Here is a 115,343-nt window from a genome sequence, read left to right on the forward strand (position 1 = left end):
GCCCACCCGGGGTCGTCAGAGGTGGTGAGAGTGGCTCGGGGGTCACTCCACCGGCGACACCGCCCAGGCGATGTCCGGGGTCGGGCCGTTCGTCGTCGCCTCGAGGCCGGTCACGGTCTCGGGGTCGTAGATGAAGACCTGCTCGCTGTTCACGACGCCCCCGTACCACGCGAGGTCGACGTACGAGCGGCTGAACGCCTCGGCGTAGAGGTCCTGCGCCTCGTCGGCGTCGGCCGCGGCGGCGGCCGCGTTCAGGGTCTCCGTGAGCTGAGAGTCGCTGACCTGCCACGGGTTGTACTGGTTCAGGCCACCCGCGAGGAAGCTCGAGGCGACGATGTAGGGCGGCAGCTCGCCGTAGCCGTAGTAGGCGATCGGGAACTTCTTGGCGGTGATGTCGGTGACGGCCTGTCCCGCGTCGGAGTAGTTGACGAGGTTGGCGGTGACGCCGATCTCCGCCCAGTTGGCGGCGACGGCCTGCACCAGGATGTCCGAGGACACGCTGGTGACGTAGCCCACGTCGACGGTGAAGCCGTCGGCGTAGCCGGCCTCGGCGAGGAGCTCCTTCGCCTTCTCGGGGTCGTAGTCGTAGTAGTCGTTCGCCTCCTGGTCGAAGCCGATCGTGTCCTCGAGCGCCAGTGCGCCGCCGGCCTTGCCGTAGTCGCCGTAGACGGCCTGCGCGATCGAGACCTTGTCGATGGCGTAGTTCAGCGCCTGGCGGACGCGGACGTCGGCGAGCTCGGGGGCGATCTCGCCCGTGCGATCGATGTAGTTCATGCCGAGCAGGCCGAGGGGCACGCCGAAGGCCTCGAGGCCGGAGGAGGTCGCGGTCTCACCCGTCGCGGTGTCTCCTCTGAAGAGGTCGACCTCTCCGTTCTGCACGGCCTGGAGGGCGGCGGCGGTGTTCGCGACGACCTTCAGCTCGACGCGGTCCCAGAGGATCTTGTCCTGGTCCCAGTAGTACTCGTTGGGCGTGTAGACGTAGGTGTCGTCCGCGATCGTCTCGGCGTTGTCGAGCACGTAGGGTCCTGCGCCCGCGGTGTTGCTCTTCAGGCCCTCCTTGTCCTCGAGCCCTTCCGGGCTGATGACGGAGCCGAGGAGCACGCGCTGGGTGAGCAGCTCCGGCAGCGACGGATTGGAGGTCGCCGTGGTGATCAGGACCGTGGAGTCGCTGGACGCGGTGATGGAGGAGACGGAGCCGAGCCAGTTCGCGCCGTTGACGCCGGAGGTGAGCGCGTAGTTGAGGGAGTCGGCGACCCCCTGAGCGGTGAGGTCGGAGCCGTCGGAGAACTGGACGCCCTCGCGGATGGTGAGCTCGAACTGCGTGTTCGCGTCGTCGAGGTACTGCCACTCGGTGGCGAGGTCGGGAACGTACTCGCCGTTGCTGTCGACTCGGATCAGCGGGTCGTAGGCCAGCGCGATGAACCAGATGTTCACCGGGTCGACGTTCTGGAGGTAGGGGTCGAGGCTGACAGGGGGCGCGACGGTGGCGATCCTCAGCACGTCCGGCTCGTCGGAGTCGGAGGAGGAGGCATCGGAGTCGGCGGAGCAGCCGGCGAGGACGAGCGCTGCGGCGGCGGCGAGGGCGGCGGCGAGCATGACCGGCCGGCGGCGGCCGGCTGGCAGGGAGGACTGACGGAACACGGTTAATCTCCTGAGGGTGAGACGGGTCAGCGGAGCGGTGCGGGAGTCGTGCAGGGTTTCGGTGGAGTGGTGCGGGGCGGAGGGGTCAGAGCGGAGCGGAGGCGTCGAGGGCGGCGAGGGCGTCCCACGCGCGACGCCTCTCCGCCTGGATGACGGGGTCCGGGTACGGTTCGGCCGCGAGCAGGCGCTGGGTGTAGAGCTCGCTCGGTCGGGTGTAGATCTGCTCCGCGTCGCCCTGCTCGACGACGCCTCCTGCGCTCATCACTGCGATCCGCTGCGAGAGCAGGCGCACCACCGAGAGGTCGTGGGCGATGAAGAGGTAGGAGACGCCGGTCTCGCGCTGGAGCGAGCGGAAGAGGTTCACGATCTGCGCCTGCACCGAGAGGTCCAGGGCCGAGACCGGTTCGTCGCAGACGACCAGCTTCGGCGACGACATGAGGGCTCGCGCGATGGCGATGCGCTGGCGCTGTCCACCGGAGAAGCTGCCGGGCATCCGGCTCATCGCCTGCGCTCCGAGGCCGACCTTCTCGAGCAGTTCTTCGGCGCGGGCGATCGACGCCGAGCGGCTCATCCGCTTCGTGGCGACCATCGGCTCGATGAGGATCTCGCCGACCTTCTTCGCCTCGTTCAGCGAGCTGCGCGGATCCTGGAAGACCACCTGGAGGTCGGCGCTGATGCGCCGACGTCGGCGCCGGGTCAGACGGGTGATGTCCTGCCCGTCGAACTCGATCCTCCCGGCCGTCGGGGTCGCCAGGCCGAGGATCGCCCGGCCGACGGTCGACTTCCCGGAGCCGGACTCGCCGACGACGCCCAGCGTCTCGCCGACGCCGATCTCGAGATCGATGTCCTTGACGGCGCGGAAGGCGTGACGTCCTGTGCCGTAGGTGACGTCGAGGCCTGTGATGCGGAGAAGAGGCTCGTTCATCGTGTCGACTCCGTGACGGGGAGCTGCGCTGCTTCCGCGGCGCGCTCCATCGAAGGGGTGAGGAAGGTGCCGGTGATCACCGGCAGGTCGTTCCCGGGCTGGGCGCCGTGCGGGTTCGAGACCAGGAGCGCCTGCGTGTAGGGGTGCGAGGGGGCGGCGAAGATCTGCTCGACGGGCGCCTGCTCGACGATCTCGCCCTTGTACATCACGACGACGCGGTCGCAGACGTCGGCGATCACGCCCCAGTCGTGCGTGATGATCAGCATCGCCATCCCGATCTGGTCCTGCAGCCGCATCAGCAGGCCGAGGATGCCCGCCTGCACCGTGACGTCGAGCGCCGTCGTCGGCTCGTCCGCGACGAGCAGCTCGGGGCGGCCGGCGAGAGCGAAGGCGATCGAGACGCGCTGGGCCATGCCTCCGGAGAGCTCGTGCAGGTACTTGCGCGAGACGGCGGCGGGGTCGCGCAACTCGACCAGCCGGAGCAGCTCGATGACCCGCTCGGTCGCAGCGGCGCCGGTGAGGCCGTCGTTGCGGGTGACCGCCTCGGCGAGCTGGTCGCCGATGCGGTGGCTCGGTCCGAGCGCGACCATCGGCTCCTGAGCGACGTAGGCGATGCGCTTGCCGCGGAAGGCCGAGAGGACCTGGTCCGACTGGCCGACGAGGTCGGTCCCGTCGAACACGACCGAGCCTGCGGTCACGGCGACGCCGTCGCCGATCACCCCGAGCACGCCGAACGCCACGGTGGTCTTGCCCGAGCCCGACTCTCCGACCAGTCCGACCGTCTCTCCTCGATCGATCGAGAAGGACACGTCGCGGACGATGGGGACGATGCCGCCTCCGGAGAAGTAGCCGACGCTGAGGTCGCGCACCTCGAGGAGGTGCTCGGCCGGGCCGCGGACCGCCGCCGGGCGGTCGCCGGACGAGGTGAGCTTCGAGGTCGACCAGCCGGAGGAGACGCCGTCGCGGAGGGAGTCGCCGATCACGCCGAGCGACAGCGCGGTCAGGGCGATCACCGCTCCCGGCGGGATGAGCAGCCACGGCTCGCTCGCGATCACCGTCGCGGCCTCGGAGATCATGTTGCCCCAGCTCGGGTCGGGCTGCTGAGTGCCGAAGCCGAGGTAGCTCAGCGAGCTCTCGACGATGAGGGCGGTGGCGCTGAAGACCGCCGCCTGGACGATGATCAGGCCGCGGGAGCGGGGGAGGACGTGCTGGAACACGATGTAGAGCGGCGAGAGGCCCGAGACGCGGGCCGCGTCGACGAACAGCTCGTTCCGCACCGCGATGGCGCTGGAGCGCACGAGGAGGACCATCACGGGTGAGGCGATGAAGCCGAAGACGAGCATCGCCGCCCAGGTGTTGCCGCGGTAGACCGAGAGGACGACGAACAGCACGATGATGCCGGGCAGGGCGATCACGATGCTCGTGTAGGCGACGATGGCGCGATCGGTCCAGCCTCCGGCGTATCCGGCGATGAGCCCGAGGACCAGGCCGATCGAGACGTACACGATCACGGCGAGCGCGACGCTCGAGAGCGTGGGGGTCGCGCCGTGGATGAGGCGGCTCAGCACGTCCCGCCCGAGGACGTCGGTGCCGAGGAGGTGGGTCCCGCTCGGCGGCTGCTTGGCGTTCAGGATGTCCTGCGCGAGCGGGTCGTAGGGCGAGACGAGGTCGGCGAGGAGAGTCGACCCGACCACGACGACGAGCCAGGTCAGGGCGACGACGAGCGGGACGGACGGGCGCTTGAATCGGCGTGCGGCGGGCGGTGCCGCGGCAGCGGTGGTGTTGATGACTGCGGTGCTCACGCTGCTTTCACCTTCGGGTTGAGGAACGAGTAGATGACGTCGGTGACGATGTTCACGATGAGGATCGCGACGGTGAACGTCAGCACGGCGCCCTGGATCGTGGAGAGATCGTGGTTGGTGGTCGACCGGGCGACGAGCGAGCCCATGCCCGGGATCGCGAAGACCGACTCGAGCGTGACGGTGCCGCCGATGTGGGTGACGAAGGTCGCCGAGATCGTCGCGAGGATCGGGATGGAGGCGTAGCGGAGGCCGTACTTGAAGATGAGCTGCCGGCGCGGGATCCCGTTGGCCTGCATGAAGCGCATGAAGTCGCGGCTCAGGGCCTCCGCCATCGACTCCCGCGTCTGCTTGGCGATGAGGGCGACGCCGGCGATCGAGAGCGCGGCGACCGGCAGCACCAGGTGCGAGACGAAGCCGCCGAAGTCCTTCTCCGGGGCGGTGTAGCCGACCGCCGGGAAGAGTCCGAGGGTGCCCGAGAAGAAGACGATCAGCAGGAGCGCCACCCAGAAGTTGGGGAGGGAGATGCCGAGCATGCCGAGCCCGTCGAGGGCGCGAGCCGTCCATCCGCCCTTGACCGCGGCGACGATGCCGAAGGCGACGCCGATGACGGCCGAGACCAGGGCGGCGAACGCGGCGAGGAAGAAGGTGGGCCAGAAGCGCTGACCGATCAGGCGGGTGACCTCCTCGCCGCTGTAGAGCGAGCTGCCGAGGTCGCCGCGGAAGATGCCCGCCAGCCAGTCCCAGTACTGCTCGAGGATCGGCCGGTTCAGGCCGAGCTGCTCGTTCAGCTCGGCGATGCGCTCGGGGGTCGCGTCCTGGCCCAGGATCGTCGTCGCCGCGTCGCCGGGGACCAGGGACGCGAGGAAGAAGGTGAGGATCGTCATGATGAAGAGCACCGGGATCGAGATCGCGATGCGCATCAGAATGAGGCGTGCCATGGACCCTCCAGGGATCGGGAGCGAATGCGCCGCGGGGACCTGACCGGCGGGTCGGAGCCGTTGCGCTACGTTGCGCATTACTAAACACCACTCGCGTTTCGAGAAACAACCCCGCTGATTACAGGCATGTTACGAAGCGCGAAGAGTCGAGTGAGTCGACCGCGCCCCGGATCGAAGGGTCGCGAGAACCACGCGTTGCGCAACGGCTGAGTGCGCGCGGACTGCAGGGCTCCGCGGGGCTGAGCCGAGAATCGGCGAGGTGGCGCCCCGCCGCGCACGACTCCGGGACGCCGCAGCAGGCGTCGACCGGAGTCGCTCGAGGGTCAGGCGCGCGGCGGAGCGACCGTCTCGCGGACGACCAGGGCCACGGGGACCACCGACTGCTGCTCGGAGCGTGCGACGCCCTCGAGCCGCTCGATCACCATCGCGATCGCCGCGGCGGCCATCCGCTCGGGAGGCATCCGGACCGTCGTCAGGCGGGGCGAGACGTAGCCGGCCGCGGGGATGTCGTCGAAGCCGACGAGCGAGAGTTCGCGGGGGATCGCGACCCCCAGGTTCGCGGCGCCGGTCATCAGTCCGAGGGCGATGACGTCCGAGGCGGCGAACACGGCGGTGGGCGGCTTCGGAGCGGACAGCAGGCGCGAGAGGGCCCCGACGCCGAAGTCCTCGCTGAACGGACCGGAGAGGATGACCTGGTCCTCCGGATCCAGACCGGCGCGGCGGAGGGCGTCGTGGAACCCGCGGCGCCGCTCTCCCACCGAGCGCAGGCGCGTCGGCCCGCTCACCATGGCGATCCGCTCGTGTCCCATCGAGGCGAGATGGGCGACGGCCTGGTAGGCGCCCGCGTAATCGTCCACGAGCACGGTGTCCACCGGGGGCCCGTCGAGCAGGGCCTCGTCGATGACCACCACGGGCAGTCCGCTCGTGATGAGGCTCGACAGCGAGGAGTTCGAGGTGTGGTTGCCCGCATAGATCAGCGCGTCGACCGATCGCTCCGCGAGCATCGCGACGTACTCGTTCTCCTTGCGGGCGTGACTGTGGGTCGAGGCGGTCAGCACCGCGAGACCGTGCGACTCCGCCGCGGTCACGATGCTCTCGGCGATCCGACCGAAGTAGGCGTTCCCAACGGAGGGGACGACGAGACCGATGGCCCCGGTGCGGGTCGCTCGGGTGCGCGAGGCGGGGCGGGGCGGCGCGGAGTAGCCGAGGCGCTCCATCGCGGCGAGCACGCGCGACTCCGTGTCGGGCTTGAGGGTGAGCTGGCCGTTCACGTACCGGGACACGGTCGAGACGCTGACCCCCGACTCCTTCGCGATGTCGTGAAGGCTCGGCTGTCGTTGCGACGTCTCCAGCGCACTCATGATCCGCCTCTCCGCGTCCTGGTCGTGATCGGGGCCAGGCTACCGCACTGTTGCGCGCCGAGGAGACGTCTCACGCAACCGCTCGCGGAACCCACCCTTGTTCGAGGCGTGATCCCGCGATTCTTCGGCCCGACGAACTTTGATACGTTGTGCAACGTTGCGCATTGCCGCTCGGATTGGAGCAACGTGTCACTCACTTCCGTCGGAGACAGCGGGTGGAGCCGACGAGCGCTCGGTGTCGTCATCGGGCACTCGCTCCTGCTGCAGGCTCTCACGTTCTGCCTGCGCCCGTCCCTCTCCTACGCGGCACTCGACGCGGGGCTCGACGTGGCCTGGCTGGGCGTCCTCTCGACCGCGTTCGCCCTGCCGGGGCTCGCGCTCGCCCTGCCCGCCGGCACCTGGACCGACCGCTTCGGCGAACGGGCCGTCGGAGTGACCGGAGCGGTGGCGATGGTCTCCGCGGCGGCCCTCGCCGTGCTGCTCCGCGACTCGGTCGTCGTCCTCGTCCTCGCGACGGCGCTGTTCGGCACGGGACACCTGCTGTCGGTCGTCGCCGATCAGGCGCTGCTCGCGAACCGGACGTCGGCCCTGCGCCGCGACTCCGTCTTCGGCACCTACGCCTTCAGCATCTCGCTGGGCCAGGCGCTCGGCGCCGGGCTGCTCTCGATCAACGCCGGGTCCATGGCGTCTCCCGACCTGTCGCTGCAGTTCACGCTGTGCCTCGGCATCGGCGCGGCCGGTCTGGTGCTCGCCGCCCTGATGCGCCGTTCGGCACCGCAGGCGGCGCCGGGGCCGGACGCTCCCGTCGGCGTGATCGGGCTGCTCCGCCGCCCGAACGTCCTGCGGGCGATCGTGGCCAGCAGCCTGGTCGTCTCCTCCATCGAGATCTCGCTCGTCTACTTCCCCGCGCTCGGCTACGAGCGGGGATTCCCCGTCGTCGTCGTCAGCGCGATGCTGGTCGCCCGCTCCGTCGCCTCGATGCTCTCCCGCATCGGCTTGAGCTGGTGGATCGGAGTCCTGGGAAGGAGGAGGCTGATGGTCGGGAGCGTCACCCTCTCTGCGCTCTCGCTCGCCGCGCTCGCCCTTCCTCTCGACGGAGTCTGGACGATCGTGCTCTGCTGCGTCTTCGGATTCGTGACCGGCGCCAGTCAACCGCTCACCCTCTCCTGGCTCAGCGAGATCGCACCGCCCGGTCGGCGGGGCATGGTGATGTCACTGCGGATCGGGACCGTGCGGATCGCTCAGGCCGCCCTCCCCGTCGCTGTCGGCACCCTCAGCGGTGTCGCGGGAGCCGGCGGAGTGCTGCTCGCGACCGCCGGGGTGGTCGGAGTGGCGGCGTGGTTGAGTCGGGCGATCGGCTCGTCCCCACCGCCGGGCCCTGCCGGGGCGGGCGCCCCGTGAGCCCGGTGCTCCCGCCCGGTCTCAGACCCGGCGGCCGCTTCGGGGAGTGGGAGGCGCGACCGACGGCGTTCGTCGCGTGCGATCTCGACGGCACGTTCCTGGGGCCCGACGAACGCCCGCGCCCCGAGGCGCTCGCGGCGGCTCGCCGGGCGATGCTGGCGGGCGTCCGCTTCTCGTTCGCCACCGGCAGGCTCCCGTCGGGCATCCCGCTCGCGCTCGTCGAGGGAACGGGTGCCGACGGTCCGCACATCGCGCACAACGGCGCGCAGGTGCTCGCCGGGAGCGTGCCCGGCCTCGATGCGCTCTGGCCCCTCGACGACGGCCAGGTCGGAGCGCTGGCCGTGCTCTGCGCCGACCTCGGCCTCTACGGCGAGTTCTACCAGGGCTCGCAGCTGCTGGTGACGCACCTCGACCGCCGCGCCGAGCCGTCCTGGCGCGCCGTCACAGGACCGCCGGACACTCTCCTGAGCGATCGCTCGAGCGGAGCAGCCATCGCGAAGGCGACGCTCATCGCCTTCGACCCGATCGACTCCGACGCCGCCCTTCACGCGGCGCGCGCGCTCGGAGTCACCGCCGAGGTCTCGACCGCGCCGATCTTCCCCGGCGCGCTGATCATCAACGTCACTGCGCCGGGAGTCAGCAAGGGCAGCGCGCTAAGTCATGTCCTGCGCATGCTCGACGTGCCGGCGAGCTCGGCCGTGGCGATCGGCGACGGGCTCAACGACCTGACGATGTTCGACCTGGTCGGCACCGCGGTCGCCATGTCGGAGGCGCCCGACGTCGTCCACCGGCACGCGCACCTGGTCGCGCCGACCGGCGACGGCGTCGCAGTCGCGCTGCGAGCACTGCTGGGGGAGTAGCTCGTCATTGGGGGAAGAGCGAGGACGGGCCGACGTCGGCTCCGTGTCTCGCTCGCTCGGTCGAGTGGGTCGGCCATGATTGGCAGCTCGTCAAGCCGTCGTATTCACCACGGGGCGGCTCGATAGCCTGAGCCGACAGTCGACTCGTTCGCTCATGAACGCCGTACCGACCGCGTGATCTGGAGAGTCCCTTGTCTGATGAACCGATTCTGCTCTTCCTCCACGGGATCGGAGCCGGCGATCAGGACGACGACTGGAAGACCGCCCTCGAGACGTCGCTCGCAGGGCTCGGCTATCCGGGCCTCGACAGCGTGCGAGTGATCGCTCCGAAGTATCCACACGCTCTTCGAGGGTGGAACACCAGAGAAGCGGTTCCGGGTCTGACCATCAAGCAGCCCGCTCGAGACGCCGCGAAGAAGAATCGCCGTGAATTCGAGCGGCGCACGGGTGCCGTCGAGTTCCGCCTCGGACGTCACGATCGCGGGACCAGCTGGATCGGCACGGATGCGGCCGTCACAGCCGCCGTCCTCCTCCCGCTTCTTCAGCAGGCCCGCAACTACCTGTCGAACCCCGCGATCCGTGCGGGGGTTCTCAACCGGATCCTCGCTGAACTCCCTGCTTCCGGGAAGCTCGTCATCGTGGGCCACAGCTTGGGTTCCGTCATCGCGGCGGACCTGATCCGTCGGCTTCCCGTTGGTCTCGAGGTTGCCGGGATGGTGACGATCGGAAGTCCGCTCGCGCACGGTCGTTTCGATGTCGACAAGCTGCGCGAGAACCTCAAGGAGCCGCCGGCGAACCTCGCCTGGTGGGTGAACGTCTGGAACGCGCCCGATCCGGTGGCCGCGCATCGAGGGGTGTCCTCGGTGTTCCCCTGGCTGATCGACTTCCAGATCGCGACCAGGAACGCACCCGTCGACGTCCGCGCCCACTTCGCGGTGGAGTACCTCGCCAACGACGTCGTGGCCGCCGCTGTCGGCTTCGCCCTGTTCGGGTCGGCCTCCAAGGAGCTCATCCCTGTCGACCGAGGCGTCGACATCCCCCTCGACGGTGCTGAGCTCTACGCCCTTCTGGCCCTGCGCTACGCGCATCTCGCGAGGGCCCGGCTGGAGGGCGACGTGAGGGACCGTTTCGCCGGAGCGCTGCGGCATGTCCAGGCGGCCTCGGTCGATGCCATCGGGGACCGCAATGTCCGCGAGAACAGGCCGATGCCGTTCGCTCTCGCCCGTCTCGCGTTCGATCTGTCCGACCCTCGTGCTGACGTGCCGGAGCCCGGCCCGAGCGGATACCTCGAGAAGGAGGACGCGGTCGCCCTGATGACCGTCCTCGCGGCCGAGAACGTCATCCGACCTTTCGAGATAACCATCCCGAAAGAGATCTGGCCCGCCGCCATGTCCGATCTCACGGCAGAGATGGGTCTCAAGAGCACCTTCGGCGTCGACGTCTTCGCCTCTGCGAAGGAGGCCCAGGACGCCCTGGGAGGCGCTCGCGGCGTGAACTGGATCAAGTGGGGAGCGCTCGGAGTCGGAGCGGCCGCGATGATCGTGGCCACCGGCGGTCTGGCGCTCGCAGCCGGGGGCGGCCTGGCGGGAGCGGCCGTGATCACCAGCGCGTTGGCCAGTTTCGGGCCGGGCGGGATGATCGGCGGCCTTCTGACAGCGGGAGCTCTCGTCACCGCCGGCGGGGGCGGGATCGCGTTCGGTCTGGCGAGTCCCGGGACGTCTGCTGAAGCCCTCGAGGGATTCGTTCAGGGCCGGTTGGCGGCGGCGATCCTCCGGAGGCGCCAGGATCTCGACCCCGACCCCCAGGTGTGGCGGATCCTCGCGGAGACCGAGATCGAGGTGCGTCGTCAGTACGAGCGACTCGACGAGTTCTCGGACGAGTCCGCACCGGCACTCAAGGAGCTGAAGCGGAAGATCGACACGATCGATCGCGCGCTGACCTATCTGAGCGTCAACGGGTTCGAGCCGGACGAGGAGTTCTCGAACGCTGATAGGAGCGACTGACCGGTGGGGGTGACGATCCGTCGCCCGAAGGCGTGGTCGCAGGTGCCGGCGCGACCCCGATTGCGAGCTGCGGTCGAGCACTCCTTCGGGTGTCAGCAGCGATCATGACGACATGAACTTCGCCGAAGTAGCGGGCCGCATCGACGGCAACGTGCTCGGTCGACTGATGTACGGGCAGCGCGAGCTCTTCCACAGCAATCTCCTCGCATGGTTCTTCGACGCGTTGCCCGATTCGGCGGATGAGGTGTTCAGGCCCTTCAGCGCCGCGGGGGTGGGTTCGGCTCGCTCCGCCGAGCGCGAGCGTCAGAACATGGATCTCGTCCTGAGGTGGCCGGATCGCGCGCCGCTGGTCATCGAGAACAAGGTGTTCTCCCTGCCCGACCTCGCTCAACTGGACGAGTACGCGCGTCTCGCAGGCAGTTGGCGCGGCTCGCCACCCGCCTTCTGCCTCCTCGCGATGTCGGCACCGGATCTGCGCGTCGCCGAAGACGGGACGGAGGCGACGGAGAACGGTTGGAGGTACCTCGGTTACGCGGAGCTCGCCCGGCGGATCGAGAAGGCCCTTCCGGCGGATCAGTCGTACGAGGTCGAGACGATGCGCCGCTATGCGGCCCTCGTCGAGGATCTGCAGCACTTGGTCTCTTCTACCGACGTCGTGTCGGAGCAGGAGAGGGTCTGGCTCTCCGATGCAGAGCTGAGCGCGGTGAGCAGTTCGCAGACCCGCGCTGCACTGCAGAAGGCACGTGCTCAGCGCATCGCTCGGCTCATCAGCCGCGAGGTCCCCGGCCGTCATCGTGACGTCGAGCATGGAATGACTCGTTCCGTCGCGCTGGTCAGCTGCTTCGAGCACATCCGGATCCGAGGGGTCGACGCCTGGGCCGGCTGGCAGCTGCAGGGAGCGCAGTTCCGCCGGGCCGTCATCTTCGACGACCCTGCAGTGCGAGGAAGAGGTGCTGCGTTCTCGGAGCGGCGAGCCGCGCTGGCCCGTTCGCTCCCGGAACTCTTCGTGATGCCGACCGTCCTCGAGCTCGAGAGGGCGGGCCGCAACGAGTTCAACCACTACGCACCGGACTTCGTCTATCAGTACGGCAGAGTGCCGTCCCTCTCCGTTCGCCGACTACTCGACGCAGCGGCCGAGATCCATGCAGATCTCGCACGATTCGAGAGTGTCGACGATGGCGACCTGGTTGGCCGACACTCTTCCTCCGCCCGCGAAGACTGACCCGTGGCAGCATGCCCGCATGAGACTTCTGATCCTCGGCGGCACCGCCTGGCTCGGCCGGCAGCTCGCGACGGAGGCGCTCCACCGCGGTCACGACGTCACGTGCGTCGCCCGCGGCACCGATGTCCCACCGGGCGCCCGCCTCATCCGAGCCGACCGCGACCACGACGACGCGCTCACCTCCGTCGCCACCGAGTACTGGGACGCCGTCGTCGACGTCGCCCGGCAGCCCGGCCACGTGCGCCGCGCCGTCCGCGACCTGGCTCCGGTCGCCGACCGCTGCCTGTTCGTGTCGACCGGCAACGTCTACGCCTCCCAGGCCGAGATCGGAGTCGACGAGGACGCGCCGCTGCTGGCGCCCTTGGACTCCGACTCCTACACCGACCCCGACAGCTACGGCCCCGCCAAGGTCGCCTGCGAGCAGGCGATCCTTGCGGCGTTCGGGCCTTCACGGTCGCTCATCGCCCGGGCGGGCCTCCTCGGCGGACCCGGCGATCCGACCGGGCGCACCAGCTACTGGCCGTGGCGCTTCGCGCACCCCGCGGCGGAGGGCGCGGTGCTCGTGCCCGACGCTCCCGAGCTGCCCACCGCGGTGCTCGACGTCCGGGATCTCGCGGCATGGCTGGTGCATTGCGCGGAGGCGGGCACGGGTGGGGTCTTCAACGTCGCGGGGTCGCCGCTGCCGTTTCCCGAGCACCTCGCGGCCGCACGGGCAGCCGCAGGCTCCTCCGCGGAGCCCGTCCTCGCTCCCGAGCCGTGGCTGCTCGCTCACGGCGTGAACGAGTGGGCCGGGCCGCGCTCGCTGCCGCTCTGGCTGGCCGATCGCTCCTGGTACGCGATGAACGCGCGGTCGACGGCGCGGGCCGAGGCGGCGGGGCTGGTGCGGCGGGGGCTGGAGGAGACGCTGCGGGACGGGCTCGTTGCGCGAGTCGCGGCGGGTGCGGGGCTGGTCGACGCGGAGGAGCTTGAGCTGCTCGCAGTGCTTCGAGGCCAGGTGCCGACGCGGTCGGCGCAGAGGGAAGGGTGATGGGCTGCGATGGTCGGACGGGGATGTCGGATTCACGCCGGATCGGGATCCCTCGCCCTACGAGACATCGATCGAGACTAGGTTCGAGCCCGAGCGGCAAAGACCGCTCTCCATGGAACGCAGCACTGCTGTCCCCAAGTCCCACCTCCAGACAAGCATCCCGCCGACTGACGTGAGCGTTCACCCTGCTTCAGGGCAGGCAACGGGAGTGCGGCGGCTTGATCCTCGCCTCTTTGTCACCTTTTCAGTGATTGCGAAGTGGCTCCGGCTGTGGCGACAATGAGCGGCTTCTCAACCGGGCGGAGTGGGCTGCTACTCTTCCGTCCTCCCGAGCGATGACGCGGTCGTAATCACATCCTCGATTGGTTCCCGGTGCTGCTCAAGCTCTCCTCCCGTGCCCGCATAGCCATGCTCCTGTTACTGGCGCTCGTTCTGACCGGGTTACCCTCAGCCCCTGCTGCGGCGGCGACGGCGTTCGCCGCTGCGCCGATACCGACGATCACCGGGACGACGACGGTCGGGGCGACCTTGACGGCGAACAAGGGGACGTGGAGCCCGGTCCCGACGTTCACCTATCAGTGGAAGCGCGGGACGGCGCTGATCAGTGGGGCGACCGCGTCCACCTATAAGCCCGTCGCCGCTGACGTCGGCGCGACTCTGACCGTCACGGTGACCGGGACCAAGACCGGATACACGACCACGTCGAAGACCTCTGCTGCGACCGCGACGATCAAGGCTGCTGCGGCGACGGCGTTCACGGCTGCGCCGATACCGACGATCACCGGGACGACGACAGTGGGGGCGACCTTGACGGCGACCACGGGAACGTGGAATCCCGTGCCGTCGTTCACGTATCAGTGGAAGCGCGGGACGGCGCTGATCAGTGGGGCGACCGCGTTCACCTATAAGCCCGTCACCGCGGATGTCGGCGCGACCCTCACTGTCACGGTGACGGGAACCAAGACCGGATTCACCACGACGTCGAAGACGAGTGCTGCGACCGCAGCGATCAAGGCGCCGGCGGCGTTCACCGCTGCCCCGACTCCGACGATCACGGGGACGACGACGGTCGGGTCCACCCTGACTGCGAATGCCGGGACGTGGAGCCCGGTCCCGACGTTCACGTATCAGTGGAAGCGCGGGACGACGGTGATCAGTGGGGCGACTGCGTCCACTTACAAGCCGGTCACCGCCGATGTCGGCGCGACCGTGACCGTCACGGTGACCGGGACCAGGACCGGATACACCACCACCTCGAAGACCTCCGCCCCGACTGCGACGATCAAGGCTGTTGCGGCGACGGCGTTCACGGTTGCGCCGATTCCGACGATCACCGGGGCCGCGACCGTGGGGTCCACGCTGACTGCGAGTACCGGGACGTGGAGCCCGGTCCCGACGTTCACGTATCAGTGGAAGCGCGGGACGACGGTGATCAGTGGGGCGACCGCGTCCACTTACAAGCCGGTCACCGCCGATGTCGGCGCGACCCTGACCGTCACCGTGACCGGGACCAGGACCGGATACACCACCACCTCGAAGACCTCCGTCGCGACCGCGACGATCAAGGCTGCTGCGGCCACGGCGTTCACGGTTGCGCCGATTCCGACGATCACCGGGGCCGCGACCGTGGGGTCCACGCTGACTGCGAATGCCGGGACGTGGAGCCCGGTCCCGACGTTCACGTATCAGTGGAAGCGCGGGACGACGGTGATCAGTGGGGCGACCGCGTCCACCTATAAGCCCGTCACCGCTGACGTCGGCGCGACCCTGACCGTCACCGTGACCGGGACCAGGACCGGATACACCACCACCTCGAAGACCTCCGTCGCGACCGCGACGATCAAGGCTGCTGCGGCCACGGCGTTCACGGTTGCGCCGATTCCGACGATCACCGGGACCGCGACCGTGGGGTCCACGCTGACTGCGAATGCCGGGACGTGGAGCCCGGTCCCGACGTTCACGTATCAGTGGAAGCGCGGGACGACGGTGATCAGTGGGGCGACCGCGTCCACCTATAAGCCCGTCACCGCTGACGTCGGCGCGACCCTGACCGTCACGGTGACCGGGACCAGGACCGGATACACCACCACCTCGAAGACCTCCGTCGCGACCGCGACGATCAAGGCTGCTGCGGCCACGGCGTTCACGGTTGCGCCGATTCCGACGATCACCGGGACCATGACCGTGGGGTCCACGCTGACTGCGAATGCCGGGACGTGGAGCCCGGTCCCGACGTTCACGTATCAGTGGAAGCGCGGGACGACGGTGATCAGTGGGGCGACCGCGTCCACCTATAAGCCCGTCACCGCTGACGTCGGCGCGACCCTGACCGTCACGGTGACCGGGACCAAGACCGGATACACCACCACCACGAAAACCTCCGCACCAACGCCGTCTGTTCAGAGCGCGCAGCTCGAGTTCACAACGACCCCGACACCGCGAATCGCCGGGCTGGGTCGCATCGGCTCTACTCTCGAGGCGCGAGACGCCACCTCATGGTCTCCCATGCCGACCATTTCGTACCAGTGGGAGCGCGATGGAATAGCAATCCCAGGCGCTTCAGCCCCGAGCTATCAGATAGTACTGGCGGACGCAGGTGCCTCGATCACCGTCGCAGTAACGGGGACATTGCCCGGCTATCGAACGACTACTAAGTCCAGCGAAGGTCTTCGCGCATGGGACTCGACGGAGACCGGAACGTGCGGTCCAGCGAAAGACGACGGAAAGCGGGTAATCCGCGTCTCGGAGGATGTCACGCAGAACACGACGTGGTCGACATCCGCAGTCGATGTCGTGCGCTTCTGCCAAACACCAGCGGGCTACGGTCCGGCCATCTCTGCAGGCACGACGGTGAAGTTCGAGGCCGGCGTAACTGTTGAACTCTATGCCACGTTGGCTGTCATGGGCACGGCCAACTTCGCCGGCACGCCGACGTCGCATATCAACCTCAAAACCTCTCCGTACGCAGGGGGCTCTATAAACACGACCCTGCGCGGAGGTACCTTGCTTGCTGATTACGTTGATTCCAATAACGTCAGCATCGCTGCCCCGTGTGGGAGTGTAATGGTGAACAATTCCTCCTTCGGCTCGATCAGTGCAAAGGCGGACGGGCTTGTTCTGTCTAAGGAGCAGGGCTCAGTCTGCGAAGCGTCGCAAAAAGAACTGACGGTCCGTGACTCGCGAATCAACAGTGTAGACATCACCAGTTGGGTCAGCTCAATCGTTCTCGAGAACAACGACATCGCCAACAACGTCGACATCCTCCACAACAGAGGGGTCGATGCCTGGGCCGCGCAGTCCTCTGGACGCGCCGTTGTGACTGACAATGAGATTCACGGCCGAAACGGCTTCAGCTACATGGATGACTGTAAGGTCATGTGCGCGAGTATGCCGCTTTCCCTAGTCGGCAACGAGTTGACCGAACAGAATGCCAAGTTCCAGGTTCTCTGGGCCAACCTGTCCAATGGGTCGCTCGCCAACAATTCCGGCCCGAATCCTGAGCTCTACGAATTCTGGGACATAACAGTCTTGGGATCTTTGAATTGGCCGATCGGAAGCATTGACGAGTCGCCGGAACTGATGCGGGTGGCGCCGGAAGCGACTCTGGTTGTGAGAGCTGGGTACGACTTCGTGGCGCAGAACCTATCAGTGGCGGGTGCGTTCCGGTTCGAGGGCGGTGCGGCGAATAAGGGAGTCTATCGAGGTGAGAACCGGGAGGGTGCGGCAACCTACGGCTCGATCTCGGTGGGCCCGAGCGCCAAGGTCGACTTCACCAACGTGGAATTCCGAGCCCTCAGGGATATCAGAGTGGAAGGCGAACTCTCGATCTTGGACTCAACGTTCGTCGAGCCGACTGGAGTTCCGAACGATTACAAATCGTCGATGTACTTCAAGAACGACCCGGCCGTTATTCATCAGGTCGGTGGAAGTATCTACCTCGACGCAGATTACGTAAGGACCCCGCGCCTACTCACACAATACGAGGGCACCGCTATCATTCGCGGCCACTTCATTGAGCCGCGGGCCGATATCAACCTCATTCAGACATGTGAATGGGAGGTAGACCAGTGTTTCGTGGATGCGCGCGACGTCGACTGGTCCGACTCTGATGGACCGTTCCCTGCCGCAGCGAACGCTGATCCTCTTGCGGAACCTCCGACTGCTCGCTTTTGCGGTGCAGGTGTGGTCTGGCCTTGGATCGGCTCGGACGAGAGTGACAGCGGTCAATGGATCGGTGGATGCGACGGAGTGGACTACAGCCCCTACGTAGCGATCGAAGAAGCGCGGGATCGGTACGATGCGTCACTTGCCGGTTTCCGTGCGATGTGTGCAGAAGACGCGACCTATTTCGCCGAAGCATGTACGGTCGTTGAGGACTCGCAACGCTGTTACAACGCTGCAATGGAACTCGCACAAGAGAGTTCGACGTTTCCCCTCGAGCCCGATGTCGAGGATGTCGCGACAGAGACGGCCGCTGGCGCGGTCAAGGCGCTCGAAACGCTTGATCGCCCGTCGCTCAGACTGCCGGTCGCCGGGGTGGGCCTCGCGCTGACAGCCCATCAGATCACGTCAACAGTGCTCAACGTCCGCGACGCTTACAGCCAATGCACTCCATAGCACTGAACAGCGCTTGGTAAGGCATGCATGCGCGCGACCTTTGAGTAAGGGCGACGAATTCTCCCGATGCGAGGTCTCCTACAAGGGCGTCGATCCAGTCGAATACGGCGACTGACGCAGTTGCTTCGCTCCTCACGATGATCGTCTTCTCTGGCGCGAGCCTGGAGACCTCCGACGACCACCGACCCGGTCGGATGTCTATCGGTTTCCCCGCCTCCCGTTAGAGCGGCGCTCGTCGCTTCCCGGCTCGGACCTCGCCGCACGCGACGCCGCGCCTCACAGCGGACTGCTGGCGCAGACTCGGCCGCGTCCGGCTTCTCGTCGCTGGCCGTCGTCGTCTCCGCCGGGTCTTCTCATCTGCGTCAGCGGCTCGGTTGCCGCGAACGCGCCGTCGCCGGCGGCAGCGAGCTCGACGGAGCCATGTGGCGTCGTCGATGGAGCGGCCGACGACGGAGCGCGCGCTCGCTGCGCAGGTGGGGCGGTTCACCTCGCTGACGCTGCCGGAGGGTGCCGGCGCGCTGCACGTGACTGAGGCGTCCGCCTGACGGCGCTCGGGCCCGTCTCTCGAGATATTCGCCTCCGGAGGGACCGAGCGGCGTGGAGTGCGGGCGCCGGTGCGGTGAGGTGCCCGGCAGCGCGGGATGCGGAGGACGGTTGGGGCGTTGTTGGCATCTCCGCGATGTGCGGCCGGAGCGGAGTGCCGCAGGAGTGCAGGCTGCTCGAGCAGGCCTGCCTCCGCGCAGTGCACGCCGACGAGCGAAGGGCCGGGGGCGCCGCGACCTGCGGAACGGGACGTCTGACAACGTCCGTCCGCCGATCACGGCGACCCCGGCCCTCCGCGCGGGTGACCCTAGAGGGTCAGCTGCACGCCGTCAGCGACGCGACCCCCTCCGACAGCGTGCCCGTGCCGCCGAGCAGCACGACCTTCGTGGCGCCGAGGGTCTCGATGTCGTCGAGGACGGGCTGGGGCACGCAGTCGGGCTTCACGGTGTAGAGCGGGTTCTTGGTGAAGCCGGCGGCGGCCGCTCCGGAGAGGGCGTCGGGGAAGTTCTCGCCGGTGGCGAGGTAGACCGTCGACGCGGCGGTGAAGGCGGCGCGGTTGAGCTGGACCGACGTGTCGTAGCGGTCGACGCCTCCGATGCGGGTGGGCTCGAGGCGGAACGAGGTCTCGATGCCGGTGCTGACCGAGAGGGGGTCACCGGCGATCGTCAGCTTCTTGACGCCGAGACCCGACACGAGGCTCTTCGTGGTCGCGTCGGCAGCGCTGAGTCCGCCGTTGATCAGGAGGACGGGCGCTCGGACCGAGCCGGCCGCGGCTGCGGCCGCGAGGGCGTCGGGGAACTTCTCGCCGGTGGCGAGCCAGGCCTGCGAGGAGCCCTTCGGGAAGGCGGCCTCGACGAGCTTCGCGGCGGTCTCGTAGCGATCGACGCCTCCGATGCGCTGGACCTCACCGGTCTTCGCGTAGGCGGCGAGCTCGGTCGCGAGGCGCTCGCTGACGCTCAGGTCGGAGCCGACGACGACGATCTTGCTCGGCTTGAGGCGGCGCAGCTCGTCGCGGACCGGCTGCGACATGGAGTCGCGGTCGACCAGCAGCAGCGGTCCGTTCTGCTTCGCGGCGGCGGGCCCGGCGGCGAGAGCGTCGGGGAAGTTGCCGCCGGTGGCGATGAAGACGACGGGCACGTTGGCCGCGAACGTCGCGGCCGAGACCTTCGCGGCGGTGTCCTGGCGGTCGACTCCGGCGATGCGGGTGACGGTCACGGGTCCCCCGGGGGTCGGGGTGCTGGTCGGAGTGGGTGTCGCGGTGGGAGTGGCGGTCGCCGTGGGCGTCGCGGTCGGAGTTGCCGTCGGCGTCGACGTCGCGGTCGGAGTCGGCGTGGGGGTCGATCCGCCACCGCACGACTGCGGGGTGACGCGGTAGCGGTACTGCACGTTCGCCGAGCTGTCGGCCCAGACCACGAGGGTGTCGCCCAACTCGACGTCCACCGAGTCGAAGGCGAACACGCCGCCCGAAGCGGGGACGGTCTGCTCCTCGACGGTGGCGTTGTTGACGGCGAGACCGACGACCACGGTCTCGGCCGAGGGGGTCGATGACCCGGTGGTGCCGGAGACGATCGCGCTGACCGGGCCGTCGTCGTCGCAGGTGACCGCGGTCGAGGCGGTCGGAGCGGCGGCGGCGGCGCTGAGCGCGGGGGTCAGACCCACGGAGGCGGCGATCAGCGCGGCGGCGACCAGGGCGAGCCGTGAGCGGCGCGGGGCCTTCACGGGGCCACCACCGAAGAGGGGAGCAGGCAGGAGAGGTGGAGCGATGACGACATCGTGTCGCTTTCTCGAGAGGGCGGATCGGTCCGTCCACGTCCACCATCGGCGAGACCGCCTCCGCGCGACGACGCGACGGTGCGTGCGCGATGCCGGGCACCCCAGGGGCGCGGATCGGTGCTCGAAAGCTACCGATGCGCTCGTGTCCCGGGCAATGGGAAACGACTCCGTGACCCCGAAGGGGGGTGCGTGGAGGGGCGGCCGGGAGGCACCGTGCCCGCCTTCCGATGCAGAGACCGTCGCCCGGGTTCCTCCTCGAGGTCGACTCGGAGGAGCTCGAATGCGCGGCCGTCAGCGAGCCCTGCCAGGACGCGGTCGACGTCCTCGGCGACGGGCACCGGGGCCGGGAGGCGGGTGCTCACGCGCACTGACGCCGGACGCTCCCGCCGACCCGATAGCACGTCTATTCGTCCCCCCGCCTCCCATTAGAGTGGCGCTCATCGCTTCCCGGCCCGGACCTCGCCGCACGCCCCGCCGTGCCTCGCCGTGGGCTGCGCGCGCAGGCTCGGCCGCGTCGAGCCTCGCCTCGCTGGCCGCCGTCGTCGCCGTGGCGTCGGGCCTTGTCATCGGGGTCACCGGATCGGTCGCCGCGACCACTGACGCGGCGGCCCGCGAGGCCGTCGACGGCGCCATCGGGCTCGACGGGGCCGTCGTGATCACGGCCGACACCGCCTCCGACGCCGCGCAGCAGGACGCGGCGGTGCGCGAGCTGCTCGCCGACCGCTTCACCTCGGCCGACATCACCCGCTCCGAGACCGCCGGACCGATCGCGGTCGACGGCGTCGCCTCCGGAGTCGAGTTCGTCGCCGACCCGGGCCTGCCCGACGCGGCGACGCTCGTCGACGGCGCCTGGCCCGCCGCCGGGCAGACCGCGGTGCAGGCCTCGGCCGCGCAGGCGCTCGGCCTGGCCGTCGGCGACACCGTCACGGCAGAGGGCGCCGACCTCGAGGTCAGCGGCACGTGGCAGCCGACCGACCCCCTCGCGCCGCGCTGGGCGGCGGTCCCCGCCTCCACCTCCGGCCGCGACGGCGACACCGCCGGCCCCCTCCTCGTCACCGCGGACGAGCTCGCCGGCCCGTCGACCTCGCGATGGGTCGTCGTCCCCGGCGACCAGAGCCTCGCCGACGTCGCGCGGGCGGCCGACCGGGCTGCGCTCACCGACGCCTTCGCGGTGTCGGGGGCGGCGGGCGCGGTCACCGTCTCGGGCGGGCTGGCCGAGACGGCGGCGCGGGCGGTGCGCACGTCGGACGCGGCGGCAGGGCTCACGGCGGCGGCACTCCTCCTTCTTCTCGTCGTCGTGATCGTGGGCAGCAGCCGGCTGATCGTGCTGGGCGCCCGGCGCCGCGCGAGCGCCGACGAGCTGCTGCGGGCGCGGGGGGCGTCGCGCGGGCAGCTGATCCGCTGGTCGATGGGCGAGGTCGTCGCGGTCGCGGCACCCGCGGCGGTGATCGGCGCGGTCGTCGGCCACCTCGTCTCCACCGTCGTCACGCCCCAGGCGGGCTGGTCTCTCGAGGGCGTGCTCGGAGTCGTCGCCCTCGTCGCCGCCCTGATCGTCACGGCCGCCGTGCAGCCCGTGCCGCTGACCCGTCCCCGGAGGCGGTCGGCCGGCGCACTTCGCGGGGTCGGCATCGCGCTCCTCCTCGCGGCGGCGGCCGTCGCGGTCTGGCAGCTCGACTCCGCCACGGGCGAGCTCGGGGTCGCGGGGATCGCCGCGGTGCCGCTGCTCGTGCTGGCGCTCGCGCTCGCGGCGACGGCCGGCGCCTCGGCCTGGGTGCTGCGGCGCACCCGGCTCGGGCGCACCACCCGCGCCCCGTGGCTGTTCGTGGCGCTGCGCTCGCTGCGGGCGCGTGCCACCTCGTTCTCGGCCACGGCGCTGGTGGTCGTGCTCGCCTCCGCCCTCTGCGTCGCGGCCGCGGTGCTGCCGGCGGCGGTCACGACTGCCGAGCGGTCGGTCGCGGTCGACGAGAACGGGGCCGAACTCAGGGCGGGCTTCGCGCTCGGGCCGATCGTGACGGTCGGCGACGAGCCCGCCCCGGTCGCGGTGATCGCGGAGGCGCCCGAGGTCGCGGCCGCTGCGGCGGTGCTCACGACCGACGTCGAGGTGGGTGACGACCAGCTCACCGCGGTGGTGCTGCCCGCGGCCCGGGCGGAGGCGCTCACCGGCATCGCCTTCGCTCCCCGGTCGCAGCGGCCGAGCGGAATCGGCGGGACCGCCGTCGGGATCGGCATCGGGATCACCTCGAGGGGCTTCGGCGGGACGCTCTCGGGCACGGCCTGGCTCGCATCGGCTGACGGCGCGCTCGCGGCGATCGACCTCGGCGCAGCTCCCGTCGGCGCCGAGGCCGTGCTCACCGGGGCTCTGCCCGCGGGCTTCGCCGACGCGGAGCTGCTCACGATCGACCTCCGACTCGAGGGCGCCGACTCGGCGACCGTCACGCTCGACGAGGTCTCGGGGCTCGATGCCCAGGGCGCGGCGACGGCCGAGATCGCCGCCGACCGGCTCTCGCGCGACGCCTTCTCGCTCTCGTCGGGGCAGCAGCGGGCCACGATCGTGGTCGACGGCACCGACGCGCCGCTCCCCGTCGCGCTGAGCGCCTCCGCGGCCGCGCTGCTCGGACTCGCCGTCGGCGACGAGCTCGACGTGAGCCGCACCTCGGGTCGCGACCTGCCGGCGACGGTCGCGGCGATCGTGCCGGTCGTGCCCGGGGCCGAGGGCGCGCGCTCGCTCGCGATCGACACCGCCGACTTCGCGCGGGCGAGCCTCGACTCGTCGAGCTCGCTGCCGACTCCGTCCGATGTCTGGGTGGCGACCGACGATCCGAAGGCGGTCGCGAGGGTCGTGGCGGCGAACGCCGACTCGTCGTGGACGGTGCGCGGGGGCGGATCGCCGTTCGTCTCGGCGGGCGTCGCCGTCTGGGGTGTCGCGGCGGCGGTCGCGGTGCTGATGGCGCTCGTCGCCCTCGCCGCGAACGGCGCGCTGCTGCGACGCCTCCGCGCGGGCGACGAGGCCGCGCTCGCCGCGCTCGGACTCACCGCGCGCGAGCGCCGCGCCCGCCGACTCGTCGAGAACGGGATCGTCGCGGGTGCCTCGGTGATCGCGGGCGCCCTGGTGGGCGCTGCCGCCTCGGCGCTCTGCCTGCCCGCGGCGTCGGCACTCGCCGTCGGAGGCGCGACCCGGCCCGCCCCGCTCTCGGCCGTCGACGGGCCGCTGCTGCTCGGGCTGCTCGGCGCGCTGCTGGTCGCGGTGGTCGGCGGAGTCGTCGCCGCCTCCCACGAGCGCCGGGACACGACCACGGGAGCACGCCGGTGAGCGCGCACACGCCGCGCGCGGCCGCAGCGGCCCCGGCGATGACCGTCGCGCTCGCGGTGCTCAGCCTGATCGTCGCCGCCGCGCTCGTGCTCCTCCCGGCCCTGGGCGCCCGCTCGGCGACCGCGGCCCTGCGCGACGACCTCGGGCAGGCGGGGCCCGCGCGGCTCGACGTCACCGCCGAGGGAACCCTCGGCATCCTGCCGGGAGCGGGCGACGGCACTCTGCCCGACGGGGTCGACGAGGTCTGGGGCGCGCTCGACTCCTCCCTCCGGGATCTCGGCGCGGCGCAACCGCTGCCGCTCGCCTCGGCCCTCGGCGAGCCGGGCGCGGCGACCGTGCTCGACGCGGTCCCCGTCTCGGCGGAGCCGGGCGGGCCTCCGGTGCGCGCATCGCAGCTCGCGCTCGCGGCCGAGCCCGGGCTCGCCGCCGATGTCGAGGTGACGGAGGGGTCGCTGCCCGGCCCGGCAGCGTCGGGCGGCACGATCCCGATCGCCCTCGGTGCCGCGGTGGCCACCGAGATGGTGTGGGCGGTCGGCGAGCGGCGGCTGCTCTCGCTGCCACCGGGAGGCACTGTGACGGTCGAGCTGACCGGCACGTTCGAGGGGCGCGACGACCGGGCGCCGGTCTGGCGCCACGTCGCCGACGCGCTGCGACCCGCCCTGATCTCGGCCGGCGCCGACGGCACCATCGCCCGCGGGACGGCGCTGATCGATCCGGCCTCGGCCTCGATCCTCGACGTGCTGCCGATCCCCGCCCGCACAATCGCCTGGTACCCGGTGTCGATCGACGAGATCGAGGGCCCGGAGGCGGAGCTGCTCGCCCAGCAGGCGCGCACCTTCACGGGCCGGCAGCAGGAGCTCGCCGGGGGAGCCGACCCGGGCTACAGCTTCACCACCTCGCTGCCCTCGCTGCTCGACGACGCGATCGCGGCGCAGCGCGAGAGCGACGGCTTCGTCTGGACGGCGGTCAGCGGGCCGGCGGTGGGCGGCGGCGTGGTGCTCGCGCTGATCGTGCTGCTGCTCGTGCGGGCGCGCGAGCCGGGGCTCGCGGTGCTCGAGGCCCGCGGCGCGTCGGCGGCTCGGCGGAGGCTCGCGCTGGCCGGCGAGGCGGCGGTCGCCTCGGCCGCGGGTGCCGCCGTCGGGGCGAGCGCCGGGGTGGCGGTCTCGCTGCAGCTGACCGGCGGAGTCGTGATCGAGGGCTGGGCGGTCGCGGCGGTGTGCGCGCTGATCGTGGTCGCCGCGGGTGGCGCCGCACTCGGTCACCGGTCGGCGCTCGTGGTGCGCGGCGACCGCCACCCTCTGCTGCGCCCCGGCGCCGAGGCGCTGCTCGTGCTGGCGACCCTCGCGGCGGTGCTGGCGCTCGTGCAGCGGGCGCCGCTGCCGTTCGCGGGCGTGCTCGCCCCGGCCCTGCTCGCGGTGACGGGGGCGGTCGGTGCGGCGCGCCTCCTGCCCGCGGTGCTCGGCGTCGTGCGTCGGCGGGGGCGGGCCGGCACCGGGTCGCTGGCGCTGCTCGCCTCCTCCCGGGCCGACGGCGCGCTCGTGGTCGTCGGGGTCGCCGGTGCGCTCGCGGTCGCCCTGTTCTCGGGGGCGCTGCTGACGACGGTGCGCGCGGCGGTCGTCGAGCAGGCGTCGGCCGATGTCGGCGCCGATCTCGCGGTGCGCGGGCCGGGGCTGACGGCCGCGGGCGTCGCCGAGCTGGCCGCCGTGCCCGGAGTCGCGGACGTGGCCGCGGTGGTCGCCGACGACCCCGCGACGGTGACCGTCGGGGCGTCGCGGTCGCCGATGCGGATCGTCGTGGTCGACTCCGCAGCGCTCGTGCGGGTGCAGGCGGGCCTCGCCGATCGGCTGCGGGTGCCCGACGGGTTCGCGGCGACGGAGGCGGACGGCACGGTCCCGGTGATCGCCTCGCGGTCGGCGGCGGCCGAGATCGGCGACGCCGAGCTGTCGCTCAGGGGCCACGACCTGGCGGTGGTCGCGACGGCCGACGACGCGTCGCCGCTGACGAGCGCGTCGACGTGGCTGCTGGTCGACACCGCGACGGCGCTCGAGCTGCGGATCCAGCCCGGCGCCGCCGACGTGGTGCTGGTGGGGCTCGACGACCCGGCGGCGGCCGACGCGGTGCGCGCGGCGCTCGGGCCCGACGCCGACGTGCGGACCGCGGAGGGAGTCGCGGCGCAGCGGCTCGGCAACGCGCGGGTCGTCGCCGAGCAGATCGCGCTGGTCGGAGGCGTCGCCGGCGGAGTCGTCGCGGCGTCGGCCGTGCTGCTGCTCGCGGCCCTCGCCTCCGCGGGCGCCCGGCGACGCAGAGCGGCGGTGCTCACGGCACTCGGGATGCCCCGCTCGCGGATCGCGGCGCTCGCCGTGGCGAGTGCGACTCCGCCCGCCGCGATCGGAGCCCTCGCGGGAGTGCTCGTGGGGCTCGTGCTGCCCTTCGCGCTCGTACCGCTGCTCGCCCTCCCGTCGCTCGACGAGGCGGCGGTGCTCGTCGATCCGGTGACGGCGCTCGTCACTGTCGCCGCCTTCCTCCTCGCGGCGGGCATCACCGTCGCCGCCACCACCACTCCGAGAGGCCCCCGCCGATGACTCCACCCGCCGTGCTGTGCTCGGGGCTCGTGCGCATCTTCACCACCGCCGGGGTCGAGGTGCAGGCGCTCCAGGGGCTCGATCTGCTCGTCGAGCGGGGGGAGCTGCTGGCGATCGTCGGCGCCTCCGGTTCGGGCAAGTCGACGCTGCTGGGGATCCTCTCGGGGCTCGACACCCCGACGGCCGGCCGGGTCGAGGTGGCCGGGCGCGACGTGCTCACGCTGACCGAGCGGCAGCGCGTCGACTTCCGGCGCCGCACGGTCGGCTTCGTCTGGCAGCAGACGGCGCGCAACCTGCTGCCGTACTTGAGCGTGGAGGAGAACATCCGGGTGGTCGCGGCGGTCGCCCGCGGGCCGCGCCGCCTCCGTGCGCAGCGGGTCGACGAGATGGTGGGGCTGCTGGGGCTCGGCGCGGTGCGCGACCGGCGTCCGGTCGCGCTGTCGGGCGGGCAGCAGCAGCGCGCGGCGATCGCGGTCGCGCTGGTCAACGAGCCCGACGTGCTGCTCACCGACGAGCCGACCGGCGAGCTCGACGAGGCGGCGACGGTCGACGTGCTCGAGGCGCTGCGCAGCATCAACCGCGAGAACGGGGTGACGACGGTGATCGTGACGCACGACTCCGGAGTGTCGGACCACGTCAGCCGGACGGTGCGGATCCGCGACGGGCGCACCTCGACCGAGACGCTGCGGCGGCTCTCGGGCGGCGAGCAGGCGGCCGAGGAGTTCGCGGTGCTCGACCGGTTCGGACGGCTGCAGCTGCCGGAGGAGTTCACCGGCGCTCTCGGGCTGCGCGACCGGGTGCGGCTGGGGCTCGAGGCGGACCACATCCGGGTGGAATCGGGGAGGGAGGCGGGGGAGCCGGAGCCGGAGGCGGCGCCCGACGCCGTCGTGCCCGACCCGCCGCGCCGTCGCGGCCGCCACTCCCTCCCGGAAGGAGACGCCTCGTGACCGTTCTCGACGCGCAGGACCTGCACCGTGTCTTCCCCACCCCGGCGGGCGACGTCGTCGGCTGCGCGGGAGTGTCGCTCTCGGTGGCCGAGGGCGAGCTCGTGGTGGTGCGCGGCGCCTCCGGAGCGGGCAAGACGACGCTGCTCTCGATGCTCGCCACGGTCGACCGGCCGACGAGCGGGCGGGTGCTGATCGAGGGCGCCGACGTCGCCGGTCTCGACGAGCGGAGGCTCGCGGAGCTGCGCCGGAGTGCCCTCGGCATCGTGTTCCAGGACTTCGCGCTGCTCGAGGACCTCACCGCGCGCGAGAACGTCGAGATGCCGCTGCGGCTGCTGCAGACCGAGCAGGAGGAGCGCGATCGGCGCGTCGAGGAGGCGCTCGTAGCGGTCGCGCTCGACGAGCACGGCGATCAGCGCCCCGATCAGCTCTCGGGCGGCCAGCGCCAGCGCGTCGCGATCGCGCGGGCGCTCGTCGCCCGGCCGCGCCTGCTCATCGCCGACGAGCCGACCGCCCAGCTCGACAGCGCGACCGCGACCCGCGTCATCGACCTGCTGCTCGCCTCCGTGCGCTCGGGCTCGCTCGCCGCCGTCGTCGCGACCCACGACCCGGCGGTCGCCGACCGCGCCGACCGCGTGCTGACCCTCCGCGACGGTCGGCCCGCCTGACGACATCGGAGGCGTCGGACCGGCGGGCTACGGCCTCGGCGTGGGCGAGGAGGCGGGTCGCCACTCCGCGGCGCTGGTGTCGGGGTGAGACGAACATCATGTCGATGGAGCCCGACGGGGCGACGTCCGAGAAGCCGGCGCTCATCCTCGCAGCGTGCACCCGACCAGGCGTCGGGCCCTCGATCACCGACTCGCCCGGGCGGCCCCGGAGACCGGGCGGGCTCGGCGTCCTGACGATCGAGCCGGAGTGACGACCAGGAGGGGGCTCTCGAGCAGGAGCGCGACGTAGGCTCGATGGATCGCATTCCGGTCCCCGGTGCCCTGAACGACGTTCGGGGGGCCACGACCGAAGGACGATCTCATGATGACCCTCTCCCACACCGGCGGTTCCCTCCTGCTCGAAGATGCGACCGCCTCGGCCGTCGTGCGGTACTCGATGGCTCTCGCTCGGCATCGCGAGATGGGCACCGTCACCCTCGACGACGCCTCGACCCCCGCACCGCGCTCCCAGGTGATGCTCGTGGTGGGGCTGGGCGTGCCCCTCGCGGTCCGCACCGCCCGCCGCAACGCCGCGGCGTCGGATCGGAGCGAGTGCGGCCGGGACCTCGACGATCGCACGCAGGCGCTGAACGCGCCCCGCAACGTCGTCGCGACGACGCCGGAGGAGACGCGGGAGGACGCGGTCGCCGTCGGCGACTTCAGCTCGTACTTCGACCTGCTCTGACTCCACCACGACCGGAGGCGCTCAGAGGTGCGCGAAGGGCGAGGCGTCCGGTGCGGCGTCGATGTCGCTGAAGGCGGCCAGCGGTGAGCCTCCGGCGGGCACCCGTCTGTGTGCCGTCGGCCGGAGGCTCCGAGAGGCGTCCTCGCTGACCCGCCGGGCGAGCGCGGGATGGATGCCCTCCGGGACCGCGAGTGCGGAGACGAGCGCCTCGAGGGTGAGAGTCGAGCGGATGCGGGCCATGACGGCGTCTCCGACGGAAGGGACCCGGTCGGGAAGGGACGCGGGCTGGTTGGTCGCCCGACCGGTCGAGTCGAGGCGCACGGGTCCTGATGCGCGACGGTTCGAGGCTGGGGCGAGCGTACGCGCCGAAGGCGTCTCGTGGGGGCGCTCGGCGGCCGGATCTCGAACCGATCCGATCCGCGGCATCGACTTTCGCCCCGTCCCGTTTTCGCGGCCTGATCAGGGGTAGCCTGCGTCCCGACCCATCCGGACCTCTTCGTGTGAGCACCGGCACTCTCCCCGAGTGCGCCCGACGGCAGGACCCCACCATGGGCAGGCTCGTGTACGACTCCGATCTCGAAGCCGACTTCGAGGACCGCCTGCTGGCGCACCTGCAGGTGGTCATCGGCGCCAAGCTCGGAAAGAGCGAGTCCTTCTACTTCTCGTGGAGGGACTCCGACGACGTCGGGGGAGGGCGGACCTCGCTGTGGCTGCATCCGGCGATCGCGCTCCGGTTCACCTACCGCGCGGGCGCCCCGGCGACGATCAACCCCGAGTGGGTGCGGCGCCTGATCGCCGACTCGCACACGCCCGGCGGACTCCGCATCTCGCCGGAGCCGGCGCCTCGGGAGCCTGCGCCGCGGGAGGCCGCGCCGCTGAGGCGGGCGCCGGCGATGCGGTGACGGCGCGCCGTCGCCCGCCCGGCGCTGACGCGTGCAGCGTTCGAGAGTGTCCGGACGCCTCCTCGCAACCCCCTGTCGCCGCGGGCCGCTCCGCGGTGGGCTGGAGCATGCGCGAACTCAAGCTCGTCAGACTCGTCACTCGCCTCGAGGATGCGGCCGCCCTCGACCCGCTCGTCGGCCGGGTGCGGAAGGCGGTCAACGCGGTCATCCGTCCACAGCCCGTGCGGGACGTGCTGCACGGAGTCCCGGTCGGTCACCCGGTGCACCCGCTGCTCGTCCTCATCCCCACCGGGGCGTGGGTGTCGGCCGCGGTGCTCGATCTGCTGCCCGGCAACGAGAAGGCGGCGTGCACCCTCATCGGCGTGGGAGTGGCCAGCGTCCTGCCGACCGCCGCCACCGGCTACACCGACTGGTCGGAGCTGCACGAGCAGCAGATGCGCGTCGGGCTCGTCCACGCCTCCGCGAACGTGCTCGCGACAGCTCTCTACGCGGCGTCCTTCATCCAGCGGGTACGGGGCCGCGGCACGAGCGGGAAGGTGCTGAGCACGCTCGGGCTCGCCGTCGTCTCCGGCGGCGGCTACCTCGGCGGGCACCTGAGCTATCGGCAGGCGGCAGGGGCGAACCACACCGAGGACGTCCCGCACCGCTTCCCCACCGGCTGGCAGCAGCTCGGCCCTCTGGAGGAGCTGCCGCAGAACGCGCTCGTCAAGAGGATCGTCGCCGAGACGCCCCTGCTCGCCTACCGCCGAGGAGACAGGGTCGACGTCCTGTCGAACGTCTGCAGCCACCTGTCGGGACCTCTCGACGAGGGCGAGATCGTCGACGTCGGCGGCCCCGGCGAGGCCTGCGTCGCCTGCCCCTGGCACTCGAGCGTCTTCTCGCTCGAGACGGGCCAGGTGCTCCGCGGGCCCGCCACCTCCCCGCAGCCGCGCTTCGAGACGCGCGTCGTCGACGGCCGGGTGGAGGTGCTGCTGCCGAACGCGGGCTGACCGCGATTCCCCGGGTCCGGCACGCTCGCTGGACCGAAGCCCCTCCACGGTGATGTCGATCGGATCCGAGAACGGCGAGTTCCTCGACAACCGCTCCCTACCGCCCAGAAGGAGCGACGTCGGAGCGGCACAGCCGTCATCCCGGGACGGACACGAGGGCCAGCGCGGGCTGCAGGGCCGCCCGCCGCACGACGAGCGAGGTGTGCAGGGCCGCGATGGTCGACTCCGCACCCCTGTTCTCGTTGCGGCCGTGACGCTCGAGGCCGTCGTAGCCGGCTCCGGTGCCCGGGTCGATCATGAGGGTGTCGGAGTCGTTGACGCCGTGGAACCACGCCCAGCACGAGGCCAGACCGTCGCGCCAGAGCGGATCGTCGTCGAGGGTCAGCGCCCGCGCGCAGGCGGCCGCGATCGCCGCCACCTCGATGGCCTGCTGGTCGAAGAGCACGCCGCGCTCGTGGGGACCGCGACCCGCCGCCCCGGTCACCGACAGCCGGTCCTCGCGCGTCTCGAGCTCGAGCAGGAACGCCAGCGCCGCGAACCCGCGCGCGAGGAGCGGGGGATCGTGCAGCGCCTCGCCGGCGACGAGGAGCGCCTCGGGGATGCAGCCGTTCGCGTAGCGCAGGCGCGCCTCGGGCCACGGCCACGCCGGGTCGGTGCCCACGAGCAGCATCGGCACGGCGTCGCGGAGGAGCCGCGCGGCGGCCGCCGAGAGAGTGCCCATCTCGGCCACCTCGGCCGCGCCGAGCACCGCGAACGTCATCGAGCGGAGGTCGGGCGAGCGCTGCTCGGCCACGTGGAGGAAGAGCCTCCTCGCGCGGAGCCGGGTCAGCGGCAGCTCTGCGCTCGCCGCGGTGACGCCGGCGGCCCAGACGGTGCGGCCCCACCAGTCGCCGACCGATGACTCGTCGGCCCACTCGCCCTCGGGCGACATCCGGTTGTGGACGGTGCCGTCCGCCTCCGTCGCCGCCTCGAGGAACCGCAGGTACTGCTCGGTCAGGCGGCGGGTGCTCGCCGACTGCTCCGGCTCCTGGACGACGACGACCAGCGCTCGGGCGACGTCGTCGACGCAGTAGCCGTGCTCGGGCCGGGGCTCGTCGAGCAGCGCGTGCTCGAAGAGGCCCTGCGCGTCGGTGAGCGTGTCGAGATGGAAGTAGGGGAGCGGCGGGCCGGTCACGCCGCACGCTCGTGTCGGAGGCGCTCGGCCAGCGCGAGGAAGCGGCCGGCGGCCTCGGGCCACGACACGGCGGCCGGGGCGGAGAGCGCGACCGCGGAGCCGAGGAGCACGTCGCGGAGGGCGGCGGCCATCGCGGCGGGATCCTGGTGGGCGACGGCGCGGCCCTCGTCGAGCAGCTCGAGCGCGTGCGGGAACGCCGTCGCCACGACGGGCTTGCCGGCGGCGAGCGCCTCGACGAGCACGCCCGAGGTGACCTGGTTGCGCGAGTCGTACGGCAGCAGGACGGCGTCGGCGACGGCGACCGCCGCGGCGAGCTCCGCCGGGTCGAGGTAGCGGCCGTCGAGCACGACGTCGCCCTCGAGCCCGAGCTCGGTGACGAGCGCCGCGAGCGACTCGCGGTAGGCCTCGCCCTGCGACGCGACGACCTTCGGGTGCGTCTGCCCGTGCACGGTGTACTGCGCCCGCACTCCGGAGTCGCGCAGCTCGGCCATCGCGCGGATCGCCCACTCGATGCCCTTGCCCGGCCCGATGAGGCCCCAGGTGATGATCTGCGGGAGCTCGCTCGGGGCGCGGTCGGCGTCGCGGGTCCAGACGGGCACTCCGTGCTCGATCACTCCGACCTTGCGGGCGTCGACGCAGTAGCGGCGGCCGAGGATCTCGCCTGCGACGGCGGTCATGACCACGACGGCGTCGGCGAGGGCGGCGACCCGCTCGAGCACGAGGCGCTGGTTGTCGCTCGGCGTCTCGAGGACCGTGTGGAGCACGACGATGACCGGAACGATCAGCTCCTCCATCACGGCGATCACATCGGCGCCGTCGGGGCCGCCGAAGATGCCGTACTCGTGCTGGATCACGGCCACGTCGGCGCGGTTCAGCGCGGCCGCGGCTCCCGTGATGCCGGCGGGGTCGTCGGCGACGAGCTCGGCGACGACCTGCCTGCCGGGCTTCGGTGCGGCAGACCCCGGCACGGCCAGCTCGTCCATCACGCGGACCGTGCTGATCGATGCTCCGTGCTCGGTGACGAGGGCCTCGGCGAGCGCCTCGGAGAAGGTGGCGAGCCCGCAGCGGGTGGGCGGGTAGGTCGACAGGAGGCCGACGGAGGTTCCGCTCGAGGGGATGCCCCGTGATGCGCGAGGGTGAGGGTGCTCCATGCTGACTCCAGCCACAGTGGTGCGGGCCGCTCCCCGCCGGTGGGCGAGGGTGTCCGCGAGCGGTCGAGACGTCTGCCGGTCGGCACCTCCCGAGGGATCGCTGCTCGCGGATCCGGTCCACGCCGGACGTGCCGGTCGTGAGTAACGGCACCCTAGTGGGGGTGGGTGAACGGGCGGGGGTGGCCTTCGCTTTCCGGATACCGGCTCCGGGGCCGGTGTCGTGTCAGGCGCGCACCCGACCCGCCGCGACCACCACGGCCACGAGCCCCGCGCAGACCAGCGCCAGCCCCACCAGCACGCCGCCCACGCCGAGCGGCTCGGCGAGCAGCACCGTCGCGAGCGCGAGCGCGACGGCCGGCAGCACGAGGCGCGCCGGCATCGGGTGCTCCGACCCGAGCGGGGAGTGCACCGCCCACAGCAGCAGGAGGTAGGCGGCGACCGGGACCGCGACGGTCGCGCCGATCACGCTGTTCGACGCCTCCAGGTGGCCCGAGGTCGCCGCCACCGAGGCCTCCAGCCCCGAGCCGAGGGCGGCGAGCGCCGCGAAGACGCCGAAGTGCACGTACCCCCAGAGATACGAGAGGTTCCGCCTCCGCTCGAGGAGCTCGCCGGAGGGGTGCACGTAGTAGATCCACCACAGCGCGAAGACGATCACCAGCGCGCACGCCGAGACGAGGACGAGCGACGGGCTGACTCCGGCCTCGCTGACGGCGCTCTGCACCCCGGTCACCGCGGCGAGCACGCTCTCGCCGAGCAGGATGATCGTGAACAGCCCGTAGCGCTCGGCGATGTGGTGCGGATGCCAGCTCGGCTCGCCCGCCCGCGCCGCCCACAGTGGCACGCTGATCTCGAGCGCGGCCAGCACGAGGAAGCTCGAGATCGCGAACTCCTCGGGCAGCAGGAGGCGCAGCAGCCAGGCCACCTGGACGACCGAGAACCCGACCGCGCTGCGCAGGGCCGAGAGGCGGTGCTCCGGAGTCGACACCGCGACCCTGAGCCACTGGACGACGAGCGAGAAGCGCATGATCGCGTAGCCGATCGTGATCGCGGCGAAGTCCCCCTCTTCGAAGGCGGCGGGGACGCCCGCGGCGAGCACGAGCACGCCGCCCATCTGCGCGAGGGTCAGCAGCCGGTAGGGCACGTCGTCGGTGTCGTAGCCGGAGGCGAACCAGGTGAAGTTCATCCACGCCCACCAGATCGCGAAGAAGACCATCGCGAACGGGAGGACGGTCTCGGCGAGATGCCCCTCCTCGATCGCATGGGCGAGCTGGACGACGATCTGCGCGACGGCCACCACGAAGGTGAGGTCGACGAGCAGCTCGAGCGGGCTCGAGACGCGGTTCGCCTCGTCGATCGGCCGCGGCTGCATCCTCACGCGGAGGGGGCGCAGGGCGGTCATGCGGCGAGAGGGCGGGTCGTCTGCATGCGCCCATCCTGCACCGCGGGCTCGAGCCTCCGGAAGTCGTCGTCCTCGAGGGTCGAGCCTCCAGGAGTTGTCGTACTCGAGGGTCGAGTACGACGACTCCTGCGCACTCGTGCGCGCGGGCCGGCCGTGTACCGTCGCAGCCATGCCCTGGGGACGCGCGTACTTCGCCGCGCAGGCCCTCGGGGGTGCCGCGTGGTGGATCGCGGTCGCGCTGTCGCCGTTCGTCCGCACCGCGACACTCGGCTCGCTCGAGCCGCTGCCGATCGCCGCCCTCGACCTGCCGCTGTTCGTCGGCGCCTCCGCCCTGGCCGCTCTCGGCGTGCGCTGGGCGGCACGGCTCGCGACCGGGTGGACCCTCCTCGTCGCGATCGCGCTCGCCGGCTACGCCACCGTGACGACGGAGGCGGGCTGGGGCGTCCTCGTGATGCTCGCGGCGGCAGGCGGCTCGCTCGCCGCACTCTGCCTCGTGACGCTCGGTCGCATCCCGACCCGCTGGATCGCCTCCGGCCCGTTCGCGTTCCGGCTCGCCTCCTCCGGGCGCTCGCCGCTGGCGCACCTGGCCGCGACCCTCGCGCAGATCGTCGTGTTCTGGGGAGGCGCTCTCGCCGTGATCCCGATCGCGATCGCGGCCCTGGAGGCGCGCTGGGTCGTCGCGCTCCCGTTCCCGTCGCTCGCTTGGCCGTTCGGCGCGGTGCTGCTCGTGCTGGCGAGCTCGCTGGGCATCTGGTCGGCGCTGTCGATGTCGCTGCTGGGCGACGGGACTCCGCTGCCGAGCGCCATGCCGAACCGGCTGGTGATCGCGGGTCCCTACCGGTGGGTGCGCAACCCGATGGCGGTCGCGGGGATCACCCAGGGCGTCGCGGTCGGTCTGCTGCTGTCGTCGTGGCTGGTCGTCGCCTACGCGCTGCTCGGGTCGGTGCTCTGGAACTACGCCGTCCGCCCGCTCGAAGAGGCCGATCTCGAGGCGCGCTTCGGGGAGTCGTTCCGGCGGTACCGCGACCGGGTGCGCTGCTGGGTGCCGCGGGTGCCCGCTCCGCGCGAGTAGTCGCGCTCGAGGGCGCATCGCGCTCGCGGTCTGCCCGCAGCATGGAGAGCACCGACGCATTGATCCTGTGATAGTGCGCTAACTCGTCACTGGAAACGAGGCGGCGCAAGAAGCGACTGTCGTGTGCGCTCCGGAAAAATCCTGATCGGAGGCATTTTTGTAGCTCACGATGTCGAGTGCGATCCGGCTCGACGTCGGCGAATGCGAGATCGAGCGCCCCTAGTGCTCGCGGTGATAGTGCGCTAACATCGCCGTCATCCACCTCACAACAAAGGAGTTGACGTGACTGAGCCATACACCGTCGTTGCCCTCTCGCCCCTGCAGATCCCGATCGTCGAGCCGGAGGACGCGGTCCGCAACACGAAGCGCATCATCGGCTTCATGCGCACCGCCGTCGGCATGGCCTCGACCGAGGGCTACCCCGTCAAGCTCGTGGTGATCCCCGAGATGGCGATCCAGGGCATGCACATGGCCTTCAAGGCCGGCGACCGCGACGCCGAGAAGAAGTTCGCGCGCACCATCCCCGGCCCCGAGACCGACGAGCTCGCGAAGGCGGCCCGCGAGCTGAACACCTACATCGCCGGCGAGCTCTACCTCGTCGCCGACGACGACTTTCCCGGCCGCTACTTCAACGTCGCGTTCATGATCGACCCCTCGGGCGAGGTCGTGTACCGCCGTGCGAAGGCCACGAGCGACGGATTCGAGGGCGGCACCCTGGGAACCACCAACCCGCACGACCTCTGGGACGAGTGGGTCGAGAAGAAGGGCGGCGGAGACGCGCTCGAGGCGATCTACCCCGTCGCCAAGACGCCCGACATCGGCAACATCGGCTACGTGATCTGCCACGAGGGCGCGTACCCCGAGATCGCCCGCGGCCTGGCCATGAACGGCGCCGAGGTCATCATCCGCGCCACGCTCATCGAGCCGCAGACGATGAACGGGATGTGGGAGGTGCAGAACCGCGCCCACGCGATGTTCAACAACGCCATCGTGGTCGCGCCGAACCTCGGCCCCGAGCTCGGCCCCGACGGCGTGCTCAACGACCTCTTCGGCGGCCAGTCGATGATCGTCGACCACAAGGGCAAGATCATCGTCAAGCAGGACGGTCTGACCCCGGGCGACAGCTTCGTCAGCACGGTGATCGACATCGACGCCCTGCGCCGCGCCCGCCAGTCGAACGGCGTCTTCAACGGGTTCAAGGACCTGCGCACCGAGCAGTACGCGGCGATCTACGCGAAGCCGATCTACCCGAAGAACCAGTACCTCGACGCCCCGCCGGAGGCCGGCTGGCTCGACCGCGAGCGCGCCACCCGCCAGCGCAACATCGATCTGCTCATCGAGCGCGGTGTGTTCACGGCGATCGACGTGCCTGCTGCGAACGAGCTGCAGGCCGACGAGGAGACGCTGCAGCTCCAGGACTCGAACGTCTAGCTGCCCGACCGCGGCCGCTGGATGACCGCGCAGCCGCGCACGTACGCCCGGGCCGCCGCTCCCCACGGCGGCCCGGGTACCACCCACTGCACTCCCGATCACCCTCACAACGAAGTGGAAGGCACGATCATGCCCAGAAACACCCGTCCCCGACGCCTGCTCGTCGGCACCACGCTCCTCCTCACCGCCGCCTTCGCGCTCACCGGCTGCCGCGCCGACACCGCCGCCTCCTCCGAGGACAAGGCGAGCGGCGAGGGCCTCGTCATCGGCTGGAGTCAGCGCGGCATCAGCGGCAGCGACTGGTGGAAGACCCTGGTCGAGGGCGGCCAGGCCGAGGCCGACAAGCTGGGCGCCACCATCCAGCTCCTCGACGCGAACGGCGACACGGTCCGTCAGAACTCCGACGTGCAGACCCTCGAGACGAAGAACGTCGACGTCGTCATCATGAACCCCAACGACCCGATCGGGGTCGGCCCCTCCGTCGCCTCCCTCGCCGACGCCGGGATCCCGCTGGTGACCGTCAACTCGAGCCTCGACGCCTCCCTCGTGCCCGACATGTTCTGCTACGTCGCCGAGGACCAGGGGTACACCGGGTCGCTCGCCGGGACCGAGGCGGCGAACCAGGCGCTCGAGCGCTTCGACGGGAAGCCCGTGAAGATCGTCGGCATCGGCGGATTCCCGGGCGACGTGCTCAGCGACCTCCGCTTCAATGGCTTCAAGGAGGGCTTCGACGCCGTCATGGCCGAGCACCCCGACATCGAGGTCACCTACCTCGACACGAAGTACGGCGAGTGGAAGCCCGACAAGGCGCTCGACCCGATCCGCGACGCGGCCACCGCGAACCCCGACCTCAACATCGTCTACAGCATGAGCGACGTCATGAACGGCGGCGTCGTCCAGGGCCTCCAGCAGGCCGGCCTCTGGGGCCCCGACGTCCTCCTCGCCAGCTACGACGGAGGAATGGTCTCGGTCAAGCAGATGGTCGACGACCCGACCGGACCGCTGATCGCGACGGCCTCCAACCAGCCGTGGGACCAGGGTGCCGAGGCGGTGCGCATGGCCGTCGCCGCGTACAACGGCGACACCGCGGCCTGCCCCGACAAGACGCTCTACATCGACACGACGGTCGTGACACCGGCGAACGCGGCGGACTACTACATCGCCGAGGACACCTACGTGCGCGCCAAGGACGACGAATGAGCACCGCGCCGACCGCGGACGGCGAAGGCGCCCGGGCCCTCGACGACCGCCCGGTCGAGCTCCTCCTCCAGGGGATCACCAAGAGCTACCCCGGGGTCCAGGCCCTCAAGGGCGTCAGCTTCGCCGTCCGGCGCGGGAGCATCCACGCCCTGGCGGGTCAGAACGGGGCCGGCAAGTCGACGCTCGTCAAGATGATCTCGGGTGCCGAGACCCCGGATGCGGGAGTCATCACACTCGACGGAGTCGCCCAGCGGTTCCGCGATCCCGCCGACGCGCAGGCCGCGGGCATCCACACGATCTACCAGGAGCTCAGCCTCGTGCCGTCGCTGACGGTCGCCGAGAACATCTTCCTCGGGCAGCTGCCGCTCACGGCCGGCCGCGTCGACTGGGCGCGGATGAACGCCGAGGCCCGCACCGCCCTCGCGCGAGTGGGCTTCGATCTCGACGTGCGGCTGCCGGTCTCGAGCTTCTCGGTCGCCGAGCAGCAGGCGGTCGAGCTGGCGAAGGCCCTCCGCAAGAACGCGCGGGTGCTGCTGCTCGACGAGCCGACCTCGACCCTCCCGCGACCCGACGTGCTGAAGCTCTTCACGGTGCTGCGCAAGCTGGCCGCCGAGGGCGTGACGCTGATCTTCATCTCGCACCGGATGGACGAGGTCTACTCGCTCTGCGACTCCGTCACCGTGCTGCGCGACGGGGTCGCCGCCGCGAGCATGACCACGGCCGACAGCTCGCCCTCCGACGTCGTGACGGCGATGATCGGCAAGAGCCTCGAGGGCTCGATCGCCGACGCCGCCCTCCGCGGGGAGCGCAGCCCCCGGCTGGGCTCCGGCGGGGGCGACGAGGTCCTCCTCTCGGTCTCGGGTCTCGGTGAGGAGGGCCGCGTCGAGGACGTCTCGTTCGAGCTCCGCCGCGGCGAGGTGCTCGGCATCGCAGGCCTCATCGGCAGCGGGCAGTCCGAGCTGGCGGGTCTGCTCGCCGGCGCCCGGAGGAAGACCTCGGGGCGGATGAAGGTGGCCGGTGAGAAGGTCAGCTTCTCGTCGCCCCGGGACGCCATCCGGCACGGGATCGGACTGCTCCCTCAGGACCGCAAGGCGCAGGGCTTCGTGCCCGACCTCGGTGTGGCGGCGAACATCACGCTCGCCAGCATGCCGATGTTCAGCCGCTTCTCGGTGATCGACACCCGGCGCGAGCGCCGAGTGGCCCTCGACATGATCGAGCGCCTCGGGATGAAGGTCTCGAGCGTCAACCAGTCGATGAAGACCCTGAGCGGCGGCACGCAGCAGAAGGGCATCCTCGCCCGCTGGCTCGTGCGCTCCTCCTCGCTGCTCGTCTGCGACGAGCCGACCCGCGGCGTCGACGTCGGCGCGAAGGAGGACATGTACGAGCTCCTGCGTGCCTTCGCGTCCTCCGGCGGCACCGTGATCATCGCCAGCTCCGAGATCTCGGAGGCCATGATGTGCGACCGCGTCCTCGTCATGGCGGGCGGCCGCGTCGTCGCCGAGTTCGAGCACGACGACATCGATCCGCGCGGCACCGCGCTCCTCGAACGCCTCGCCTGACCGGCGACCCCACCTCCGGCGCTGCCGGGCCCCTCACGACCTCAAGGATGAGACGACCATGCCCAAGAACACCCTCGAACGGCCGCCCGCTTCGCGGCGACCCGACACCTCCTCCTTCGCGGCGGTGACCGAGCGACCGGCCTCCGCGGCCGGGTCGCTCGCCCGCCGCATCCTCCCCAAGAGCTACCTCGTGCTCGTGCTGGTCGCGATCATCGTCGTGGGCTACTACGTGTCGGCCGACTTCCTGACGCTGCGCAACGCCGAGAACGTCATCGCGGCGGCCTCGATCGTCGCGGTCCTCGCGGTGGGCCAGTTCTTCGTGGTCCTCACCGGAGGCATCGACCTGTCGGTCGGGTCGACGCTCGCCCTGTCGACGGTGGTCGTCGCCCTCACGCTACAGTCGGGGCTCTCGGCCGAGCTGTCGGCGGCCCTCACGCTGCTCTGCTGCGCGGCGGCCGGGTTGATCAACGGCCTCCTGATCGTGTGGCTGCGCATCCCGCCGTTCATCGCGACCCTCGCGATGATGAGCGCGATCAAGGGCTTCAGCTACATCATCCAGTCGACGAGCCTGATCCAGATCCTCGACGAGCGCTTCATCGACGAGTTCTCCCGCGCCGAAGTGCTGGGGGTCCGCAGCCCGGTGCTCATCTTCATCGTCGTCGCGGTGCTGGCCGGACTGGTCGCGCGGTTCACGACGTTCGGCCGGTCGCTCTACGCGATCGGCGGCAACCCCGAGGCGGCCCGCCTGTCGGGTCTGCCGGTCGCGCGCAACCTCATCATCACCTACACGATGTCGGGACTGCTCGCCGGCCTCGCCGGCCTGATCGCCGCCGCGCAGCTGCGGCAGGGCTCGTCGCTGATCGGAGTCGGCTACGAGCTGGACGCGATCGCCGCGGTGGTCGTCGGCGGAGCATCGCTGATGGGAGGCAAGGGCGACCCGATCAGCGCTGTGATCGGGGTCTTCGTCCTCGCGACGATCATCAACATCATGAACCTCGTCGGCATCTCGTCGGAGCCGCAGCTGGTGATCAAGGGCGGGGTGATCATCATCGCGGTGTTCCTCTCGAGCGCCGGAGGAGTCGCGCGCATCGGTGCCTTCTTCGCCAAGCACGGTCCCCGTCGCCGCGTCGCCCGGGCGAGCTGAGCCGATGTCCAGGCCCGCGGAGGCACCGGGGGGCGGCCGCGGGGCCCGGATGGTCGACGTCGCACGGCTGGCCGGGGTCTCGCAGCAGACGGTGTCCCGCGTCGTCAACGGCTCGCACAACGTGACCCCCGAGATCCGGGAGCGCGTCGAGCGCGCGATCGGCCAGCTGCGCTACCGCCGCAATCCCGCGGCCCGGGCGCTCGCCGGCCGGAGGTCGATGAACATCGGGATCGTCAGCTTCGGGCTCGCCCAGTACGGGCCGTCCGTCGCCCTCACCGGCATCGCCGACGAGGCACGGCGGTCGGGCTATGCGACCAACCTCGTCACCCTCGGGGCGGTCGACCGGTCGAGCATCCGAGCGGCCCTCGATCACCTCGTCGCCGACCTCGTCGACGGGATCGTGGTCCTGGCGCCGCTGACCTCGGCCGTCCACGCGATCGACGGGTTCGAGGCGGCGGTACCGCTCGTCGCCTTCGAGCCGGGGGGAACCCCCTCCGGAGCGACCGTCGTGACGGACGAGGTGGCGGGGGCGAGGCTCGCGACCGAGCACCTCCTCGGACTCGGCCACCGGACGGTGCACCACCTCGCCGGTCCCAGCGGCTGGCTCGCCACGGACGCGCGGATCAGGGGCTGGTCGACGGCGCTCAGCGCGGCCGGCCGCCCCCACAGCCCCACCGTCGTCGGCGACTGGTCCACCTGCTCGGGCTACCGCGCCGGCACCGAGCTCGCGGCCGACCCGGAGCTCACGGCGGTCTTCGCCGCCAACGACCAGATGGCGCTCGGCCTGCTCGCGGCGCTGGCCGACGCCGGACTCCGGGTCCCCGCCGACGTCAGCGTCGTCGGCTTCGACGACATCCCCGAGGCGCGCTACTTCCGCCCCGGCCTGACGACCGTGCGCTTCGACTTCGAGGCGGTCGGCCGGCTGGCCGTCGACCGGATCCTCGCCCTCATGGGCTCCGACGACGCGGACCACGTCGTGATCCCGCCCGTCGGCGCCACCCTCGTGACCCGGCACAGCGCCACCCCTCATCAGCCTCACCACACTCGACGAAGAGAGAGACGACCATGACCATCGACAGCACCGCAGCGAGCCTGCGCCCCTTCGGCCGCACCGACCTCACCGTCTCGAGCATCTGCGTCGGGACGAGCGCCCTCGGCAGCTTCCCGGCCCAGTACGGCTACGAGGTCAGCGAGGAGGTCGCCGTGGCGACCATCCGCCGGGTCTTCGACGGCCCGTTCACCTTCATCGACACCTCCAACGAGTACGGCGGAGGCGACAGCGAGCGCCGGATCGGAGCCGCGATCCGCGAGAACGCGGGCGTCCCCGACGGCGTCGTGATCGCGACGAAGGTCGACCCGCTCCCCGGCTCGAGCGACTTCTCGGGAGACCGGGTGCGCCGCTCCGTCGAGGAGAGCCGCGAGCGCCTGGGCCTGGACACCCTTCCGCTCGTCTACCTGCACGACCCCGAGAAGATCAGCTTCGACGAGGGCACGGCTCCCGGCGGGCCGCTCGACGCGCTGATCCGCCTCCGCGACGAGGGCGTCATCCGCTACCTCGGAGTGGCGGGCGGCCCGATCGACCTCGAGCTGCAGTACCTGGCCACCGACGCGTTCGACGCCGTCATCAGCCACAACCGCTACACGCTGGTCGAGCAGACCGCGGCTCCGCTCCTCGACGACGCCCGCGAGCGCGGTGTCGCCTTCGTGAACGCCGCCCCGTTCGGCGGAGGCATGCTCGTGAAGGGCCCCCGCGCCGTTCCGCGCTACTGCTACGCCCCCGTGGGCGAGCGCACGATCGCGCGCGTCCTCGAGATGGAGCGGCTCTGCGCCGACTTCGGCGTCCCCCTGGCCGCCGCGGCGCTCCAGTTCTCGACGCGCGACCCTCGGGTCGCCTCGACGATCGTCGGCATGTCCGAGCCCGCCCGCATCGACCAGACCCTCGCCCTCGCCGAGACCGCGATCCCCGACGAGCTCTGGGACGCGCTGCTCCCGCTCGCCGCGGTCGGCCGCGACGGCATCGAGAAGTGACCCGCAGGGTCCAGGAAGGAACACCGTGATGAGCACCATCAAGAACCCCGAGCCGGTCGACGTCGTCATCGTCGGGGCCGGAGCGGGCGGCGCGACCGCCGCCAAGGTCCTGACCGAGGCGGGACTGCGGGTCGTCGGCCTCGAGCGCGGCCCGTGGCTGAAGCCCGAGCACGCCTCGGGTGACGAGCTGAAGTACCTCAACCGCAACTTCATCTGGCAGGACCCCAAGCTCAAGCCGCGCACGTACCGGCAGAACGAGAGCGAGGAGGCGGTGGTCACGAACTTCTCGGCCACCCCGCAGGTGGTCGGCGGCGGCACCACGCACTGGGGAGGGATGGTCCCCCGCATGACCGAGTCGGACTTCAGGCTCCGCTCGCTGCACGGCGATGTCGAGGGCGCGAGCCTCGTCGATTGGCCGATCACCTACGACGAGCTCGAGCCGTACTACACGCGCGTGGAGTGGGAGTTCGGCACGTCCGGCCTCGCCGGCGCGAACCGCTGGGAGGGCCGCCGTTCGAAGGGCTACCCCACCAAGCCCTCGCCGCTCAGCCAGATCGGCCGCACCTTCGCGACCGCCATGGACACGCTCGGGCACTCGACGTTCCCGATGCCGCAGGGCATGGTCACCGAGCCGTACCGCGGCCGTCAGCCGTTCAGCGAGAACGGGTTCTGGCAGCAGTACCCCGACCCGGGCACCGGCAAGTCGTCGACGCTGATCAACTTCATCCCCGACGCGGTCGCGACCGGGCTCTACGACCTGCGCCCCGACTGCTACGTCAGCGAGATCCTGGTCGGCCCCGACGGCAGGGCGACGGGCGTGCGGTACCAGGACGAGGGCGGCAACGAGTTCGTGCAGAAGGCGAACGCCGTGATCGTCGCGGGCGGCGGCATCGAGACGCCCCGCCTCCTGCTGATGTCGAAGTCCGCGCAGTTCCCCGACGGGCTGGCCAACGGCAGCGGCCAGGTCGGGAAGAACGCCACGTTCCACCAGTACTCGTTCTCGGTCGGGCTCTTCGACCGTGAGGTGAGCGACCCGCTGTACGGCTGGGCCGGCCACTACATGAGCCTGTGCTCGTTCGACTTCTACGAGACCGACGCCAGCAGGGGTCACATCCTCGGCTCGCTGATCTTCCCCTCGATGATCGGGCACCCGGTGAACTGGAGCTTCCCGGGGCGCCCGAGCTGGGGCCAGGCGTCGAAGGACGCCGATCGCGAGCTCTTCAACCACTCGATGAAGATCGGCATCCTGCTGCACGACCTGCCGCGCGAGAGCAACCGCGTCGACCTCGACCCGACGGTGAAGGACGCCTGGGGGCTCCCGGTCGCGCGCATCACTCACACCCCGCACCCCAACGACTTCGCCCAGGAGAAGTGGCAGGTCGCCAAGAACGGCGAGATCCTCGAGGCCGCGGGCGCGAAGAAGGTGGTGCCGGTGAACATGGAGCGCATCACGGGCAACACCTCGCACGAGCTGGGCACGGTGCGGATGGGGAACGACCCCGCCACCTCCGTCGTCGACAAGTGGTGCCGCTCGCACGAGGTGCCGAACCTCTACGTCTTCGACGCGAGCTTCTTCCCCACCGCGACGGGCATCAACCCGGCGCTCACGATCATGGCCAACGCCTGGCGCTGCAGCGACCGCATCATCGCGGTCGACTCCCGCGGCTGGACGTCGGACGACTGAGGACGAGAGACGAAGGAGAGGACGATCATGGGACAGGCAGAGTGGGTCACAGTACCGATCTCGACGCGCGACGTCGACGGACCGCTGTTCTTCGACCAGCACGAGTGGGACACGATCGAGGCCGCCACAGCGCGGATCATCCCGACGGACCACCACCCCGGCGCCCGAGAGGCGAAGGTGGTGCGCTTCATCGATCGCATGCTCTCGGGAACGGCGTTCGTGTTCCCCGCCGCGGACGGCATCGGCTGGCTCCGGATGGAGGGGCTCGAGGAGAAGGCGTGGCAGGAGCGGATCGACAGCCGGCGGGTCTTCTACCGTGAGGGGGTGCTCGAGCTCGACCGTCTGGCCGGTGAGACGTTCGGAGGGAGCTTCGTCGATCTCGACGACGAGCAGCAGGACGCGGTCCTCGTCGCGCTCTCGAGGGAGGAGAAGCCCGTGCGGTTCCTCTTCGCCGAGTCCGACGGGCAGGGCAGCGGAGGAGCGCCGGCGGGCAACCAGCCGGTCAACGAGGACTTCCTCGAGTTCTTCCCGCTGCTGGTGCTCAACACCCGGCAGGGCTTCTACGGCGACCCGGTGTACGGAGGCAATGAGAACCGGGTGGGCTGGGGGGTCATCGGCTTCGACGGGCCTCCGTCGCTGAAGTCGACCATGGACGGCAGCTACACCACGACGAAGTACATGGTGCCCGAGGCCGAGTGGCCCTACGAGCGGCACCCCGAGGTGCTCCGCTACCGACGCCCCTGACGCGGTCGGCGGTTCGGCGCGAGGCATAATCGACCCATGGCCTCGACCGAACCGCCGATCGCCCTCCGCCTGTGCGGGATCGCGACGTGAGCCGGGCCTCGTCCCGTTCGCACGGAGCTCGGATGGTCGATGTCGCGGCCCTCGCGGGGGTGTCGCAGCAGACGGTCTCCCGCGTGATCAACGGCGCGCCGAACGTGTCCCCCGAGATCCGCGCGCGGACCGAGCAGGCGATCGCTCAGCTGCGCTACCGCCGCAACACGGCGGCGTCGGCTCTGGCGAGCAGCAAGACCCGGAACATCGGAGTCGTGAGCTACTCGCTCTCGGTGCACGGGCCGTCGGTCGCGCTCTACGGCATCTCGGAGCAGACGCGGCGCAACGGGTACTCGACGCGGCTGATCACCCTCGGCGACGTCGACCGCTCGAGCATCCGCCACGCGCTCGACGAGCTCACCGCCGACGAGGTCGACGGCATCATCGTCCTGGTCCCGCTCGTGAGCGCGGTCGAGACGCTCCGCGGGATGGACACCTCCGTCCCCGTCGTCACCTTCGAGCAGGGATCCGCCCCGGGGTCCTCCAGTGTGTCGATCGACGAGGTGGAGGGTGCGCGGCTCGCCGTCAGGCACCTGCTCGACCTCGGGCACCGCACCGTCGCCCACGTGCGCGGGCCCGACGGGTGGATGGCCTCCGATGCGCGCGAGCGCGGCTGGTCGACCGAGCTCGCGGCCGCGCGGCGCGTCGTGCGCCCCGTCGTCCGCACGGCGGACTGGAGTGTCGCCGAGGGGTACCGGGCCGGAGTGGAGCTCGCGGCCGATCCGGACGTCACGGCGGTCTTCGCCGCCAACGACCCCTTCGCGCTCGGCGTGGTCAAGGCGTTCGACGACCACGGCATCAGCGTCCCCGGCGACAGGAGCGTCATCGGCTTCGACGACGTGCCCGAGGCGGGCTTCTACCGGCCCAGCCTGTCGACGGTGCACCTGGACTTCGCTCAGGTGGGCCAGCTCGCCGTCGACCGGGTCTTCGCGCTCCTGCGCGGGGACGAGGTGGACGCGCTGCCGCTGATCGAGCCGAGGCTCGTCGTCCGCGGGAGCACCGCGCCTCCCGCGTGAGGCCCGATCGCCGTCAGACCTCGTGGATCTCGATCGGCAGGCCGTCGGGGTCGCGCACGAAGAACATCGCCCGGCCCGTGTGCGGATCGACCCGCATCGGCTCGCACTCCACCCCCGCCGCGACGAAGCCGGCTCGCACCGACTCCGGGTGCGCCGCCGCGAGCGCGAGGTGCCGGAGGCCGAGCGCCTCAGGATCGGAGAGGCGGTCGGGCGCCTCCGGGAAGGTGAACAGCTCGAGGAGGTACGACCCGTTCAGGCTGAGGTTCGCCATCCACGACTCCCGATCGGCCCGGTACACCTCGGAGTCGAGCCGGAAGCCGAGCAGGTCGAGGTAGAAGCGCTTCGAGCGCTCGTAGTCGCTGACGATGATCGCGACGTGGTGCAGGCCGAGCACGGCGCTCATCGGCGGAGTTCCATCGGTGCTGCTCCCACCATCGTCGTCGGGCTCGAGGAGGACCGCGGCAGCGGCCAGCGGTCGTGACGAGGCTATCGTCGCGGAGCCCTCGCGCCGCGGCCCCGACCGCCTACACCCGCGCCGCCTGCGCGTCCTTGAACCGCAGCGCCGGCCGCTCGATCAGCCACCACGACCCGAGCGCGACGACGAGCGTGATCGCCAGCACGAGCGCGAGGTTCGGCAGCACCGGCAGTCGCCCCGCCCGGTCGATCACGAGCTGCTGCACCGGGTACGCCCAGAGGTACAGCCCGTAGGAGAGGTCTCCCCAGCGCGCCGCCCGCCGCAGCAGCGGAGTCGACCCGGTGCCGACGGCGACGACGACGACGGGCAGCGCGACCCACAGGGCCACCGGTTGCAGCGGAGTGCCGGCCGCGGCGAGCAGGACGACCGCGGCGGCCGTTCCCGACGGCCACCGGAGCCACTGCGCAGGGACCAGCAGGCGCAGGGCCGCGGCGGCCGCGAAGAAGGCGCACAGCTCGGCCGCCGCGCCGATCGCGCCGCCGACTAACGTCAGCGCGACGGTCCCGACGAGGCCGGCCACCGCTAGCGCGCCGCGCCGGTGGGCGGGCGCGAACCGGATCGACAGCACCGCGAGGTAGCAGCAGAACTCGACGCCGAGCGTCCACAGCGACCCGTTCACCGCCGGCCGCGCGTGGGCGGACGAGTCGAAGACCCCCGGCAGCTCGTACTGCGCCAGCAGCAGCAGGTTGAGCCCGTAGGCCCAGGTCTCGCCGGAGGCGAGGTAGGCGCCGAGCGGCAGCGACGACGCCAGCGGCCCGATCACGAGCATCGTCACCACGACGACCACCGCGAGCGCCGGGACGATGCGCAGCACCCGGTGCCGGAGGAACCGGCCGACGCTGGGGGCCCGCTCAGCGCTTCCCGCGACGAGGTAGCCGCTGACGCAGAAGAACACCGAGACGCCCAGCGAGTGCAGCGGGAGCCCGAGCAGCCGGGGCGCCGGCTCGCCCAGCAGCACGAAGCCGTGTCCGACGATCACGGCGAGGGCGGCGGCGAGCCGGACGGCGTCGAAGTCGTTGCAGCGCCCCACCCTCTCACCGTAGGGGGCACCTCCGGCTCGTGGAAACGCCGCGAGACCTACGAGGTGACGCGGCTCGCCCGCGGGGCCTCGTCCGGCACCGCGCCGGCCGTCCGCGCCTCGAGGACCAGGCTCACGACGAGCCCGACGACGACGATCCCGATCGCGACCCACGGCAGCACCTGGAGGCCGCTCGTGTCGATCGCGATGCCGCCGACGATCGCGCCGCCTCCGATGCCGATGTTGAACGCGGTCGTCTGCAGGGCAGCGGCCAGGCTGCGCAGCTGGAACGACGAGGTGCGCAGCATCCGGGTCTGCAGCATCGCCGGGATGCCGCCGAAGGCGATGTTCCAGACGACCGCCGCGACCACGACCGCGGCCGTCGCGCCCGCGCCCGCCGCGAGGGCGAGGCCGGCGAGGGCGAGGATCACGGCGATCGCCGCGATGAGGAACCCCCGCCGCGGGAAGCGGTCGGTCGCGAAGCCGGCCAGGACGAGACCGACCGCCCCCGCGCCTCCGAACGCGAACAGCACCAGCGGGATGCTGTCGGGCGAGAACGAGGCGTCCTCGAGCCACGGCGTGATGTAGGTCGAGAGCGTGTTCTGGCCGATCAGCACCAGGAGGATCACGACGCAGACGCCGATGATCCGCGGCAGGGTGCGGTCCTTGCGTGCCGGGAGGCGGATCTCGCCCGTCTTCACCGGGATGCGGTGGTCGACGGCCGGCAGGAACTTGACGACCACCAGGGCCAGGACGAGCACGATCCCGCCGAGGATCGCGAAGGTCGGCCGCCAGCCGAAGGCGTGTCCGAGAGCGGTGCCGACGGGGACGCCCAGGACGAACGCGGCGGAGCCTCCGCCCGCCGTGATCGCGGTCGCGCGGCCGAGCTGCTCGGGTGCGACGAGGTGGGCGGAGTAGGCGGCGACGACCGCCCAGAAGAGGCCGTGGGCCAGCCCGCCGAGGATCCGCGCGCCGACGAGCAGCTCGAAGGTCGGAGCCAGCGCGGCGAGCACGTTGGCCACAGCGATGGTGCAGAGCGCGACGAGAACGAGGCTCTTCCGCGAGAAGCGCTGGGTGACGAGCGTCAGCGGTGTCGTCGCGACCACCACGGTCGCCGCGAAGATCGTGACCAGCTGGCCGGTCAGCGAGATGCTCACGCCGAGATCGCGCGACATGTCGGGGATCAGGCCGGTCGGCAGGAACTCGCTCGTGACCGAGACGAAGATGGCGCCGGCGAGGGTGAGCAGACCGATCCAGGGGAAGCGGGGGTTCTGAGGCGTGTTCACGGTGTCCTGAGTGAAGGGGCGGGAGGCGACCATCAAGCCTCGCACGCCCGCGCGGCGAACGGGTGAACTCCCGTTGCGTCGAGGGAACCCGTTCGCGCCGAGGTGCCGCCGCGCACGCGGTGTCTCGGCGAGAACGGGTTCCCTCGGGGGAGGGCCGTGCGCGGATAGCACCTTCGGCCGCCCAGGGGAACGGAGTGACGGCGAGGCGCATCCGGCGTTCGCTGGACGGAGCGGCACAACGGATCGACGCCGCAGATGGAGGAGCCATGCCCGACGAGACCGCGCCCGATCAGCCCGCGCCCGACCAGTACACGTTCACGAACCCCGCGACGCAGTACCCGAACGTGACCCCGCCCGTGCAGCAGCAGCCGGAGCCCGGCCTGCAGTCGCGGATGACCCCGGTGCCCGACCTCGGCGAGCACAGCTACCGCGGCACCGGACGCCTGACCGGCCGTCGCGCTCTGATCACGGGAGCCGACTCCGGCATCGGCGCCGCCGTCGCGATCGCCTTCGCGCGGGAGGGCGCCGACATCGCCCTCTCCTACCTCCCCGACGAGGAGGAGGACGCGCAGCACGTCGTCGAGCTGATCCGCGCGGCCGGCCGCACCGCGATCCCGATCCCGGGCGACCTGACCGACGCGCAGTACTGCTCCGACCTCGTCGCCCGCGCGGTCGAGGGCCTCGGCGGACTCGACACCGTCGTGAACATCGCCGGCAAGCAGGTCTGGCAGGAGGACATGCTCGAGCTCACCGACGAGCAGTTCGAGACCACGTTCACGGTCAACGTCTTCGCGCCGTTCCGCATCATCCGCGCCGCCCTGCCGCACCTCCCGGCGGGCTCGACGATCATCAACACGGCGTCGGCGGAGGCGCACAAGCCCGCCCCCGACCGCCTCGACTACGCCATGACCAAGGGTGCGATCAACAACCTCTCCAAGGGCATGGCGCAGCAGCTGGCCGCGAAGGGCATCCGCGTGAACGTCGTCGCGCCCGGCCCGACCTGGACCGTGCTGCAGGTCACCGGCGGAGTCGACCCCGAGAGCCTCCCCGAGTTCGGCTCGAGCGAGGCCCCGATGGGCCGCGCCGCGCAGCCGGCGGAGCAGGCGCCCGCCTACGTGTTCCTCGCCTCCGCCGAGTCGAGCTACGTGATCGGCGAGACCCTCAACGTGAACGGAGGCATGGTCTCCCCCTAGCTCGCGCGCGTGCCCCTCCGCCGAGGGAACCCGTTCTCGCCCGGACACCGCGGCGGGTGCGGCACCTCGAGCAGAACGGGTTCCCTCGGCGGAGGGGTCGGTCAGCGCGCGACGGTCTTGCCCGCGCTCGTCTTCGCCAGCGTCGTGTAGCCCGCCTTCGTGCCGGTCACGGTCACCGTGACGACCTTGCCCGCGTCGGCGGCCACCGGCTTGTAGGTCGCCGAGGTCGCTCCCGAGATGGCGACGCCGGCGCGCTTCCACTGGTAGTTGAGCGTCACCGGTGACGGCGCCCAGGTGCCGGGCGTCGCGGTCAGCGTCTGCCCGACCTTGGCCGTGCCGGTGATCGTGGGAGTCGCGCCGGTCAGGGTGCCGCCGGTGACCATGGCGGTGGTGGCGCTGGTCTTGGTGGCGGGGGAGTAGCCGGGCTTGGTGGAGGTGACGCTCACGGTGAGGGTGGCTCCGGCGTCGGCGGCCTTGAGGACGTAGGTCTTCGAGGTGGCGCCGGTGATGTAGATCCCGTTGTTCTTCTTCCACTGGTAGGTCAGCGTCGTCCCGGCGTCCCAGGTGCCCGGAGCGGCGGTGAGCGTCGAGCCGACCTTCGTGGTGCCGGTGATCGTCGGAGTCGGCATCAGCGTCTGCAGGGCGGCCTTCACGGTGACCGCGGCGCTGGTCTTGGCGACGGCGGCGTAGCCGGATTTCGTACCGGTGACCGTGACGCTGATCGCGGCTCCCGCGTCGGCGGCGACGAGCGTGTAGGTGGAGGCGGTGGCTCCGCTGATCGCGGTGCTGTTGCGCTTCCACTGGTAGGCGAGGGTCACCGGAGCAGGAGCCCAGGTGCCGGGGACCGCGGTCAGCTTCTGGCCGACGGTCGCGGTGCCGGTGATCGTGGGCGTGGGGCCGGTGATGACGGCGCCGTTGGTGACGACCGCGGTCGTGGCGCTGGTCTTGCTGGCGGAGGAGTAGCCGGGCTTGGTGCCGGTGACGGTGACGGTGAGGGTCGCTCCGGCGTCGGACGCCTTGAGGACGTAGGTCTTCGCGGTGGCGCCGGAGATGTAGATGCCGTTGTTCTTCTTCCACTGGTAGGCGAGGGTCGTGCCCGCGTCCCACGTGCCGGGGTTCGCGGTGAGCGTCGAGCCGACGGTGGTCGAGCCCGAGATGGTCGGGGTCGGCATCAGGGTCTGCAGACCCGGCGCGACCGACACTCCGGCGCTTGTCCTGGCGAGCGTGGTGTACCCCGACTTCGTGCCGGTGACGGTCACGGTAAGAGTCGTTCCGGAGTCGGCCGCGACCGGCGTGTAGGTCGCCGCGGTCGCCCCCGAGACGACCGAGCCGTCGCGCTTCCACTGGTAGGCGAACGCCACCGGCTGCGGCGCCCAGGTTCCGGCGTTCGCGGTGAGGGTCCTGCCGACCTGGGCGGTGCCCGAGATCGTCGGTGTCGAGCCGGTGAGGGTGGTTCCTCCGGTCACGGACGTGGTCGGCGCACTCGTGCGGGTCGTGGTCGTGTATCCAGGCCGTGTGGCCGTGACGGAGACCGTGAGGGTCGAGCCCGCGTCCGCCTCCTTCACGGCGTAGGTCTTGCCTGTCGCACCTGCGATGGCGGTCGAGCCGTTCCTCTTCCACTCGTAGCTCAGCGTGGTGCCCGCATCCCACGTCCCCGGAGTCGCCGTCAGCGTGGCCCCGACCGACGCCGTTCCCGAGACGACAGGCGTCGGAGTGAGGGTCATGACGCCGGGTCGGACGAGAGCCGGCGCGCTCGTTCTCGTCAGGGGCGAGAGCCCGGGCCGTGATCCGGTGACAGAGACGGTCAGATCGGCCCCGAGATCCGCCGCGACGACGGTGTAGGCCGCTCCGGTCGCATTCGGGATCGCCTGCCCGCCCCTCTTCCACTGGTAGGCGAGGTCGATCGGCTGCGGCGACCAAGCTCCGGGCTCGGCGGTCACGGTGGAGCCGACCTGGGCGACGCCGGTGATGACGGGATCCGAGCCGACGACCGGGCCGTCCGGTGCCACGACGCGGCCGCTCGTGGTCATCGTCAGCGGAGTCAGTCCCAGGCGCCCGGCCGTGTCGGTGACCGAGATCCGCTTGCCGGCGTCGGCGGCGGTGAGGGTGTACGAGCTGTTCGTCGCGCCGCTGATCGCGACGCCGTCTCGGGTCCACTGGAAGGCGTGGGACGTCGGAGCCGGAACCCAGCCGGATCCCGGTTGAGCCGTCAGTCCTCCTCCGACCACGAAGTCCCCCGCGATCGTGGCGGCGACACCCCGCTCGAAGGTCACGGGGATGGTCGTTCCCGAGCTCGTCACGACGGCGTCGGGTGAGCCGGACCTCTTCCCCGTCACGGTCACGGTGATCACGTGGCCGACGTCGTCGAGGCTCACCGCGTAGGCGAACTGCTGGGGCGCGTCGGCGATCGGCACCCCGTCGCGCTTCCAGACGTAGGAGTAGCTGATCCGATCCGGTGACCACGCGGGATCCGCCGACAGGATGTCGTCGACGTACGCCTTGGCGGGGAGGGTGATCGGCGTCGACGTGATCGGGCCCGCGTCGGGGGGGCTCGCGAAAGCGAGCAGATTCGGAGAACCGTTCGGATCTCCGACCACTCCCGGCGTCGCGGCACTCACGACTGCGGCGGCGACCGAGGCGGCGTCGGCCGAGGGGTGACTCTCCTGGTAGCGGGCGACGATGCCCGCGACATGCGGAGCGGCCATCGAGGTCCCGCTCTTGACGTCGAACGACGAAGAGGTCGTCATCGTCGAGGACATGATTCCGGCGCCGGGGGCGAACAGGTCGACGCAGCTCCCGAAGTTCGAGAAGTTCGCGCGCGCACCCTCGTCGTTCGTGGCAGCAACGGTGAGAGCGGAGGGCTCACGCGCGGGAGACTTCGTGCACGCGTCGGCGTTGTTGTTCGACGCGGCCACGACGACCGGGATCCCCGCTGCCACCGTGTTGGCGATCGCGGTATCGAAGGTCGGGTCCGGCCGGCCGCTCAGACTGAGGTTGGCCACTGCCGGGCCCTGGGGCTTGTTGGCCACGGCCCACTCGAGACCGGCGATGATGTTGCTCGTCGCCCCCATGCCGGCGCAGTCCAGAACCCGGATCGAGACCAGCCGGACGTCCTTCGCCACCCCTGAGACCTCGCCACCGACGGTGCCGGCGACGTGCGTTCCGTGGCCTTGGCAGTCCGACGCATCTGCGTCCCTGCTGACGAAGTCCCAGCCGCTCACGGCACGACCGCTGAAGTCGACGTGATCGAAGCGCATGCCGGTGTCGATGATGAAGGCCGTCACCCCGACCCCGGTGGTGTCGTAGCCGTACATCTCATCGACCGGTCCGGTCCGCTGATCGATCCGGTCGAGACCCCACGGGGGGACGTCCTGCACCTCCGTCGCGCTCACGACACCGTCGGGCGTGACAGCGGTGACGAAAGGGAGAGCGGCGAGTGCGTCCCGCTGTCGGTCGGTGAGGCTCGCAGCGAAGCCGTTGAGCACCCGTTCGAAGTAGTTCGACACCGCCTGCGCCGGGACACCTGCTCTCTCGACGGCCACACGGGCGGCCGCAGCGGCGTTCGTCTGCACGATGTACCGGCTCGTCGGAGCGGGCGCCGCCGATGCGACGGGCGCGAGCGCTCCGACGGCGACGGCGACGGTGGTCAGGGTGGCGAGGACGCCACGGTTCATGCGCACGGAGGACTCCCGGGTCAGGGTCGGATTCCCGGTGGGCGGGGCCGCGACCGGAGGGGGAGGTGGTGGGCGCGGCCGAGACCGCGCCCACCGAGGGTCAGCTCGGCTTGACGGCGGCGCTGGCCTTGGTCAGCGTCGTGTAGCCGGTCTTCGTGCCGGTGACCTTCACCGTGATGGAGGCGGCCTTGTCGGCGGTGGCGAGCTTGTAGGTGGATGCGGTCGCGCCGGAGATGGCGGTGGTGCCGCGGTACCACTGGTAGCTCAGGGTCACGGGCGAGGGGGTCCAGGTGCCGGGCTTGGCGGTCAGCGTGGAGCCGACCTTGGCCGTGCCGAAGATCGTGGGGGTCGCTCCGGTGAGAGTGCCCTTCGCGATCGCGGTCGTGGTGGCGCTGGTCTTCGTGGCGGGGGAGTAGCCGGGCTTGGTCGAGGTGACCGACACGGTCAGGGTCGCTCCCGCGTCGGCACCGGTGAGGACGTAGGTCTTCGAGGTGGCGCCGGAGATGTACGTGCCGTTGTTCCTCTTCCACTGGTAGCTCAGCGTGGTGCCGGAGTCCCAGGTGCCGGGGTTCGCCGTCAGAGTCGAGCCGACCTTCAGCGTCCCGCTGATCGTGGGAGTCGGCATGAGCGTCTGCAATGCCGCCTTCACGGTCGTCGCCGCGCTCGTCTTCGTGACGGCCGTGTAGCCGGTCTTCGAGCCGGTGACGGAGACGGTGATCGCGGCTCCGGCGTCGGCGGTGACGAGCGTGTAGGTGGAGGCGGTGGCTCCGCTGATCGCCGTCCCGTTGCGCTTCCACTGGTAGGCGAGGGTCACCGGAGCAGGAGCCCAGGTGCCGGGGACCGCGGTGAGCTTCTGACCGACCGTCGCGGTGCCGGTGATCGTGGGCGTGGGGCCGGTGATGACGGCGCCGTTGGTGACGACCGCGGTCGTGGCGCTGGTCTTGCTGGCGGAGGAGTAGCCGGGCTTGGTGCCGGTGACGGTGACGGTGAGGGTCGCTCCGGCGTCGGACGCCTTGAGGACGTAGGTCTTCGCGGTGGCGCCGGAGATGTAGACGCCGCCGTTCTTCTTCCACTGGTAGCTGAGGGTGACGCCGGAGTCCCAGGTGCCGGGGTTCGCGGTGAGCGTCGAGCCGACGGTGGTCGAGCCCGAGATCGTCGGGGTCGGCATCAGGGTCTGCAGGGGGAGGCCGATGGTGGTGGCGGTGCTGGTGCGGGAGGCGGTCTTGTAGCCGTACGTCGATCCGGTCACCGTGACGGTGAGGGCGGCGCCGGAGTCGGCCGAAGCGACGGTGTACCTGTTCGAGGTGGCTCCCGGGATCGCGACGCCTCCTCGCTTCCACTGATAGGCGAGGTCGACACCGGAGGGTCCCCAGTTGCCGGGGTCAGCGGTCAGGGTCTGACCGACGAAGGGAGAGCCGGTGATCGTCGGCACCGAGGAGGTGAGCGATCCCTCCGTGGCGGTGATGGTGGCGCTGGTGCGGGTCGCCCTGGCGTAGCCGGTCTTCGTTCCGATGACTTGGACGCTGATGGCGTTGCCCAGCTCGTACTTGCCGACGACGTACTGCGGCTCGGTCGCTCCGTATATCGGGTATCCGTCGCTCAGCCACTGGTAGCTCAGGGTGACGGGCTGCGGGCCCCACGTGCCCGGTACCGCAGTGAGGGTGTCGCCGACCGCGCCCGAACCCGAGACCGTCGGGGTTGCGCCGGTCAGATTGCCGACCTTCGCGAGCTCGAGCGTGAAGGGGCCCGCGCCGAATCCGTAGCTGGACACCTGGAGGAAGTACGTCTTCCCCGCCTGCGCAGCGAACTCCACGTTCGCTCGCGCCGCGGAGTAGTCACCGTCGATGTCGTAGGACTGCTCACCGCACCCCAGCATCGCCCCGGGGGTCGTTCCGTCGGAGCCGTAGACCGCCAGGTTCGCCTGAATCGCGCTCTTGCCCACATCGGCACGGAAGGACGACGTCGTGGTCGGTGTGAACTTGTACCAGAGCGACCCCATGAAGGCGTTGATCCCGCAGCCGGAGTAGGGGTTGTACCAGTTGAAGTCGACCTCGGCGTTCGACCCGGTCACGGTCGAGGGGAGCGACGAGATCGCGGTCGCGCTCGAGTAGGTCGTGTTCGGGACGGCAGCGCTCGAGGTCACGGAGAGGCTCGCGGTGGACAGCTCCGGCTCGTTCTCGGAGTAGGCGAGCGCGCTGATCTGGAAGTAGTACGTCTGCCCGGACTCGGCCTGGAAGTGATTGGTCGACCGGTAGCTGGTCTCGCCGCAGGCGATGCGAGTGGCCTCGGTGACGACGCCGTCCCGGTAGACGCTGGTGAGCGCGTACTGACCCGTCAGAGTCCCGCTGAAGCTCAGCGTCTGGCGCTTCGTCGACGTGTACGCGAACCAGATCGAGCTCCTGCCCTCGTTCGGGTACTCGGAGACGTCCGGGTCGGTGGTGCGGCACCCGGCGAACTCTCCCGGCTCGAGGGTCGCGGCGTCGTAGGGCGCGCTGGTCGTCGAGTAGGGGAGCGACGGGATGACCGTCGCGTTCGCCCTGAGGTCGTTCGCGGGCGCGACGGCAGCAGCCGACGCTTGACGCGCCGACGTGCTGGGCGCCTCAAGAGTGGCCGGAGCGCCGGTGTGCGGCGTCCCCGCCTGGACGACCTCGGAGCCGGGGTCGGCTGCGAGGGCGGAGTCGGCCGCGAAGGCGGGGGCGGCGGGCAGGAGGCCGAAGCCGACCGCCAGGACAAGGACGAGGGCGAGTGCACGCAGATGGGCGCGGCGGTACAGGGGCATGACGGGACTCCAGGGTGCGGGCGACGGGTCGGGTGGTGGTGCTGCGCCTGCAGAGTCCGAGCGCGAGCGGGTCCGCGCTGATCGGGGAAGGCAGCTGATAGTCGCGAGATTCCCAGCAGCCCCATAGGTCCCGTTCGGGGGGTGCGCGCAGTCGCCGGTCGGTCGAGGAGGCCGCCTCCCGCGCTGTTCCGCGCGATCCAGGGGTGCGGAGGCGTGAATCCGTCGGGGCCGTTCCCGTCGTCGCGGAGTAGAACTACTAGTCGACACCGGGCCGAGGAGTCCCGCCGCGCGTGTGCCTCATCCCAGCAGGGCCTTCAGCGCGAGGCTCAGGCCGACTCCCTTGGCGTGCCGGATCGGTCGCGCGCCGGGGTCCCTGTCGCCCCACGAGTGCGATCCCGACCACTCGCTGTCGTGATGGCGCCTCTCGAAGTCGAAGTCCGTCGCGTGCGCTGTGAGGGGCTCCATCGAGTGCGTCGACTCCTCGGGAACGACGAGGCGGGAGCCGGACGACCCGTGGTTCCAGGTCTCCGTCCTCGACAGCCAGGCCCACTTCAGCTCCCCGGTGGTGAGGAGCGCCGACACGTAGGCCGTGTCGATCCGCTCCTCCACGGTCACGCCGCCGCCGCGGAACGTGCTCCGGTAGTGCCACTCCCGCCGGTCCAGCACCCAGTGCCGGGGGAGGACGACCTGCGTGGCCCGGGTGACCGTCTCGGTGTAGGCGGCCGGCCTCGCTCCCAGTCCGAGGAAGCCGGTCGACGCCTCCCTCGTCTTCACCCTCTCTCGCACCGTGGCCTCGTACGTCCAGGCCGGAGTCGGCGGAACACGGGTCTCGGTCGCGACGCGACGGGCGAACGCTGCGAGGCGCGGCCAGTCGAGCGACGTGCGGTGGTACTCGGCAGCATCTGCCATGGCGAGCCTCCCGGGCGAGCAGGTCGGTGGTCAGCATAGGGGCGGGCCGGCACGGTCGCCCGGCCGTCTGCACCAGCCCCCTGACAAGAGCGCTGGGGAGGCGTACCGTCCTCTCCCATCGCCACAGTGGCGCTCATCGGAGTCCCCGCCGGGACAGGTCGGAAGTCACGCCATGTCGAAGACGAAGTCGAGCACGCCCTCGCCCGTGCACCGGATCCGCAAGTCGCTGTACGAGGCGGAGCTGGAGCGCCTGCAGATCGAGCTCGTGACGATGCAGCGGTGGGTCATCGAGACCGGCACCCGGGTCGTCGTCGTCTTCGAGGGCCGCGACGCCGCCGGGAAGGGCGGCGCGATCAAGCGGATCATGCAGTACCTCAACCCGCGGTCTGCCCGCGTCGTGGCGCTGCCGACGCCCAGCGAGCGCGAGAAGGGCCAGTGGTACTTCCAGCGCTACCTCGAGCGGCTGCCGACGGCGGGCGAGATCGTGCTGATGGACCGCTCCTGGTACAACCGCGCCGGAGTGGAGCGCGTGATGGGGTACTGCACCCCTGAGCAGTACCGCCTGTTCCTGCGGCAGGCCCCCGCCGTCGAGCGGATGCTCGTCGAGGACGGCATCATCCTCCTCAAGTACTGGTTCTCGGTGTCCGACGACGTGCAGGAGGAGCGCTTCCGCTCGCGCCTGGAGGATCCGATGCGGCGCTGGAAGCTCTCGCCCACCGACCTGCAGTCGATCACCCGCTGGGAGGACTACTCGCGGGCGAAGGACGAGATGTTCGAGGCGACCGACCACGCCGACGCGCCCTGGTGGACGATCGCGAGCGACGACAAGCGCTCGTCGCGGCTCAACGCGATCAGCCACCTCCTCTCGCAGATCCCCTACGAGCACCGCGATCCGGAGCCGATCGACATCCCGCCCCGGCCGACCTCCGACACCTACGAGAGGCCGGCCCGCGACCGGTTCCGGTCGGTGCCCGACCACGCGAAGACGCTGCAGTAGCGGCACGCGCGTCCGGCCGGTGCCGGTCCGACCTCACCGGGTGTAGGCGTAGCTGAGCGTCGTCCCGCCCGGGTCGTAGGACGTCCGGACCGTGCCCGCTGTCGCGCACGTCACGTGCGGGATTCCGGGGGTGGTGGCGGTGTTGTAGGGGCCGTAGCAGCCTGACGTCTCGACCGTGAGCGAGGCGAAGCCGTCGGAGCGGCTCACGTTCACCAGGTACTCATCGACCATGACGTCGCCGACGTAGAAGGCGAACGAGTAGTGCAGCCGGGCGGTCTCGAAGTTGCAGGAGAAGCTCGAGACCGGCTCCCAGGCGACGCTGCCCGTGATGACCGTGGACGCTCCGTCGCCCAGGGGGCGCCAGGACCGCTTGTCGTCGACGGGGCTGGTCGCCTCGATGCAGTTGTTGTAGGAGTCCCAGATCCGTCGGGTGACCAGCGCCGATCCCGGGGGCGCGTTGGTCACGACGAAGCGCGTCTTGGCGACGTCACCCGAGCCGACTCCGCCGGCCGGGATCGTGGGCAGGCTCGTCGGGACGGCGGTGGGCAGGCTCGGCGGCACGACGACCGGCGACCGGGGCCCGTCGAAGAACACGAACGACTGGCGGGCGTCGTCGTCGAGCCAGGTGCGGACCTGCCCCGCGTACTCGCACGCCACGTGCGGGAGGTCGGGGTCGGTCGTGGAGTTGTAGGGCCCCGAGCACACCGACACTGTGGAGTTCAGTCCGACGGCCGAGGTGGCGGTGTCCCCCACGGTCACCTCGTACTCGTCGACCTTCACGCCGCCGACCAGGAACTCGAACAGGAAGTGCAGTCGAGCGGCTTCGAAGAAGCAGGAGCCGGAGTTGATCTTCTCGAACGTCAGGCTGCCCTCGATGGTCGAGAAGTCCTCGGCCGAGCGGGGGAACCACTTGCGCGGCTCGCTGACGGGGTCGGTCGCCTGCACGCAGTTGTTGTAGCCGTCCCAGATCCGGGAGGTGACGACCCTCGCTCCGGGAGGTGCGTCGCGCACGACGAAGGGCACCCGCGACACCGAGGTGCCGGGGCCGGTCGTCGGAACGTCCGTGGGGAGAGCAGTGGGAACCGTCGTCGGGATGTCGGTCGGGACGGCTGTGGGGACACCCGTCGGGGTGTCCGTCGGGACGGCTGTGGGGACAGTCGTGGGGACGGTCGTCGGAGCCGAGGTGGGGCTGGGCTGACCCGTCGGGACAGCCGAGGGAGCGGTGGTCGGGGTCGGCTCTGCAGTCGCCGGCGCGGTCGCCGTGGCCGTCGGAGTCGACGTGTGCGGGCTCATGGGGGGAGCGGCCCCGTCGCTCGGGGAGCAGCTGTCCGATGCTCGGGCGGGAGTCGGTGCACCGCCCAGACCAGCGACGAGTCCCGACGCGAGAAGGACAGCGAGGAGAGCCGCGGCGGTGGCGCCGCGGTGTCCGCGCCGTCGGAGCACGACCACGATCGCGACTCCGATCACGAGCAGCGCGAAGCCGCCGAGGGCGAGCGGGAGGGCGTCGCTTCCCGTGGAGGGGAGACAGTCGGTGAACACGGCAGAGCCTCCGGGGGGACGAGGGGAAGGGCTCCCTCACTATGGAGCTCACGGCTCATGCACAGGGAGAAGTGCTGGCCCCCGTTCTGGCCGCTCGTCGGGCGGCAGCGGCACCCGACCCTGACCGCCGAGCCCCACCGCTCTCGGACGACGACGAGGTGCCTCGTCCAGACTGAGGGGGAGACAGGCGGGCCCTGTGCCGCACAGCTCGACCGACGAAGGAGAGACCATGACGGATCAGGCCGGAATCCCCGAGGCGACCTCGCTCGAGGGCATGCAGCGGACGATCGCGATCCTCGGGGCCGGCGGCGACCTCACCGAGAGACTGCTCATCCCGGGACTCGGCCGGGTGGCGGAGCTCGCCCGCGACTCCGAGCTCACTCTGATCGGAGCCGCTCGGACACCGCAGAGCGACGACGAATGGCAGGCGCTCGTCCGCCGCAGCCTCGAGAGCGCCGGCATCTCCGCGCACACCGTCGAGTCCCTGGCCTCGCGCGCCCGCTTCCTGGCGACGGACGCCTCCGACCCCGAGCAGCTGAAGGCGCTGCTCGACGCGTGCCCCTCCGCGCCGGTGCTGTACGTGGCGCTCCCTCCGGCGATGGGGCACGCGATCGCCGACTCGCTCGCGACGATCGACCTGCCGGACGATCTCGTCGTCGCCATCGAGAAGCCCTTCGGAGAGGGTCTCGACGACGCCGTCGCCCTGAACGCCGAGCTCGCGGCGGTCATCCCCGAGAGCCGTCTCTGGCGCGTCGACCACTTCCTCGGCAACGCCACCGTGATGGGGATGCTCGGGCTGCGGTTCGGGAACCGGCTGATCGAGACGAGCTGGAACGCCGAGCACATCGAGAAGGTCGAGATCGTCTACGACGAGTCACTCGGGATCGAGGGGAGGGCCGCCTTCTACGACTCGACCGGCGCGCTCCGCGACATGCTGCAGAGCCACCTGCTGATGGTGCTGGCGCTGACCACGATGGAGCGCCCCGACGAGATCTCCCCGCAGGACGTCCACAGGAGCATGGCCGAGGTGCTCGGAGCCGTCCGCCTCTGGCGGGACGACCCCGGCACCGCCCGCCGCGCCCGCTACACGGAGGGGCGCGTCGACGGCCGCCTCTTCCCCTCCTACGTCGACGAGCCCGACGTCGACCCCGCCGCGGGCACCGAGACGCTCGCCCAGGTGCTGCTGCAGATCGACTCGCCGCGCTGGGCCGGGGTCCCCTTCGTCCTGCGCTCCGGGAAGGGCATCGGCGACCCCCGCACCGAGGTCGCCGTGCACTTCCGGCCGTCCTCGCCTCCCCGGGGCCTGCGCAGGGCCGCGGACGAGGCGGGGACAGTCCTCCGCATGTCGCTCAAGGGCGGGGACGTTCACCTCGACCTGTTCGTCAACTCCGCCGACGACCTGGGCGACCTCGACCGGGTGGCCCTCGAGGCGCAGCCGGGTACGGCGACGCTCGACCCCTACTCGCAGGTGCTCGCGGGGATCCTCCAGGGCGACACCCTCCTCTCGGTACCGGGCGACGTCGCCGAGCAGTGCTGGCGCGTCCTCAGCCCCGTCCTGTCGCGCTGGGCGAGCGGAGACACGCCGCTCGAGGAGTACGCGGCGGGGAGCGCCGGGCCCGAGGGCTGGTGAGGGCTGCCCCGCGCCTCCGGCGTGGCGGCGGCCCGCTGCTCCCCTGACGGGGCACTCTCGGTCGGAGTCACTCACCCCGACGGGAGCCGAATGGACGACGAGTACCTGCTCGCGGCGCTGCACCGCGGCCGTCCGGCGACGACCCAGGAGGCGGCCGAGCTGACGCATCTGGAGCCGGCGGCACTCCGCGAGGCCGTCGCCCGCCTCCGCCGCAGAGGTCTTCTGAGCAGTGAGGACGATGTGCTCGCCTACGTCCCACCCGCCGAGTGGGCGGCCGAGGCCATCGCGCGGCACACGGAGTCGGCCCGCCTCGCCACGCAGGAGTCGATGGACGGCATCGAGGGCATCGCCGCCGACCTGCCGGCGCTGCTCGGCGCGTGGGCGGTCGGCGAGACCGCGACCGATCTCGTCCCCACCCTGCTGCGACACGGCACCCACGCCTCCGAGGACCTCTGGTTCGACCTCGTCCGCCGCGACTCCGGATCGCTCGTCGCCGTCCTCCCCGACGTCGAGCGGTTCCTCGACCCGCCGGACGAGCGCGCCCTGCGCTTCGGGCGCGCTCTGGCGGCGAAGGACCGCGTCCGGGTCGTCATCCCTGCCGAGGGAGTCGGTGATCCCCGCGTCCTCGCGCGGATCGAGGCCTACCAGAAGGCCGGAGTGGAGTACCGGCTGCTCGAGAAGCCGCCCAGCTGGTTCTGGGTCGACGGGGAGCATCTCGCCGTGCCGTTCGAGTGGGGCGAGACGCGGCCCACGAGCGTGCTCGGCGTGCGTCATGCGGCGCTCGCGAGCCTGGTCGGCGCCTACTTCGAGGAGCTCTGGCGGCAGGCGAGCCCGATCGGCGGCGTCGAGCGGCCGTGGATCCCGCTCCTCCGGCTGATGCGCCAGGGCATCACCCTCGAGACCGCGTCGCACCGCCTCGGGATCAACCCCCGCACCGGCCGACGCCGGGTCGCCGCCGCCATGGAGCACCACGGCGTCTCCACCCTCTTCGCGCTCGGCGCGGCGTGGGCGGCCGACGGCGGGGAGTAGGCAGCGGGAGGCGGGTGGGGCGCCGTGCCGATCACTCAGGGAGTGTTCGGGTCACCCTGAGTGATCGGCACGCACCGACCGGGCGTCTTCAGTGTCCTGACCAGGACTCGGCGGCCACAAGGGCCGCATCCGGACACGTCCTGAAGAGGGCGGTTCGCGGCGCGGGCGGGCTCAGAGGAGGACGGCGTCGATGACGCGGAAGAACCGATTGCCGCCCTCGGTGATCATGCCGCCGATCATGCCTGCGTCGATCAGGCGCTCGGCCTGGCGCATGATGTTCGCCCTGACCTCGGGTGCACTGCTGTCCACTCCGGTGGCGAATCGAGCGAACACGAGGGTGCACGACGATCCCGACGCATCGAGGTTCGCGTCCAGGAAGCGGGCGACAGCACTCCTCACCGAGACATCGAATGCTCCACCCTCGATCGAGATGCGGACGCGGGACCCCGGTCGGAGCTGATCGAAGGTGACTGCCATGGTCGGTTCTCCTGGGTTCTCAAAAGGTGTCGATCACTGCACTCCGGAGAGGGCATGGGGAGGCGTGAGCCCTCTTATCGCAGTGCGGCCGCGATCTCGTCGCGCTTCTTCACGCTGGCCTGCAGGGAGATGGAGTTGCGATAGCCGTCCATCACCCGCGCCATGCCGCTGTCGCCGAGGGCGACGAGCTCGACGTTCCGCTTCTGTCCCGTGTCGCGCACGAAGACCTGCACCGCCCACGAGCCGCCGACGAGGCCTCGGCCCTGCGCGACGACCTCGATGTCGGCTTTGTCGTCGAACTGCGAGAGGGCTCCCGAGCCGCTCTGGATCGGACCGATGGAGGCCGCTCTCGCCCGGGCGAGCGCGTCCTGCAGAGTCCTCCCCAGTGTCTGGACGGACTTCTCTGTATCGAAGCTCGAACTCTCTGATTTCATCGCCCTATCGTCTCCAGTGCTCGTCGACGCTCTCTCGGATCGAATCGGGGCATGCCGATATGTCGGAGTGATGCGATCGGTGTTCGGAGCCGCGACTCTAACAGCGGATCCGCGGGGTGCGCTATGGAGTAGTTCCTACTGGTAAGTACTTACCGGTGACAGAGCACTTTTAGATCCACTGCTCATTCGCTATCCATCGCTGCCGGATATCAGCGACGCGCGAACTCCGCCGCTGAGGTCGCGACGTCAGCGACGACCGCAGGATCCTCCGCCAGCGCCGGGTCGACCAGTCGGAGGAGCGCCCTCACCCCGCGGTCGCCCGCCTCGGCGGCCGCGCGGGTCAACTCGGTGCCGGCGTGGTCGGTGGGCAGGGTCCCGTTCCGAGCGCCGGCCACCCAGGCACCGAAGGCGGTGATCGCACTCGGCGCGTCCCGTCCTGCCCGCCGCTCGGCCAGCAGCACCGGAGCGAGGCGCACCCGCAGCTTCGCCACGCCCTCCTGACCGATCTGATCGAGCGAGTGCCGGATGCGGCCGTTGTCGAACCGGTCGAGGAGGGCCGCCCGGTACGCGGACAGATCGAGCCCGTCCGCGGGCAGGTGCGCAGACGCCTCCGCCCACCACTGCTCCACGAGTGCGCGCGCGGTCGGATCGCCGATCGCCTCCGCGACGGTCCGGTGCCCCCGCAGCGGTCCGACGTAGGCCAGCAGCGAGTGGGCGCCGTTCAGCAGCCACAGCTTGCGGCGCTCGAACGGCTCGATGTCGTCGACGAAGCGTGCCCCGACGCTCTCCCACGCCGGCCGCCCGGCGGGGAACTCCCCCGACAGCACCCAGTCGTGGAAGGGCTCCGTGACCACCGGCACGCGGTCGTGCCTCCCGGTCGTCCGGGCGAGGGCCGCGACGTCCTCCGGCGTGGTCCTCGGGGTGATCCGGTCGACCGAGGTGGAGACGAAGGCGACGGACTCGTCGAGGTAGGCGACCGTCGCCGGCGACACCCGCTCGGCGAGGGAGCGCAGTCCCCTCCTCACGAACGACCCGTTGTCGGGCAGGTTGTCGCAGGGCACCACGGCGACCGGACCCGCGTCGGCGCGGCGCCGGTGCTCGAGGGCGGTGAGGAGGCGGCCCAGGGGGGTCAGCGCGGCATCCGCGGGATCGGGTCGCCCCGCTCGCAGGGAGCCCGGCAGCCGGGCGAGGTCGGAGCGCATGGCCTCGACCGACTCGTCGGGCCGCCCCTCCGCGTCGAGCGCGTAGCCGGCCTCGGTGACGGTGAGGGTGACGAGGGCGGTCTCGGGAGCCGAGAGGACCTCGGCGAGCCGGTCGACGCGAGCCCCCTCCTCGGCGCGGACGATGCTGTCGACGACGGAGACGTCGTCGCGCTCGGCCGAGCGCACGATGAGCGAGTAGAGCCCGTCCTGCGCCGCGAGCTCCTGCGCGGCGAGCGGACTCCTTCCGGTGAAGGCGGCGATGCCCCAGCCGTCCCCCGCCTCGGCGGTGTACCAGGCCTGGTGCGCCCGGTGGAAGGCGCCCAGGCCGAGATGGGCGAGGCGGACCGGCGGCCGCTCCCGGCCGCTCACAGCTTGAACACCTTCCTCGGCTGGGTGTCGACGAGGTCGACGGCCCGACGCTCGGCCTGACGCCGGGTCAGGCGGCCCTCGGCGACCAGGCGTGCGAGGAACACCGAGTCGAGGCGGCGCGACATGTCGTGTCGGGCGGGGATGGAGAGGAACGCGCGGGTGTCGTCGATGAACCCCGAGCCGCGGGAGAAGCCGGCGGTCTCGGTGACCGCCGACCGGAATCGGAGCACGGAGTCGGGCGCGTCGAGGAACCACCACGGCGCTCCGATGAAGACGCTCGGATAGAAGCCGGCGAGCGGTGCGATCTCGCGGGAGTAGGCGGACTCGTCCACCGTGAAGAGGACGAGGTGCAGGTTCCGCTCGAGCCCGTACCTCTCGAGCAGGGGCCGCAGATCCTGCGTGAACGTCGTCGTCATCGGGATGTCGTGCCCCGAATCCGGCCCGAACGCGCGGAGCGTCGCGCTGGAGTGGTTGCGGACGACTCCCGCGTGCACGGTCATCACCAGCCCGTCCCGTGCGCTCATCCCCGCCATCCGCAGCAGCATCGCGCCGCGGAACTCCCGCGCACCCGCGGCGTCCAGGCGGCCGGCCACGGCGAGGCGGAAGAGCGCCGCGGTCTCGTCGTCCGAGAGGTCGGCGGTGTAGCAGTCCGGCACGCCGTGGTCGGCCGAGACGGCACCGTGGTCGATGAAGTGCGCTCGGCGCGCCTCCAGAGCATCGAGGTAGCCCGCGAAGTCGTCCGGAGCCGTCCCGTGCCCGTCGGCGAGCCGGAGCACCCGCTCGCCGAAGTCCGCCGCCGCGGGATCCAGGTACGCGTCCGGGCGGAAGGTCGGCAGGACGCGTCCGGTGATGGCCGGGTCCGCGGCGAGAGCGGCGTGCGCCGCGAGGTCGTCGAGCGGGTCGTCGGTCGTCGCCAGCACGTCGATCCTGAACCGCTCGAACAGCGCGCGGGGCCTGAACTCCGGTCGCGCGAGACGGGAGGCGATGAGGTCGTAGACCGCGTCGGCGGTCTCGCCCGACGGGGCGACCGTGACGCCGAACAGCTCCGACAGCTCGTGCATCAGCCAGTACCCCGATGCCGTTCCCTCGAAGAGGTGCCAGCGGCTCGCGAAGAGGCGCCAGATCTCGCGGGGGTCCGCCGCGGCCCCTCCGACGCCGAGATCGGCCAGGTCGACGCCGTCGGCGTGCAGCAGGCGGGTCACGTAGTGGTCGAAGCGGATCAGCAGGTCGGCGGGATCGGCGAACGCCTCGTCGTCGAGCAGCAGCGACGGAGCGACGTGCCCGTGCGGCGAGACGATCGGGAGATCGGCGATGCCCGCGTAGACGTCGCGCGCGATGCCGCGCGTGACGGGGTCGCTGGGGAAGAGCCGGTCGGGATCGAGGGTCAGCGGTTCCACGCTGGTCGACATGGGGTGCTCCGTTCTGTCGAGTGCGTGCGGGGGCGCTCGGTCACCAGTCGTGGACCGTGCCGTCGGCGAGCCGGTTGTACGGCAGGTACGCCTGCTCGTACGGGTAGCGGCCCGCCTCGTCCACGTCGAGCTCGACGCCGAGCCCCGGCTGGTCGCCCGGGTGCAGCATCCCGTCGCGCCACGTGAACGACTGGCGGAACACCGAGTCGGTCTTCGCGCCGTGCTTCATGTACTCCTGGATGCCGAAGTTGTGGATCGCGAGCCCGAGGTGCATGGCGGCCGCCATCCCGACCGGCGAGATGTCCGTCGGCCCGTGCATCCCCGACTTGATCTGGTACTGCGAGGCGTAGTCGAGGACCTTCTTGAGGTGCGTGATGCCGCCCGTGTGGGTGACCGCGCTGCGCACGTAGTCGATCAACTGCTCGCGGATGATCTGCTGGTAGTCCCAGACGGAGTTGAAGATCTCGCCGATCGCGAGCGGCGTGGTCGTGTGCTGGCGGACCAGCCGGAGCGCCTCCTGGTTCTCGGCGGGGGTGCAGTCCTCGAGCCAGAAGAGGTCGTACGGCTCGAGCGACTTGCCCAGCTGCGCGGCCTGGATCGGGGTCATGCGGTGGTGCGCGTCGTGCAGGAGGGGCAGCTCGGGCCCGAACTCGTGGCGGACGGCCTCGAAGACGGTGGGGACGTGGCGGAGGTAGCTGCGCGTGTCCCAGTCCTCCTCGTTCGGCAGAGCGCCGCGCTGCGCCGGCTCGTGGTCGTAGCGGACTCCGCTGTTGGCCTCGAAGGTGGCGTTGGAGGCGATGCCGTAGATCGACTTCAGGCCGGGCACTCCGGTCTGGATGCGGATCGCGCGGTAGCCGGCCTCCTGGTGCTCGCGGACCGAGTCGAACAGCTCCTCGGTCGACTTGCCCGATGCGTGCCCGTAGGCGAGCAGGCCGTTCCGCGACGCTCCTCCGAGGAGCTGGTAGACGGGCATGCCCGCGGCCTTGCCCTTGATGTCCCAGAGCGCCATGTCGACCGCGGCGATGGCCGCCATGGTGACGGGCCCGCGCCGCCAGTAGGCGCTGCGGTAGAGGAACTGCCAGGTGTCCTCGATCCGCGAGGCGTCGCGCCCGATGAGGAGCTGCGCGACGTGCTCGCGCAGGTAGGCGACGACCGCCATCTCGCGCCCGTTCAGCGTCGCGTCGCCCAGGCCGGTGAGGCCGTCGTCGGTGGTGAGCTTCAGTGTCACGAAGTTCCGGTCGGGGCTCGTGACGATCACTTCGGCCTTGTCGATGATCATGGCTTCCTCACTGGCGCCCGTCGGGGGCGCCTCTGACTGGATCGAGCGCGGAGGGCTCGAGAGGGGATGGGATCGCGGGAAGGGGTCGCGTGGCGGATCACGGAGCGATGAGGCCGGCGACGGTCGGCAGCCAGAGCGAGAGCTGCGGGACGAACGTCACCACGAAGAGGCCGATGCACAGCGCCCAGAAGAAGGGCCAGAGCCGGTTGATCACCGGCTCGATGCGGACGCCGGCGACACGGGCCGCGACGAAGAGGTTGTTGCCGATCGGCGGCGAGATGTTGCCGAGGCACATGTTGAACACCATCATCGCGCCGAAGTGGATCGGGCTGACCCCGAGCGCGGTGACGACCGGCAGGAAGATCGGCGTGAAGATGAGGATCGCCGGAGTCGGGTCCATGACGGTCCCCGCCAGCAGCAGGACCACCATGATCAGGATGAGGATCACGGTGACGTTGTCGGTCACGCCGAGCAGGCCCTCCGTGATCAGCTGGGGGATCCGCGCGTACGACAGCACCCACGCGAGGATGCTCGACACTCCGATCAGGAGCATGACGATCGCGGTCGTCTTCGACGCGTCGAGCACGATCTTCGGCAGGGACTTCAGCGGCAGGGTGCGCTGCGCGAGGCCGAGGAGGAAGGAGTAGAGGACCGCGATGACCGCCGACTCCGTCGCCGTGAAGAAGCCGCTGAGGATGCCGCCGATCACGATGACGATCATGAGGAGCGCGGGCAAGGCCTTCAGGAGGATGACGAACCCCTGCCGCGCGGTCGGGCGGGCGGCGACGGGGAGGCCCTTGTTCTTCCGGGCGTAGAGGGCGACCATGACGGCGCAGATCGCGACCCAGAGCAGCCCGGGGCCGACGCCGGCGAGGAACAGTGCGGCGATCGAGGTGCTCGAGACGAGCGCGTAGACGATGAAGGTGTTGCTCGGCGGGATCAGCATGCCGGCGGGGGACGCGGCGGCGTTGACCGCGGCGGAGAAGGCCGGGTCGTAGCCGTCCTTGCGCATGCGGGGCGAGAGCACGGTCCCGACCGCGGCAGCGGAGGCCACCGAGGCGCCGGAGACGGCTCCGAACATCGCGTTCGCGACGACGGTCGTCTGGGCGAGCGGGGCGGGCAGCCGCCCCGCGATCACGAGCGCCAGGTCGATCAGACGGGAGGCGATGCCGCCGGTGTTCATGAGTCCGCCGGCGAGGATGAAGAACGGGATCGAGAGCAGCGCGAACGAGTTGGTGCCCGCGAAGACCCGCTGCGCGGAGGTGAGCGCCGCCCCCTCCCACCCGAGCAGGACGACGATGGCGAGAGCCGAGGGCAGGCCCATGGCGACGGCCACGGGGAGCCCGAAGGTGATGCCGAGCGTGATGCCGCCGAGGAGGACGACGGTGGCGAGGACGGTGACGGAGTCCATGGCCCTCAGACCGCCTCTGTCGTGTCGTCGAGTGTCGGAGTCGGGGCCTCTTCGCCGCTGAGGATGCGGGCGAGGTGGATGAGCGAGTAGACGGTGATGAGGACTCCGGCGACGGGAAGGGCCAGATAGACCTGGCCGACGGTGAGGGGGAGGGTGGAGATCGCCTGGCCCCAGGCGTTCTCCGCGATCCGCGAGCCGCCCGCCACGAAGGTGAACAGGGCGAAGAAGACGATGAGGAGCTGGACCAGGACGGCGACGATCTTCTGCGCCGGTCGCGGGAACTTGTCCACGAGGATCTCGACGGCGATGTGTCCGCGCTCCGAGAAGACGAGCGCCGCGCCCAGCAGCGCCAGGACGACGAAGGTGTACAGGGCGGCCTCCTGCGTCCACGGTGCCGAGTTCTGCAGCACCTGGCGCGTGAAGACCTGCCAGCTCACGATCGCCACGAGGGCGACGAAGAGCACGATGCAGACCACGCCGAGGACGCGGTCGAGGACCCGGCGCAGCCGGTCGAGGAACGCGATCGAGCGCCTCGCCGGCGGGCGCGGAGCCGATCCGCCCTCGGGGGCGCGGTCGGGTGGGGAGGTGTCGGACATGTCGTCGTCCTTCTCGGGGAGGTTCGTGCCGCGGTGGTGGCGGTGGGACAGGAGCGGGAGGAGGCGACCGCGGCGAGGCGGTCGCCTCCCTCGGTCACTCGGCGGCGGCGCGAGCGGCGTCGAAGAGCTCGGTCTGCCGCTCGTCGGTGATGAACTCGTCCAGGAGCGGGGAGATGGCGTCGGCGAACGCCTCGCTGTCCACCTCGGTGAACGTCGCTCCCGCGGCCGTCGCGTCGGTGATCGCCGACTCGGTCGCCTCGTTCCAGAGCTCGGTGTGCTGCTGCCAGGTCTCGCCCCAGGCCTCCGTGAACGCGGCGGCGTCCTCCTCGGACATCTCGTCGAGGACGCCGGCGTTGCCGATGAGGTAGTCGAGCCCGATCAGGTGCCGGGTGTACGAGAAGTAGGGGGCCACCTCGTAGTGCTTCTGGGTGAAGTACGAGACCTCGTTGTTCTCGGCGCCGTCGATGACTCCGGACTGCAGGCCCGTGTAGACCTCGCCGAAGGCCAGGGGAGTGGGCGAGGCGTCGAGCGCCTCGATCAGCGAGATGAACAGCGGGCTCTCCTGCACGCGGATCTTCAGGCCCTCGAGGTCGGCCGGCTCCTCGGCCGGAGCCTGCTTCGTGTAGATGCTCCGCGCTCCCTGAGTGAAGCCGCCGACGACCGTGATGTCGTTGCTCTCCTCGAGAGACGTGTAGAGCTCGTCGGTGAGCTCCGGCGAGTCGTTCACGACCGTCATCTGGTGCTCGATCGAGTCGAAGACGGTCGGGAGGTCGTAGACCAGGAAGTCCGAGGAGAGGTTCTCGAGCTGCGGCCCCGAGACGATGGCCAGGTCGACCGAGCCGTCGCCGACGAGCTGCAGGGTCTCGGCCTGGGCGCCGAGCGTCTCGTTCGGGTAGACCTGGATCGACCAGCGGCCCTCCGTGGCCTCGTCGAGCCGCTCGCCGAAGGCCTCGAGAGCGATGTAGGAGGGGTGCTCCTCGGTCTGGTTGAGAGCCAGCCGGAGGGTCCTGCTCTCGGTGCCGGAGGACTCGGCGTCGCCGCCGGATCCGGAGCAGGCCGTGAGCCCGAGGGCGGCGATCGCCGTCATCGAGACGGTGGCGAGGAGCCGGGTGCTCGTCCGCATGTGATTCTCCTTCGAATGCAGTGCGCAGGGGGGATGGGGCGGGTCGTCGTCGACGTCCGCACGCCGTGACGGCTGATGGCGGGTGACCGACGCGTCAGCCGGTCGGTGTCGTCCATTCACCCAAGCGGCGACGAGGGCGGCAACCGGTTGCCGCCAGTTGCCACGGATCCGATGGCTCAGTGGCTCCCGCTGCGGCCGGCCGCCGACCACCGGCGCGACGTGCGGGCGCGTCCGGTCGACTCCCGGACGATCAGCTGCGTGGGGAGCAGGGCCGTCTTGAGGCTGCCGTCGGCGTCGCTCGGGCGCCGCGTCGGCGTCCCCCGCAGGTCGGCGAGGAGGGTCTCGATCGCGACGGCACCGAGTTGCCGCAGCGGAGCCGCGACCGTCGTCAGCGGCGGCGTGCAGAAATCGGAGCCGAAGATGTTGTCGAACCCCAGGACCAAGACGTCGTCGGGGACGCGGGCGCCGAGGCTCTGCAGGCCCCTGAGCAGTCCGATCGCCATCAGGTCGTTGTAGGCGATGACCGCGGTCGCCTGCGAGGAGGCGAGCTCATTGGCGGCGGCGAGGCCGCCCGCCTGGGTCGGTTCGAAGGGGCCGATCCGCTTGGTCGTCAGCCCGCGCTCCTGGGTCGCTCCCCGCAGGGCGTGCCATCGGATGCCGTTCGCCCAGGACGCCTCCGGGCCGCCCGCGTACGTGATGGAGGTGTGCCCGAGCTGCGCGAGGTGGTCGACCGCGCGGGTCATCCCGCCCGCGTTGTCCGAGGTGACGCTGGTGACATCGCTCATCGAGCGGTTCAGCAGCACGGTGGGCCTCTGCCTCGCCGCCATCCGGATCGCCGCGTCCGAGAGCCTCGAGGTGGCGAGGATGATGCCGGCGACCATCGGCAGGGTCCGGTCGAGCACCCGCTTCTCGGCCTGGGCCGACTCCTGGACGTCGGCGACGAGGAGCGTGTAGTCCGCCGCTGCCGCCTCCTCCTCCGCGCCGCGGAGCAGATCGAAGAAGTAGGGGTTGGTCACGTCGGCGACCACGATCGCGATGAGGGAGGAGGCGACGGCGGGGGCCGGGCGCGCGAGCTTATCGGTGCGGTAGCCCAGCTCGGTCGCCACCCGGCGGATGTGGGCCGCGGATTCGGCGCTGACGCGACCGGGCCGCGAGAACGTGCGCGAGACCGTCGAGGGAGCGACGCCGGCCGCCGCCGCCACGTCGTAGATCGTCGGGCGTTTCGCAGGCGGCTCGGGCGGAGGATCCGGCGCCTCCGGCGGCTCGCTCGACGTCTTCGTCATGGCCCGATAGTAGGTGCGCGCCGCGACCTGTTGCCAGACATCTGTCGATCGGCGCGCGAAGAGATGGCAACACGTGGCAACCGCCGGCAGCGTCGCGCGAATGCGGGAGCATGACCGCATGACCGAGCTGTCGACGAGCGGGGGTGCTGCCCCCGGTGACCTCACTCCCGAGCAGGCCACGCAGGTCGACGTGGCCGAGTACGAGCTGCGGCGGCTGGGCCTCGCCGAGGCGAGGGTGCTGCACCGCGGTGACCTGGCGATCATCGACGCGCCGGCTCGCGACCTCAGCCTGATCGCGAACAGCCCCCTCCGGGGCGAGGTGCTGCGAGCCGTGAGCGCCGCGGGATTCGCTCACGTGGCGCTCGACCTCTCCGGCAGGGCCTGAGCGCCTCGACCCGCCCTCGCCCGAGACAACTCGTGGCAATCGCTGGCCGGGCCTCGGAGGCGGCGACACAGTGGTGCCACTGCCCCCGCGGGGCGGCAGGAGTGGGCTGGAGGTCCGGCCACGTGATCAAAGGAGATCGATCGATGCCATTCACCAGGACAGGACGGGCGAGGCGCTCGGCGCTCGCCGCGTCGACCATCGCCGCACTGGCGCTGACAGGAGGGGTCGTCACGGCCCAGGCCGTGCCCGCCGCCGCCGCGGTCAGCCAGCCGGCCGTGCAGTCGAGGGTCAAGGACACGGTGGTCGTCGACGGGCTGCAGTTCCGCGATCTCAACGCCACCGGCGCCGTGGAGCCCTACGAGGACTGGCGCCTGCCCGTCGAGCAGCGCGTGAGCGACCTCGTCGAGCGGATGACCCTCTCCGAGAAGGCGGGGCTCATGCTGATCAACACCATGAACGCCTCGTGCGACGAGACCACGGGCGAGCGCGGGATCGTTCCCGCCTCGGGGGTCGCCCTCCTGAACGACCAGAACATGCGCCGCTTCGTGTTCAGGAGCGTCGTCGCCGACGCGGCCTCGGCGTCGTGCTCCTCGCCGACCCCGAGCGAGGCGGCCACGTTCACGAACTCGGTGCAGGAGCTGTCGGAGGCGAGCCGCCTCGGCATCCCCTCCCTCTTCAAGTCGAACGCCCGCAACCACATCGACCCCGATGTCCGCTTCGGCATCAACGAGGCGGCCGGCGCGATGACCGCGTTCCCCAAGGAGGCGGGGCTCGCCGCAGCCGCGCTCGGGGAGGCGCGGGCGAACGACACGTCGACCCTCGGCGACATGGGCGTGATCGAGGACTTCACCGGTGTGATGGGTGACGAGTGGTCGGCCATCGGCCTGCGCGGCATGTACGGCTACATGGCCGACCTGTCGACCGAGCCGCGCTGGTACCGCACGCACGAGACGTTCACCGAGAGCGCCGACCTCAACTCCGAGATCATGGGCACTCTCGTCCGGGAGCTGCAGGGACCGGTCGACGACGAGGGCGTCTCGCTCTCGGCCGACACCGACGTCGCCCTCACGCTCAAGCACTTCCCCGGCGGCGGGCCGCAGGAGCTCGGCTTCGACCCGCACTACTCCTTCGGCAAGACGCAGGTCTACCCGGGCGGGGCGTTCGGTGACCACATCAAGCCGTTCGAGGCCGCGATCGACGCCGGAGTCTCGGCGATCATGCCGTACTACGGCGTCCCGATCGACGTCGAGTACCAGGGAGTCCAGTACAACCCGCTCGGCATGGCGTTCTCGGACCAGATCGTCAACGACCTGCTCCGGGACGACCTCGGCTTCAACGGGTACGTCAACTCCGACACCGGGATCATCACCGACCGGGCCTGGGGGCTCGAGGAGGCCTCGGTCCCCGAGCGCGTGGCCACCGCGATCAACGGCGGCACCGACACTCTGTCGGGCTTCAGTGACACGAAGACCATCACCGATCTCGTGGATCAGGGGCTGGTCACCGAGGAGCGCGTCTCCCTCGCGGCCGAGCGCCTGCTGACGCCGCTGTTCCAGATGGGCCTCTTCGAGAACCCCTACGTCGACGCGGCGGCCGCCGACTCGATCGTCGGCTCGGCCGAGAACGAGGAGACGGCGCTCGACCTGCAGCGCAAGTCGCTCGTCCTGCTGCAGAACGAGACGACCGCCGAGGGCAGCACCGCGCTCCCGCTCGCGAAGGGCGCGAAGGTGTACGTGCTCGGCGACCTTGACCCCGCCGTCGTGGCGGAGTACGGCTACGAGGTGGTCGACGGCAACGTCCTCGACGCGAACGGCAACCGCCCGAGCGCCGAGGGGAGCGACCACGTCATCGTCTCGATGCGGGCGAACAACGTGAACACCGGCGACTACGACAGCCGCGTGGCGGCCGAGACGGCGCCGATCAACCCGATCGTCGCCGAGGGCTTCGAGGGGCTCGACGGCGAGAGCCGCTACGGCGCGACCGACGCCTGCGTGGCCTACGGTGCCGAGAGCTGCAGTGACAACGGACTCCGGTTCGGCGGCTCGCTGCCGTGGGAGTCGAGCATCCTCGACTTCACCGGGATGTCGGAGTCGGAGTCGTGGCAGGTGACCCCGTCGCTCGACGTGGTCCAGCAGGCCATGGCCGAGGTCGGCGACCCCGACAAGGTCGTGCTCAACGTGTACTTCCGTCAGCCGTTCGTCCTCGACGAGGCCAGCGGTCTGCGCGACGCCGGTGCCATCGTCGCCGGCTTCGGCAGCAGCCCGACGGCGCTCATGGACGTGCTCTCGGGCGAGTACAACCCGCAGGGGCGGATGCCGTTCGCCCTGGCCGGTACGCGAGCGGCGGTCGAGCAGCAGTACAGCGACCTCGCCGGCTACGACGAGACCGAGGACGGCGTTCTGTTCGAGTTCGGTCACGGACTGTCGTACGACGAGACGAGCACCCTCGACGTCGAGCTCTCTGCCACCTCGCGGGTGTCCGGAGGCAAGACGGTCGTGACCCTGAGCGCGACGAACAACGAGGAGATCCCGGCGGGCCTGGCGATCACCACGAGGTTCGGCACGATCCCGCTGCCGCGCCTCGAGGCCGGGGCCACCACGACCCGGCGCATCACCCTGCCGGGCACATCCCTCCCGACCGGATCGGTGACCGTCAGACTGACGGCGACCGTCGACGGGCGTGAGGTCGTGCTCCTCCAGGACGTCGAGGTGGAGCGCCTGCGGTAGCCGCTCTCGCGAGAGAACCGGCCCGTCTCGAGTCACCGCCTCCGCTGCGGCGTCCCGAGACGGGCCGGTTCTCCGTCCGGCGTGCAGCCTCAGCGCGCCAGCGCCGCCAGCTCGGCCCGGTTCTGCGCCCCGGCCTTCCGCAGCAGGTTCGACACGTGGAACTTGGCCGTGTTCTCGCTGATCCCGAGCTCGTCGGCGATGCGGTGGTTGGAGGCGCCGAGCGTGATCAGGTGCAGCACCTCGCGCTCGCGGGCGCTCAGCTCGACGACGTCGAGCCCGTCGGGCTGGGCAGGCGGGTCCAGCGGCAGCCGGATCGACAGTGTCGAGCCCCAGCCCGCCGTCGAGGTGATCTCGAGCCCGCCGTCGAGGCCGCTGACCCGCTCGGCGATCGGGCGCAGCGCCTCGTCGCGCGCGGTCAGCACCCCGCGCCCGTCGTCGCGGATCTCGATCAGCAGGTTCAGGCCGTCGCAGTCCCACTGGATGCGGACACGACGGGTCTCCTCCGACTCGACGAAGGCGAGGACGGCGCTCCGCACGATGGCCCGCGCGGCGTGAGCGACCTCTCCGGGCAGTGCTCGCCCGGTCGCGGGCGGCTCGACGAACTGCACGTCGAGGTCGCCGAACCGCACGAGGGGGCGCAGGTCTCCGCGCAGGCGGGCGAAGGCGCCCACCACGGGCTCGAGCATCGCACTGCGCTGCTCGTCGGTCGCGGTGCGCAGCTCGACCAGGGCGGTGGTCGCGATCTCGACGGCCTCAGCCCGGGCGGCCCGGTCGTCGAGGCGCGGCGCGCGCAGCACGGCGAGCACCGACTCGAGAGTGACAGCGTGCCGGTCGGCCTGGTCGGCGACGGTGCGGGCGTGCTCGAGGAGCTCCGAGCGGGAGGCGGGGTCTGCGGACTGCATCCCTCGAAACTACCCGCCGCACCTACCCGCGACGCACCCGCCTACCCGTTCGGGTAGGTGCTCCTCCTCGGTCAGGTGGCGGCTCCGGATGTCGCACGGGCGCACGCTGAGAGCATGCCCGACGCACCGACCCCTCCCTCCGCCGACCCGACCGCCGACCCCGCTCGCGCGCTCGCGGCGATCGTCGCCGAGGTCGGGACGGCGGGTGCCGCCCTCGTCCCGGAGCAGCTCGAGGCGGTGGCCGCCCTGCTCGCCGACGCCGAGCGCGTCTTCGTGCACGGAGCGGGTCGCTCCGGCCTCGCCCTGCAGATGACCGCGATGCGGCTGATGCACCTGGGACTGCGCGTCCACGTGGTCGGCGACGCGACGACGCCGGCGATCGCCTCCGGAGACGTGCTGCTCACGGCGAGCGGCTCCGGCACCACGGGCATCGTCCGCGCCGCTCAGAACGCGGTCGACGCCGGCGCCCGGGTGGCGGCGCTCACGACCGCCGCCGACTCGCCGCTGGCCGGGCTCGCCTCCGCCGTGATCATCGTGCCCGCGGCCGACAAGCTCGACCGCTCGGGCAGCGCCTCGGCGCAGTACTCGGGCGGGCTCTTCGAGCAGCTCGTGGTGCTCACCGGCGACGCGCTCTTCCACGCGCTGTGGAAGCGCGGCGATGCCAGCGCCGACGAGCTCTGGCCGCGCCACTCGAACCTCGCATGACCTCCACTCTCTACAGGAAGCAGAACCTCATGAAGCTCCAGTTCGCCATGGACACCCTCAGCACCGATGCCGCCCTCGAGCTCGCCGCTGCCGCCGCCCCGCACGTCGACATCCTCGAGCTCGGCACCCCGCTCATCAAGAGCGCCGGAGTCTCGGCGATCACCGCGATCAAGGAGGCGCACCCCGACAAGATCGTGTTCGCCGACCTCAAGACCATGGACGCCGGCGAGCTCGAGGCCGACATGGCCTTCTCGGCGGGCGCCGACCTCGTCACCGTCCTCGGAGTCGCGGGAGACAGCACCATCACCGGCGCCGTCGCCGCCGCGAAGAAGCACGGCAAGGGCGTCGTCGTCGACCTCATCGGCGTCCCCGACAAGGCCGCGCGCGCCAAGGAGGTCGTCGCGCTGGGCGCCGAGTTCGTCGAGATGCACGCCGGGCTCGACGAGCAGGCCGAGGACGGCTACACCCTCGACTCCCTGCTGAGCGACGGCGAGACCTCCGGCGTGCCGTTCTCGGTCGCCGGCGGCGTCAGCACCGCGACCATCGAGGCCGTGCAGCGCTCCGGCGCCCAGATCGCCGTCGCCGGCAGCGCCATCTACAGCGCTCCCGACGTCGGAGCCGCCGCGGCCGAGCTCCGCGCCGCCATCTCCTGACCTGTCGCCGCTGAGTCGCCTCCGGCTCGTGGGGTCGCGCTCGGCTCTCGCAGGAACCCCGTGTTCCTGCGAGCCGGAGTGCTCTCCGCGAGCCGGAGTGCTCTCCGCGAGCCGGAGGTGCTCCGTTTGCACCACGCCGCGCGAGCCGTCAAGCCACTTGGACTCCGTGCCGCTCCGGGTTCGACTGAGGGTGACAGGCCTGCCCAACGATCGAGAGAAGCCCCACCCCGATGACCAGTTCGAACATCGCTCCCATCGAGACCTACGCCGACGACGACGGCTGGCACAACCGCGTCGCGCACGCCCGGGTCGCGCTCACCCACCACGGCGACTCCCGCGAGGAGGCCGAGCAGCTCGGCGCCGAGATGGCGTGCCAGCGCGGAGGCGGCCACATCGTCTCGGACTGAGGCGTCCCCGCTGCCCAGGGCCTGCACAGAGCCGCGTGGCACGATGGCACGAGCCGATGACGGCGGACCGGACGAGGGAGCAGTACCCGGCAGCGCGACAAGACTGACTCGAAGGAGTGAGTCGTCGTGTCGTGGATCGTCCTCGTGGTCTCCGGGGTTCTCGAAGCCGTCTGGGCCACTGCCCTCGGCAAATCGGAGGGCTTCACCCGCCTCGGCCCGTCGGTGGTCTTCGGAGTCACCGTCGTCGCGAGCATGGCTGGTCTCGCCTTAGCGATGCGCGAGCTGCCCACCGGCACCGCCTATGCGGTCTGGGTCGGGATCGGCGCGTCACTCACCGTCCTGTACGGCATGTTCTTCGGCGGGGAGGGTTTCTCGCTCACCCGCACGCTGCTCGTCCTCGGGATCGTCGGCTGCGTGATCGGTCTGAAGATCCTGCACTGACCGCCGCGGGGATTGTGAGAGAACGAGCGTTCCCCTAGGCTCGAGCCATTCCGGGGAGAACGTCCGTTCTACAGCGGCGCGCCTCCCGCCCCATGAAGGAGGAACCATGCCTACTCGTACCGCACGCACTGCCTGGAACGGATCGCTCGAGACCGGCGAGGGCCAGGTCGAGCTCTCCAGCTCGAAGCTCGGCACCTACGACGTGTCGTTCCCCAAGCGCGCCGCCGACGACGCCAACGGATCGACCAGCCCCGAGGAGCTCCTCGGCGCCGCCCACTCCGCCTGCTACGCCATGCAGTTCTCGGCCGTCCTCGGTCAGGCCGGCGGCACCGTCGAGGCGCTCGACGTGCGCGCCGACGTCTCGCTCGGCCCGGACTCGGCCGGCGGCTTCAAGCTCACCGGCATCGCGCTGATCGTCAGCGGCGAGGTCAGCGGCATCGACGAGGCGACCTTCCTCAAGGCCGCCGAGGACGCCAAGAACACCTGCCCCGTCAGCAAGGCGCTGACCGGAGTCGAGATCACGCTCGACGCCACCTTCGAGAGCTGACCCTGCAGTTCTCGGACCCCTCGGAAGCACCCCGTCGCACACCGCGGCAGGGTGCTTCTGCATGAGGCCCGCAGCTTCCGAGGACCCTCGATCAAGAGGAGTGCGCGCGCGCCGAGCTCGACCCGTCAGGACGGTGACGCAGCGTCGGCGGGGGGCCCGGGCGGTGGTCGTCCGGGGAGCGCGGGCGGATGCGTGGTGTGGGAGCGTCCGGTGGGAGTCGTCCACTCGGCGGTCCCGTCGGGCCGCAGCGCGTAGGTCCACCGGTCCCCGTGCCGGACGTGGTGATGGGCTGTGCAGAGCGACGCGAGATTGTCCAGGGCGGTGTCCCCGCCGTTGCGCCACTCGAGCGTGTGATCGGCCTCGGCGCTGGAGGCGGGGCGTGTGCAGCCGGGGAAGCGGCAGGTCTGGTCGCGCAGTTGGAGGTGGATCCGCATCTCTCTCGGCGGTACCCGCTGAGTGCGTCCGACCGAGACGACCGTCCCGGTGTCGGGATCGGTGAGGACGCGGTGGAACGCCGTGGCCGAGGCCGCGAGCTCGCGTGCGACGTCGGCCGGGATCGGTCCGTAGCCGTCGAGGTGGGCAGTGGTCTCGTCGAGTCCCGCCGCGGTCGTCGCCGGGACGGTGAGTCGGACCTCCGACCGGATGCCGCGCACGAACGTCGGCGCGGGCCGGTCAGTCCCGTCGGGCGGAGTGGTGCCCGCGATCTCGCCGTCGCAGAGCAGCTCGGTCAGAGCGTCGGCTCGCAGCTGCGCCAGGGTGCGCTGGTCGCCTGTGCCGTCGGCGGCCTCGCGAAGAGCGCGGGCGATCCTGTCCACACGGCCGTATGCCCCGACCGCGGCGGCCGCGGGCAGCGTCGCGCAGATCGTGGACATGCCGTCGAGGCCGGGAGTGAGCCACACCGTGCGGTGCTCGCGGGCGAGGGCGTGGCGCTCGGTGAGGGGCCGGTCGTGCAGTTCCTCTCGCAGGGTGAGCAGAGCCCGCCGCAGCTGCGTCGGCGTCATCGCCGTGGCCAGCTCGGCGGCGCGCGCGTCGAACTCGGCTCGCGCGTGCGCGGGCAGTGTGGCGGCGATCGCGCAGATCGCCTGTCCCGCCTCCCAGCGCAGCCGAGCCGCCGCGAGTGCCTCGCGAGTGAGGGGGAGGTGCTCGACGAGCAGCTCCGCGTGCTCGAGCTCGCGCGCCGCGACCCGCTCGGAGACCCCGAGTGCGACCGCGAACTCCGCCCGGATCGACCTCTCGACGAGGTCGGGGGACTCGACACGCGAGCGCCCCCGGGCGAACGCCTCCGGACACGACAGGGCGGCCCGGTAGCCCGCGTGCAGCTCTTCAGCGGCTGACAGGAGCACGGGAGCAGCGGAACGGGCCAGGTGCGCCGCGCGATCACCGCGGGTCCGCACCTCGCCGAGCACTGCCTGTCCGTCCGCTGTCATGCAGGCATCGAACCAGCGATCACCGACCCCCGGCGTGCACGAGCCCGCGGCGCGGGAGAGTCACATCCTGAGGCCCTCTGTGGAGGAGAGGTCCCCGTGCTCAGCCCGCCGCAGCCCGGTACCGGAAGCCCGCGCCCAGGTGCTCCTCCGGCAGCCGGTCGCCCCGCCCGTGCAGCTTGTGCCGCAGGCTCCCCGCGACGTACTCCTCCGGGTACGCGCCCCGGCGGCGCAGCTCGGGGACGATGTACTCGACGACGTCCTCGAAGGTCCCCGGAGTGATCGCGTAGGCCAGGTTGAACCCGTCGACATCGGTGTCCTCGACCCACTCCTGCAGGTGGTCCGCCACCTCCGACGGCGAGCCGACGACGAACGGGCCGAGCCCGCCGATGGCGCCGAGCTTCGCGATGTCGCGCACCTTCCACTCCGAGCCGTCCTCGTTGGCCTCCTGGAAGTTCGCGACCGTCGACTGGATGGCGTTGCTCTTCACGTTGCCGATGGGCTCGTCGAGGTCGTACTGCGACAGGTCGATCCCCATCCAGCCCGACATGAACACGAGCGCGCCCTCCTCGCTCGCGTACGACAGGTACTCCTGGTGCTTGGCGTGCGCCTTCTCGCTCGTCTCGTCGGTGATGATCGTGAGCAGCGTGTAGATCTTCGCGGAGTGGCGGTCGCGGCCCGCCGCCTCCAGAGCGTCGCGGATGCGAGAGACGGTGGCCTTGAGGCCCGCCTTCGTCGAGGAGGCGACGAAGATCGCCTCCGCGTTGCCCGCCGCGAAGCGGACGCCACGGGGTGAGGCGCCCGCCTGGTAGATCACGGGCGTGCGCTGGGTCGACGGCTCCGAGAGGTGGATGCCGGGAACCGTGAAGTTCTTCCCGCGGTGCCCGATCTCGTGCACCTTCGCCGGGTTGGTGAAGACCCCGGAGTCGCGGTCGCGGAGGACCGCGTCGTCCTCCCACGACCCCTCCCACAGCTTGTAGAGCACCTCGAGGTACTCGTCGGCGACGTCGTAGCGGTCGTCGTGCTCGAGCTGGTCCTCGTGGCCCATGTTGCGGGCGGCGCTCGGGAGGTAGCCGGTGACCACGTTCCAGCCGACGCGTCCCTTGGTCAGGTGGTCGAGCGTCGACATGCGGCGGGCGAACGGGTACGGGTGCTCGTAGGCGGTGCCGGCGGTGATGCCGAAGCCGAGGTGCTCGGTCGCGGCGGCCATCGCCGAGACGAGGAGGATCGGGTCGTTCACGGGGACCTGCGCGCCGTGGCGGATCGCGGCCTCGTTCGAGCCTCCGTAGACGTCGTAGGTGCCCAGCACGTCGGCGATGAAGACGCCGTCGAAGGTGCCGCGCTCGAGCAGCTTCGCGAGGTCGGTCCAGTACGAGAGGTCCTTGTAGCGCCAGGACTGGTCCTGAGGGTGCCTCCACATGCCGGAGGACTGGTGGGCGACGCAGTTCATGTCGAAGGCGTTGAAGCGGATCTGGCGGGTCATTCTTCGATGGTGGCGAGCGCGCCTCGGAACCGGCGCCGCAGCCGACACGCGGCGTCACAAAGAGGTGCTGCTCGAGACCCGAACGCCTATGCCAGCGCGCGCGCCAGGAACCGCACGTGCTCGCGCAGCTGGAAGGTCCCGCCGCCCTCGTGACCGTTGTACGGGTAGACCCGCATCTCACGTGGGCCCGCGTAGCGGTTGTAGGAGGCGTAGACCGTCGACGGCGGGCAGATGTCGTCGAGCAGGCCCACCGAGAACACCGACGGCACCTCGGCGTACGGCGCGAACGACGTGCCGTCGAAGTACGAGAGGGTGTCGAAGACGAACGACTCGGCGCCGCGGTGGGTGCGCAGGTACTGGGTGATCTCGCCGTAAGGCATCGTCTCGATGATCTGCACCGCGTGCCGGATGTGGCTGAGGAACGGCACGTCGATGATCGCCGCTCGCGCCGCCGACGACTCGCCGAGGAGCCCCAGGATGCCCGCGACGGCGAGGCAGATGCCTCCGCCCTGGCTGCCCCCCGAGATCGCGACCCGGGAGGGATCGACCGCCGGGTGCGCGCGCAGCACGTCGAGCGCGCGGACCGCGTCGGTGAACACGCGCCGGTAGTAGTGGTCGTCGGGCGATTCGATGCCCTGCGTCATGAAGCCGCTCACGTGCGGGCCGCTGCCGACGGGATCGGGAGTGACTCCGCTGCGGTGCCCGGAGCCCTGCCCGCGGGTGTCCATCACGAGGTGGGCGTAGCCGGCGGCGCTCATGGCCGTCCACTCGTCGAGGAGCCCGCGGCCGCCTCCGTAGCCGATGAAGGTCACGAGCGCGGGGAGGGGGCCCTCGATCCCGCGGGGGAGGATCAGCCAGCCGCGGATCGGGTGCCCGCCGAACCCGGAGTAGGTCACGTCGTAGGTGTCGAGCAGCGGGTAGCCGGCGTCGACCGGCTCGAAGCGCGGCTCGGTCGCGGCCGAGCGCGCCTCGGCGATCGTGGCGCGCCAGAACTCGGCGAAGCCCTCGGGCGCCGGCAGCTCGGGCGCGTACTGCTCGAGGAGCTCGAGCGGGAGGTCGAACTGCGGCATGAGGTCTCCTTGTGCGGGGCGGCGACGGCGCGCCTCGGTGTCAACGTCGAACGCTCGAAACTACCGCAGAGAGCACGATCTCCCGCGTCGACCCGGGGGGCGGGCCTGGACGCGTCGTGGGAGATCGGGGGGAGTCGGAATGCCTCCGCCCCGCGGGCGTTGACCCGGGTATGACGACATACGGAATCATCGGAGCAGGCAACATCGGCAGCCAGGTCGCACGAGTGGTCATCGGCCTCGGGGACGAGGTGGTCATCGCGAACTCGCGCGGACCGGGGACGCTCGCCGACCTCATCGCGGAGCTCGGCCCGAAGGCGCGGGCCGCGACGGCTCAGGAGGCGGCGGAGGCCGCCGAGATCGCGGTCGTCACCGTGCCGCTGAAGGACCTCGCCGCCGTTCCGGTCGCGCCCCTCGCCGGCAAGATCGTGATCGACACCAACAACTACTACTTCGAGCGCGACGGCCGCATCGAGGCGCTCGACAGGGGAGAGACGACGACCAGCGGGATGCTGCAGGAGCACCTGCCCGAGTCGAAGGTCGTGAAGGCGTTCAACCACATCAAGGCGGCCGACATCACCACCGACGGGACGCCGGCCGGCACTCCCGACCGCCGCGCGCTGGCCACGTCCAGCGACTACCCGGAGGCGATCCACCTCGTCACCGACCTCTACGACCGCATCGGCTTCGACACCGTCGCGATCACTCCGCTGAGCGAGTCGTGGCGTGTCGAGCGCGACCGCCCCGCCTACGTCGTGCGTCAGAACCGCGACGAGCTCGAGGCCAACCTCGCGAAGGCGCCGCGCACGGTCTGACCGCCTGCGATAGTGGAGGCGGACCACGCGCATCCGAGAGCCCCGCCGGCTCCGAGAGGAGAGGTCTGCGTCATGCCCCCAGAGATCCGATCCGCCCCGCCCGCTCCGCGCCTCTCGCGTCGAGCCGTCGTCGTCGGTGGGCTCGCCGTCCTCCCGCTGCTGAGCGCCTGCACCTTCGGAGCCGACGAGCCGGAGCCCGGTTCGGCTCCGTCGGAGGCGCCTCGCACGGGGACCGCCGCACCCGCCGGTCCCGTGGCGCTCGCCGCGGACTCGGCGGCGACGACGTCGCTGCTCTTCACCGCCGCGCCGCTGGCCGTCGTCGTCGAGGACGTGCCGGCGTCGCAGCTGCTCGCGGCGCAGCTCAGCATCGCGTGGGGCGTCCCTCTGCTCGTCGGCGCCGCCGCTCCCGTGTCGACGTCGACTCCGGCGCCCGCGTCGCCGCTCGACGACGAGCTCGCCCGCCTCGGCACGGAGCGGGTCGTCGTCATCGGCGATGTCGCCGAGCCGGCGGGCGTCGAGGTCGTGCGCTCGGCCGCCGACGCGGCGAGCCTCGAGGAGGCGACGGGAGTCGTCGTGGCCGATCTGGCGGTCGACGTCCTCGCCTCCTTCTCGCCCGGAACACCCGTCGACCCGCCGTTCGGCGCGCTGCCCGCCCGGGCCGAGCCGATCGCCGGCGTGGCAGCGCTCGCGCAGCCCGCCGACTCCGACATCGCCGTGATCGCGAACGCCCGGGCCGCGGGCGTCCCCGTCACCCTCGTCGAGGCCGCCGTGACCGACGTGCTCGCCTCGGGAGCCGCCGTGACGGCGATCGCGGGGGCTGCCGCCTCCTGCACTCTGCTGCTGGGCCCGGTGCTGGCCGCGCAGACGCTGCCGGAGTGGTCGGTGCGCGCCGCCGCGAACGGCTGGCAGCTGCCGGGCGGCGGGCAGCGCCTGTTCGGCGGGCACCTCTTCGTCGCGATCTACGGGACGCCGGGTGCGCCCGTGCTCGGGGTGCTCGGCGAGCAGGGCCTGGAGGCGACCATCGAGCGCGCGCGCACGGTCGCCGAGCCGTATGCGGCGCTCACCGACAAGCAGGTCGTGCCGAGCCTCGAGATCATCACGACGGTCGCGGCTGGCAGCGCGGGGTCGGACGGCGACTACTCCAACGAGCTGTCGACCGAGGGGATCCGCCCCTACATCGACGCGGCGGCCGCGGCCGGGATGTACGTGGTGCTCGACCTGCAGCCGGGTCGCTCCGACTTCCTCTCGCAGGCGCAGGCCTACGAGGAGCTGCTGGTGCTCCCGAACGTCGGGTTGGCGCTCGATCCGGAGTGGCGGCTCGCGCCGGACGAGGTGCCGCTCGCGCAGATCGGCCGGGTCGAGGCGGCGGAGGTCGACAGCGTCACGACCTGGCTCGCCGATCTCGTGCAGTCGCGCGGGCTGCCGCCGAAGATGCTCGTGCTGCACCAGTTCCGCTCGTCGATGCTGCAGGACCGCGAGAGCATCCGGCGCGACCGGCCGGAGCTCGAGTTCCTCATCCACGTCGACGGCCAGGGAGCGCAGCCCGACAAGCAGGCCACCTGGAACGCCCTGCACGAGGGTGCGCCGGAGGGCATCGCCTGGGGCTGGAAGAACTTCTACGACGAGGACCAGCCGATGCTGACCCCGGCCGAGACCATGGACGAGGTCTCGCCGCTGCCCGACCTCGTCACCTACCAGTAGGCGCCTCGGCAGGGGTCAGTAGTGGTACCGCGCCTGCAGGATCGTCACGCGCTCGTCGTCGGCGACGTAGACGAGGCGGTTCGCCTCGTCTATCCGTCGTGACCAGGCGCCGGCGAGGGCGTGCTTGAGCGGCTCGCGTTTGCCGACACCCTCGAACGGATCATCGCGCAGGACGTCCGATATCAGCAGATTGATCCGGCGCAGCGTCCTGCGGTCCTGGGACTGCCAGTAGAGGTAGTCCTCCCACGCCGCAGCTGTCCAGGCGAGGAGGCGCACCGTCGTCACGGCTCGAGCAGATCCCGTTCGACGGTGTCGCCGGCTCGAGCGCTCTCGAGCGCTGCGAGCAGGCGCCGCGCGTTCTCGGGAGAGCGGAGCAGGTAGCTCGTCTCGACGAGCGAGTCGTACTCGTCCTTCGACATGAGGATCGCGGATCCGCGCTTGGACGTGATCTCGACCTCGGTGTGATCGAGATTGACTCGCTCGATCAGCCCGAACAGGTCGCGGCGTGCCTCGCTGGTCGTGATGGCCATGGGTCCTCCCGGAGTCGTACCGTATATGGTACCAGTGCTCGGATCTCCCTGGGGGACAAGTCAGCACGCCCGCGCGAAGAGGCTGCCCGAGACGACGCCCTCCTCGACGTCCTCCAGCGCGCGGCCGCGGGTCTCGGGCACGTGTCGGGCGATGAAGACGAGCGCGACGGCGCCCACGGCGCCGAAGAGGAAGAACGTGCCCGTGATGCCGACGCCCGCGACCAGCGAGGGGAAGAACAGGCCGAGCACGGCGTTCGTGATCCAGTGGCAGAAGATCGCGATCCCCACGCCGACGCCGCGGATCCGCAGCGGGAAGATCTCGGAGAGCATCACCCAGGTCACGATGTTGAGGAACGTCTGCATGCTGCCGACGAAGGCGACGACGAGCACGAGGATGACGAACGGCCGTGCCGGGTTCCCGACCGGCAGCGCCAGCGAGGCGACGCCGATCAGGACGTGCATGGCCGTCGTCAGCGAGTAGCCGAGCAGCAGCGTGGTCCGCCGGTTCATCGTCTGCATCAGGCGCAGGCCGATCAGGCCGCCGATCACGGCGATGACTCCGGGTGCGATGTTGGCGACGAGCGCGCTGTCGTGGTCGAAGCCCGCCTCCTTCAGCACCGACTGGCCGTAGTACATGATCGAGTTGATCCCGGTCAGCTGCTGAGCGACGCCGAGGCCGATGCCGACCAGCAGGATGCGCCGGGCCCACGGCTCTCGGAGCACCCGCAGCACCGCGACGCCCCGCCCGCGCGACGCGGCCGTCGAGCGCGCGATGCCGGCCGCCTCCGACTCGGCGCGGCCCGGCGGCCGGATCGTCGTGAGGACGCCGAGCGCCTCCTCCTGCCGGCCCTTCGAGATCAGCCAGCGCGGCGACTCCGGCACGCGCGTCATGCCGACGAGGAGGGCCGCCGCGGGCAGGGCGGCGACGGCGAGCATGATCCGCCAGACGCCGGGCTGCTCGCCCCAGACCGTGCCGATGATCGCGTTGGCGACGAAGGCGGCGAGCTGGCCGATCACGATCATCAGCTCGTTGCGCCCCGCGAGCGATCCGCGGATCTCGGAGGGGGACAGCTCGGAGAGGTACACCGGCACGACGACCGAGGCGCCGCCGACCGCGAGGCCCAGCACGGCACGGCCGACGACCATCACCGCGAAGCTCGGCGCGACCACGCAGACGAGCGCGCCGACGAGGAACAGCACCGCGAGGAGCGTGATCGTCGGGCGCCTCCCGCGGGCGTCGGAGAAGCGTCCGCCGGTGACCGCGCCGACCGCGGCGGCGAAGAGCAGCGAGCTCGTCACCACGCCCTCCGTCAGCGGCGTCAGCCCGAGCTCGACCGACATCGGCTCGAGGGCGCCGTTGATCACGCCGGTGTCGTAGCCGAAGAGGAGGCCTCCGAGGGTCGCGATGAGCGCGATGAGGCCGAGGCGCCGAGTGGGCGCCTCGTGAAGGGTGGTGGTCATCCCGCAAGCCTGGCGGATCGCGGGAGCGCGGGGGAACCGGTGCGCGGAGGGGGCTCGAGGTGCTACTCCCCGCGGTCAGCGGGCCGCGCCCGCCCCCTCCCGCAGGCCCTCCTCCTTCGCCTCGCGCACGAGCTGCTCGATGCGGCGGCGCGAGCGCGAGCGGCCGGCGAGCACCGCGGCCAGGATCAGCGCGACTCCGAGCAGCACGATCAGCTGCGGGAGCGGCACGGCGAGCACCGTCGCAGAGGCGGTCACCGGCGCGAGCTCCACGGGGTCGACGCCGTCGGGGGTGACCACGGTCGGCGCGACGGTCACGTCGGTTCCGACCGCGAACAGCGGCCAGACTCCGTCGAGCGCGACCGAGACGGTGCGGCGGTCGCCGGGCAGGAGCTCCTGGGCGGAGGCGTCCTCGGCGACCAGAGGGGCGGTGGCGCCCAGCGCGCTCACCGTGCCGTCGAGGAGCAGGCGGACGTTGCCGGTGTTGACGATCTCGGTGTCGACCGAGAGCGTGCCCGGCTCGAGCGGATTCCACGAGAGCCGGTAGTCGGTGGCGACGCTCTCGATCTCGACAGCGGGTGAGACCTCGCCTGTCACCCGCGTCATGACGCGGAATCCGATGCGGCTCTCGACGCCGACGGAGGACCCGCCCGCGTCGGCACCGACCGAGACGAGCGAGGCGGCGAGGCCGGCCGCGTGGTCGCCGGGCTCGGCGTTGTCGGGGACGGTCACCGTGAACGGCACGACGGCGACGCCTCCGGGCTCGATCGTCACCGATTCGGGGGCCGAGATCCAGGTGCCGGCGTCGACCGACTCCTGGTCGGAGGGGAGCATGGTGAAGCGGCCCGTGTCGGTGAAGTAGCCGTCGGCGGCGTCGATCCGGAAGGTGACGGTCTGATCGCTCAGGTTGCTCACCGCGGCCTGCTCCTCGGCGACCGCGCCGGGATCGAGGTCGAGCTCGATCCAGGAGCGCGAGTCGGGCGCGCCGTCGGTGGCGGGGCTCACGGCCCACGAGATCCGGCTCTCGTCCGCGAGGGCGGGCGGCGCGGTGCCGAGCGCGAGAGCCGCGACGACGAGCGCGAGCAGGAGGTGGAGGGGGAGCAGGGGGGATCGACGCTGATCGGTCATGGGAGCCTCAGGATCTCACGGGGCCGTCTCTCACGGGGCGGGCAGGGGGTGGAGGCGGGACCCGGTGCGGGCCCCGCCTCCGCGGATCACTCGAAGAGCGAGAGGGTGAGGGTGGAGCTGTAGTCGCCGGGGTCGACGGTGGTCGAGGTCTTGAGGAACAGGTCGGCGTTCGCGGTCCAGGAGCCCTCCTCGGCGATCGCGGCGGAGTCGTTGGTGATCGCGAGCAGTTCCTGGTCGACGAGGCCGACTCCGTCGGGTCCGCCGTCGATGGCGGTGTCGACGACGTCGCCCTCGGCGACGAGTCCGGAGTCGCCGCCGTCGAGGAGGTTCGGCGCCCAGCCGAGGTTCTCGGCGCCGATGGTGCTCTCGCCGTCGGAGGAGACGAAGTCGCTCGCGGTGCCGAGCACGTACCAGCCGGCGCCGTCGGGGATCTCCTCGGCGGTGCGGGTGTCGGTGACGGTGACGGTGGGCAGGGTGCCGGTGAACTGGCGGATGACGCTGGTCGATCCGTTCTCGGTCAGGGCGGTGGAGGTGCCGGCGACGGACATGGACAGGGTGCCGGGCGTGGTCAGCGGCGCGATCTCGACGTTCACGTCGACGTCGTCGTTGCCGACCTCGATCTCGGCGGCGGTCGCGGTGCCGGCGACGCCGAGCAGGAGCAGTCCTCCGGCGAGGCCGGCGGCACCGCGGATCAGGAAGGAGCGAGTGTTCATTGCGGGTGTTCTCCGTTCTCCGGCCGGCGTCGTCGCCGGCTCGATCTGGTGGTGTTCGGGTGGGGGCCGTGCTCAGCCGCAGCTGGCAGCGGAGTAGGGGGCGGTCGCCGTGGCCGTCGCGGGCTTCCCCGCGACGAAGGCGGTCGCCGTCGCGGTCGCCTGAGCGGCGGGGATGCTCGCCGCACGGGTCGTGAAGGCGTGGGTCGCCGTCTTGCCGGCGCCCACCTCCGCGATCGTCTTCGTGCCGTAGGCCGAGGTGATGACGACCTTCGCGGGGAAGGCGTTCGGGTTCGTCACGAGGACCGAGAGGACGACCTTGCCGGCGATGCAGCGCGTGCTCGCCGACGCCGTGACGGTGATGGCGGGAGCGGCCGTGGGCACCGTCTGCGGCGCGACGCTCTCGAGGGTCGGCGTCACCTTCTGCATCAGACCCGTCGCGGGGTCGAAGGCGACCCTGTCGATCGTGGTCTCGCGGTTGGTCCCGTTGCCGCCGGGGATGGCGAAGCGGTGGTAGGCGATGTACCAGTCGTCGGTGCCGGGGACGGTGATGATCGAGCTGTGGCCGGTGGCGAGGATGCCGAGCGAGGCGTCCTTCTCGAGGATCACGCCGCGGTAGGTCCACGGTCCGTCGATGCTCGTCGAGGTCGCGTAGCCCACCCGGTAGTTCTCGCTGCCGGTGTCGTCGATCGAGTACGTCAGGTGGTAGAGGCCCTGGCGGTAGTTGACGAAGGCGCCCTCGCGGAAGTCGGTGAGGCCGCTGATCCGCTTGATGGTGCCGGGCTTCACCGAGAGCATGTCGTCGGACAGCTCGGCGTAGACCGGCGAGCCGTTGCCCCAGAAGAGGTAGCTCGTGCCGGTGGCCGGGTCGGTGAACGCGGCGGGGTCGATGGCCTGGCCGGAGTTCACCGACTCGCCGTTCGTGATCATCGCTGTCGGCTGCGCCGTGAACGGGCCCATCGGGCTGTCCGCGACCGCGACTCCGATCGTCTTGCGGCCCTGCGCCGCGTTGTGGCCCGAGAAGTAGAAGTAGTACTTGCCGCCCTTCTCGATGATGGTCGGTGCCCAGGCGTTGCCGGTCGCCCAGGGGACGTCGCCGTTCGCGCCGTCGAGCGTCAGGATCGCCGTCGCCGAGCGCGTCCAGTCCACGAGGTTCTTCGACGACCAGACGAAGAAGTCCTTGCCGCCCCAGCCCGGAGTGCCGTCGGTGGTCGCGTAGACGTAGTACGTGTCGCCGAAGACCGCGATGTTCGGGTCGGCGTACAGGCCCGGGATGACCGGGCTCTTCATCTCGACGGCCTTGAGGGTCCAGGTGGTGCTCGCTCCGCCGTCGGCGGGGGTCAGGACGACGGTCTGCGGGGTCGAGAGGTCGCGCACCGTTCCGGAGGCGGGGCTGGCGGTCACGCCCGCCGCCGTCGAGTAGGTCGCGGTCAGCCTGGTGCGGTCGGTGCCCGGCTTCACCGGGAAGGTGACGACGCGGTTCGCCTGGTCGGCGATCGGCGCGGTCTTGAGCACGTCGCCGGTCAGCGTCGCGTCGGCGAGGACCGTGGTGTTGCCCGAGGAGGCGAGCACCTCGGCCGAGCTCAGCGCCCGGTTGTAGATCGCGAACTCGCGGATCTGCCCCCGGAAGCGGTTGTCGGCGTCGTAGTTGCTGCGGCCGATGGAGTTGGCCGTGGTGGTCCCTCCGCCGATGTCCTTCGGATCGGCCGTGACGGTGCCGGTGCCGACCCTGACGCCATCGAGGTAGATTGTCGCGGTGGTGCCGGCGAGCGTGTAGGTGAGGTGCGCCCAGCGTCCGCGCGGCAGCGCCGAGCCCGACGAGACGGTCTGCTCGGTGGTCCAGTTGCCGGTCGCGAGGCTCGTGCGGTAGTTGTTCCCGGAGGTGAACAGGTAGCCGTCACCGGCGCCCGCGGTCGTGTTGCCGAGGCCGTAGATGAAGTACGCGCCGCCCTGGGCGGAGTCGATCCAGACGTCGGCCTGCACGGTGATGTCCGTGACTCCGGTGAGCAGGTTGTCGGGCAGATCGATGTAGTCGTCGGTGCCGTCGAGCCGCACCGAGCCGCTCTGCCAGGTGCCGCCCGAGACGATCGTGCCGTTCAGTCCGTGTCCCGTGACGTCCTGCACGGTCGTGCCCGAGCCTCCGTCGAAGGAGTAGCGCAGGATCTCGCCGGCGGCGTTCACCGGCTTGGGGGTCGGGCCCGTCGAGGTGCCGTAGGCGGCGGTGATGCGCGCCTCCTCCGCGCTCGAGAGCCGCAGGACCGAGCCGTGCCGGAAGGGTGCGGAGAACGAGTAGGTGCTCGCGCCGGTCGCGCCGGTGGTGAGCGCCGTGAACTGCAGGCTCGCGAGCGAGTCGGTGACGTACGCGCTGTATCCGCCCGAGTCGCCCATGACGACCCAGCGGCCGTCGGGGAGCTGGTAGACCGTCAGGCCCTCGATGTGGTCCGAGAGTCCGTGCGCGGTGTCCTCGCCGCGGGCGATGACGCGCTTCCACGGGCCGGCGAGGCTCGGGGCGGTGTCGACGACGGTGCGCCAGTCGGAGGTGGAGAAGCGGTAGTAGACGCCGCCCTCCTTCGCGATGGTCGTGTCGATGATGTTCGGGCCGTCGGCGTTGTTGGTCGGCGAGTTCTCGTCGAGCCAGACCGTCGGAGTCGAGAAGGTCACGAAGTCGCGGGTGGTGCTGACGGAGACGCGCAGCGCCCAGTCGTCGGTGCCGACCTGGGTCTTGTCGCGACCCGACCAGTAGACGTAGTACTGGCCCGTCGTCTCGTCCCACATCGCCTCGGGCGCCCAGACGTTGCCCGCGTTCGCGGAGCCGGCGAAGACGAGGCTCTGATCGCTCCAGGTCACGAGGTCGGTGGAGCGCCAGACGACGAGCTTCTGGCTCGCGTTCACCTGGTCCCACGAGCCTCCGCCCGCGGTGCCTTCGGCGTGCAGGTCGGTCCCGAGGATCCAGTACTCGTCGCCCTCGGGGGAGCGCACGAGGTGCGGGTCGCGGACGCCGAGCGTGCCGGCGAGGTTGGCGAGCACGGCCTTGTCGCCGTTGAGCTTCGACCAGTGCAGGCCGTCGGTGCTCGAGCCGAAGTAGATCTTCTCGTAGTCGGTCGCGGCGAAGTGGGTCCAGAGGTAGCCGGCGTCGTAGTCGGTGTCGAGGCCGGCGGGAGCGGCGGTGACGGTGACGGGGAGCTGCCGGGTCGCGGTGGTGCCGGCGACCGTCGCGGTGAGGGTGACGGGGGTGCTCGCGGCCGGGCGCTCGACCACTCCGGTGGCGCTGAGCACGGCGGTGTTCGACGACGACCAGGCGACGTCGTAGGCGCCGGCCTTCGCGGGCAGCGTGACGTTGCCGCGGACGTCGCCCGCGTTGACGATGCTCAGCGCGTCGAGCGCCGCCTGGGCGTCGGCGTTCACGTCCTGCGCGGGGACGTTCGCGGTGAAGGTGCGGGTCTGCGAGGCGGTGCCGCGGGTCGTGGTCGCGGTGAGGGTGACGGTGGCGACTCCGCTCGCGGGCCGGGTGACGACTCCGGTGGTCGAGACGACGGCCGGGTCACTCGAGGCCCACGCGATCGCGGAGCCGTTGGGCCCCGACGTCGGCAGGGCGAGGTTCGCGGTGACCGACGAGAGGTCGCCCAGGTCGAGAGCGGCGGTGTCGCGCGCGACCCTCGTGGTGTCGGTGGCCTGCAGCCCCGCGACATCGGCGGCGGTGAGTGCGCTGCTGTAGATGCGGAAGTCGCGGACCGAGCCCGAGAGGGTCTTGTCGGCGGTGTAGACCGAGCGCCCGATGGCGTTCGCGGTCGTCTTCCCGCCGCCGATGGCGCCCGGGGTGGTGGTGACTCCGGTCTGCTGCGCGACCTGGGTGCCGTCGAGGTAGAGGCGCGCCGTGTCGGAGGCGTCGTCGAGCGTGTAGGTGAGCGTCTTCCAGACGCCGCGCGCGAGGTTCGCGCCCGAGTTCACGGTCTGCTCGGTCGTCCAGTTGCCGGTCGCGATCGAGGCCTTGTAGCTGTTGCCCGTGGTGTACAGGTAGCCGTTGCCGGCGCCCGAGGTCGTGTTGCCGAGCCCCCAGATGAAGTAGGGCGTGCCCTGCGAGCTGTTCACCAGGACCTCGGCGCTGACCGTGATCGAGGTGAGCCCCGCGAGCACGTCGTCGGGGAGCTTCACGTGGTCGTCGACGCCGTCGAGCTTCACGCCCGAGGTGCCGGAGGCGACGGCGCCGCCCGAGAGCGCGCCGTTGCGTCCCCTGCCCGAGCTGTCGACGGCGACCGTGCCGCTCGTCTCGTCGAGGGCGTAGCGGAGGATCAGATCGTCGGCCGGCGCCCCGGCGGCGGACTGCGCCGTGAGGAGGGGGACCGCGAGCGCGAGTGTCGTCGCGAGGACGAGCGGTCGCAGGAAGGGCTTCATCGCACTTGCTCCTAGTTCGGCACCATTGCTGAGGGGGAGGGGCCGACAACGGCCAGCGATGTTCACGGTAACACGATGTTGACGTCAACGCGATGCCGAATCCGGCCGCTTCGGGCCCGGATCGATCCTGGTCGGTGGGACGACAGTGCCCCCTCGCCGAAGGAGCGGCGAGGGGGCAGCGGACGTGACGCGGACGCCCGTCAGGTCTTGTTGCGGGCCATCACCGCGCGCTGCAGCAGCACGAAGACCAGGAGGATGCCGCCGGTGATGATGGTGGTCGCCTCGGGAGGGATGCCGCCGTCACGGGTGATCAGCACGTTCATCAGGCCGAGCACCAGCGCGCCGATCACCGAGCCGAGCACGAAGCCGACGCCGCCGGTGAGCAGCGTGCCTCCGATGACGGTCGCGGCGATGGCGTCGAGCTCCCAGCCGGTGCCCGTGATGTTCTGAGCGCTGCCGAGGCGGGCCGTGTAGACGACGCCGGCGAGGCCCGCGAGGGTGCCGCTGATCACGTAGATGAGCAGCTTGGTCCGCACGACCGGGAGCCCCATCAGGGCCGCCGACGACTCGGAGCCGCCCATCGCGTAGACCGTGCGCCCGAGTCGCGTGCGGTGCAGCACGAAGAACGCCGCCGCGACGACGACCACGGCGATGATCACTCCGGGGCTGATCACGAAGTCGTTGACCTTCGGGCCGTCGATCAGCTTGATCGGGCTGGCCAGGCCGAGCACGGCCGAGTCCTCCGGCAGCCGCTCGGGCACGGTGCTCAACATCGACGCGAGTCCGCGGGCGAGGAACATCATCGCGAGCGTCGCGATGAACGGCTGGACGTTGAAGTACTGGATCAGCACCCCCGAGACGAGGCCGAAGGCGGATCCGATCAGCACCATCAGGAGCATCACGAGCCATGGGTTCCAGCCGGCGTTGATGAGCAGCACGCCGCTCACGCTGCTGAAGGCGATCACCGCGCCGACCGAGAGGTCGATGCCGCCGGTCAGGATCACGAACGTCAGACCCACGGCGAGGATGATCAGGTGCGCGTTGTTGATCAGCAGGTTCGACAGCGTGCTCGCCTGCAGGATGCGGCCGTAGGCGACCTCTCCGTAGACGATCATCGCCAGGAAGATGATCAGGGCGGCGAGGGTCGGCAGCTTGTCGAGGTGCTGGCTGAGCCAGGATCGCGCGGAGGAGCGGCTCGAGCTCGCCGGAGGGGCGGGGCGGGTCAGCACGGTGCTCATGCGGGGATCGCCTCTTTCTGCGGGACGCTGCGGCGCGCCTCGCGACGTTGCTTGAACGCGGAGCGGACCCGCTCCGACTGCAGGAGGCAGAGCGCGACGATCACGATCGCCTTGAACGCCGGGGTGGCCGACGACGAGACGCCGAGGAAGACGACCGTCTTGTCGAGGGTCGCGATCAGGATCGCTCCGACCGCGGCGCCCGTGATGTTGAACTTGCCGCCCGCGAGGGAGGTGCCGCCGACGACGACCGCGAGGATAGCGTCGAGCTCGAGCTGGTAGCCGGTGCGCGAGACGTCGACGGTCATCACGCTCGCGGTGGCGAACACTCCCGCGACGCCGGCGAGGAGGCCGCTGCCGATGTAGGCGGTCATCAGGAGGCCGCGGCGGTTGATCCCCGCGAGTCGGGCCGCCTTCGGGTCCATGCCGATGGCCTCGATCATCAGGCCGAGCGCGGTGCGGCGGACCAGCACGCCCACGACGACGACGATCGCGATGGCGAGGAGGAAGACCACGGGGAGTCCGAAGACGTAGCCGTTCGCGATCCAGCGGAACGGCTCGTTCGTCGCGGCCGTGTTCTGGCCGCCCGTGATCACCTTCGCGAGACCGCGGCCGGCGAGCATCACGACGAGCGTGCTGATGAAGGGCTGCAGCCCGACCACCGAGACCAGGATGCCGTTCACCGCGCCGAGGACTCCGGCGACCAGCAGCGCGACTCCGAAGGCCGCGGCGGCGGCGCCGAGCGAGTCGGGAGCGCCGTAGGCGTTCAGGAACTCCATCGACACGGCTCCGGCGACGACCATGATCGAGCCGACCGAGAGGTCGATGCCCCCGGTCGCGACCACCAGGCACATGCCGACGGCGATCATCAGGATCGGGGCGGCGGCCCGCGCGATGTCGATCACGTTGCCGACGAGGTAGCCCGTCGTCGGGCTGACGGTGACCGCGAGGTAGCTCGGGTCCTTGACGACGTTGACGAGGAGGAGCAGCACGATGGCGACCGCTCCCCAGAAGTACTGACGACGGATGAGCCCGGAGAGGACGGATCCCCGTGCGGGTCGGGTGTCGCTGCTCATGATGCGGCCTCCTGCGTGGCGCCTTCGAGAACGACGACGTCCTCGTCGACGACTCCCTCTGCGGCGATGGTAGTGACGATCGACTCCGCTGTGACAGCCGGTCCGTTCAGGATCTCCGCGATCATGCGGTGGTCCTTCAGCACGATGATGCGGTCGCTGAGTCGGACGACCTCGTCGAGCTCGGACGAGATGAACACCACGGCGACGCCCTCGCCCGCGAGAGCGACGACCTTCTCCTGGATCTCGGCCTTCGCTCCGACGTCGATGCCGCGGGTGGGCTCGTCGAGGATGAGGATCTCGGGAGCGGTGGCCAGCCAGCGTCCGAGGAGGACCTTCTGCTGGTTGCCTCCGGAGAGCTTGCTGATCGGCCGGTCGGGATCGGCCGGGCGCACATTGAGCTCGACGAGGTACTTGCCGACGATCTCGTCCTTCTCCTTCTTCGAGAGAGGGCGTGCCCAGCCGCGCTTGGCCTGCACCGCGAGGATGAGGTTCTCGCGCACCGAGAGGTCGCGGATGATGCCCTCGTCGCGGCGGTTCTCGCTCGAGAAGGCGATCTTGTTCGCGAGCCCGGCGGTGGGCGTGGGGATGTCGACCTTCTTGCCGTGCAGCGTGATCTCGCCGGTGTCGGGCTTGTCGACTCCGTAGACCAGGCGCGCCAGCTCGGTCCGGCCGGAGCCGAGGAGCCCGGCCAGGCCGACGACCTCGCCGCGGTGGAGGGTGAGGTCGACCGCCTCGATCGAGCCCTTCTTGCTCAGGCCCTTCGCCGAGTAGAGCGGCTCCTCGCGGTAGAGGTGGTCGCGGCTCTCGCGCTCCGAGTCGAGGGAGCGGAGCGCGGCGATGTCCTTGCCGATCATCTTCGAGATGAGCGAGGTGCGGTCGAGCTCCGGAGTCAGGTACTCGCCCACGTAGGCGCCGTTGCGGAGCACGGTGAGACGGTCGCTGATCGCGTAGACCTGATCGAGGAAGTGCGACACGAACAGGATCGCGACGCCCTCGTCGCGCAGACGGCGGATGACGACGAAGAGGTTCTCGACCTCGTTCGCGTCGAGGCTCGACGTCGGCTCGTCGAGGATGAGCACGCGCGAGTCGCTCACCGTGGAGCGGCTGATCGCGACCAGCTGCTGCATCGCGATCGAGAGCGAGGCGAGCGGGCGGCGCGGGTCGAGGTGGCCGAGGCCGAGCTTCTCGAGGGCCTTCTTCGCGGCCTGGTGGGTCGCGCGCCAGTTGATGCCGAAGGGGCCCCGCACCTCGTAGCCCAGCATGACGTTCTCGCCGATGCTGAGGTTGGTGCAGAGGTTCACCTCCTGGTAGACGGTGGAGATCCCCGCGGCCTGGGCGTCGGCGGTGCCGTTGAGGCGACGCGTCGCCCCGCCGACGACGATGTCGCCGCTGTCGATCTTGTAGACGCCCGTGAGCGCCTTGATGAGCGTCGACTTGCCGGCGCCGTTCTCACCCATCAGGGTGTGGACCTCGCCCGGGAACAGGCGGAAGTCGACTCCGTCGAGTGCTTTCACGCCGGGGAAGCTGATCGAGATGTTCTTCATCTCGACGATCGGAGGCGAACCTGTCATGCCGCGTCGTTCCGTTCTCGAGCCCGGCACGAGGTGCGCCGGGGGAGGAGCGACCGGGGACCTCGAGGGCCCCCGGTCGCTCCCGGTGGAGTGGTGCTGAGGACTAGAACTTGCGGTCGGGCAGCGCGGTCGAGGCGGCCTCGGGCGAGTCGAAGGTCTCGCTCGGGACGACGATCGAGGACTCGACCGTCTCTCCGGCGAGGGTCTTCTCGACGGCGTCGAGGGCGGTCTCGCCGAACAGCGGGTTGTACTCGGCGACGAAGCTGAGCTTGCCGTCGGCGAGGGCCTGCAGGGCGTTCTTGGTGCCGTCGATCGTCGCGATCTTGACGTCGACGCCCGGGGTGAGCCCGGCCTCCTCGACGGCCTGGACGGCGCCGAGACCCATCTCGTCGTTCTGCGCGAAGACCATCTGCACGTCGTTGTTGTTCGACTTCAGGACGGTCTCGAAGACGCTCTTCGCCTCTTCGGTCGACCAGTTGGCGGTCTGGGCGCCGACCTTGGTGAAGGCGGAGTCGGCGCCGATGACCTCGTCCCAGCCCTCGTTGCGCTCGTTGACGACCGAGACACCGGCGGGGCCCTCGAGCGTGAAGTACTTGGCGCCGTCGGGGAAGGCGGTCTTGGCCCAGTCGGCGACCGAGGTGCTGACCTGGATGTTGTCGGGCGCGATGCGCGTGACGTAGAGGTCGGTGCTGTCCGGCTCGATGCCGCGGTCGATCAGGATGACCGGGATCTCGGCCTCCTGGGCGCGCTCGAGCGAGTCCTCCCAGCCGGAGCCCTCCGTGGCCGAGAGCAGGATCACGTCGACGCCCTCGTCCACGAAGGAGGTGAAGGAGTCGATCTGCGACTTCTGGTCTCCGTTGGTGGCGGGTGCGTACTTGAGGTCGTAGCCGGCCTCCTCGGTGAAGGTCTCCTCGATGTTGGTCTCGTTCGCCTGGCGCCAGGCGCCCTCGGGGCCGACGGCGACGAAGCCGACGGTGGTCAGGTCGCCGCCCGAGCCGGAGCCCGCGTCGGAGTCGGAGCCGCCCGAGCATCCGGCGAGCCCGAACGCGAGAGCGCCGACTGCTGCGAATCCGACGATCTGGCCGAAACGTCTCTTGTTGAACATGGATCTCCTCCTTGAGATCACGGGCGCGCAGGAGCGCCCGTGCGGGTGCGGGCCCAGGGGCCCGGATGAGTGAACGCAGTGCAGGCCTGGCGGCCCGAGGTGCAGTGAGTGCAGGATGTGCAGTGGACGCCGACTGAGCGCGTCCTCAGCGGAATGTTACCGTGAACAATTCTTGTGACGCAACAGGTCCTGCCGCGTCCTCGGTAACGATTCGGCACGCACCTCCCGGACCCGCCTCCCGGGCCGCCGCCCCGAGCGGAGCCGCGGCTCCGCGGAGGTCGTAGGGTCGTGTCCAGCGCGGCCGAGGGGAGAGGGTGATCGATGGCACTGCCCGACACCTCCCGCAAGCGACGGCCCACCATCTACGACGTCGCCGATCGCGCCGGCGTCTCGCACCAGTCGGTGTCCCGCTACGTCAAGGGGACCACGATCAGGGAGGCGACCCGCGCGGCGATCGAGGCGGCCATCGAGGACCTCGGCTTCCGCCCGAACCAGACGGCCCGCGCCCTCGCCACGAACCGCTCCTACCGGCTCGGCGCCCTCGTCTACCAGCTGCACGAGCTCGGTCCGAACCGCATCGTCGCGGGAGCCGCGCGGGCGGCCCGCGAGGCGGGCTACCTCCTCGACATCATCAGCCTCGACCCCGAGGACGACGCCGAGATCGCCCACGCGATCGACCTCCTCGAAGACCAGCAGCTCGCCGGAGTCTTCGCGATGGCGCCCACGCGCCGCCTCCGCGAGGCGCTCGCCGGCCTCGAGCACCGCGTCCCCTTCCTCCCCGACACCGAGCCGCTCTACGACGGCACCGCCGCGACCGAGAGCCTGAACACCCGGGGTGCGCGCCTCGCGATGGAGCACCTGCTGTCCCTCGGCCACGAGCGCATCCTGCACGTCTCGGGGCCGCGCGACTGGATCTCGGCGATCAACCGCGAGGCGGTGTACCGCGAGGCCCTCGCGTCAGCGGGTCACCCGGTGCCGCCGGTCGTGGAGGGCACCTGGACGGCGGCCTCCGGGTACGAGGCGATCCGCGCACTGCCCGATCCGCTCGAGGCGACCGCGATCTTCGCCGCGAACGACCAGATGGCGATGGGCGTCTTCCGTGCGCTGTGGGAGCGGGGGGTCGCGGTGCCCGGTGCGGTCAGCGTCGTCGGCTTCGACGACGTCCCGGAGTCGGCGTTCACCGTCCCCCCGCTGACCACGGTGCGGCTCGACTTCGCTGAGCGAGGCCGCTCGGCCGTGGAGCAGCTGATCGGGATGATCGAGGGTCGCGCCGATGCGCAGCACAGCCCGGCCGAACCCGACGAGGTCGCTCTCGTGGTCCGCGGGTCGACCGCCCCGGCGTCCTCATAGCCGTCCCGGCGCGGTCTTGCGCTCACCGCCGCCTCCGCTTACAGTCGCAGTACGGTTACCGGTAACAGCAGCGGCTCCGAAGCACGGACTGTTACCGCTAACCGCACGCTCACCGACGAGGCGACGCCCGTCGGTCACCCGCCGCCGGTCCCGATGAGGATCCGACGGCCGATCGAAAGCAGTGACCATGCGCTCTCTCTCCCGCCGCGCAGCGACGATGCTGGCGGCCGCGGCACTCGGCTCCGTGCTGGTGCTGACCGGATGCTCGACCCCCGGCGCCTCCACCGCCGCCGCCGATGTCTCCCAGGACGACGTCGACACCGCGATGACGACCCCCACCACGATCACCTTCTGGACCTGGAACGACCTCTCGGCCGAGGTCGCCATGTTCGAGGAGGAGTATCCCGACATCACCGTCGACCTCGTCAACGTCGGCTCGGGCAACGACTACTACACCAAGCTGCGCAGCGCGCTGCAGGCCGGCAAAGGTGCGCCCGACGTCGCGCAGATCGAGTACCACAACATGCCGTCGTTCATCCTCGAGAAGCAGTTCGCCGACCTCACCCCCTACCTCGACACCGAGCTGTCGTCGCAGTTCGAGGACTTCGCCTGGGACCAGGTCGCCACCGACGACGGCATCTGGGGCGTCCCGCAGGACACCGGCCCCCTCGGCCTGCTCTACCGCAACGACATCTTCTCGGCCAACGGCATCACCACCCCGCCGGCCACCTGGGACGAGTTCGCGACCGACGCGGCGACGATCCACGCGGCGGACCCGTCGAGCTACATCGCCAACATCTCGCCGAGCAACGCGACCGCGACGCTCGGACTGTTCTGGCAGGGCGGCGCCAAGCCGTTCAGCTACGACGGCGCAGAGACGGTCGGCATCGATCTCACCAGCCCCGAGATGACCGCGGTCGCCGAGTACTGGCAGGAGCTCGTCGACGCCGACCTCGTCTCGACCGACCCCGACTTCACCGACCAGTGGTACCAGGGCCTCGCGGGTGGCAAGTACGCCTCCTGGGTCGCCGCCGCCTGGGGGCCGCAGTTCCTGCAGGGCACCGCGGCCGACACGGCGGGCCTGTGGTCGGCCGCGAAGCTCCCGCAGTGGGAGGCGGGCCAGGACGTCTCGGGCAGCGTCGGAGGATCCGCCAACACGGTGATCGCCACCAGCGCGAACCCGATCCCGGCCGCGAAGTTCGCCGAGTTCATCAACAGCGACCACGACTCCGCGCTCGCCATGGGCAACGACCTCTCGCTGTTCCCCGCCGCCACCACGGCGCTCGAGGACCCGGCCTTCACCGACAAGCCCGTCGAGTTCTTCGGCGGACAGAAGACCAACGAGCTCTACTCCGAGATCTCGCCGACGGTCAGCCCCGACTTCCAGTGGCTCCCCTTCATGGACCCGGTGGCCGAGGCCTACAACGACACCTTCGGCAAGGCGCTCACCGACAAGACCAGCCTCACCGACGCCCTCCAGGCGTGGGACGACGAGGTCACGGAGTACGCCACGTCGCAGGGGTTCACGGTCAGCCCGTGACCGCAGACGTCCTCGCACCGGCTCGAGCGGGCCGCGACGCACCTCGCCGCAGGCCCTCGCCCGCGACGCGCCAGAAGACGCTCGCCGCCTTCGGCTTCGTCGCGCCCTTCATGATCGTGTTCGCGCTCATGCTGGTCGTCCCGCTCGTCTACGCCTTCTGGCTCAGCCTCTACCGGGTGCAGCTCGTCGGCGGGCAGAGCTTCGTCGGGCTCGAGAACTACGCCCGCGCGCTCGTCGATCCCGACTTCCTCGGCGGGCTGGGCCGCGTCGCCCTCTTCCTGGTCCTCCAGGTGCCGGTGATGCTCGCGCTCTCGCTGCTGTTCGCGCTGATCCTCGACACCGGGCGGCTGCGCCTGTCGGGCTTCGTGCGGCTCAGCATCTTCCTGCCGTACGCGATCCCCGGCGTGATCGCCGCGCTGATGTGGGGCTATCTCTACGGGCAGGACTTCGGCCCGTTCGCGCAGATCGCCCGCAGCATGGGGCTGCCGGCGCCCGCCTTCCTCTCGAGCGAGTGGGTGCTCGGCTCGATCGCCAACATCGTCACGTGGTCGTTCGTCGGCTACAACATGATCGTCATCTACGCGGCCCTCCGCTCCATCCCGGAGGAGCTCTACGACGCCGCGAAGATGGACGGCGCCGGAGCGATCAGGGTCGCCTGGAGCATCAAGATCCCGGCCGTCCGCCCCGCGCTGATCCTCTCGGCGATCTTCTCGGTGATCGGCTCGTTCCAGCTGTTCACCGAGCCGCAGCTGCTGAAGGCGATCGCACCGACCGTCATCGACGGCTCGTTCACCCCCAACCTCTACGCCTACACGCTCGCCTTCGGCCGCAGCGAGCTGAACTACGCCGCCGCCGTCTCGTTCCTCCTCGGCTTCGTGATCATGGTCGTCTCCTACATCGTGCAGCTCAGCACCGACAGGAAGGAGCGGTCGCGATGACCGCCACTCTCCCGCCTCCCGCCGCGGTCGCGTCGGCAGCGACCCCGAGCCGCCGCAAGCGGCGCACCGAGCGCCCCCGCTTCGATCGCCCGAGCTTCCCGCTGACGGCGCTGATGCTGCTGGCCGCCGCCTACTTCCTGCTGCCGATCGTCTGGCTGGCGATCGCCTCGACCAAGACCAACAGCGGGCTCTTCAACTCGTTCGGCTTCGCCTTCGGGTCGGAGTTCGCGCTCGTCTCGAACGCGGCCGACGTCTTCACCCGCGACGGCGGGATCTTCACCCGCTGGCTGCTGAACACCGTCGTCTACGCGGGAGTCAGCGCGGTGGGAGCGACCCTGCTGTCGACGCTCGCCGGCTACGCGTTCGCGAAGTACGCCTTCCGCGGGCAGAAGGCGCTGTTCAGCATCGTGCTGGGCGCGATCATGGTGCCGGCGACGGCGCTCGCGATCCCGACCTTCCTGCTGTTCAGCTCGGTCGGGCTGACGGACACGCCCTGGGCGATCATCCTGCCCTCGCTCGTGAACCCCTTCGGCGTCTACCTGATGCTCGTCTACGCGCAGGGCGCGATCGACGACAGCATGATGGAGGCGGGCCGGATCGACGGTGCCCGCGAGTTCCGCATCTTCCGCACCCTCAGCTTCCGGCTGCTGGCCCCGGGCATGGTCACCGTGCTGCTGTTCTCGCTGGTCGCGACCTGGAACAACTACTTCCTGCCGCTGATCATGCTGAACGACAAGGAGCTGCTGCCGCTGACCGTCGGTCTCGCGCAGTGGCAGGCCTCGGCCACCCGCGGGAACGGCGGCGAGGCGCTGTTCTCCTCCGTGCTCACCGGCTCGCTGATCTCGACCCTGCCGCTGATCATCGCGTTCCTCTTCCTGCAGCGGTACTGGCAGTCGGGCCTCACGGCCGGCGGAAGCAAGGGCTGAGGCGTGGCGCTGAAGTACGGAGGCGACTACAACCCGGAGCAGTGGCCGGAGGAGGTGTGGGCCGAGGACGTCCGCCTCATGCGCGAGGCGGGGGTGAACTTCGTCACCGTCGGGGTGTTCTCGTGGGCGCTGCTCGAGCCGGAGGAGGGCCGCTACGACTTCGCATGGCTCGACCGCGTGCTCGACCTGCTGCACGGGGCGGGCATCGGGGTCGACCTCGCGACCGCGACCGCGTCGCCTCCGCCGTGGCTGTTCGCGGCGCACCCCGAGATCCTCCCCGAGGACGACCGGGGCATCCGGCGCTGGCCGGGGTCGCGGCAGCACTACTCGCCGACCTCGCCGGCCTACCGCGCGCACGCCGCCCGGCTGGTGCGGGCGATGGCCGAGCGGTACGGCGCGCATCCGGCTCTCGTGATGTGGCACATCAACAACGAGTACGGCTGCCACACCAATCTCGACTACTCCGACGACGCCGCGCGGGCCTTCCGGGTGTGGCTGGAGGAGCGCTACGGCCGCATCGACGCGCTCAACGCGGCCTGGGGCACGGCCTTCTGGTCGCAGCACTACACGGGGTTCGAGCAGATCCTGCCCCCGCGGATCGCCCCGAACTTCAGGAACCCCACGCAGCTGCTCGACTTCCGCCGGTTCAGCTCCGACGCGCTGCTCGAGTGCTTCCTGATGGAGAAGGCGATCCTGCGCGAGGTCACCCCCGACGTTCCGGTCACCACCAACTTCATCGGCGCGTTCAAGCCGGTCGACTACTGGCGGTTGGCGCCGCACCTCGACGTGATCTCGGACGACAACTACTACGACCCCTTCGACGCGGCGAGCCCGATGAAGGCCGCGTTCTCGCGCGACCTGATGCGCTCGCTCGGCGGCGGGCGGCCGTGGCTGCTGATGGAGCAGGCCACCTCGCACGTGCAGTGGCGGCCGACGAATGCGCGCAAGCCCACCGGGCAGATGCGGGCGATGTCGCTGCAGGCGGTCGCGCGCGGAGCCGACGGCATCAACTTCTTCCAGTGGCGCCAGTCGGTCTCGGGGGCCGAGAAGTTCCACTCGGCGATGCTGCCGCACGGGGGCACCGACACCCGGATCTGGCGCGACGTCGTCGAGCTCGGCGACACCCTCTCGCGGCTCGGCGCCGTCGAGGGTGCCTCGTCGCGCGCCGAGGTGGCGCTGGTCCTCGACTGGGACAGCTGGTGGGCGATGGAGGCGGGCGCGCACGCGCAGACCTTCGACTACCTCGCGGGCGTCGAGAGCTGGTACCGCGGGCTCTACGCGCGCAACGTGCCGGTCGACTTCGTCTCTCCGGCCTCCGACCTGACCGGGTACCGCGTCGTGATCGCGCCGCAGCTGTACGTGCTGTCGGTGGAGGACGCGGCGCGGCTCGAGCGCTTCGCGTTCGCCGGGGGGACGCTGCTGGTCGGCTACTACTCGGGCATCGTCGACGAGGTCGAGCGGATCCACGACGGTGGGTACCCGGGGCCGCTGCGGCGGGTGCTGGGCCTGCGGGTCGAGGAGTTCGCGCCGCTCCTGCTCGAGGGCGACGTCGACTCGACGGTGGTGGTCGACGGGCTCGAGCTCGGCGCGTTCGTCGGCTCGGTGTGGTCGGAGATCGTGGTGCCGACCACGGCCGCGGTGATCGGCGGCTTCGTCGGTGGCGAGCTCGACGGGCTGCCGGCGGTGACCCGCAACGCCACCGGCGCCGGCGCCGCCTGGTACGTCGCGACGCAGCCGTCGCCGGAGGGAGTGGATCTGCTCCTCGACACGATCCTCCTCGCTGCGTCGGTCGTGGTCCCGCCCGCCGCTCGGGCCGGAGTCGAGATCGTGCGCCGCGGCGGGGTGCTGTTCGTGATCAATCAGCGGCAGTCGGCGGTCGAGGTGACGCTCGCGGGCTGGGGCGTGGACGAGACCGTCTGGTTGCCTCCCTACGGCACGGCGGTGCGCGGCGCCGGTGCCTCGGTGCCGGTGTCGTCGGAGCAGCGCACGACGCTCGTCGACTAGCGGACGGGCCGCACGCGGTCGGATCGCAGGCGGAGACCCACGGTCGTCGGGAGACCCACGTGCTCCCGGAGGGTCCGCGCGGGTGGTTCAGAAGGGTGGCGGCTCGTCGAACCGTGGTCGTGGGGGTGGTTCGGGTGGTCGGCCGGGGAGGGCGGGTGGTCGGGTGGTGACGTGGCGGCCGGTGGGGGTGGTCCACTTCGCAGTCCCGTCGGGGTGGAGGACGTAGGTCCAGCGGTCGCCGTGGCGGACGTGGTGGTGGGCGACGCAGAGCGAGGCGAGGTTGTGGAGGGCGGTGTCGCCGCCGTTTCGCCATTCGATCGTGTGGTCGGCTTCGGAGCGTGAGGCGGCCCGGGTGCAGCCGGGGAAGCGGCAGGTCTGGTCGCGCAGCTGCAGGTGCAGGCGCATCTGTGGCGGGGGGACGCGGTGGGTGCGTCCGACGGAGGTGACGGTGCCGGTATGCGGGTCGGTGAGGACTCGGGTGAAGGTCGATCCGGTGGCGACGAGGTCGCGGGCGAGGTCGGCGGGGATGGTTCCGTAGCCGTCGAGGTCCGCAGCGGTGTCGTCGAGTCCCGCCGCGGTGCTCGCAGGCAGGGTCAGCCGGATCTCAGCGCGCACTCCGGGCACGAAGGCGGGCGCGGAGCGGTCGGCATCGCGGTCGACGGGAGTGGTGCCGGTGATGTCGCCGTCGCAGAGCAGGTCGGTCAGCGCGTCGGCGCGCAGCTGCGCGAGAGTGCGCTCATCCCCTCCGCTGCTGCCGTCGCCACTGCCGTCCCGGAGGACGCGGGCGATGCGGTCGAGGCGGTCGAATGCGCCGATCGCGGCGGGCGCCGGCAGGTGGGCGCAGAGCGTGGCCATCCCGTCGACCTCGGGGGTGATCCAGACGGCGCGGTCCTCCCGCGCGCGGGCGTGCCGCTCGGTGAGGGGCTGCTCGTGGAGTTCGTCGCGGAGCCGGTCGGCGGCGCGGCGCAGCTGCGTGGGCGTCATCCGGACGGCCAGCTCGGCGGCGCGTTCGTCGAACTCGGCCCGGGAGTCGACGGGGAGCGTGGACGCGACCCGGCAGATCACCTGCCCCGCCTCCCACCGCAGCCGCGCCTCCGCCAGGGCAGCGCGCGTCACCGGCAGGTCCTCCACCAGCCGCTGTGCGTGTTCGAGTTCCCGCGACGCGACCCGCTCCGACACCCCCAACGCGACTGCGAAGTCCGCGCGGATGGATCGCTCGACCAGATCGCTCGTCTCGCTGCGCGACAGACCGCGAGCGAACGCCTCCGGCCACGCGAGCGCCGCCCGGTACCCGGCGTACAGCTCCTCAGCGGCCGCCAGCAGCACCGGCGCAGCGGAGCGCGCGAGCTCGGCCGCGCGGTCGCCGTGGGCGCGCACCTGCGTGAGCGCTGCCTCCGCCGTGCCGATCTCCGTCATACACGTATTGAACCAGCGACCACCGACACCGGAGCCGCCAGGACACCCACGCCGGACAGAGCGGCTCCGATCCGCCCCTGGGGAGGACGCTGCGACCGCCGCCGATAGACTCGGGTCTATGAGTACCGCGGGTCCGGGCAGTGCGCTGCGCCTCCTCGCCGACCCGACGCGCGCGCGGATCGCGGCGATGATCCTGGCCGGCCCCGAGGGGCGGCAGCTCGTCGGGAGGATGGCGGCGGCGCTCGAGCTGAGGCAGCCGACGGTGAGCCACCACGTCCGGGCGATGGCCGACGAGGGCCTTCTGACCCGCGAGCCGGAGGGGCGGAACGTCTGGTACTCGATCGCGCCCGAGCAGCTCGAGCGGGTCGTCGAGTACCTCGGTGACGGCTCGGCGCAGCGAGCGGTCGACCCGGCGCTGCTCGAGCGGATCGTCTCCGATCTCGCCGTCCGCTTCGTCGGCACCTTCTCGCGCGAGACCGTCGAGCGGTACGTCCGTGAGAGCCACCAGCTGCTCGTCGAGCGCGCGCACCTCACGCGCCGCCTCCCCTCGCAGACCTCGCGCTTCGCCGCCGACCGCCTGACCGCTCTGGCGTCCTCGTCGAGCCGATCCGCGACTCCGGAGGTCCTGTTCGTCTGCGTGCAGAACGCGGGCCGGTCGCAGCTGGCCGCCGCGATCCTCCGCCAGCTCGCCGGAGACAGGGTGCGCGTGCGCACGGCCGGCTCGGCGCCCGCGGACGCCGTCCGCTCGGTGATCATCACGGCGCTCGACGAGATCGGCGTGCCGATCGGGGACGAGTACCCGAAGCCGTTGACCGACGAGGTCGTCCGCGCGGCCGACGTCGTCGTCACGATGGGCTGCGGCGACGCCTGCCCGATCCACCCGGGTCGCCGCTACCTCGACTGGGATCTCGAGGATCCGGTCGGGCTGCCGCTGGCGCGGGTGCGCGGGATCCGCGACGACATCGAGGCGCGCGTGCGGGCCCTCCTCGCGACCCTCCCGGTGAACGTCGCGTGAATCGCGCCGTCGCCCTCTCGCGCAACCGATAGACGCCCGTCTATGCTTCGAGTGTTCGAGAGAGGAACCGCCATGACCGAGAAGCCCACCGTCCTGTTCGTCTGCATCCACAACGCGGGCCGCTCGCAGATGGCCGCCGGCTACCTGCGCGAGCTGTCGAAGGGCGCCGTCGAGGTGCTGTCCGGAGGCTCGGAGCCCGGCGATCAGATCAATCCGACGGCCGTCGCGGCGATGGCGGAGGAGGGCATCGACATCTCGCGGGCCGTCCCGACGCTGATGACCACCGAGCAGGTCCGCGAATCCGACGTGGTCATCACGATGGGCTGCGGCGACGTCTGCCCGATCTTCCCCGGCAAGCGCTACGAGGACTGGGAGCTCACCGACCCCCGGGGCAGGTCGCTCGACGAGGTCCGTCCGATCCGCGACGACACCAGGGCGCGCGTCGAGGCCCTGCTCGCCGAGTTGCTGCCCCCGACGGTCTGACGAGCTCCTCCGAAACGGATCAGGAGTCGACGCGTTCGACGGGCTGGCGGAGGATCGTCCGGAGCTTCTCGGGAGCGGCCCGCCTCGGGTCGCCGAGGTAGATCTCGTGGTGCCTGCCGCTCATCCGGAGCCCGTGCGCCGGGAGGAACTCGCGGTGCAGCGCCTCCAGGACCGGGCCCTCGTCGTCGTAGGGGCCGATGTGCAGGGTCTGCGCCGCGAGCCCCTCGTCGAGCATCTGGAGCCGGACCGCATCCGGGGCGGGCGCGCGCCCCTTCCGTCGCACGGTCTCGATCGCCGTCTCGACGTGGTCGGTCATCCAGTCGGGAGTCAGGAGGAGGAGGGTCCAGCTCCACTGCGCCTTGTCGCGAGCGGAGGTGAACGCGGTCATGTCGTCCGACCACCACAGCGCCTCGAGTGGCATCACGCCGTAGTCGCGCCCGAGCTCGTTCCTGCTGAGGGACGTGAGCGCGTAGGCGACCGGGTAGATCGTCGCGAGAGCGTCGGCGTAGGCGGCCGAGGTGTTCGGGTCGCCGGTCCCGTCGATCGCGAGGAACCACGCCGGCGCGACCTCCACGACGTCGAACCGACCGCGGCGCGCGCGGTAGGTGCTGATCTGCGCTCTCAGGTCGAGCTTCACCATCGGAACCCTCCACTGCACTCCATGATGCGCCGGCGGCGGACGGATCTCGATAAGCCCACAGCCGTGCTACTCGATCAGCAGGACCGCCGCCGCCGCAGCAGCAGCGCGCCGCCTCCGAGCAGGAGCGCGAGCACGCCCGCCGGCAGCAGCGACAGGTCGGCGCCGGTCGCGGCGAGGGAGTCGTGCGTGCCCGCCGCCGGCGCAGCGGTCGGAGTCGTCGCGGGGACGACGACCGCGGTCGGCACGGGTGACGGAGCGGGCGCGGGCGTTGTCGGCACCGGCACCGGCTCCGTCCCCTCCTGCGCGAGAACCGGCACGGTCGACCAGTCGATGTCGCTCGCCAGGCCGTACGAGGTGTACGACGGCTGGTTGTAGGCCGTGTTCTGGCGCGCGACCTCGACCCGGTACTGCGGATCGTGCATCAGCGTCGTCAGCTTGCGGTCGGTCACCTCGGTGCTCGAGTAGATCCGGATCGCGCTCGAGTCGGCGGTCGGCAGCAGGAGCTCCTCGCGCCAGTCGCCCAGCACGTCGGCGACCAGCGACGGGTTGCCCTTCGTCCCGTTGTTGGTGACGGTGCCCTCGGCCGAGAGCAGCACGGTGCCGTCGCCGGTGACCACGGTCGGAGTGACCGGGGTCGCGTCCTCCATCGTGGTGCTCGCGACGATCTGCGTCGTCATGTCGGCGGCCCAGCGGATGCTCTGGTTGGTGCCCGGCTGCGTGTCCGAGAGCGGCTCGCCGCTCGCCGAGAGCTCGCCGATCGCCCAGACCTCCTGGCCCGGGACGGCGGGGTCGACGTCGCCGATCATCCCGCGCCCGGTGTCCTTGCCGGAGTAGGCGCCGAAGAGCACCTCGCCCGTCGCGGCGTCGCGCATCGCGTAGCCGTAGGGTGCGCCCGTGCCGCCCTCGTGCACCGTGAAGATCTCGAGCCCCGGGTTCGCCGGGTCGATGTCGGTCACGTGCATCGCGTCGCCGTGGCCGAGCTTGGCCGAGGTCCCAGGTGCCGCGCTCCCCTCGGGGAGGGTGTCGTACGAGCTGTAGAGCAGGCCGCCGTCGTCGTCGAGGGTCGCGGAGCCGTAGACGATCTCGTGGCGCCCGTCGCCGTCGACGTCGGCCGCGCTGAGCGAGTGGAAGCCCTGGGTGGTGAGGGTCGCCCACTCCGGGCTGGTCCCCTCCCGGCCGTGCGGGGTGTCGTTGAACGGGTTCGTCAGCGGCACGTGCCCGCTGTCGGCGGTCCAGCGCTGCGAGAGCGAGGTGCCGTCCCAGTCGTAGGCGACGACGACCGCGCGGGTGTAGTAGCCGCGGGCGAAGACGGCCGACTGCGTCTCGCCGTCGAAGGAGGCGACTCCCGCGAGGTAGCGGTCGACGCGGTTGCCCGGTTCGATCCGGGAGTAGGCGTAGTCGCCCCAGAGCAGGCCGTCGTCGCCGCGGCCCGGCTCGTAGGCGACCGTCTCGAGCTCGGCGCCCGACTCGCCGTCGAACACGGTGAGGTACTCGGGGCCCTCGAGCACGAAGCCCTCGAACGTCGTCAGGTCGTTGCGATCGCTGCGGCCGGGCGCGTAGACGTCGATGAAGTAGTCGGCGAGCTCCTCGGCGCCGGTGCGATCGAGCGGGTAGGCGTGCGTCGGTGCGATTCCGAACGCCTCCTCGAGGGTGGCCGGCCACAGGCCGCTCGTCACCTCCTCGCGGGTGCCCCAGTCCTCGAACACGCCGATGAGGTGCTCGCGGTAGTCGGCGGCCGACATCCGGTAGTCGTCGGCGGCGGTCACTCCCGCGGCGACGTCCTCGAGGAGGAGGGTGATCGACTCCGCGCGGTCCGGGTCGCCTCCGGGCAGTGTCGTGGTGCCCGGAGCGGTCTTCGTCATGATCTCGGAGCGGCCGTCGCCGTCGAAGTCCGAGACCAGGAACTGCGTGTAGTGGGCGCCCGAGCGGATGTTGACCCCGAGGTCGATGCGGTGCAGCAGCGTGCCGTCGGCCTCGTAGGTGTCGAGGTAGGTGCTGCCGGTGTAGCCCTTCTGCGAGACGTCCTTCGCGTTCGACGGGTACCACTTCACGACGTACTCGTAGTCGCCGTCGCCGTCCATGTCGCCGACGCTCATGTCGTTGGCGCTGTAGCTGTAGGCCTCGCCGGCGGGGGTGACTCCGTCGGCCGGCTTCTGCAGCGGCAGCGTCTCGAAGGCGTCGGCGGAGGCGGTGGCCGGCGCGCCGGGCTCGCCCGGTTCGCCGTCGACCACGGGCACCACCCGGTACTCGTCGCCGGGGGAGCCCGCGGGGTCGTGCAGGTTGGTGCTGTCGGTGACGACTCCGACGCGCTCGGCCCCGCGGTAGACGGCGAAGTCGGCGCCGACCATCCCGGTGGCGGAGGAGCCGGTGACCTCGGTCGCGAGCAGGCGCCAGCTGACGAAGACGCCGCCGTCGGGCGAGGCGAGGGCGACGACGCCCCGGTCGAGGTCCTCGAGCTGCACGGTGAGGGCGGTGTTCGCGGTGGCGGTGCTCTGCGCGGCGGCCGGCGCGGCAGCGGCGAGGGCGACGCCCGCGACGAGGGCGAGCCCGAGGCCGGAGCGGAGAGCGGAGCGGCGTCGCGGGAGCCCCGCGACGGGCGTGCGGGCGGCGGTACGTGGACGTGAATTCGACATTGAATCCCTCGGCATCGATGGTGCCGAGCTACTGGAATGCGTTTTCCCTCGGCTGTGACAGCCTATGTGAAACCTTTCAGAGAGGTCAACAGCCGCCGAGTCGGCCGGCTTGCGGGCCGATCCCCCGCACAACTGAGGCCAGGAGGCTCGGATCAGCCGACTCTGGAGCTTTCCGACGGGCCGGCCTGAGTTGTGCGGCTCGTCGCGCGACGACGGGTGGCACTGGGCGCCTCGAAGGGGGATGCGCCGCAGCTCACCAGCCGTCGTCGGCGTCGTCGGAGGTGTCGGCCGCGATCATCTCGACGATGGTGTCGACGGTCAGCCAGGGACCGTTGCTGACCTCGCCGATCTTCTCGCGGTCCTTGAACACGACGATACGATCGCTCAGGCGCACCACCTCCTCCAGCTCCGAGGAGATGTAGACGACCGACACCCCCTCCTTCGCGAGCTGCGCGATGTGCGCCTGGATCTCGACCTTCGACGCGACGTCGACGCCGCGTGCGGGCTCGTCGAGCACGAGGAGGCGGGGGCGGGTCGCGAGCCAGCGCGCGAGGACCACCTTCTGCTGATTGCCTCCGGAGAGGTACTTCACCGGGATGTCGGGGTCGGCCGGCGAGATGTTGAGCGCCTCGACGTACGTCGCGACGAGCGCGTCGGTCTCGGCCGCCGACAGGGGATGCGCCCACCCCCTCAGCGCCTGCAGGCCGAGCACGAGGTTCTCGCGGAGGGAGAGGTCGCCGATGATCCCGTCCTCGCGGCGGTTCTCGCTCGAGTGCGCGATGCGGTTGCGCAGTCCCGAGACCGGGTCGGTGATCTGCGCCGGTTCGCCGTCGATGAGCACCCGGCCGCTGTCGGGCCGCTCGACGCCGCTGAGCAGCGACGCCAGCTCGGTGCGCCCGGAGCCGCGGAGGCCCGCGAAGCCGACGATCTCGCCGCGGTGCAGCTCGAGATCGGTCGGCGCGACGGCTCCCCGGCGGCCGATGCCGTAGGCGCGGTAGATCGCCGGGCCGGTGGGCTGCCTCCGGTGCTCGCGGCGGTCGGAGCCGATCTGACGGAGCGCGTCGATGTCCTTGCCGATCATCTTCGCGATCAGCTCGGCGCGGTCCATCGCCCGGGCCGGGTACTCGCCGACGGTCCGTCCGTCGCGCAGCACGGTCACCCGGTCGCTCAGCGTCAGCACCTGCTCGAGGAAGTGCGAGACGAACAGGATGGCGACGCCCTGGTCGCGCAGGCTCCGCAGCACGGTGAACAGCCGGGCCACGTCGCCGAGGTCGAGGCTCGACGTCGGCTCGTCGAGCACGAGCACCCGCGGCCGGTCGACCATGGCACGGCCGATCGCCACCAGCTGCCGGATCGCGGGTGACAGGGAGCGCAGGGGCAGGTGCGGGTCGAGGTCGCCGAGGCCCAGCTCGGCGAGCATCTCGGCCGCGCGCTGATGCGTGCGCGACCACGAGATGCCCAGGCGCCCGCGGATCTCGTGGCCGATCATCACGTTCTCGCCGATGCTGAGGTTGTCCGTCAGCCGCTCGTCCTGGAACACGGCGGTGATGCCCGCGGCCTTGGCGTCGGCCGGTCCGCTGAAGCGGCGGGCGACTCCGTCGAGGACGATCTCGCCCGCCTCCGGCTGGTGGATCCCGGTCAGCGTCTTGATCAGCGTCGACTTGCCGGCGCCGTTCTCGCCCATGAGGCCGTGGATCTCTCCCGGGACCAGCCGCAGGCGTGCGCCGTCGAGCGCGGGTCCGGAGGAGAAGGAGACGCAGATCCCCGACATCTCGACGACGGGGAGCACGGCCACGCGCGTCGTCCTCGACTGTGCTGCCACGTGCCGTCCTCGGTTCGTGTCGGGCGCGTCGTCAGGGTCGACTCGCCAGGGGTGCCGCCGATGATACGCGAGGCCGGCGCCGAGGATCACCCCCGCGCGGTCAGGCTCGCGGCGGCGCCGTCGACTCCCTGACGACCAGCTCGGTCGGGATCCTGGTGCGCTGGGGGATCTCCTGGCCGCGGATGCTCGCGTGGATGACCTCCGCGACCGTGGTGCCCAGCCGGTCGAAGTCCTGCCGGACCGTCGTCAGCGGCGGGAGGAAGTGCCGAGCGGTCGGCAGGTCGTCGAAGCCGATCACGCTGACGTCCTGCGGCACGCGGATCCCGCGCTCGACGAGCCCGTGGATCACTCCGAGCGCCATCTCGTCGTTCGCGACCACCATCGCGGTGAACTCGGGGATCGAGCGCAGGCTCGTGGCGAAGTCGTAGCCGGAGTCGGGGGTCCAGTCGCCGACGACGATCGGCCGCTCGTGCATCCCCCAGGCCTTCGCGCGGGAGTGGAAGGCGCGCTCGCGGGCGCGGGCGTCGAGCCAGTCGAGCGGGCCCGACACGTGCAGCACGTCGCGGTGGCCGAGCGAGGCGAGATGGTCGACGGCCTGGTTCATCCCCTCCTGCTGGTCGACCGAGACGGTGAGGAAGCTGGGGTCCTTGTCGGACTTCACGACGAGCGTCGGCACGCCGATCTCGATGGTGCGCAGCGTCGCGACGGAGGAGGAGCGCGGCGCGATCACGCACAGCGCGTCGATCCCGAGACCCGAGAGGTGGTTGATGGCGTCGACCGGAGTCATGTCCTGGTCGTCGCGGAGGGCGACCGAGGTGATCGAGTAGCCCTTCTCGCGGGCGGCGCGCTCGATCGCCCGGAGCGTGCTCGAGGGCCCGAACTCGGCGCCGCTCTCGATCATCACTCCGATGCGGTCGGTGCGCTGGGTGACCAGCGACCGCGCGGCGATGTTGGGCCGGTAGTTGAGCTCGTCGACGGCCTCGAGGACCTTCTGACGGGTCGACTCCTTGATGTTCGGGTGCCCGCTCAGCACCCGCGACACCGTCATGTGCGAGACGCCCGCGACCGCGGCGACATGGCGGAGGTTCGGCCGATCGGCCATGAGAGGACCTCCTCCGCTCCCCGGGCGGGTGAGCCGCGCACCCCCGGTGCGAACGGGCTCGGGTGCCGCCGCCGTGGGTGCGACCAGCATAGTCACAGGGGCTTGCGCGGCCGCGGCAGAGGGTGCCTGCTGGTCGAGCAGTCCGCCCGTGCGGCGGCTGCTCGACCAGCAGGGCCGGCGTCAGCCGCAGCTCCGCGCGGAGTAGGGCGCCGTGGTCGTGGCCGTGACGGGCGCGCCTCCGATCGTCGCCGTCGCGGTGACCGTCGCCTCGCCCGCGGCGAGCTGCGGGGAGCGCACCGTGTAGGCGGCGGAGGCGCTCGCGCCGGGCTTCACGCCGGCGAACGACTTCACCCCCTCGGCGGTGCTCACGGTCACGCTCATCGGCACGGTCTCGCCGTTCTTGGCGACGACCGTCAGCACCGGCTTGCCCGCGACGCAGCGCGAGGAGGCCGTCGCCGTGACCTTCAGCGACGCCTCCACCGTGACCGTGGCGGTGACGGGCATCCGCGACGCGTCCTGCGCGACTCCCGAGACCGTGAAGGTCCCGGCCGCGGCGTAGGAGCTCGCCGGGACCGCGTCCCAGGCGACGCCCACCGTCCGGGCGGTGCCCGCCGCCGTCGTGAGCGAGGCTCCGGGGAGGACGGGCGCGGTGCCCGCCTTCGTCGTCACCGCGATCGGCGAGACCGAGGCCACCGCGATGTCCGGCGCGAAGCCCTCGAGCACCTTCTGGTACTCGGCGCGGGTCACCGGGATGACCGTGCCGTGGCGCGGCTCGCCTCCGTCGGAGTTCTGCGGCAGGTTCTCCCGCAGCTTCGTCCCGAGCGGCTGCCAGGAGTCGCCGGCCGCGAGGTCGTCGGTGCCGAACGGGATGTAGTGGTTGGGGCCGCCGTGGTAGTCGGGCTGGTCGATGAAGAGGAACCAGTCGAGACCGTTCACGTCGCCCTCGTTGGCCGGGAACACGTTCGGGCCCTCACCGC

Annotated in this window: 91 protein-coding genes, 1 pseudogene and 1 riboswitch (1 of these 93 running past the window's edge); of the genes and pseudogenes, 44 read left to right on the forward strand and 48 right to left on the reverse strand. The window is 71.1% G+C overall.

What is annotated here, in order from left to right:
- Nucleotides 1-42 precede the first annotated feature (42 nt).
- The 5 genes from B9Y99_RS17460 to B9Y99_RS17480 all read right to left on the reverse strand — a co-directional run bounded on the left by B9Y99_RS17460 (nt 43) and on the right by B9Y99_RS17480 (nt 6,667).
- Nucleotides 43-1,641, reverse strand: a complete 1,599-nt coding sequence (locus tag B9Y99_RS17460; RefSeq protein ID WP_085477930.1) for an ABC transporter substrate-binding protein — start codon at nt 1,639-1,641, stop codon at nt 43-45.
- An 85-nt stretch (nt 1,642-1,726) separates the two neighbouring features.
- A complete protein-coding gene (locus B9Y99_RS17465; protein ID WP_085477931.1) occupies nt 1,727-2,566 on the reverse strand; it encodes an ATP-binding cassette domain-containing protein in 840 nt (279 codons plus the stop codon).
- Nucleotides 2,563-4,368, reverse strand: a complete 1,806-nt coding sequence (locus tag B9Y99_RS17470; protein WP_208857009.1) for a dipeptide/oligopeptide/nickel ABC transporter permease/ATP-binding protein — start codon at nt 4,366-4,368, stop codon at nt 2,563-2,565. Before B9Y99_RS17470 ends, B9Y99_RS17465 begins: the two co-directional genes overlap by 4 nt.
- Entirely contained in the window at nt 4,365-5,306 is a 942-nt protein-coding gene (locus B9Y99_RS17475; RefSeq protein WP_165759670.1) for an ABC transporter permease, read from the reverse strand. The genes B9Y99_RS17470 and B9Y99_RS17475 overlap by 4 nt, the downstream gene beginning before the upstream one ends.
- Before the next feature lie 323 nt (nt 5,307-5,629).
- Nucleotides 5,630-6,667 carry a LacI family DNA-binding transcriptional regulator gene (locus tag B9Y99_RS17480; RefSeq protein ID WP_085477933.1) on the reverse strand — a complete coding sequence of 346 codons (1,038 nt, stop codon included), beginning with the start codon at nt 6,665-6,667 and terminating at the stop codon, nt 5,630-5,632.
- A 186-nt stretch (nt 6,668-6,853) separates the two neighbouring features.
- Here B9Y99_RS17480 and B9Y99_RS17485 point away from each other — a divergent pair, with 186 nt between their 5' ends.
- Complete coding sequence (locus tag B9Y99_RS17485; RefSeq protein WP_165759671.1) at nt 6,854-8,068, forward strand: MFS transporter; 1,215 nt, start codon at nt 6,854-6,856, stop codon at nt 8,066-8,068.
- On the forward strand, nt 8,065-8,928 hold the full coding sequence (locus tag B9Y99_RS17490; RefSeq protein ID WP_165759672.1) for an HAD family hydrolase: 864 nt from the start codon (nt 8,065-8,067) through the stop codon (nt 8,926-8,928). The genes B9Y99_RS17485 and B9Y99_RS17490 overlap by 4 nt, the downstream gene beginning before the upstream one ends.
- 152 nt (nt 8,929-9,080) lie before the next feature.
- On the opposite strand, the gene B9Y99_RS19305 is transcribed toward B9Y99_RS17490, so the two are convergent.
- Complete coding sequence (locus B9Y99_RS19305; protein WP_244275039.1) at nt 9,081-9,575, reverse strand: hypothetical protein; 495 nt, start codon at nt 9,573-9,575, stop codon at nt 9,081-9,083.
- A gap of 66 nt (nt 9,576-9,641) precedes the next feature.
- On the opposite strand from B9Y99_RS19305, the gene B9Y99_RS17495 reads away from it, so the two are divergent.
- From B9Y99_RS17495 to B9Y99_RS17510, 4 genes are all read left to right on the forward strand, one after another.
- Complete coding sequence (locus tag B9Y99_RS17495) at nt 9,642-10,931, forward strand: hypothetical protein (protein ID WP_244275041.1); 1,290 nt, start codon at nt 9,642-9,644, stop codon at nt 10,929-10,931.
- 112 nt (nt 10,932-11,043) lie between these two features.
- Entirely contained in the window at nt 11,044-12,153 is a 1,110-nt protein-coding gene (locus tag B9Y99_RS17500) for a PDDEXK-like family protein (RefSeq protein WP_085477937.1), read from the forward strand.
- A 19-nt stretch (nt 12,154-12,172) separates the two neighbouring features.
- Complete coding sequence (locus tag B9Y99_RS17505) at nt 12,173-13,180, forward strand: NAD-dependent epimerase/dehydratase family protein (RefSeq protein ID WP_085477938.1); 1,008 nt, start codon at nt 12,173-12,175, stop codon at nt 13,178-13,180.
- Between the two features lie 372 nt (nt 13,181-13,552).
- Nucleotides 13,553-17,797 (forward strand): hypothetical protein, encoded by a 4,245-nt coding sequence (locus B9Y99_RS17510; protein WP_085477939.1) that lies wholly within the window; start codon nt 13,553-13,555, stop codon nt 17,795-17,797.
- A gap of 858 nt (nt 17,798-18,655) precedes the next feature.
- Here B9Y99_RS17510 and B9Y99_RS18925 read toward each other — a convergent pair.
- Nucleotides 18,656-20,059, reverse strand: coding sequence for a cell wall-binding repeat-containing protein (locus B9Y99_RS18925; RefSeq protein WP_165759673.1), 1,404 nt, complete (start codon nt 20,057-20,059; stop codon nt 18,656-18,658).
- Nucleotides 20,060-20,340: 281 nt separating this feature from the next.
- Between B9Y99_RS18925 and B9Y99_RS18930 the strand changes: the two genes are divergently transcribed.
- From B9Y99_RS18930 to B9Y99_RS17535, 5 genes are read left to right on the forward strand one after another with little or no spacing between them, the layout of a single operon-like run.
- On the forward strand, nt 20,341-20,484 hold the full coding sequence (locus tag B9Y99_RS18930; protein ID WP_165759674.1) for a hypothetical protein: 144 nt from the start codon (nt 20,341-20,343) through the stop codon (nt 20,482-20,484).
- Between the two features lie 59 nt (nt 20,485-20,543).
- Nucleotides 20,544-23,423 (forward strand): hypothetical protein, encoded by a 2,880-nt coding sequence (locus B9Y99_RS17520; RefSeq protein WP_085477941.1) that lies wholly within the window; start codon nt 20,544-20,546, stop codon nt 23,421-23,423.
- On the forward strand, nt 23,420-26,005 hold the full coding sequence (locus B9Y99_RS17525) for an FtsX-like permease family protein (protein ID WP_085477942.1): 2,586 nt from the start codon (nt 23,420-23,422) through the stop codon (nt 26,003-26,005). The genes B9Y99_RS17520 and B9Y99_RS17525 overlap by 4 nt, the downstream gene beginning before the upstream one ends.
- Nucleotides 26,002-26,952, forward strand: a complete 951-nt coding sequence (locus B9Y99_RS17530) for an ABC transporter ATP-binding protein (RefSeq protein WP_085477943.1) — start codon at nt 26,002-26,004, stop codon at nt 26,950-26,952. The genes B9Y99_RS17525 and B9Y99_RS17530 overlap by 4 nt, the downstream gene beginning before the upstream one ends.
- On the forward strand, nt 26,949-27,617 hold the full coding sequence (locus B9Y99_RS17535; RefSeq protein WP_165759676.1) for an ABC transporter ATP-binding protein: 669 nt from the start codon (nt 26,949-26,951) through the stop codon (nt 27,615-27,617). The genes B9Y99_RS17530 and B9Y99_RS17535 overlap by 4 nt, the downstream gene beginning before the upstream one ends.
- Before the next feature lie 19 nt (nt 27,618-27,636).
- On the opposite strand, the pseudogene B9Y99_RS19415 reads toward B9Y99_RS17535, so the two are convergent.
- Nucleotides 27,637-28,071, reverse strand: a pseudogene (locus B9Y99_RS19415) (GNAT family N-acetyltransferase); the annotation flags it as partial.
- Between B9Y99_RS19415 and B9Y99_RS17540 the strand changes: the two are divergent.
- Complete coding sequence (locus tag B9Y99_RS17540; RefSeq protein WP_085477944.1) at nt 27,979-28,341, forward strand: hypothetical protein; 363 nt, start codon at nt 27,979-27,981, stop codon at nt 28,339-28,341. The pseudogene B9Y99_RS19415 and the gene B9Y99_RS17540 sit on opposite strands and share 93 nt — an antisense overlap.
- A gap of 21 nt (nt 28,342-28,362) precedes the next feature.
- Here B9Y99_RS17540 and B9Y99_RS17545 read toward each other — a convergent pair whose 3' ends face one another.
- On the reverse strand, nt 28,363-28,581 hold the full coding sequence (locus tag B9Y99_RS17545) for a hypothetical protein (RefSeq protein WP_129588123.1): 219 nt from the start codon (nt 28,579-28,581) through the stop codon (nt 28,363-28,365).
- A 308-nt stretch (nt 28,582-28,889) separates the two neighbouring features.
- Between B9Y99_RS17545 and B9Y99_RS17550 the strand changes: the two genes are divergently transcribed.
- Both B9Y99_RS17550 and B9Y99_RS17555 read left to right on the forward strand, forming a co-directional pair.
- A complete protein-coding gene (locus B9Y99_RS17550; protein WP_085477946.1) occupies nt 28,890-29,243 on the forward strand; it encodes a DUF7882 family protein in 354 nt (117 codons plus the stop codon).
- Between the two features lie 107 nt (nt 29,244-29,350).
- On the forward strand, nt 29,351-30,232 hold the full coding sequence (locus B9Y99_RS17555) for a Rieske (2Fe-2S) protein (RefSeq protein ID WP_085477947.1): 882 nt from the start codon (nt 29,351-29,353) through the stop codon (nt 30,230-30,232).
- 136 nt (nt 30,233-30,368) lie between these two features.
- On the opposite strand, the gene B9Y99_RS18940 is transcribed toward B9Y99_RS17555, so the two are convergent.
- The 3 genes from B9Y99_RS18940 to B9Y99_RS17570 all read right to left on the reverse strand — a co-directional run bounded on the left by B9Y99_RS18940 (nt 30,369) and on the right by B9Y99_RS17570 (nt 33,956).
- Nucleotides 30,369-31,406 carry a hypothetical protein gene (locus B9Y99_RS18940; protein WP_085477948.1) on the reverse strand — a complete coding sequence of 346 codons (1,038 nt, stop codon included), beginning with the start codon at nt 31,404-31,406 and terminating at the stop codon, nt 30,369-30,371.
- Nucleotides 31,403-32,557: a glycosyltransferase gene (locus tag B9Y99_RS17565; protein ID WP_085477949.1), complete on the reverse strand. Its 1,155-nt coding sequence runs from the start codon at nt 32,555-32,557 to the stop codon at nt 31,403-31,405. Before B9Y99_RS17565 ends, B9Y99_RS18940 begins: the two co-directional genes overlap by 4 nt.
- A 223-nt stretch (nt 32,558-32,780) precedes the next feature.
- Nucleotides 32,781-33,956 (reverse strand): low temperature requirement protein A, encoded by a 1,176-nt coding sequence (locus B9Y99_RS17570; protein ID WP_244275045.1) that lies wholly within the window; start codon nt 33,954-33,956, stop codon nt 32,781-32,783.
- A gap of 169 nt (nt 33,957-34,125) precedes the next feature.
- Between B9Y99_RS17570 and B9Y99_RS17575 the strand changes: the two genes are divergently transcribed.
- The 10 genes from B9Y99_RS17575 to B9Y99_RS17620 all read left to right on the forward strand — a co-directional run bounded on the left by B9Y99_RS17575 (nt 34,126) and on the right by B9Y99_RS17620 (nt 45,924).
- Nucleotides 34,126-35,028: a methyltransferase family protein gene (locus B9Y99_RS17575; RefSeq protein ID WP_085478098.1), complete on the forward strand. Its 903-nt coding sequence runs from the start codon at nt 34,126-34,128 to the stop codon at nt 35,026-35,028.
- A 282-nt stretch (nt 35,029-35,310) separates the two neighbouring features.
- On the forward strand, nt 35,311-36,459 hold the full coding sequence (locus B9Y99_RS17580) for a nitrilase-related carbon-nitrogen hydrolase (RefSeq protein ID WP_085477950.1): 1,149 nt from the start codon (nt 35,311-35,313) through the stop codon (nt 36,457-36,459).
- 129 nt (nt 36,460-36,588) lie between these two features.
- Nucleotides 36,589-37,659 carry a sugar ABC transporter substrate-binding protein gene (locus B9Y99_RS17585; RefSeq protein WP_085477951.1) on the forward strand — a complete coding sequence of 357 codons (1,071 nt, stop codon included), beginning with the start codon at nt 36,589-36,591 and terminating at the stop codon, nt 37,657-37,659.
- The gene (locus tag B9Y99_RS17590; protein ID WP_085477952.1) at nt 37,656-39,218 is read left to right on the forward strand and encodes a sugar ABC transporter ATP-binding protein; all 1,563 of its coding nucleotides are present in this window, start codon (nt 37,656-37,658) and stop codon (nt 39,216-39,218) included. Before B9Y99_RS17585 ends, B9Y99_RS17590 begins: the two co-directional genes overlap by 4 nt.
- A gap of 58 nt (nt 39,219-39,276) precedes the next feature.
- The gene (locus B9Y99_RS17595; RefSeq protein ID WP_085477953.1) at nt 39,277-40,362 is read left to right on the forward strand and encodes an ABC transporter permease; all 1,086 of its coding nucleotides are present in this window, start codon (nt 39,277-39,279) and stop codon (nt 40,360-40,362) included.
- Nucleotides 40,363-40,411: 49 nt separating this feature from the next.
- The gene (locus tag B9Y99_RS17600; RefSeq protein ID WP_085477954.1) at nt 40,412-41,431 is read left to right on the forward strand and encodes a LacI family DNA-binding transcriptional regulator; all 1,020 of its coding nucleotides are present in this window, start codon (nt 40,412-40,414) and stop codon (nt 41,429-41,431) included.
- The gene (locus tag B9Y99_RS17605) at nt 41,428-42,390 is read left to right on the forward strand and encodes an aldo/keto reductase (RefSeq protein WP_085477955.1); all 963 of its coding nucleotides are present in this window, start codon (nt 41,428-41,430) and stop codon (nt 42,388-42,390) included. Before B9Y99_RS17600 ends, B9Y99_RS17605 begins: the two co-directional genes overlap by 4 nt.
- A gap of 28 nt (nt 42,391-42,418) precedes the next feature.
- The gene (locus B9Y99_RS17610) at nt 42,419-44,074 is read left to right on the forward strand and encodes a GMC family oxidoreductase (RefSeq protein ID WP_085477956.1); all 1,656 of its coding nucleotides are present in this window, start codon (nt 42,419-42,421) and stop codon (nt 44,072-44,074) included.
- A 27-nt stretch (nt 44,075-44,101) separates the two neighbouring features.
- A complete protein-coding gene (locus tag B9Y99_RS17615; protein ID WP_085477957.1) occupies nt 44,102-44,818 on the forward strand; it encodes a gluconate 2-dehydrogenase subunit 3 family protein in 717 nt (238 codons plus the stop codon).
- A gap of 122 nt (nt 44,819-44,940) precedes the next feature.
- Complete coding sequence (locus tag B9Y99_RS17620; RefSeq protein WP_085477958.1) at nt 44,941-45,924, forward strand: LacI family DNA-binding transcriptional regulator; 984 nt, start codon at nt 44,941-44,943, stop codon at nt 45,922-45,924.
- A 13-nt stretch (nt 45,925-45,937) separates the two neighbouring features.
- Here B9Y99_RS17620 and gloA2 read toward each other — a convergent pair whose 3' ends face one another.
- The 3 genes from gloA2 to B9Y99_RS17635 all read right to left on the reverse strand — a co-directional run bounded on the left by gloA2 (nt 45,938) and on the right by B9Y99_RS17635 (nt 48,736).
- Nucleotides 45,938-46,327 carry an SMU1112c/YaeR family gloxylase I-like metalloprotein gene (gloA2, locus tag B9Y99_RS17625; RefSeq protein WP_085477959.1) on the reverse strand — a complete coding sequence of 130 codons (390 nt, stop codon included), beginning with the start codon at nt 46,325-46,327 and terminating at the stop codon, nt 45,938-45,940.
- A 121-nt stretch (nt 46,328-46,448) separates the two neighbouring features.
- Nucleotides 46,449-47,429 (reverse strand): acyltransferase family protein, encoded by a 981-nt coding sequence (locus tag B9Y99_RS17630; RefSeq protein WP_165759678.1) that lies wholly within the window; start codon nt 47,427-47,429, stop codon nt 46,449-46,451.
- A 47-nt stretch (nt 47,430-47,476) separates the two neighbouring features.
- Complete coding sequence (locus tag B9Y99_RS17635; protein WP_085477961.1) at nt 47,477-48,736, reverse strand: MFS transporter; 1,260 nt, start codon at nt 48,734-48,736, stop codon at nt 47,477-47,479.
- Nucleotides 48,737-48,969: 233 nt separating this feature from the next.
- Between B9Y99_RS17635 and B9Y99_RS17640 the strand changes: the two genes are divergently transcribed.
- Nucleotides 48,970-49,896 (forward strand): SDR family oxidoreductase, encoded by a 927-nt coding sequence (locus tag B9Y99_RS17640; RefSeq protein ID WP_085477962.1) that lies wholly within the window; start codon nt 48,970-48,972, stop codon nt 49,894-49,896.
- A gap of 101 nt (nt 49,897-49,997) precedes the next feature.
- Here the strand turns inward: B9Y99_RS17640 and B9Y99_RS18945 are convergent, their stop codons facing one another.
- From B9Y99_RS18945 to B9Y99_RS17655, 3 genes are all read right to left on the reverse strand, one after another.
- A complete protein-coding gene (locus B9Y99_RS18945; protein WP_244275051.1) occupies nt 49,998-53,570 on the reverse strand; it encodes a S8 family serine peptidase in 3,573 nt (1,190 codons plus the stop codon).
- Nucleotides 53,571-53,670: 100 nt separating this feature from the next.
- Entirely contained in the window at nt 53,671-56,349 is a 2,679-nt protein-coding gene (locus tag B9Y99_RS18950; protein ID WP_085477964.1) for a hypothetical protein, read from the reverse strand.
- Nucleotides 56,350-56,646: 297 nt separating this feature from the next.
- A complete protein-coding gene (locus tag B9Y99_RS17655; RefSeq protein WP_085477965.1) occupies nt 56,647-57,258 on the reverse strand; it encodes a hypothetical protein in 612 nt (203 codons plus the stop codon).
- 172 nt (nt 57,259-57,430) lie between these two features.
- On the opposite strand from B9Y99_RS17655, the gene ppk2 reads away from it, so the two are divergent.
- Nucleotides 57,431-58,255, forward strand: a complete 825-nt coding sequence (ppk2, locus tag B9Y99_RS17660) for a polyphosphate kinase 2 (RefSeq protein WP_085477966.1) — start codon at nt 57,431-57,433, stop codon at nt 58,253-58,255.
- A 33-nt stretch (nt 58,256-58,288) separates the two neighbouring features.
- On the opposite strand, the gene B9Y99_RS17665 is transcribed toward ppk2, so the two are convergent.
- The gene (locus B9Y99_RS17665) at nt 58,289-59,794 is read right to left on the reverse strand and encodes an LPXTG cell wall anchor domain-containing protein (protein WP_129588124.1); all 1,506 of its coding nucleotides are present in this window, start codon (nt 59,792-59,794) and stop codon (nt 58,289-58,291) included.
- 229 nt (nt 59,795-60,023) lie between these two features.
- Between B9Y99_RS17665 and B9Y99_RS17675 the strand changes: the two genes are divergently transcribed.
- Together B9Y99_RS17675 and B9Y99_RS17680 are read left to right on the forward strand one after the other, a co-directional pair.
- On the forward strand, nt 60,024-61,424 hold the full coding sequence (locus B9Y99_RS17675) for a glucose-6-phosphate dehydrogenase (protein ID WP_085477968.1): 1,401 nt from the start codon (nt 60,024-60,026) through the stop codon (nt 61,422-61,424).
- A gap of 90 nt (nt 61,425-61,514) precedes the next feature.
- Nucleotides 61,515-62,453 (forward strand): MarR family transcriptional regulator, encoded by a 939-nt coding sequence (locus tag B9Y99_RS17680; protein ID WP_085477969.1) that lies wholly within the window; start codon nt 61,515-61,517, stop codon nt 62,451-62,453.
- A 171-nt stretch (nt 62,454-62,624) separates the two neighbouring features.
- On the opposite strand, the gene B9Y99_RS17685 is transcribed toward B9Y99_RS17680, so the two are convergent.
- The 9 genes from B9Y99_RS17685 to B9Y99_RS17725 form a co-directional block, all read right to left on the reverse strand.
- Complete coding sequence (locus B9Y99_RS17685) at nt 62,625-62,930, reverse strand: hypothetical protein (protein ID WP_085477970.1); 306 nt, start codon at nt 62,928-62,930, stop codon at nt 62,625-62,627.
- A 74-nt stretch (nt 62,931-63,004) separates the two neighbouring features.
- Entirely contained in the window at nt 63,005-63,364 is a 360-nt protein-coding gene (locus B9Y99_RS17690; protein WP_085477971.1) for a hypothetical protein, read from the reverse strand.
- Nucleotides 63,365-63,573: 209 nt separating this feature from the next.
- Nucleotides 63,574-64,935: a mannitol dehydrogenase family protein gene (locus tag B9Y99_RS17695; RefSeq protein WP_085477972.1), complete on the reverse strand. Its 1,362-nt coding sequence runs from the start codon at nt 64,933-64,935 to the stop codon at nt 63,574-63,576.
- Entirely contained in the window at nt 64,932-66,344 is a 1,413-nt protein-coding gene (uxaC, locus tag B9Y99_RS17700; RefSeq protein ID WP_208857010.1) for a glucuronate isomerase, read from the reverse strand. Before uxaC ends, B9Y99_RS17695 begins: the two co-directional genes overlap by 4 nt.
- Before the next feature lie 40 nt (nt 66,345-66,384).
- Entirely contained in the window at nt 66,385-67,623 is a 1,239-nt protein-coding gene (manD, locus tag B9Y99_RS17705; protein WP_085477973.1) for a D-mannonate dehydratase ManD, read from the reverse strand.
- Between the two features lie 97 nt (nt 67,624-67,720).
- Complete coding sequence (locus tag B9Y99_RS17710) at nt 67,721-69,034, reverse strand: TRAP transporter large permease (protein ID WP_085477974.1); 1,314 nt, start codon at nt 69,032-69,034, stop codon at nt 67,721-67,723.
- A gap of 5 nt (nt 69,035-69,039) precedes the next feature.
- Nucleotides 69,040-69,630, reverse strand: a complete 591-nt coding sequence (locus tag B9Y99_RS17715) for a TRAP transporter small permease (RefSeq protein WP_085477975.1) — start codon at nt 69,628-69,630, stop codon at nt 69,040-69,042.
- Nucleotides 69,631-69,724: 94 nt separating this feature from the next.
- On the reverse strand, nt 69,725-70,753 hold the full coding sequence (locus B9Y99_RS17720; protein ID WP_085477976.1) for a TRAP transporter substrate-binding protein: 1,029 nt from the start codon (nt 70,751-70,753) through the stop codon (nt 69,725-69,727).
- Nucleotides 70,754-70,929: 176 nt separating this feature from the next.
- A complete protein-coding gene (locus B9Y99_RS17725) occupies nt 70,930-72,036 on the reverse strand; it encodes a LacI family DNA-binding transcriptional regulator (protein ID WP_085477977.1) in 1,107 nt (368 codons plus the stop codon).
- Between the two features lie 118 nt (nt 72,037-72,154).
- On the opposite strand from B9Y99_RS17725, the gene B9Y99_RS17730 reads away from it, so the two are divergent.
- Nucleotides 72,155-72,421, forward strand: a complete 267-nt coding sequence (locus B9Y99_RS17730; RefSeq protein WP_085477978.1) for an adenine nucleotide alpha-hydrolase family protein — start codon at nt 72,155-72,157, stop codon at nt 72,419-72,421.
- Nucleotides 72,422-72,564: 143 nt separating this feature from the next.
- Nucleotides 72,565-75,147, forward strand: a complete 2,583-nt coding sequence (locus B9Y99_RS17735; protein ID WP_085477979.1) for a glycoside hydrolase family 3 N-terminal domain-containing protein — start codon at nt 72,565-72,567, stop codon at nt 75,145-75,147.
- Between the two features lie 89 nt (nt 75,148-75,236).
- Here B9Y99_RS17735 and B9Y99_RS17740 read toward each other — a convergent pair whose 3' ends face one another.
- Nucleotides 75,237-76,049 (reverse strand): LuxR C-terminal-related transcriptional regulator, encoded by an 813-nt coding sequence (locus B9Y99_RS17740; RefSeq protein WP_085477980.1) that lies wholly within the window; start codon nt 76,047-76,049, stop codon nt 75,237-75,239.
- Between the two features lie 114 nt (nt 76,050-76,163).
- Between B9Y99_RS17740 and hxlB the strand changes: the two genes are divergently transcribed.
- From hxlB to B9Y99_RS17760, 5 genes are all read left to right on the forward strand, one after another.
- Entirely contained in the window at nt 76,164-76,754 is a 591-nt protein-coding gene (hxlB, locus tag B9Y99_RS17745; protein WP_085477981.1) for a 6-phospho-3-hexuloisomerase, read from the forward strand.
- 29 nt (nt 76,755-76,783) lie between these two features.
- Nucleotides 76,784-77,407 (forward strand): 3-hexulose-6-phosphate synthase, encoded by a 624-nt coding sequence (gene hxlA / locus B9Y99_RS17750; RefSeq protein ID WP_085478100.1) that lies wholly within the window; start codon nt 76,784-76,786, stop codon nt 77,405-77,407.
- A gap of 230 nt (nt 77,408-77,637) precedes the next feature.
- Nucleotides 77,638-77,814: a DUF2188 domain-containing protein gene (locus B9Y99_RS18955; RefSeq protein WP_165759679.1), complete on the forward strand. Its 177-nt coding sequence runs from the start codon at nt 77,638-77,640 to the stop codon at nt 77,812-77,814.
- A 47-nt stretch (nt 77,815-77,861) separates the two neighbouring features.
- Nucleotides 77,862-77,927: riboswitch (guanidine-III (ykkC-III) riboswitch) on the forward strand.
- A gap of 13 nt (nt 77,928-77,940) precedes the next feature.
- On the forward strand, nt 77,941-78,255 hold the full coding sequence (locus tag B9Y99_RS17755) for a DMT family transporter (RefSeq protein ID WP_085477982.1): 315 nt from the start codon (nt 77,941-77,943) through the stop codon (nt 78,253-78,255).
- Between the two features lie 106 nt (nt 78,256-78,361).
- The gene (locus B9Y99_RS17760) at nt 78,362-78,802 is read left to right on the forward strand and encodes an OsmC family peroxiredoxin (RefSeq protein WP_085477983.1); all 441 of its coding nucleotides are present in this window, start codon (nt 78,362-78,364) and stop codon (nt 78,800-78,802) included.
- 125 nt (nt 78,803-78,927) lie between these two features.
- On the opposite strand, the gene B9Y99_RS17765 is transcribed toward B9Y99_RS17760, so the two are convergent.
- From B9Y99_RS17765 to B9Y99_RS17775, 3 genes are all read right to left on the reverse strand, one after another.
- Complete coding sequence (locus B9Y99_RS17765; protein WP_085477984.1) at nt 78,928-80,229, reverse strand: HNH endonuclease signature motif containing protein; 1,302 nt, start codon at nt 80,227-80,229, stop codon at nt 78,928-78,930.
- Nucleotides 80,230-80,329: 100 nt separating this feature from the next.
- Nucleotides 80,330-81,709 (reverse strand): LLM class flavin-dependent oxidoreductase, encoded by a 1,380-nt coding sequence (locus tag B9Y99_RS17770; RefSeq protein WP_085477985.1) that lies wholly within the window; start codon nt 81,707-81,709, stop codon nt 80,330-80,332.
- A gap of 86 nt (nt 81,710-81,795) precedes the next feature.
- Nucleotides 81,796-82,779, reverse strand: a complete 984-nt coding sequence (locus B9Y99_RS17775) for an acetylxylan esterase (RefSeq protein WP_085477986.1) — start codon at nt 82,777-82,779, stop codon at nt 81,796-81,798.
- Between the two features lie 170 nt (nt 82,780-82,949).
- Here B9Y99_RS17775 and B9Y99_RS17780 point away from each other — a divergent pair, with 170 nt between their 5' ends.
- Together B9Y99_RS17780 and B9Y99_RS17785 are read left to right on the forward strand one after the other, a co-directional pair.
- A complete protein-coding gene (locus tag B9Y99_RS17780) occupies nt 82,950-83,591 on the forward strand; it encodes an NADPH-dependent F420 reductase (RefSeq protein ID WP_085477987.1) in 642 nt (213 codons plus the stop codon).
- 72 nt (nt 83,592-83,663) lie between these two features.
- On the forward strand, nt 83,664-85,292 hold the full coding sequence (locus tag B9Y99_RS17785) for a hypothetical protein (protein ID WP_085477988.1): 1,629 nt from the start codon (nt 83,664-83,666) through the stop codon (nt 85,290-85,292).
- 15 nt (nt 85,293-85,307) lie between these two features.
- Here B9Y99_RS17785 and B9Y99_RS17790 read toward each other — a convergent pair whose 3' ends face one another.
- The 10 genes from B9Y99_RS17790 to B9Y99_RS17835 all read right to left on the reverse strand — a co-directional run bounded on the left by B9Y99_RS17790 (nt 85,308) and on the right by B9Y99_RS17835 (nt 98,497).
- Nucleotides 85,308-85,577, reverse strand: coding sequence for a Txe/YoeB family addiction module toxin (locus B9Y99_RS17790; protein ID WP_425298495.1), 270 nt, complete (start codon nt 85,575-85,577; stop codon nt 85,308-85,310).
- On the reverse strand, nt 85,574-85,822 hold the full coding sequence (locus tag B9Y99_RS17795) for a type II toxin-antitoxin system Phd/YefM family antitoxin (protein WP_085477989.1): 249 nt from the start codon (nt 85,820-85,822) through the stop codon (nt 85,574-85,576). Before B9Y99_RS17795 ends, B9Y99_RS17790 begins: the two co-directional genes overlap by 4 nt.
- A gap of 60 nt (nt 85,823-85,882) precedes the next feature.
- Nucleotides 85,883-87,283, reverse strand: a complete 1,401-nt coding sequence (locus B9Y99_RS17800; protein WP_085477990.1) for a sugar porter family MFS transporter — start codon at nt 87,281-87,283, stop codon at nt 85,883-85,885.
- Between the two features lie 75 nt (nt 87,284-87,358).
- Complete coding sequence (locus B9Y99_RS17805; protein ID WP_085477991.1) at nt 87,359-88,408, reverse strand: WxL protein peptidoglycan domain-containing protein; 1,050 nt, start codon at nt 88,406-88,408, stop codon at nt 87,359-87,361.
- 86 nt (nt 88,409-88,494) lie between these two features.
- On the reverse strand, nt 88,495-89,121 hold the full coding sequence (locus B9Y99_RS17810) for a hypothetical protein (RefSeq protein WP_085477992.1): 627 nt from the start codon (nt 89,119-89,121) through the stop codon (nt 88,495-88,497).
- Nucleotides 89,122-89,193: 72 nt separating this feature from the next.
- On the reverse strand, nt 89,194-93,510 hold the full coding sequence (locus B9Y99_RS17815; RefSeq protein WP_085477993.1) for a family 43 glycosylhydrolase: 4,317 nt from the start codon (nt 93,508-93,510) through the stop codon (nt 89,194-89,196).
- A gap of 200 nt (nt 93,511-93,710) precedes the next feature.
- Nucleotides 93,711-94,748: an ABC transporter permease subunit gene (locus B9Y99_RS17820; protein WP_085477994.1), complete on the reverse strand. Its 1,038-nt coding sequence runs from the start codon at nt 94,746-94,748 to the stop codon at nt 93,711-93,713.
- The gene (locus B9Y99_RS17825) at nt 94,745-95,821 is read right to left on the reverse strand and encodes an ABC transporter permease (protein WP_085477995.1); all 1,077 of its coding nucleotides are present in this window, start codon (nt 95,819-95,821) and stop codon (nt 94,745-94,747) included. The genes B9Y99_RS17820 and B9Y99_RS17825 overlap by 4 nt, the downstream gene beginning before the upstream one ends.
- Nucleotides 95,818-97,392 (reverse strand): sugar ABC transporter ATP-binding protein, encoded by a 1,575-nt coding sequence (locus B9Y99_RS17830; protein ID WP_085477996.1) that lies wholly within the window; start codon nt 97,390-97,392, stop codon nt 95,818-95,820. Before B9Y99_RS17830 ends, B9Y99_RS17825 begins: the two co-directional genes overlap by 4 nt.
- 103 nt (nt 97,393-97,495) lie before the next feature.
- Nucleotides 97,496-98,497, reverse strand: coding sequence for an ABC transporter substrate-binding protein (locus tag B9Y99_RS17835; protein ID WP_085477997.1), 1,002 nt, complete (start codon nt 98,495-98,497; stop codon nt 97,496-97,498).
- 321 nt (nt 98,498-98,818) lie between these two features.
- On the opposite strand from B9Y99_RS17835, the gene B9Y99_RS17840 reads away from it, so the two are divergent.
- The 5 genes from B9Y99_RS17840 to B9Y99_RS17860 all read left to right on the forward strand — a co-directional run bounded on the left by B9Y99_RS17840 (nt 98,819) and on the right by B9Y99_RS17860 (nt 105,255).
- Nucleotides 98,819-99,847 carry a LacI family DNA-binding transcriptional regulator gene (locus tag B9Y99_RS17840; RefSeq protein WP_085477998.1) on the forward strand — a complete coding sequence of 343 codons (1,029 nt, stop codon included), beginning with the start codon at nt 98,819-98,821 and terminating at the stop codon, nt 99,845-99,847.
- A 187-nt stretch (nt 99,848-100,034) separates the two neighbouring features.
- Nucleotides 100,035-101,387 carry an ABC transporter substrate-binding protein gene (locus B9Y99_RS17845; RefSeq protein ID WP_244275047.1) on the forward strand — a complete coding sequence of 451 codons (1,353 nt, stop codon included), beginning with the start codon at nt 100,035-100,037 and terminating at the stop codon, nt 101,385-101,387.
- Entirely contained in the window at nt 101,384-102,325 is a 942-nt protein-coding gene (locus tag B9Y99_RS17850; protein WP_165759680.1) for a carbohydrate ABC transporter permease, read from the forward strand. The genes B9Y99_RS17845 and B9Y99_RS17850 overlap by 4 nt, the downstream gene beginning before the upstream one ends.
- Nucleotides 102,322-103,251: a carbohydrate ABC transporter permease gene (locus tag B9Y99_RS17855; protein WP_085477999.1), complete on the forward strand. Its 930-nt coding sequence runs from the start codon at nt 102,322-102,324 to the stop codon at nt 103,249-103,251. The genes B9Y99_RS17850 and B9Y99_RS17855 overlap by 4 nt, the downstream gene beginning before the upstream one ends.
- Nucleotides 103,252-103,254: 3 nt before the next feature.
- Nucleotides 103,255-105,255 (forward strand): beta-galactosidase, encoded by a 2,001-nt coding sequence (locus B9Y99_RS17860; RefSeq protein WP_085478000.1) that lies wholly within the window; start codon nt 103,255-103,257, stop codon nt 105,253-105,255.
- Between the two features lie 87 nt (nt 105,256-105,342).
- Here B9Y99_RS17860 and B9Y99_RS17865 read toward each other — a convergent pair whose 3' ends face one another.
- A complete protein-coding gene (locus B9Y99_RS17865; RefSeq protein WP_085478001.1) occupies nt 105,343-106,671 on the reverse strand; it encodes an HNH endonuclease signature motif containing protein in 1,329 nt (442 codons plus the stop codon).
- Between the two features lie 118 nt (nt 106,672-106,789).
- On the opposite strand from B9Y99_RS17865, the gene B9Y99_RS17870 reads away from it, so the two are divergent.
- Together B9Y99_RS17870 and B9Y99_RS17875 are read left to right on the forward strand one after the other, a co-directional pair.
- A complete protein-coding gene (locus tag B9Y99_RS17870) occupies nt 106,790-107,686 on the forward strand; it encodes a metalloregulator ArsR/SmtB family transcription factor (protein WP_085478002.1) in 897 nt (298 codons plus the stop codon).
- Nucleotides 107,687-107,758: 72 nt separating this feature from the next.
- Nucleotides 107,759-108,169: an arsenate reductase ArsC gene (locus tag B9Y99_RS17875; RefSeq protein ID WP_085478003.1), complete on the forward strand. Its 411-nt coding sequence runs from the start codon at nt 107,759-107,761 to the stop codon at nt 108,167-108,169.
- Between the two features lie 19 nt (nt 108,170-108,188).
- Here B9Y99_RS17875 and B9Y99_RS17880 read toward each other — a convergent pair whose 3' ends face one another.
- From B9Y99_RS17880 to B9Y99_RS19395, 5 genes are all read right to left on the reverse strand, one after another.
- Nucleotides 108,189-108,809 carry a GyrI-like domain-containing protein gene (locus B9Y99_RS17880; RefSeq protein ID WP_165759681.1) on the reverse strand — a complete coding sequence of 207 codons (621 nt, stop codon included), beginning with the start codon at nt 108,807-108,809 and terminating at the stop codon, nt 108,189-108,191.
- Between the two features lie 74 nt (nt 108,810-108,883).
- Nucleotides 108,884-111,442, reverse strand: coding sequence for a rhamnogalacturonan lyase (locus B9Y99_RS17885; protein WP_165759682.1), 2,559 nt, complete (start codon nt 111,440-111,442; stop codon nt 108,884-108,886).
- 253 nt (nt 111,443-111,695) lie between these two features.
- Complete coding sequence (locus B9Y99_RS17890; protein WP_342097157.1) at nt 111,696-113,237, reverse strand: sugar ABC transporter ATP-binding protein; 1,542 nt, start codon at nt 113,235-113,237, stop codon at nt 111,696-111,698.
- A 127-nt stretch (nt 113,238-113,364) separates the two neighbouring features.
- The gene (locus B9Y99_RS17895) at nt 113,365-114,366 is read right to left on the reverse strand and encodes a LacI family DNA-binding transcriptional regulator (protein WP_085478004.1); all 1,002 of its coding nucleotides are present in this window, start codon (nt 114,364-114,366) and stop codon (nt 113,365-113,367) included.
- A 180-nt stretch (nt 114,367-114,546) separates the two neighbouring features.
- A protein-coding gene (locus B9Y99_RS19395; protein WP_085478005.1) for an immunoglobulin-like domain-containing protein crosses the window boundary here: on the reverse strand, nt 114,547-115,343 show its final stretch. It continues 2,128 nt past the right edge of the window; only the last 797 of its 2,925 coding nucleotides appear in the window; the start codon falls outside the window, past its right edge — the gene reads right to left on this strand; the stop codon is at nt 114,547-114,549.

Source organism: Rathayibacter oskolensis (assembly GCF_900177245.1).
GTDB classification, from domain to species: domain Bacteria; phylum Actinomycetota; class Actinomycetes; order Actinomycetales; family Microbacteriaceae; genus Rathayibacter; species Rathayibacter oskolensis.

Bases quoted from the DNA above. Each gene is read 5' to 3' on its own strand.
- B9Y99_RS17465 (WP_085477931.1), bottom strand. From the start codon at position 2,566: ATGAACGAGCCTCTTCTCCGCATCACAGGCCTCGACGTCACCTACGGC.
- B9Y99_RS17475 (WP_165759670.1), bottom strand. From the start codon at position 5,306: ATGGCACGCCTCATTCTGATGCGCATCGCGATCTCGATCCCGGTGCTC.
- B9Y99_RS17480 (WP_085477933.1), bottom strand. From the start codon at position 6,667: ATGAGTGCGCTGGAGACGTCGCAACGACAGCCGAGCCTTCACGACATC.
- B9Y99_RS17495 (WP_244275041.1), top strand. From the start codon at position 9,642: ATGGTGACGATCGGAAGTCCGCTCGCGCACGGTCGTTTCGATGTCGAC.
- B9Y99_RS17500 (WP_085477937.1), top strand. From the start codon at position 11,044: ATGAACTTCGCCGAAGTAGCGGGCCGCATCGACGGCAACGTGCTCGGT.
- B9Y99_RS17505 (WP_085477938.1), top strand. From the start codon at position 12,173: ATGAGACTTCTGATCCTCGGCGGCACCGCCTGGCTCGGCCGGCAGCTC.
- B9Y99_RS18930 (WP_165759674.1), top strand. From the start codon at position 20,341: ATGCAGAGACCGTCGCCCGGGTTCCTCCTCGAGGTCGACTCGGAGGAG.
- B9Y99_RS17530 (WP_085477943.1), top strand. From the start codon at position 26,002: ATGACTCCACCCGCCGTGCTGTGCTCGGGGCTCGTGCGCATCTTCACC.
- B9Y99_RS17540 (WP_085477944.1), top strand. From the start codon at position 27,979: ATGATGACCCTCTCCCACACCGGCGGTTCCCTCCTGCTCGAAGATGCG.
- B9Y99_RS17545 (WP_129588123.1), bottom strand. From the start codon at position 28,581: ATGGCCCGCATCCGCTCGACTCTCACCCTCGAGGCGCTCGTCTCCGCA.
- B9Y99_RS17550 (WP_085477946.1), top strand. From the start codon at position 28,890: ATGGGCAGGCTCGTGTACGACTCCGATCTCGAAGCCGACTTCGAGGAC.
- B9Y99_RS17555 (WP_085477947.1), top strand. From the start codon at position 29,351: ATGCGCGAACTCAAGCTCGTCAGACTCGTCACTCGCCTCGAGGATGCG.
- B9Y99_RS17565 (WP_085477949.1), bottom strand. From the start codon at position 32,557: ATGGAGCACCCTCACCCTCGCGCATCACGGGGCATCCCCTCGAGCGGA.
- B9Y99_RS17570 (WP_244275045.1), bottom strand. From the start codon at position 33,956: ATGACCGCCCTGCGCCCCCTCCGCGTGAGGATGCAGCCGCGGCCGATC.
- B9Y99_RS17575 (WP_085478098.1), top strand. From the start codon at position 34,126: ATGCCCTGGGGACGCGCGTACTTCGCCGCGCAGGCCCTCGGGGGTGCC.
- B9Y99_RS17585 (WP_085477951.1), top strand. From the start codon at position 36,589: ATGCCCAGAAACACCCGTCCCCGACGCCTGCTCGTCGGCACCACGCTC.
- B9Y99_RS17590 (WP_085477952.1), top strand. From the start codon at position 37,656: ATGAGCACCGCGCCGACCGCGGACGGCGAAGGCGCCCGGGCCCTCGAC.
- B9Y99_RS17595 (WP_085477953.1), top strand. From the start codon at position 39,277: ATGCCCAAGAACACCCTCGAACGGCCGCCCGCTTCGCGGCGACCCGAC.
- B9Y99_RS17600 (WP_085477954.1), top strand. From the start codon at position 40,412: ATGGTCGACGTCGCACGGCTGGCCGGGGTCTCGCAGCAGACGGTGTCC.
- B9Y99_RS17605 (WP_085477955.1), top strand. From the start codon at position 41,428: ATGACCATCGACAGCACCGCAGCGAGCCTGCGCCCCTTCGGCCGCACC.
- B9Y99_RS17610 (WP_085477956.1), top strand. From the start codon at position 42,419: ATGAGCACCATCAAGAACCCCGAGCCGGTCGACGTCGTCATCGTCGGG.
- B9Y99_RS17615 (WP_085477957.1), top strand. From the start codon at position 44,102: ATGGGACAGGCAGAGTGGGTCACAGTACCGATCTCGACGCGCGACGTC.
- B9Y99_RS17620 (WP_085477958.1), top strand. From the start codon at position 44,941: ATGGTCGATGTCGCGGCCCTCGCGGGGGTGTCGCAGCAGACGGTCTCC.
- gloA2 (WP_085477959.1), bottom strand. From the start codon at position 46,327: ATGAGCGCCGTGCTCGGCCTGCACCACGTCGCGATCATCGTCAGCGAC.
- B9Y99_RS17635 (WP_085477961.1), bottom strand. From the start codon at position 48,736: ATGGTCGCCTCCCGCCCCTTCACTCAGGACACCGTGAACACGCCTCAG.
- B9Y99_RS17640 (WP_085477962.1), top strand. From the start codon at position 48,970: ATGCCCGACGAGACCGCGCCCGATCAGCCCGCGCCCGACCAGTACACG.
- B9Y99_RS18945 (WP_244275051.1), bottom strand. From the start codon at position 53,570: ATGAACCGTGGCGTCCTCGCCACCCTGACCACCGTCGCCGTCGCCGTC.
- B9Y99_RS18950 (WP_085477964.1), bottom strand. From the start codon at position 56,349: ATGCCCCTGTACCGCCGCGCCCATCTGCGTGCACTCGCCCTCGTCCTT.
- B9Y99_RS17655 (WP_085477965.1), bottom strand. From the start codon at position 57,258: ATGGCAGATGCTGCCGAGTACCACCGCACGTCGCTCGACTGGCCGCGC.
- ppk2 (WP_085477966.1), top strand. From the start codon at position 57,431: ATGTCGAAGACGAAGTCGAGCACGCCCTCGCCCGTGCACCGGATCCGC.
- B9Y99_RS17675 (WP_085477968.1), top strand. From the start codon at position 60,024: ATGACGGATCAGGCCGGAATCCCCGAGGCGACCTCGCTCGAGGGCATG.
- B9Y99_RS17680 (WP_085477969.1), top strand. From the start codon at position 61,515: ATGGACGACGAGTACCTGCTCGCGGCGCTGCACCGCGGCCGTCCGGCG.
- B9Y99_RS17685 (WP_085477970.1), bottom strand. From the start codon at position 62,930: ATGGCAGTCACCTTCGATCAGCTCCGACCGGGGTCCCGCGTCCGCATC.
- B9Y99_RS17690 (WP_085477971.1), bottom strand. From the start codon at position 63,364: ATGAAATCAGAGAGTTCGAGCTTCGATACAGAGAAGTCCGTCCAGACA.
- uxaC (WP_208857010.1), bottom strand. From the start codon at position 66,344: ATGTCGACCAGCGTGGAACCGCTGACCCTCGATCCCGACCGGCTCTTC.
- manD (WP_085477973.1), bottom strand. From the start codon at position 67,623: ATGATCATCGACAAGGCCGAAGTGATCGTCACGAGCCCCGACCGGAAC.
- B9Y99_RS17710 (WP_085477974.1), bottom strand. From the start codon at position 69,034: ATGGACTCCGTCACCGTCCTCGCCACCGTCGTCCTCCTCGGCGGCATC.
- B9Y99_RS17715 (WP_085477975.1), bottom strand. From the start codon at position 69,630: ATGTCCGACACCTCCCCACCCGACCGCGCCCCCGAGGGCGGATCGGCT.
- B9Y99_RS17720 (WP_085477976.1), bottom strand. From the start codon at position 70,753: ATGCGGACGAGCACCCGGCTCCTCGCCACCGTCTCGATGACGGCGATC.
- B9Y99_RS17725 (WP_085477977.1), bottom strand. From the start codon at position 72,036: ATGACGAAGACGTCGAGCGAGCCGCCGGAGGCGCCGGATCCTCCGCCC.
- B9Y99_RS17730 (WP_085477978.1), top strand. From the start codon at position 72,155: ATGACCGAGCTGTCGACGAGCGGGGGTGCTGCCCCCGGTGACCTCACT.
- B9Y99_RS17735 (WP_085477979.1), top strand. From the start codon at position 72,565: ATGCCATTCACCAGGACAGGACGGGCGAGGCGCTCGGCGCTCGCCGCG.
- B9Y99_RS17740 (WP_085477980.1), bottom strand. From the start codon at position 76,049: ATGCAGTCCGCAGACCCCGCCTCCCGCTCGGAGCTCCTCGAGCACGCC.
- hxlB (WP_085477981.1), top strand. From the start codon at position 76,164: ATGCCCGACGCACCGACCCCTCCCTCCGCCGACCCGACCGCCGACCCC.
- hxlA (WP_085478100.1), top strand. From the start codon at position 76,784: ATGAAGCTCCAGTTCGCCATGGACACCCTCAGCACCGATGCCGCCCTC.
- B9Y99_RS18955 (WP_165759679.1), top strand. From the start codon at position 77,638: ATGACCAGTTCGAACATCGCTCCCATCGAGACCTACGCCGACGACGAC.
- B9Y99_RS17760 (WP_085477983.1), top strand. From the start codon at position 78,362: ATGCCTACTCGTACCGCACGCACTGCCTGGAACGGATCGCTCGAGACC.
- B9Y99_RS17765 (WP_085477984.1), bottom strand. From the start codon at position 80,229: ATGACAGCGGACGGACAGGCAGTGCTCGGCGAGGTGCGGACCCGCGGT.
- B9Y99_RS17770 (WP_085477985.1), bottom strand. From the start codon at position 81,709: ATGACCCGCCAGATCCGCTTCAACGCCTTCGACATGAACTGCGTCGCC.
- B9Y99_RS17775 (WP_085477986.1), bottom strand. From the start codon at position 82,779: ATGCCGCAGTTCGACCTCCCGCTCGAGCTCCTCGAGCAGTACGCGCCC.
- B9Y99_RS17780 (WP_085477987.1), top strand. From the start codon at position 82,950: ATGACGACATACGGAATCATCGGAGCAGGCAACATCGGCAGCCAGGTC.
- B9Y99_RS17785 (WP_085477988.1), top strand. From the start codon at position 83,664: ATGCCCCCAGAGATCCGATCCGCCCCGCCCGCTCCGCGCCTCTCGCGT.
- B9Y99_RS17795 (WP_085477989.1), bottom strand. From the start codon at position 85,822: ATGGCCATCACGACCAGCGAGGCACGCCGCGACCTGTTCGGGCTGATC.
- B9Y99_RS17800 (WP_085477990.1), bottom strand. From the start codon at position 87,283: ATGACCACCACCCTTCACGAGGCGCCCACTCGGCGCCTCGGCCTCATC.
- B9Y99_RS17805 (WP_085477991.1), bottom strand. From the start codon at position 88,408: ATGACCGATCAGCGTCGATCCCCCCTGCTCCCCCTCCACCTCCTGCTC.
- B9Y99_RS17810 (WP_085477992.1), bottom strand. From the start codon at position 89,121: ATGAACACTCGCTCCTTCCTGATCCGCGGTGCCGCCGGCCTCGCCGGA.
- B9Y99_RS17815 (WP_085477993.1), bottom strand. From the start codon at position 93,510: ATGAAGCCCTTCCTGCGACCGCTCGTCCTCGCGACGACACTCGCGCTC.
- B9Y99_RS17820 (WP_085477994.1), bottom strand. From the start codon at position 94,748: ATGAGCACCGTGCTGACCCGCCCCGCCCCTCCGGCGAGCTCGAGCCGC.
- B9Y99_RS17825 (WP_085477995.1), bottom strand. From the start codon at position 95,821: ATGAGCAGCGACACCCGACCCGCACGGGGATCCGTCCTCTCCGGGCTC.
- B9Y99_RS17830 (WP_085477996.1), bottom strand. From the start codon at position 97,392: ATGACAGGTTCGCCTCCGATCGTCGAGATGAAGAACATCTCGATCAGC.
- B9Y99_RS17835 (WP_085477997.1), bottom strand. From the start codon at position 98,497: ATGTTCAACAAGAGACGTTTCGGCCAGATCGTCGGATTCGCAGCAGTC.
- B9Y99_RS17840 (WP_085477998.1), top strand. From the start codon at position 98,819: ATGGCACTGCCCGACACCTCCCGCAAGCGACGGCCCACCATCTACGAC.
- B9Y99_RS17845 (WP_244275047.1), top strand. From the start codon at position 100,035: ATGCGCTCTCTCTCCCGCCGCGCAGCGACGATGCTGGCGGCCGCGGCA.
- B9Y99_RS17855 (WP_085477999.1), top strand. From the start codon at position 102,322: ATGACCGCCACTCTCCCGCCTCCCGCCGCGGTCGCGTCGGCAGCGACC.
- B9Y99_RS17865 (WP_085478001.1), bottom strand. From the start codon at position 106,671: ATGACGGAGATCGGCACGGCGGAGGCAGCGCTCACGCAGGTGCGCGCC.
- B9Y99_RS17870 (WP_085478002.1), top strand. From the start codon at position 106,790: ATGAGTACCGCGGGTCCGGGCAGTGCGCTGCGCCTCCTCGCCGACCCG.
- B9Y99_RS17875 (WP_085478003.1), top strand. From the start codon at position 107,759: ATGACCGAGAAGCCCACCGTCCTGTTCGTCTGCATCCACAACGCGGGC.
- B9Y99_RS17880 (WP_165759681.1), bottom strand. From the start codon at position 108,809: ATGGTGAAGCTCGACCTGAGAGCGCAGATCAGCACCTACCGCGCGCGC.
- B9Y99_RS17885 (WP_165759682.1), bottom strand. From the start codon at position 111,442: ATGTCGAATTCACGTCCACGTACCGCCGCCCGCACGCCCGTCGCGGGG.
- B9Y99_RS17895 (WP_085478004.1), bottom strand. From the start codon at position 114,366: ATGGCCGATCGGCCGAACCTCCGCCATGTCGCCGCGGTCGCGGGCGTC.